Raw genomic sequence first — 115,343 nt, forward strand, 5'->3', positions numbered from 1 at the left:
GAGCCAGTCGGCGCTGTTTGAAGTGCACAACATTGCCGATGAGATCGCCTCCCGCGGTCATCGGCATACCTGCCAGGTCATCCACCTGGGTGAAGAGGCCGCCGGTTCCGAACGCGCCGTCGCCCTGGAAATGCGTGAAGGCGGGCGGGTGTTCCACTCGTTGATCGTGCATTACGAAAACGATATTGCCGTGCAAATCGAGGACCGTTTCGTCAACGCCCTGGTCGCGCCGGAATACCTGCAACAGGACTTCACCCTGCAAACCCCCTATGCCTATCTCAACCAAGTGGCGCCGCTGACCGAAGGCGAGCACGTGGTCGAAGCGATTCTCGCCGACGCCGCCGAGTGCAAGTTGCTGCAGATCGAGCCGAGCGAGCCGTGCCTGTTGATTCGTCGACGCACCTGGTCCGGCCGTCAGCCGGTGACTGCCGCGCGGTTGATCCACCCCGGTTCCCGCCACAGCCTGGAAGGACGGTTCAGTAAATGAGTGCAGTGAAAGTCTGGCGCGCCGCCGATTACGTACGCATGCCGTGGAAAAACGGCGGCGGCAGTACCGAAGAAATCACCCGTGATGCCGGCGAGGGCCTGGAAGGCTTCGGCTGGCGCCTGTCGATTGCCGATATCGGCGAGTCAGGCGGATTTTCCACCTTCGCCGGCTACCAGCGTGTGATCACGGTGATCAAAGGCGCCGGCATGGTGTTGACCGTGGATGGCGAGGAACAGCGCGGCCTGTTACCGCTGCAACCGTTCGCCTTCAAGGGTGACAGCCAGGTGTCATGCCGCCTGATTACCGGGCCGATCCGCGACTTCAACCTGATCTATTCGCCCCAGCGTTACCACGCGCGGTTGCAGTGGGTGGATGGTGTGCAGCGGTTTTTCAGCACGGCACAGACGGTGCTGGTGTTCAGCGTGGCGGATGAAGTGAAGGTGCTGGAGCAGGTGTTGGGTCAGCATGATTGCCTGCAGGTGGACGGGAACAACGGTCTGCTGGATATTTCCGTCACGGGGCGCTGCTGCATCATCGAACTGACCCCGCGGGGTTAAAAATGTGGGAGGGGGCTTGCCCCCGATAGCGGTGGATCAGTCGGTATATCCTGGGCTGACACACCGAAATCGGGAGCAAGCCCTCTCCCACATTTGTTTTTGTGTCGCTTATAGAATCTGTTTCCAACCCCCGCACCAATTTGTTACCGAATGCCCCAGCGTGGCGCAAAACCGCGCTGTCGTGACAAACCTCCCTCGCTATAAAACGCCTTCATAAGAAATTTCATCATCCCTCGAAGCCTTAATTTCCAAGGCTCGCACGCGCTTTCCAAAAAAATCCCAACACCTCGCTGAGAAAGTTGGCCGCTTGATTGCATATGCTTGTATGTACAAGTAAAGATGTGTGCGTAAGACTCTCCTTCGCACCATCCATGTTCGCGCATCGATCGCCGAGGAGTTCTTGTTGTGACCAAGCCTACAAAATACCGTGACGTCGAAATCCGCGCCGCCCGCGGTAACAAGCTCACCGCCAAAAGCTGGCTGACTGAAGCGCCGCTGCGCATGCTGATGAACAACCTCGACCCGCAAGTGGCCGAGAACCCCAAAGAACTGGTGGTGTACGGTGGTATTGGCCGTGCAGCGCGCAACTGGGAGTGCTACGACCAGATCGTCGAGAGCCTCACCAACCTGAATGACGACGAAACCCTGCTGGTGCAATCCGGCAAGCCGGTCGGCGTGTTCAAGACCCACAGCAACGCCCCGCGCGTGCTGATCGCCAACTCCAACCTGGTGCCGCACTGGGCCAGCTGGGAACACTTCAACGAACTGGATGCCAAGGGCCTGGCCATGTACGGCCAGATGACCGCCGGCAGCTGGATCTACATCGGTAGCCAGGGCATCGTCCAGGGCACCTACGAAACCTTCGTCGAAGCCGGTCGCCAGCATTACGACAGCAACTTGAAGGGCCGTTGGGTCCTCACCGCCGGCCTCGGCGGCATGGGCGGTGCCCAGCCTTTGGCCGCGACACTGGCCGGCGCATGCTCGCTGAACATTGAATGCCAGCAGGTCAGCATCGATTTCCGCCTCAACAGCCGCTATGTCGACGAACAAGCCACCGACCTCGACGACGCCCTGGCCCGCATCGCCAAGTACACAAAGGAAGGCAAGGCCATCTCCATTGCGCTGCTGGGTAACGCCGCTGAAATCCTGCCGGAACTGGTCAAGCGTGGCGTGCGCCCGGACATGGTCACCGACCAGACCAGCGCTCACGACCCGCTCAACGGTTACCTGCCGGCCGGCTGGACCTGGGACGAATACCGCGCCCGCGCCAAGACCGAACCGGCTGCCGTGATCAAGGCCGCCAAGCAGTCGATGGCCGTGCACGTCAAAGCCATGCTGGAATTCCAGAAGCAAGGTATTCCGACCTTCGACTACGGCAACAACATCCGCCAGATGGCGCAGGAAGAAGGCGTGGAAAACGCCTTCGACTTCCCAGGCTTTGTACCGGCGTACATCCGCCCGCTGTTCTGCCGTGGCATCGGCCCGTTCCGTTGGGCTGCGCTGTCGGGCGACCCGCAGGACATCTACAAGACCGACGCCAAAGTCAAAGAGCTGATCCCCGACGACGCCCACCTGCACAACTGGCTGGACATGGCGCGCGAACGCATCAGCTTCCAGGGCCTGCCGGCGCGTATCTGCTGGGTTGGCCTGGGCCAGCGCGCCAAGCTCGGCCTGGCGTTCAACGAGATGGTGCGCAGCGGCGAGCTGTCGGCACCGGTGGTGATCGGCCGTGACCACCTCGACTCCGGCTCGGTTGCCAGCCCCAACCGCGAAACCGAATCCATGCAGGACGGTTCCGACGCCGTGTCCGACTGGCCACTGCTCAACGCCTTGCTCAACACCGCCAGCGGCGCGACCTGGGTTTCGCTGCACCACGGCGGCGGCGTCGGCATGGGCTTCTCCCAGCACTCCGGCATGGTGATCGTCTGTGATGGCACCGACGAAGCGGCCGAGCGCATTGCCCGCGTGCTGCACAACGACCCGGCCACGGGTGTGATGCGCCATGCGGACGCGGGTTACCAGATCGCGATCGATTGTGCCAAGGAGCAGGGTCTCAATCTTCCGATGATCAAGTAACCCATGTGGGAGGGGGCTTGCTCCCGATGGCGGTGTATCAGCCAATAGGTCTGGTGACTGACCCACTGCTATCGGGAGCAAGCCCCCTCCCACAGTTGAGTGGCGGCGACCCCCAAACACAATCCATCAGAGGTTGAACACCGATGGCTGCAAATGACGCGCGTGCAAGCACCACCCCGTTGATCGAGAAACGTTCGATCGACTACATCCCGGAAGCGGAAAGACACGGTCGTCTATTGAGCCAGTTCACCCTGTGGCTGGGTGCCAACCTGCAGATCACCGCGATCGTCACCGGGGCCTTGGCCGTGGTGCTGGGCGGTGATGTGTTCTGGTCGTTGATCGGTCTGTTGATCGGTCAACTGCTGGGCGGCGGCGTGATGGCGTTGCATGCTGCGCAAGGACCCAAGCTGGGCCTGCCGCAGATGATCTCCAGCCGGGTGCAGTTCGGGGTTTATGGCGCGGCCATCCCGATTGTGCTGGTGTGCTTGATGTACCTGGGTTTCACCGCAACGGGCACGGTGCTTTCCGGCCAGGCGCTGGGCCAGTTGTTTGGCGTCAGCGACAGCGTCGGGATCTTGATCTTCGCCAGTGTCATCGTGCTGGTCACGGTGCTTGGCTACCGGGTGATCCACTTTATCGGTCGGGTTGCCAGCGTCATTGGCGTGATTGCCTTTGTCTACCTGTTCAGCCGTCTGATGAGCCAGGCCGACGTTGGCGCACTCCTGCAAATCCGCCACTTCAGTTGGAGCAGCTTTCTGCTGGCGGTGTCGCTCGCGGCCTCCTGGCAAATCGCCTTCGGCCCTTACGTGGCGGACTATTCACGCTACCTGCCGAGCCAGACGTCCTCGCTGAAAACCTTTTTTGCCGCAGGCGCAGGTTCGGTGGTTGGCGCACAGGTGGCGATGATCCTCGGCGTGTTTGCCGCGGCCATGTCCAACGGGCAATTTGCCGGTCACGAAGTGGCCTACATCGTGGGCCTGGGCGGGACTGGGGCGACTGCCGCACTGCTGTATTTCAGCATCGCGTTCGGCAAGGTCACCATCTCCACGCTGAACTCCTACGGCAGCTTCATGTGCATTGCCACCATCATCAGCGGCTTTCGGGGTCGCCTGGAGGTCACGCGCGTGCAGCGTCTGGTGTTCGTGCTGGCCATCGTCGGTACGGCGACCCTGATCGCCTTGCTCGGGCAGCACTCGTTCCTGGGGGCGTTCAAGTCTTTCATCTTGTTCCTGCTGGCGTTTTTTACGCCATGGAGCGCGATCAACCTGGTCGATTACTACTGCATCACCCGCGATCGCTACGACGTACCTGCGCTGGCTGATCCGAACGGGCGCTATGGCCGTTGGAACCTGCTCGGTATCAGCGTGTATGTCGTTGGCGTGCTGGTGCAATTGCCGTTCATCTCCACCAAGTTCTACACCGGCCCGCTGGTGGCGGCCCTGGGCGATGTGGATATTTCCTGGATCATCGGCCTGGTGCTTCCCGCCGCGCTGTACTACTGGGCTGCGAAAAAGTGGCCCGCCGCACACCCTGAACACCTGATCCTGCCGAAAGAGCAGGGCGCTGTACCAACGACGACAAACGGGCTGGTTACACAGGCCTGAGGGGACGTGGACAGGGCTGGATGCCTACTGACTGCCGTAATCCATTTCATGATTGGGAGCGTCACAACAATGAAAATGCATAAGACCCTGTTGGCCACCGTATTCTCTGCGGGCTTGCTGGCCACTGCCGGTGCCCAGGCGGCCGGTTGGTGTGAATCCGGCAAACCGGTGAAATTCGCCGGCCTGAACTGGGAAAGCGGCATGTTGCTCACCGACATCCTGCAAACCGTGCTGGAAAAAGGCTACGACTGCAAAACCGACAGTCTGCCAGGCAACTCCATCACCATGGAAAACGCCCTGAGCAGCAACGACATCCAAGTGTTTGCCGAAGAATGGGTCGGCCGCAGCGAAGTCTGGAACAAGGCCGAGAAGGCCGGCAAAGTCGTCGGTGTCGGTGCCCCTGTAGTGGGCGCTATCGAAGGCTGGTACGTACCGCGCTACGTGATCGAAGGCGACGCCAAGCGCAAGCTTGAACCCAAGGCGCCGGGCCTGAAAAACATCGCCGACCTGTCCAAGTACGCCTCGGTGTTCAAGGACCAGGAAGAACCGTCCAAGGGCCGTTTCTACAACTGCCCGGCCGGCTGGACCTGCGAGCTGGACAACAGCGAAATGCTCAAGAGCTACGGCCTGGAAAGCACCTACACCAACTTCCGCCCAGGCACCGGCCCGGCGCTGGATGCGGCAGTGCTGTCGAGCTACAAGCGCGGCGAGCCGATCCTGTTCTACTACTGGTCGCCAACCCCGCTGATGGGCCAGGTCGACCTGGTCAAGCTGGAAGAAAAACCTGGTGTGGATAAGACCGTGAGCATCAAGGTCGGCCTGTCCAAGACCTTCCACGAACAAGCCCCGGAATTGGTGGCCGTGCTGGAAAAAGCCAACCTGCCTATCGACCTGCTGAACCAGAACCTGGGTCGCATGGCCAAGGAGCGGATTGAGTCGCCGAAACTGGCGAAAATTTTCCTCAAGGAACATCCTGAAGTCTGGCACGCCTGGGTGAGCGACGAGGCAGCCAAGAAAATCGACGCGGCCTTGTAGGTCAAGTGTGCACGGCTACCCTCATGGGTAGCCGGGCGCCTGGCCACAACCCACTGGATCGAGAGCACGCTATGTTTCCTGAGAGTTTTACGTTTTCCATCGCCGACTGGGTCAATGGTTGGGTGGATTCACTGGTCACCAACTACGGCGATGTGTTCCGGCAAATCTCCGACACCCTGCTGTGGGCCATCGTCAACCTGGAAGGGTTGCTGCGTGCCGCCCCTTGGTGGCTGATGCTGGCCATCGTCGGCGCAATTGCCTGGCATGCCACCCGCAAGGTGCTGACTACGGCGGTGATCGTCGGTTTGCTGTTCCTGGTCGGCGCGGTCGGCCTGTGGGACAAGCTGATGCAGACCCTCGCGCTGATGATGGTCGCCACGGTGATCTCGGTGCTGATCGGCATCCCGTTGGGCATCCTGTCGGCGCGCAGCAATCGCCTGCGCTCGGTGCTGATGCCGTTGCTCGACATCATGCAGACCATGCCCAGCTTTGTGTACCTGATCCCGGTACTGATGCTGTTCGGCCTGGGTAAGGTGCCGGCGATTTTCGCCACGGTGATCTACGCCGCGCCGCCGCTGATTCGCCTCACCGACCTGGGCATTCGCCAAGTCGACGGCGAAGTCATGGAAGCCATCAACGCCTTCGGCGCCAACCGCTGGCAACAGCTGTTTGGCGTGCAATTGCCGCTGGCGCTGCCGAGCATCATGGCCGGTATCAACCAGACCACCATGATGGCGTTGTCGATGGTGGTGATCGCCTCGATGATCGGCGCCCGTGGCTTGGGTGAGGACGTATTGGTCGGCATCCAGACCCTCAACGTCGGCCGTGGCCTCGAAGCCGGGCTGGCGATCGTGATTCTCGCAGTGGTCATCGACCGCATTACCCAGGCCTATGGTCGTCCACGGCATGAGGCGAGCAAATGACTACTGTCAGCAAAATCGAAGTTAAAAACGTCTTCAAGATCTTCGGCGCCCGCTCCAAGGAGGCGCTGGCGATGGTCGGCCAGGGCAAGACCAAGGACCAGGTGCTGGCCGAGACCGGCTGCGTGGTCGGCGTGAACGATTTGTCCCTGAGCATCGGCACCGGTGAGATCTTCGTGATCATGGGCCTGTCAGGCTCGGGCAAATCCACGCTGGTGCGCCACTTCAACCGCCTGATCGACCCCACCAGCGGCGCGATCCTCGTGGACGGCGAAGACATCCTGCAGCTGGACATGGACGGCCTGCGTCAATTCCGTCGCCACAAGATCAGCATGGTGTTCCAGAGCTTCGGCCTGTTGCCCCACAAGAGCGTGCTCGACAACGTCGCCTACGGTCTCAAGGTGCGTGGCGAAACCAAGCAGGTCTGTGCCGAGCGCGCGCTGCACTGGATCGAAACCGTGGGCCTCAAGGGCTACGAAAACAAATACCCGCACCAGCTCTCCGGCGGCATGCGCCAGCGTGTCGGCCTGGCCCGCGCGCTGGCCGCTGACACCGACATCATCCTGATGGACGAAGCCTTCAGCGCCCTCGACCCGCTGATCCGTGCCGAGATGCAAGACCAGTTGCTCGAGCTGCAAAAGACCCTGCACAAGACCATCGTGTTCATCACCCACGACCTCGACGAGGCCGTGCGTATCGGCAACCGCATTGCGATCCTCAAGGACGGCAGGCTGATCCAGGTCGGCACGCCGCGGGAGATCCTGCACTCGCCAGCGGATGAGTATGTGGATCGGTTTGTTCAGCGGCGCGCGGCGGTGGTCTGACCCAGGTTCTGTGGTGAGGCTCAAGCTCCCTCCCACATTTGGAATGCATTCCCCTGTGGGAGGGGGCTTGCCCCCGATGAGGCCGGCAAAGCTGTAGAGAATATGAAGAGGTCAACAATGTCCCAGGCAGCAAAAATCATCATCGCCGACACTCCCTTGCGCTGGCAGGACGTGGTCGCCGTGGCCCGTCACGGCGCGGTGCTTGAACTCTCGGGCCAGGCCTGGGCGCGTATCGACAATGCCCAGGCCATCGTGCAGCGCATCGTTACCAGCGGCGAACGCGCCTACGGCGTGAACACCGGGCTGGGCGCGTTGTGCAACGTGTCGCTTGAGGGCGAGCAACTGAGCCAGCTGTCGCGCAATACCCTGTTGAGCCACGCCTGTGGCGTCGGCCCGGTACTCAGCGACGAGCAGACCCGCGCGATCATCTGCGCGGCGGTCATCAACTACAGCCACGGCAAATCCGGTCTGCATCCGCAGGTGGTGCATTCGCTGCTGGCGCTGCTCAATCACGGCATCACGCCGCAAGTACCGTCCCAGGGCTCGGTGGGTTACCTGACCCATATGGCCCATGTCGGCGTGGCGCTGCTGGGTGTTGGTAATGTGAGCTATCGCGGCCAGATCGTCGCGGCGCAACAGGCCCTGGACGAAGAAGGTTTGCAGCCGGTGGTGCTCGGCGCGAAGGATGGCCTGTGCCTGGTCAACGGCACGCCGTGCATGACCGGCCTGAGCTGCCTGGCCCTGGCCGACGCCCATCATTTGCTGCAATGGGCCGACGTGATCGGCGCCATGAGCTTCGAGGCCCAGCGCGGCCAGATCGACGCCTTCGACGAAGAAATCATCGCCCTCAAGCCGCACCCGGGCATGCAGCATGTCGGCAGCAACCTGCGTGCGTTGCTCGATGGCAGTGAAGTGATCGCCAGCAGCAAAGGCATCCGCACCCAGGACGCCCTCAGCATCCGTTCGATCCCGCAGATCCACGGCGCGGCGCGCGACCAGGTGGAACACGCCACTCGCCAGATCGAGACCGAACTCAACAGCGCCACCGACAACCCGCTGGTGCTCGGCACGCCGGACCACTACCGCGTGGTATCCCAGGCCAACCCTCACGGCCAGTCCGTCGCCCTGGCCGCCGACATGCTGGCGATTGCCATGGCCGAAATCGGCTCGGTCGCCGAACGCCGCCTCGACCGCCTGATCAACCCGCACGTCAGCGGCCTGCCGGCGTTCCTGGTGAGCAACCCCGGGGTCAACTCCGGGATGATGATCGTGCAGTATGTCGCCGCCTCACTGTGCGGACAGAACCGCCAGTTGGCGCAACCGGCGGTGCTCGACAACTTCGTCACCTCGGGGCTGCAGGAAGATCACCTGAGCATGGGCACCAACGCCGCGCTCAAGCTGCATCAGGTATTGGCCAATGTCACCCAGGTCCTCGCCATCGAGTACCTGCTGGCGGCCCAGGCCTTCGAATTTTTGAAAGACCAACGCTTCGGCGCGGGCACCGACAGGGCCTGGCGCCTGTTGCGTGAAGTGGTGCCGGCCTATGAGCAGGACCGTTGGCTGGCGCCGGATATTGCGAGCGCCGCCAAGGTGCTCAAAGACACCGCATTACCGAATCTGCACTGAACACTTATTTCAAAAGAATAATTCACAAGGAGTATGAATGTGACTGCGCTAAACCTGATTCCAGGCCAACTGAGCCTCGCCCAGCTGCGGGCTATCTACCAGCAGCCGGTAACCCTCAGTCTGGATGACAGTGCCTCGGCCCAGATCGAAGCCAGTGTGGCCTGCGTGGAACAGATCCTCGCCGAGAACCGCACCGCCTACGGTATCAACACGGGTTTCGGCCTGCTGGCCTCGACCCGTATCGCCAGCGAAGACCTGGAAAACCTCCAGCGTTCCCTGGTGTTGTCCCACGCCGCCGGCGTCGGTGAGCCGATCAGCGATGCGCTGGTGCGGTTGGTCATGGTGCTCAAGGTCAATAGCCTCAGTCGTGGGTTCTCCGGGATTCGTCGGCAGGTGATCGACGCGCTGATCGCGCTGATCAACGCCGAGGTGTACCCGCATATTCCGTTGAAAGGTTCGGTGGGCGCTTCCGGTGACCTGGCGCCGCTGGCCCACATGTCCCTGGTGCTGCTGGGTGAAGGCAAGGCGCGCTACAAGGGCGAATGGCTGGAGGCCACCGACGCGCTGAAAGTCGCCGGCCTGACGCCGCTGACCCTCGCCGCCAAGGAGGGCCTGGCGCTGCTCAACGGCACCCAGGTGTCCACCGCCTATGCCTTGCGTGGCCTGTTCGAAGGCGAAGACCTGTTCGCCGGTGCCCTGGCGTGCGGTGGCCTCACCGTGGAAGCGGTGTTGGGCTCGCGCTCGCCGTTCGACGCACGTATTCATGCGGCTCGCGGTCAACGTGGGCAGATCGATTCGGCGGCGGCCTACCGTGACCTGCTGGGTGAGAGCAGCCAGGTGTCGCAGTCGCACCACAATTGCGACAAGGTGCAGGATCCGTATTCCCTGCGCTGCCAGCCACAAGTCATGGGTGCCTGCCTGACTCAGTTGCGCCAGGCGGCCGAGGTGCTGGTGGTCGAAGCCAACGCCGTGTCCGACAACCCGTTGGTATTTGCCGCTGAGGGTGACGTGATCTCCGGTGGCAACTTCCACGCCGAGCCGGTGGCCATGGCCGCTGACAACATGGCCCTCGCCATCGCTGAAATCGGCTCCCTGAGCGAGCGTCGTATCTCGCTGATGATGGACAAGCACATGTCGCAACTGCCGCCGTTCCTGGTGGGCAATGGCGGGGTGAACTCCGGTTTCATGATCGCCCAGGTGACCTCTGCCGCACTCGCCAGCGAGAACAAGGCGCTGTCCCATCCCCATAGCGTCGACAGCATCCCGACGTCCGCCAACCAGGAAGACCATGTGTCGATGGCCCCGGCAGCCGGCAAGCGCCTGTGGGAAATGGCCGAGAACACGCGCGGCATCCTCGCGGTGGAATGGCTGGCCGCGTGCCAGGGCCTGGACCTGCGTGAAGGCCTGAAAACCTCGCCGAAACTGGAAAAGGCCCGTGGCATCCTGCGCACCAAGGTGGCGTTCTACGACAAGGACCGCTTCTTTGCCCCGGACATCATTGCCGCCAGCGAACTGCTCGCCAGCCGCTGCCTGAATGAGCTGGTGCCGGCCAAGTTGCTGCCGAGCCTGTAACCCGAGGAGGCATCGATGAAAACCCTTTGGCAACACTGCCACGTCGCAACCATGGCCCAGGGCAAATACTCGATCATCGAGGATGCCGCCATGGTGACTGCCGGCTCGCTCATCGAGTGGATCGGCCCCCGCAGCGAAGTACCGACGGCGGATTACGCCCAGGTACATGACCTGCAAGGCGCGTGGGTCACCCCCGGGCTGATCGACTGCCACACTCACACGGTGTTTGGCGGCAATCGCAGCGGCGAATTCGAGCAGCGCCTCGAGGGCGTGAGCTATGCCGATATCGCAGCCCAGGGCGGCGGTATTGCCAGCACCGTACGCGCTACCCGTGCTGCGACGGAAGATGAACTGTTTGCCAGTGCCGAAAGGCGCCTGCGCAGTTTGCTGCGTGACGGCGTGACCACGGTGGAGATCAAATCCGGCTACGGCCTGGACCTGGCCAATGAACGCAAAATGCTGCGCGTGGCCCGTCGCCTTGGCGAAGCGTTGCCCGTAAGCGTGCGTGCCACCTGCCTGGCCGCCCATGCGTTGCCGCCGGAGTACAAGGATCGCGCCGACGATTACATCGAGCACATCTGCGCCGAGATGCTGCCGGCCTTGGCGGCGCAAGGGCTGGTGGATGCGGTGGATGCGTTCTGCGAATACCTGGCGTTTTCCACCGAGCAGGTTGAGCGCGTGTTCAAGGTCGCCCAGCAACTCGGCCTGCCGGTGAAGCTGCACGCCGAGCAACTATCGTCGCTGCACGGCTCCAGCCTGGCGGCGCGTTACCACGCCTTGTCGGCGGATCATCTGGAATTCATGACCGAAGAAGATGCCATCGCCATGGCCGCTGCGGGCACCGTCGCCGTCTTGCTGCCGGGCGCGTTCTACTTCCTGCGCGAAACCCAACTGCCGCCGATGGACGCCCTGCGCAAACACGGCGTGAAGATCGCCATCGCCAGCGACCTCAACCCCGGCACCTCGCCGGCTTTGTCGGTGCGCCTGATGCTGAACATGGCCTGCACCCTGTTCCGTATGACCCCCGAAGAAGCCCTGGCCGGTGCCACGCAACATGCGGCCACCGCCCTTGGCATGGGCGACACCCATGGGTCCCTGGAAGTGGGCAAGGTTGCCGACTTTGTCGCCTGGCAGATTGATCGCCCCGCCGACCTCGCCTATTGGCTGGGCGGCGAGCTGGATAAACGCGTCGTGCGCCACGGCGTCGACGTCACTGTGTAAGGAGCATTGCTGTGGATAAGGTTCTGAACTTCAAACAAGGCCGTGTGCCGCTGCTGATCAGCATGCCCCACGCCGGCCTGCGCCTGACGCCTGCGGTGGAAGCCGGGTTGATCCCTGAAGCGCAAAGCCTGCCGGACACCGATTGGCACATACCCGCACTGTATGACTTTGCCGAAGAGCTGGGCGCCAGCACCCTGGCGGCCGAGTATTCGCGGTTTGTCGTCGACCTGAACCGGCCTTCTGACGACAAACCTTTGTACGCGGGCGCCACCACCGGCTTGTACCCGGCCACCCTGTTCGACGGCGTGCCGTTGTTCCGCGAGGGGCTGGAACCGAACGAGACCGAACGCGCCAGTTACCTGCAAAAGATCTGGGGCCCGTATCACCGCACGCTGCAAGAGGAACTCGCCCGTCTTAAGGCCGAGTTCGGTTATGCGCTGCTGTTCGATGCGCACTCCATCCGCTCGGTGATCCCGCACCTGTTCGACGGCAAACTGCCGGACTTCAACCTGGGCACCTTCAACGGCGCCGCCTGTGATCCGGAACTGGCCAGCCAGCTCGAGGCCATCTGCGCCACCCACCCTCAGTACACTCACGTCTTGAACGGGCGCTTCAAGGGCGGCCATATCACCCGGCACTACGGCGCCCCGGCGCAGCATATCCACGCCGTGCAGCTGGAGTTATGCCAGAGCACCTATATGGAAGAGTTCGAGCCGTTCCGTTACCGCGAGGATTTGGCTGAGCCGACGCGTCGTGTGCTCAGAGAGCTACTGGAAGGATTAATGTCATGGGGTAACTCACGTTACCGTTGATAAGTCAGTGCGATCTTTAAACTTTTAAAGATCGCACTGTTGCCATTGCTGAGTATCAAATTGCGTGGCTTTCTTTGTTGAGGATATTAAAGTGGCCAACTATGTGGAGCGGTTTTTTATAAATATCAAGAGATGAGAAGTAAAAATATCCTTGAACTCTGCGGTTGTCGACTTCCCAAAAGTCCACCAGCAATCCGTCAAGGCTCAGGTGTAGTTCCTGAGTGTCCAGATCTTGATCGGGGTCAGGTATTTTATCTAGGACCTTGAAGTAGATCGCGGTGTTTATCAAGGCACTGGGCGGCTGCAACGCGCCCCCTATCTTACGGGGTGGGACTGAGAGGTCCTTAGAAATATACAGGTGGATGCCATACAGTTCGAGGCTGCCGTTTTTATCAATGATTTCTTTAATAGTTACTTTCTCGGCTTTAAATGGCTAATTTCGAGTTTCGTACCTGACAATAGCTTTAAATTCCTCTCCCGAAAGTTGTTGGCTACTTGGAGTGTTCATGGGTGCCTCCATCAAACAGTTTATGAATGCTGCCTGACACAGTAGGCCGTGACGGCGAAATGCACGTCTACTGTTAGCTTTCACAGGTTTGTATATTGTTTTGCTCTATGTGCAGGTTGATTAATTTGACTTCGGCTATTTGCCGCGTGGGCCGCCACCGTGCAAATCCCTGTCGCCACATCTCGTCTACCGAAAGCGGTGCCGGGCTTTACCGAGCGTCGCCCGAATGCCAATCGAACGCTGCAAAGCTTGACCTTCACCGCAGCCCAGGAAAGCCAGTGGAGGGTGCCGACCACGGAGCGCGAGTCGCCACAGGGTGTCGTCAGGCAATGGCTGCGCGAGCCTTCCGAGGATTTGCAACTGTCTGGCTATCTGCGGGATTACCTGCATGGCCAGTTGCTGACACAGCTCTAAGCGCTCAAGGACATGCTCATTGCACAATTCGGGTTTATAGTGCCAGACGGCAAAATAAAAGACGTCCCCCCAGGGATGAACCCGACCCCCTACGGAGCGCGCAATGCAGACTTGGTACCCGCAGATCAAACCCTACGCCCGGCACGATCTGGCCGTCGATGACACCCACACGCTCTACGTCGATGAAAGTGGCTCCCCCGAAGGCTTGCCTGTCGTATTCATTCACGGTGGCCCTGGCGCCGGTTGCGATGCCCAGAGCCGCTGCTATTTCGATCCCAACCTGTATCGCATCGTCACGTTCGACCAGCGTGGCTGCGGCCGTTCCACCCCGCGCGCCAGCCTCGAAAACAACACCACCTGGGACCTGGTCGCCGACCTTGAGCGCATCCGCGAACATCTTGGCATCGACAAATGGGTGCTGTTCGGCGGCTCCTGGGGTTCGACGCTGGCCCTGGCCTACGCCCAAACCCACCCTGAGCGTGTGCATGGCCTGATCGTGCGCGGCATTTTCCTCGCGCGCCCACAGGACATCGAATGGTTCTACCAGGCCGGTGCGAGCCGCCTGTTCCCGGATTACTGGCAGGACTACATCGCGCCGATCCCTGCCGATGAGCGCCACGACATGATCGCCGCCTACCACAAGCGCCTGACCGGCAACGACCAGATCGCCCAGATGCACGCGGCCAAGGCCTGGTCCGGCTGGGAAGGGCGTATGCTGGGCCTGTGCCCGAGCCCGCAGCATGTGGAGCGTTTTTCCGAGCCTCAGCGCGCGCTGTCCATCGCGCGTATCGAATGCCACTACTTCACCAACAACTCCTTCCTGGAGCCCAACCAGCTGATTCGCGACATGCACAAGATCGCCCATCTGCCTGGCGTAATCATCCATGGCCGCTACGATATGATCTGCCCTCTGGATAACGCCTGGGAACTGCATCAGGCATGGCCCAACAGCGAACTGCAGGTCATCCGCGAAGCGGGCCATGCGGCGTCCGAGCCCGGTATTACCGATGCGCTGGTACGCGCGACCGGCGAAATGGCACGGCGCCTGCTTGATCTGCCGCCAGAAGAAGCATGAAGGGCTTGCTGCAACGGGTGCGTGGCGCCCGTGTCGAAGTGGCGGGCGAAATTGTCGGGGCGGTCGACCAGGGTTTACTGGTGCTGGTGGCCGTCGAACCTTCAGATACGCCCGAGAGCGCCGACAAACTGCTGCACAAGCTGCTTAACTACCGGGTGTTCAGCGACGACGAGGGCAAGATGAACCTGTCGTTGAAGGATATCGATGGGGGATTGCTGCTGGTGTCGCAGTTCACCCTGGCGGCGGATACCAAGAGCGGCCTGCGGCCGAGCTTCTCCACCGCTGCGCCGCCGGCCCTGGGAGCGGCGCTTTTTGATCACTTGCTGTTACAAGCGCAACAATTGCATGGCAAGGTGGCCTCGGGGCGTTTTGGCGCAGATATGCAGGTGCATTTGGTCAATGATGGCCCTGTGACCTTTCTCTTACAGACATGAATGTATTAAAAACGACTTTAATGCCTAAAAACGTAGGGTTTCGCTACAAATACTTCGTTGTCCCTGATGCGTTGTCTCGCGGGCTACTAGATAATCGCGCGCTACGGGGATCAGCGTTGTTTGGTCCATTTTTGACTTAGGTAGAGACTTGCCCGATAGCCTCAGGGGAATCATTTTGCCCCAGGGGAGTCGGAACAATGCTCGCCAACCTGGCATATAGATAGCTGGCCGTTGGTTTTTTGATCTGTTTTCGGCGAGGGTTGCTCGTGATTGTTAGTCCCTGTAATGCACCAAAATTGTCTGCCAAACGGTTACGAAACGCACTGGTGACGGGCTCCGCCCTGTTTTGCCTGTTCGGCGCGGGTCAACTGTGGGCATTCAGTCTGGATGATGTGTCGGCCAAGGCAAAAGAGCTGGCCGGGCAGAAATACGAAGCTCCGCGCAGCAATCTGCCGAACGAATTCCGCGAAATGAAATTCGCGGATTACCAGAAGATTCGTTTCCGCAACGAAAAAGCCGAATGGGCCGATCAGAACACCCCGTTCAAGCTGTCCTTCTATCACCAGGGTATGCATTTCGATACACCGGTGAAAATCAACGAAGTGACCGCCGACAGCGTCCAGGAAATCAAGTACGACCCGACGCGCTTCGATTTCGGTGACGTCAAATTTGATCCTAAAGCCACCGAACAGCTGGGTTATGCCGGTTTCCGTGTGCTGTACCCGATCAACAAGGGCGACAAGCAAGACGAAATCATGACCATGCTCGGCGCCAGCTATTTCCGCGTCGTCGGCAAGGATCAGGTCTATGGCCTGTCCGCCCGTGGCATGGCAATCGATACCGCGTTGCCGTCCGGCGAAGAATTCCCGCGTTTCACCGAGTTCTGGATCGAGCGTCCAAAGCCGGGTGACAAGCACCTGGTGATCTTTGCCCTGCTCGATTCCCCACGTGCGACCGGCGCCTATCGCCTGATCCTGCGTCCGGGCACCGACACGGTTGTCGATGTGAAGTCCCAGATGTTCCTGCGCGACAAGGTCAGCAAGCTGGGCGTTGCCCCGTTGACCAGCATGTTCCTGTTCGGCGCCAACCAGCCGTCCAAGGTGCTCAACTACCGTCGCGAGCTGCACGATTCCAGCGGTCTGTCGATCCATGCCGGCAACGGCGAGTGGATCTGGCGCCCTCTGAACAACCCTAAACACCTGTCGGTCAGCAACTTCACCGTGGAGAACCCGCGTGGGTTCGGCCTGCTGCAACGCGGCCGCAACTTCAGCCACTACGAAGACCTCGACGACAACTACGACAAGCGCCCAAGCGCCTGGATCGAGCCTGAAGGCGACTGGGGCAAGGGTTCCGTCGACCTCGTCGAGATCCCGACTGCCGATGAAACCAACGACAACATCGTTGCGTTCTGGAGCCCGGCCCAATTGCCGGAAGTCGGCAAGCCGCTGGATATAGCCTATCGCCTGCACTGGACCCTCGACGATGCCGCGTTCCACTCGCCGGACAGTGCCTGGGTCAAGCAGACCCTGCGTTCCACCGGTGACGTGAAGCAATCCAACCTGATCCGTCAGCCGGACGGCAGCGTGGCGTACCTGGTCGACTTCGAGGGCCCGGCCCTGAAGAAACTGCTGCCGGACGCCCCGGTGCGTAGCCAGGTGAGCGTGGGTGACAACGCTGAACTGGTAGAAAACAGCGTGCGTTACAACGAGCACACCAAAGGCTGGCGCCTGACCCTGCGCATGAAGATCAAGGACGCAGGCAAACCGACCGAAATGCGTGCGTCGCTGGTGCAGGACATCGTGCAGCCTGAGCCTGAGCAGGTTTCGACCCAAGTGCTCAAGGCCGACAAGGTCCTGGCCAAGCAACACGAGAAACAGGCCAAGAAAGACGCGAAAGACAAGGAAGCCAAGCAGCCAGAAGCTGCCCCAGCCACACCGGAGCCGATCAAGACCGAGCAAGTCCTGACCGAAACCTGGAGCTATCAGTTGCCTGCCGATGAGTAATTCTCAAGTAACGCCCGAGACTCTGTCCGAGTACCTGGCGCATCTTCCGATGACCGCTGAGCAGCGCGCCGAGTTGGCGGGCTGCACATCCTTCACCGAGTTGCACGAGCGCTTGTCGTCCAAAGTGTTCGATGCGCCAGTCGACGCCGCCCAGGCGTCGGTTGGCCGCCGGTTAACCCTCAACACGGCCGAAGAGTTGCAAGACGCTGAAATGCTGGGGCTCGACGCCAGTGGGCGCGTGTGCCTCAAGGCCACGCCGCCGATTCGGCGTACCCGCGTGGTGCCTGAGCCCTGGCGCACCAATATCCTGGTGCGCGGCTGGCGTCGGATCACCGGCCGCAGCAACCCGCCGACCCCGCCGAAGGACGAGCGCGTATTGCCGGCGGCCCGCTGGCGTACCGTGGGTTCGATCCGTCGTTACATCCTGCTGGTGCTGATGCTCGGCCAGACCATCGTGGCCGGCTGGTACATGAAAGGCATCATGCCGTACCAGGGCTGGTCGCTGGTCGACTTCGACGAGATCCGCAACCAGACCCTGCTGCAAACTGCCACCCAGGTGCTGCCTTACGCCCTGCAAACCAGCATCCTGATCATGTTCGGGATCTTGTTCTGCTGGGTCTCGGCCGGTTTCTGGACCGCATTGATGGGCTTCCTCGAACTGCTCACCGGCCACGATAAATACCGAATTTCCGGTAAAAGTGCCGGCGATGAGCCGATCCCGAAAGACGCGCGTACCGCGCTGGTCATGCCGATCTGCAACGAAGACGTGCCGCGAGTATTCGCCGGTTTGCGTGCGACGTTCGAATCGGTGGCCGCGACCGGTGACCTCGATCGTTTCGACTTCTTCGTGCTCAGCGACAGTAACGAGGCCGACATCTGTATCGCCGAGCAGCAAGCCTGGCTCGACGTGTGCCGTGAGGCGGGTGGCTTCGGCAAGATCTTCTATCGCCGCCGTCGCCGTCGCGTTAAGCGTAAAAGCGGCAACCTCGACGACTTCTGCCGTCGTTGGGGCGGTGACTATAAATACATGGTCGTTCTCGACGCCGACTCCGTGATGAGCGGCGAATGCCTGACCAGTCTGGTGCGCCTGATGGAAGCCACGCCGGATGCGGGGATTATCCAGACCGCGCCGCGTGCGTCGGGCATGGACACCCTGTATGCACGCATGCAGCAGTTCGCCACCCGCGTCTACGGCCCACTGTTCACCGCCGGCCTGCACTTCTGGCAACTGGGTGAATCCCACTACTGGGGTCACAACGCGATCATCCGCATGAAACCGTTTATCGAGCACTGCGCCCTGGCGCCATTGCCGGGTAAAGGCGCGTTCGCAGGTTCGATTCTGTCTCACGACTTCGTTGAAGCCGCGCTGATGCGCCGTGCCGGCTGGGGCGTGTGGATTGCCTACGACCTGCCGGGCAGCTACGAAGAACTGCCGCCGAACCTGCTGGATGAACTCAAGCGTGACCGTCGCTGGTGCCACGGCAACCTGATGAACTTCCGCCTGTTCCTGGTCAAGGGCATGCACCCGGTGCACCGCGCGGTGTTCCTGACCGGCGTGATGTCCTACCTGTCGGCACCGTTGTGGTTCTTGTTCCTGGTGCTGTCGACGGCCTTGCTGGCGGTCAACACCCTGATGGAGCCACAGTACTTCATGGCGCCACGCCAGTTGTACCCACTGTGGCCGCAATGGCATCCGGACAAGGCGGTGGCGCTGTTCTCCACCACTATCGTGCTGCTGTTCCTGCCAAAGTTGCTGAGCATCATCCTGATCTGGGCCAAGGGCGCGAAAGAGTTCGGTGGCAAGTTCAAGGTGACGATGTCGATGCTGCTGGAGATGCTGTTCTCCATGCTGCTGGCGCCGGTGCGGATGATTTTCCACACCCGTTTCGTGCTCGCCGCGTTCCTCGGCTGGGCCGCGACCTGGAACTCGCCGCAGCGTGATGACGACTCCACCCCGTGGGGCGAAGCGATCAAGCGTCACGGTACGCAGACCTTGCTCGGCTTCTTCTGGGCGCTGCTGGTGGTGTGGTTGAACCCGAGCTTCCTGTGGTGGCTGGTACCGATCGTGGGTTCGCTGATGTTGTCGATCCCGGTGTCGGTGATCTCCAGTCGGGTCAACCTCGGTCTGAAGTCCCGCGATGAGAGCCTGTTCCTGATCCCTGAGGAATACAATCCGCCGCAGGCGTTGCTGTCCACCGACAAGTACACCCACGAAAACCGTTGGCACGCGCTGAAAGACGGCTTTGTGCGCTCGGTGGTCGACCCGCAGCAGAACGCCCTGGCCTGTGCCCTGGCGACCTCGCGTCACGGTCAGGCCGAGCCGATCGAGTACCTGCGTGCCGAACGTGTGCGCCACGCGTTGAAAGTCGGCCCTGCCGGCCTCAATAACGGCGAACGCCTGGCGTTGCTCAGTGATCCGGTGGCACTGGCGCGCTTGCACGAGCAGATCTGGAGCGAAGGCCATGCCGAGTGGCTCGCTGCCTGGCGTGATTCGATCAAGGCTGACCCGCACGCGCCTTTACTGCCGCTGCAGCCGCTGTCGTCCCAGGCCCAAACGGCCTGATTCAGACACCCCCGAAGGTTCACTTCGGGGGTGTTCGAAGCGCTGGTCCTACAGTGTTTCCTGCTTCTTCCTTGTTTTCCTAACGCCTTGTTATTTCGAAACAAAAGACCTTTGTTCGCGGCGTATTTGCGTGCCTGCGACTGGGTTAGGATCGCCCCCCAGATTTTCTTGACCGCTGGGGGATTCATGCTCGGAAAGTATTGTTCGGCATTGCTGATTGGCGCTGCTGCACTGATTCAAATCAGCCAGATACACGCGGGGGCGATTGACGACGCCGTCCGGCGCGGCGTACTCAAGGTGGGCACCACACCGACTTACGTTCCCTTCGAAATGATCGATAAACACGGGCGCATTGTCGGCTTTGAAATTGACTTGCTGACCGTGATGACCCAGGCCCTGGGTGTGGAACTTGAACTGGTCGCTGTGCCCTATACCGAGCTGCTGCCGGGGCTGCTGGCAAAAAAGTTCGACCTGATCGGCAGCGGCATGACCGTCACCCAGGAGCGTAACTTGAAGCTGAACTTCAGCGACTCCTTTATCGTGGTGGGCCAGACCGTGCTGCTGCATCCCAGTCTGGTCGACAAGGTCGGTAGCGTTGAAGACCTGGACGATGCAAATTATCGAATCGCGACCGCCGTAGGCACTACCGGTGAGGCAGCGGCGCGACGGTTTCTGGGGGCGGCCCGCCTGAGCAGTTTTACCACGCCGGAGGAGGGGGTTCGCCAGGTAGTGGAAGGCAAGGCCGATGCCTTTATCCATGACGCGCCCTACAACCTGATCGCGGTCAGCCGGGCGGAGAACAGCGCACTGCTGGCACTGCAACAACCTTTTACCTTTGAACCCCTCGCGTTTGGGGTAAAGAAGGGCGATTTCGACAGCATTAACTGGATCAATCATTTCCTGAATCAGGTGGCCCAGGACGGCACCTATGATCGCTTGCATGACAAGTGGTTCAAGGACGCTGCGTGGATGGCAGAAATCGACTGAGGGTCATAACTGCTTACACATCAATCCGTTGCCGGCTCAGCTTGCGCGTGCGTCTACCCCTGCGGTTCGCCGCAGCGCTGTGAGGTTTTTCCGACATACGCCGACAACAATTACCCGCGAAACCTTTGTGACGGGCAACGAGTGGGTTAGGATCGCACCCCGAATTGGTGCAGCCCATTTGCGCGCCGACCTTATAAGAATCGTTCAGGGGACTTGATGATGAAAAAGTATCTTTCGATGCTGCTGCTTGGCATCACCGCGCTGGTCACGGCCAATGCGGCCCAGGCCGGTGCCATCGATGATGCGGTCAAGCGCGGTACGCTGAAAGTCGGCATGGACCCGACCTACATGCCGTTCGAAATGACTGACAAACGCGGTGAAATCATCGGCTTCGAAGTTGACATCCTCAAGGCCATGGCCAAGTCCATGGGCGTCAAGCTGGAGTTGGTGTCCACCGGCTATGACGGCATCATCCCGGCGTTCCTGACCGGTAAGTTCGACATGATCGGCAGTGGCATGACCCTGACCCAGGAACGCAACTTGCGCCTGAACTTCAGCGAACCGTTCATCGTGGTGGGCCAGACCCTGCTGATCCGCAAGGACCTGGAAGGCACCATCAAGTCCTACAAAGACCTGAACGACGAGAAGTACCGCCTGACCTCCAAGCTCGGCACCACCGGTGAGATGGTCGCCAAGAAGCTGATCTCCAAAGCCAAGTACCACGGCTATGACAACGAGCAGGAAGGTGTGCTGGACGTGGTCAACGGCAAGGCCGATGCCTTCGTGTATGACGCGCCGTACAACGTGGTCGCCGAGAAAAAAGTCGGTAACGGCAAGCTGGTGTTCCTCGACGAGCCCTTCACCTTTGAACCGCTGGCGTTCGGCTTGAAGAAGGGTGACTACGACAGCATCAACTTCATCAACAACTTCCTGCACCAGATCAAGCACGACGGCACCTACGATCGCATCCATGACAAGTGGTTCAAGAGCTCCGAGTGGCTCAAGGACATGGAATAAAGCGGGACCGTTTTTGTTGTGAGGGGGCTTGATGTGGCAAGCCCGCTCACCACCTCAGGTGTGCGGGCCACGATTCTTTTGGATGCTGAGTAAATGAAACAGAAAAAAGCCCAATGGCCCTGGCACCTGCTGACCGTGGTCGTGCTGGTCGGCCTGGCTGGCGCGTTGTATTACGCCACCTCGTTGATGTCCTACGAGTGGCGCTGGAACCGCGTACCGCAATACTTCGCCTATCAGGCTGAAGAGGCCCAAAGGGCAGCGGATATCTCCACCGTCATCGAGCTGGTGCGCAACGGCGACGTCGCCGAAGTGACCCTGCGTAACGACGCAGGTGCCGAACAAAAGGTGACTGTCGCCGACAACAGCCTGCAAGTGGCGCGCGGCGATGATGTGGCCGAAGGCGACGTCATCGGTGTGAACCGCCATTGGGCATTGGGCCCGTTGATGTGGGGCTTGTGGACCACGTTGTGGCTGTCGGTGGTGTCCGGGATTCTAGGCTTGGCGATTGGCCTTGCCACCGGGTTATGCCGACTGTCCAATAACCCGACCCTTCGGGATCTGTCGACGATCTACGTCGAACTGGTGCGCGGAACGCCGCTCTTGGTGCAGATCTTCATTTTCTATTTCTTTATCGGTACGGTGCTCAACCTGTCCCGGGAATTCGCCGGGATCGCCGCGTTGTCGCTGTTCACCGGCGCTTATGTGGCGGAAATCGTCCGTGCCGGCGTGCAGTCCATCACCCGTGGCCAGAACGAGGCGGCTCGCTCCCTGGGGCTGAGCGCCAGCCAGTCGATGCGCCATGTGGTGCTGCCGCAGGCCTTCAAGCGCGTGCTGCCGCCGCTGGCCGGGCAATTTATCAGCCTGGTGAAAGACACCTCGCTGGTTTCGGTGATCGCGATTACCGAGCTGCTCAAAAGCGGCCGCGAAGTGATCACTACCTCGTTCTCGCCGTTTGAAATCCTGTTCTGTGTCGCAGGGTTGTACCTGCTGATCAACCTGCCGCTGTCGAAAATGGCCAGCCGGCTTGAGCGGAGGCTCGCCCAAAGTGATTGAAGTCCGCGATCTGGTAAAAGTCTTCGATACCCGCGGGCATGTGGTGCGCGCGGTGGACCATGTGACCACCCAGGTGGCCAAGGGCGAAGTGCTGGTGGTGATCGGCCCGTCCGGCTCCGGCAAGTCCACGTTCCTGCGTTGCCTCAATGGCCTGGAAGAGTTCGACTCGGGCTCGGTGAGCATCGATGGCCTGCAACTGGCCGATCCAAAAACCGACGTGAACGCCTATCGCCGTGAAGTCGGCATGGTGTTCCAGCACTTCAACTTGTTCCCGCACATGACGGTGTTGGAGAACCTGTGCCTGGCGCAAAAAGTCGTGCGCAAGCGCGGCAAGAAGGAACGCGAAGCCAAGGCCCTGGCACTGCTGGAAAAGGTCGGCATTGCGCAGAAAGCCAACGAGTTTCCCTCACGGCTTTCCGGCGGCCAGCAACAGCGCGTGGCGATTGCCCGGGCGTTGGCGATGGAACCCAAGGTGATGCTGTTCGACGAGCCCACCTCGGCCCTCGACCCGGAAATGGTCGGTGAAGTGCTGGATGTCATGAAGACCCTGGCCCTTGAAGGCATGACCATGGTCTGCGTCACCCACGAAATGGGCTTTGCCCGTGAAGTGGCGGACCGAGTGCTGTTCTTCGATCATGGCAAGTTGCTGGAAGATGCGGCCCCGGCCGAGTTCTTCGCGGCGCCCAAAGACCCGCGCGCCCAGGCGTTCCTGCGCCAAGTGCTATAGGGAGCAGGGCGTTCATACCTTGAACCTCCCCACACACTCCTGCAAATTCGTTCCCAGCCGCGCCAGTTCGATACTGGCCGCCGCCGTCTGTTCACTGGCAGCGGCGGTTTGCTCCGAGGCGTCGCGGACTTTCAATACGCTGCGATTGATCTCTTCGGCCACCGCGCTTTGCTCTTCGGCGGCTGCGGCGATCTGCGGATTCATTTCCTGGATGACCGACACCGTACGGGCGATCTCCGTCAGGGAGTCTCCGGCGTTGCGGGCCAGGCCGACGCTGTTGTCGGTGAGTGTACGGCTGTAGTCCATGATGTCGGCCACCTGTTGCGTACCGCTGTGCAGGCCGCCAATCAGCTCTTCGATTTCCTCGGCGGACTGCTGGGTTCGTTGGGCGAGACCGCGCACCTCATCGGCGACCACTGCAAACCCTTGACCGGCCTCGCCAGCCCGTGCGGCTTCTATCGCGGCGTTGAGCGCCAGCAGGTTGGTCTGCTGTGACACTGACTTGATCACATCCAGCACACTGCTGATTTTCTGGCTTTCCCGTTGCAACCCGAGCATGGCCTGGCCCGCGCGCGCCATTTCATGGGCAAGGTGCTCGATTTGCGCCACGGCATCCGTCACCACCTGATCGCCCAGCTCAGTCTGTTGATTGGCCTGGCCGGCAGCGAGCGAAGCCTGCTCGGCGTGGCGCGCAACCTCCTGGGCGGTGGCGAGCATCTGGTTCATGGCGGCGGCGACCTGCTCGGTTTCATCGCGCTGATTATTCACCCCTGTACGCGTTTGTTCGGTCACGGCGGAAAGCTCTTCGGCAGCGCTGGCGATTTGCCGTGCGTTGTCGCTGATGTTGCCAATCAGCACCCGCAGGTTAAGTGTCATTTGGGTCATGCTGCTTTGCAGCTGGCCCAGCTCATCCCGGCGTCGGGTTTGCAGATCGTGGCTCAGGTCGCCTTGGGCAATGTGGTTGGCCACTGTCAGCGCCTTGCGCAGCGGCTTAACGATTTGCCCGGCAATCACCCAGGCGGCCAGGGCACCGAAGAGCAATGCGGCGGCAGTAACGCCCAGGGTCTGGGTTCGCGCTTGCTCGGCTTCGCGGTCGCGTCGTTGGGTCTGGTCCTGGCTCAAGAGATCGCTCTGCCCGAGCAACTGATCCAACTGCATCTCCAGCTGGTTTTGCGTGTTCTCGGTGGCAAGTTGGGTTTCCTTGAGACGTGTCAGATGGGTGCGAATGCCGAGCACGGTGTTTTTCAGCGCGCCGCTATCGACCGGCAGTTTTGCCACGGCCGCCTGGGCGAGTTCGAGGTTACGCTCGGCGTCGCTGACGGCCTGGGTATAGGCGTCCAGCGAACTGGCGGCCCAGGCGGGGCTCTGGACGCTATCTTCGGCCTGTTCGATGGCCTGGCGCAGGTCTTCGATGGTGTCCAGGGCTTTTGCATCGTCCTGGTCCGGCAGATCGCTCGCCAGTTGTGCCAGGAAATCGCCGGTTCGCGTGGTGTTCTGCTTGAGCTGTTCCCGCGCATTTTCGCGTTTCTCCACCAGTGAGGGTACGTCCTTGAGGGTGGTTTTGAACGTCGCGTTGATGCGGGCCATCTCCTTCAGATATGCAGTGGGTTTTGGCGCTTTGAGTCGGCTGGAAAGCTCCACCAGGAGCCCGTCGATTTTTACCGTACTCACACTCAAGCGATTGAAGCTGGAGGTATCGTCGAGGGTGCGGTAAACGATCCTGTCTGCCCGTAGTTCCTCGCCAGCCACGGCCAGTTGCGCGAGTACCGACAGCGTTTGCGAGCGATAAAGGGAAGCGGACAGGGCTTGCCAGCCGGTCACGGCAATCACGAAGCTCAGGGCCAGTACCAGGGAAAAACCCAGGGCGAGTTTAAGGGTGACACTGGTGTCACCCAGCAGATGAGTCATTCGACGAAGCATGATGAACCTCCGACACGTGAACAACAGGCGTTCTCAAGGTGCACGGGCACGTTGAGCTGAGTTGAACGCTAGTTCTCTTGGTGCAGAGGTGGGGCTGATAAACGTGTAGGAAATTTCACAGATTGCGGCGGCGACCCAGGACAGGTCGCCGCGCGGGGAGGGATGTCAGACCTGAAAGCGACCGACCAATGCTTGAAGGTGTGTGCCCAGGCGTGCCAGTTCGGTGCTCGACGTGGCGGTCTCTTCGCTGGCGGCAGCCGTCTGTTCCGACACATCGCGTACGTTCAACACGCTGCGGTTGATCTCTTCCGCCACGGCGCTTTGCTGTTCGGCAGCGGTGGCGATTTGCGAGTTCATCGCCTGGATGGTCGAGACCGTGCGGGTGATGTTCTCCAGGGCGCTGCCGGCGCGGCGGGTCAGCTCGACGCTGCTGTCGGTAAGGCTGCGGCTGTTGTCCATGATGGACGCCACCTGCTGGGTGCCTTGTTGCAGGCCTACGATCAGCTCTTCGATCTCTTCGGTGGACTTCTGGGTGCGCTGGGCCAGGCTGCGCACTTCGTCGGCCACCACCGCGAAACCACGTCCGGCTTCACCGGCGCGGGCGGCTTCAATCGCAGCGTTGAGAGCCAGCAGGTTGGTTTGCTGGGCTACGGACTTGATCACATCGAGCACGCTGCCGATCTTGTCGCTTTCGCGTTTCAGGTCGCCCATGGCGATTGTGGAGTTACCGACCTCGGTGGCCAGGCGCTCGATCTGGGCGATGGCTTCACCGACCACCCTGTCGCCTTCGCGGGCCTGCTGGTCAGCCGCTGCGGCGGCTTCGGACGCTTCCTCGGCGTTGCGCGCCACTTCCTGCACGGTCGCGGCCATTTCGTTCATGGCGGTGGCCACCTGGTCGGTCTCGACCTTCTGGCTGTTGACCCCGGCGCTGGTCTGCTCGGTGACGGCCGACAGTTGCTCGGCGGCGCTGGCGATCTGGGTGACGCCTTCGCTGATGCCGCCGATCAACTCGCGCAGGCCGACGGTCATGCTTTGCATGGCGCGTTGCAGTTGGCCCAATTCATCCTGGCGCAGAGAAATGAGGTTGTGACTCAGATCACCTGAGGCAACGCGCTTGGCAACTTCGAGGGTCTGGTTCAACGGGAGAATGATCTGCCGCGTGATGGCCCAGGCCGCTACCAGCCCGAAGACGAGGGCAAGCACGGTGGCCAGCAACAACAGGTTCTTGGCATGGGCGGCGTCGGTATCGCGCACGACGGTCTGGGAGAGGGTCAGTTTTTTACTGTGTTCGAGCAAGATGTCGCCCTGCTCGCCCATCTTTTTCATGGCGGCGGCACTTGCGACCTGGGAGTCGCGGTATTGGCTGACTGCGGCGCGATAGGCTTGCAGCGAAACGCTGGCCTGTTGCAGGTTGGTTGCATACTGCTCAGGCAGCGTGCCGTTGAGGGTGGCGATTTTCTTCAAGGCGTTATCAATGGCGTCCAGGGCCGGCTGTTCTGCTTCAACCTTGCCGCTGTAGGTGTAGCCGCGCACCTGGAAGCGCGCCTGTTGGATCAGCTTGCTCAGCTCGACCACGCTGTTGAACTGGATGACGCTGTCGCCTTGCAGCAGGGACTTTTCGATCTCGCCGATCTTGAGCACTGCGTTGTCGGCAGTATCGCCCAGCTTGCTGCGAGCGTTTTCGCGGTTGGCGCCGGCCTGGGCCATGTCATCGAACGCACGCTTGTATTGGGCGACCGCGGCCAATTGCTCGTCCACCAGCAGATTGTCGGCAGGTTGATCGATCAAGGTGTCGGCGGTTTTCAGGCCGTTTTCAAGTTTGCTCATCAGCTCGTTGACCGCCACCGTGCCTTGCTCGCCCCGGCGCATTTCGTAGTCCAGGCGCGCCAGGCGCAGGTCCTTGGTCAGCTCATTGAGGCTGGAGATATAGCCCAGCTTGTCGCCCCGGCTGATCACGCTGCCCAGGCCGGTCCAGCCGGTGAAGGTGGTCACCAGCGTCAGGATCAATACCAGGCCAAAGCCCACGGCCAGTTTGGTTTTGACGCTCACATTCCCCAGTTTTTCGGCTAACCAACGATACATGCTGCGAACTCCCCTGGAACCAGGCTTTGACTTATTCACGGGTTATCGGCCTGCATACGGGATTCTGTAGCGACGCTCTACCCTGTGGGAGGGGGCTTGCTTCCGATGGCGGTGGTCCAGTATCAGAAATGCTGACTGACCCACAGCTATCGGGAGCAAGCCCCCTCCCACAGGGTTGTGCGGTGTGGTTAGAAAAGACGGGCGAGCAGGGCGGTGACGGCCGTTTCGACGCGCAGGATGCGGGCGCCCAATTGCACCGGCTGCAAGCCGGCCTTGGTCAGCAGGTCCACCTCATAGGGGATCCAGCCGCCTTCCGGGCCGATGGCCAGGGTGACCGGCTCATCCAGCCCACGGGGGCAGGGTGGGTAATCGCCGGGATGGCCGATGAGGCCAAGGGTACCTTCGGTCAGGGCCGGCAGGCGGTCTTCGACGAAGGGCTTGAAACGCTTTTCGATAACGATTTCCGGCAACACCGTGTCCCGCGCCTGTTCGAGGCCGAGGATCAGTTGTTCGCGAATGGCCTCGGGCTCCAGGAAGGGGGTTTGCCAGAAGCTTTTTTCCACCCGGTAGCTGTTGACCAGCACCACCTTTGGCACGCCCATGGCCGCCACGGTTTGCAGCACCCGGCGCAGCATTTTCGGGCGCGGCAGGGCCAGCAGCAGGGTCAGGGGCAGTTTGGCCGGTGGTGGTTGGTCGAAGCTCACTTGCAGTTCGGCTTCGAGGGCTTCCAGGCGCAGTAATTGCGCGTTGCCCATCAACCCACCGATGCGCCCGACCCGCAGGCTATCGCCTACGGCGGCGCGGTGGACTTCCTGCATATGCACCAGGCGCCGATCACGCAGGATCACCCGGTCGGCCGCGATAAAGTCGGCATCGAACAACAGCAGCAGGTTCACGGCTGGGTCGCTGGCGGCTGGTCGTCGTCGGCGGGTTGGTCATCCGGGTGTTCGCCACGTTTGCTGATCAGGCCGCTGAACAGGATGCCGATCTCGAACAGCATCCACATCGGCACCGCCAGCAGGGTCTGGGAGAAGATGTCCGGCGGCGTGAGGATCATGCCGACCACAAAGCAACCGATGATCACGTACGGGCGGATCTTCTTCAGATACTGCACGTTGACCACGCCGATCCACACCAGCAGCACCACGGCCACGGGGATTTCGAAGGCGACGCCGAAGGCGAAGAACAGCGTCATCACGAAGTCGAGGTAGCTGGTGATGTCGGTCATCATTTCCACGCCGGCCGGGGTGGCGGCAGCGAAGAACTTGAAGATCAACGGGAACACCAGGAAGTAGGCGAAGGCCATGCCGGTGTAGAACAGCAGGATGCTCGACACCAGCAAAGGCACCGCGATGCGCTTCTCATGCTTGTACAGGCCCGGCGCGATAAAGCCCCAGATCTGATGCAGGATCACCGGGATCGCCAGGAACAGCGAGACCATCATCGTCAGCTTCAACGGCGTGAGGAAGGGCGATGACACATCGGTGGCAATCATCGTCGCACCGGCCGGCAGGTACTGGCGCAGTGGCGTGGAGACGAAGGTGTAGATCTGCTGGGTGAAGGCGAACAGCCCGGCAAAGATCACGAAGATCGCAGCCACGCAACGCAGCAGGCGGGTCCGCAGCTCGGTGAGGTGCGAGACCAGCGGCATATGCTGGTCGTTTTCCGGTTTATCAGCGCTCATGGGGCTCGCGGCGGCAATGTAGGGTCATGGGGAGCGGGCGACGCAACGGGCGTCGGCGCTGGCTCTGTCGGGGCGGGAGCGGCGGGCGTGGCATCGGCGACGGGTGTCGGCGCGATGCTGTGCTCGGCCACGGGCTCAACCGGCTTGGCCGGCTCTTGCACGGGCGACAGAATCTTCCGTGTTTCCTGTTCCAACGACAGAATATGTTCGTTGTGCAGTTGGCGGCGGATTTCGTCGGCGCCGATTTCCCGTTCAACTTCCTGTTTGATGGCGTTGAAACTGCGTTTCAGGCGCCCGATCCACAGGCCGGCCGTGCGCGCGGCACCGGGCAGGCGTTCCGGCCCCAGTACCAGCAAGGCCACGAGGCCGACGAGGAGCAGTTCAGAGAAGCTGATACCAAACATTAGTCAGTGCTCACGAGTCTTTGCGGGTCGGCTCTTCGACTTTTTCAGCCTGCACGTCGAAGGTACGACGCTCGGTGATCGGCTGGGTGGCCTGAGGGTGCACAGGCTGGGCCGGTGGCACGGGGTTGGCGGCAGGGTCGGCCGGTTTTTCATCGTCGTTCATGGCTTTGCGAAAGCCCTTGATCGACTCGCCCACGTCGGTACCGAGGTTTTTGAGTTTCTTGGTGCCGAATACCAGTACCACCACCACCAGAATGACGATCCAGTGTTTCCAGTCAAAAATGCCCATGCTGCAAATCCTCTAGTCTTAGTTATTCAAGCGGACGGGCGCGAGGCCTTCTCGGCATGCCCGGACAAGCCGAAGCGACGGTCCAGTTCATCCAGCACGGCCTGTGGATGCTGCCCCAGTTGGGCGAGCATGACCATGCTATGGAACCACAAGTCGGCGGTCTCGTAGATTACATCGCTGCAATCGCCGCTGATTTGTGCGTCCTTGGCAGCGATGATGGTCTCGATGGACTCTTCGCCGAGTTTTTCCAGGATCTTGTTCAGGCCCTTGTGGTACAGGCTGGCGACGTAGGAGCTGTCGGCGTCCGCACCTTTGCGGTCCTCCAGCACCTGGGCCACACGGTTCAGGGTATCGCTCATGTTCAGTGTCCTGCGCAGTAGATGGCGTGCGGGTCTTTGAGCACCGGCTCTACAACCTTCCATTCGCCGTTCTCGAACACGCGATAGAAGCAGCTGTGACGGCCGGTGTGGCAGGCGATGTCGCCGATCTGCTCGACCTTGAGGATCACCACGTCGGCGTCGCAGTCGATGCGCATCTCGTGCAGGGTTTGTACGTGCCCGGACTCTTCGCCCTTGCGCCACAGTTTGCCACGGGAACGTGACCAGTAAATGGCGCGCTGCTCAGTGGCGGTGAGGCTCAGGGCCTCGCGGTTCATCCAGGCCATCATCAGCACGCGCCCGGTCTTGTAGTCCTGGGCAATGGCCGGCACCAGGCCGTCACTGTCCCACTTGATCTCGTCCAGCCAGTCTTTCATGTTCGGCTCCGGCAATTTGCGACAGTGTATAACCGGATTGGCTATCGACGCACGATCAGATAAACACCCACGGCGACCATGATGCCGGCCGGCCAGTGGCCCAGTTGGTTCAGCGGCCCGCCAATGGCCAGCATCACGCCACCGACCAGGTGCGCGGCGCCCAGCAGGCGCAGGAACCAGTCGTCCTTGCGCTTCTGCCACGGCGGCGCAGGGTCTTTGGCGTGGGGCTGGGACATGCGCTCCAGCAGGTCACGGGTCATGTTGGCCAGGTGCGGCAACTGTTCGAACTGGCTGTGCAGGTTGCCCAGCAGGGTTTTCGGGCTGACCCGCTCGCGCATCCAGCGTTCCAGGAACGGCTGCGCGGTGTTCCACAGGTCGAGGTCCGGGTACAGCTGACGGCCCAGGCCTTCGATGTTGAGCAGGGTTTTTTGCAGCAGCACCAACTGCGGCTGCACTTCCATATTGAAGCGCCGCGCGGTCTGGAACAGGCGCATCAGCACCTGGCCGAAGGAAATATCTTTTAATGGTTTTTCGAAGATCGGCTCGCAGACGGTGCGGATTGCCGCTTCGAATTCGTTGAGCTTGGTTTCCGCCGGCACCCAGCCCGAATCGATGTGCAACTGCGCCACGCGGCGGTAGTCGCGCTTGAAAAAGGCGAACAGGTTGCGCGCCAGGTAGTCCTGGTCTTCCGGGGTCAGGCTGCCGACGATGCCGCAGTCGATTGCAATGTACTGCGGGCTCCACGGGTTGACGGTGCTGACGAAGATATTGCCGGGGTGCATGTCGGCGTGGAAGAAACTGTCGCGGAACACTTGGGTGAAGAAGATCTCTACGCCGCGCTCGGCGAGCATCTTCATGTCGGTGCGCTGGTCGGCCAGAGTGGCGAGGTCGGTGACCTGCACGCCGTAGATGCGCTCCATTACCAGCACTTTCGGGCGGCACCAGTCCCAATACACCTGCGGCACATACAGCAACGGCGAGCCTTCGAAGTTGCGCTTGAGCTGGCTGGCGTTCGCCGCTTCGCGCAGCAGGTCGAGTTCGTCGTAGATGGTTTTTTCGTAGTCGGCGACCACGTCCACCGGGTGCAGCAGGCGCGCATCGGCAGAGAACCGTTCGGCGGCGCGGGCGAGGATAAACAGCCACGCCAGGTCCTGGCCGATGATTGGCTTGAGGCCCGGGCGGATCACCTTCACCACCACTTCTTCGCCGGTCTTGAGCTGTGCGGCGTGAACCTGCGCAACCGAGGCCGAAGCCAGCGGCTCGACGTCGAAGCGACTGAACACCTCGCTGATCTTCTTGCCCAGTTGTTCTTCGATCAGCTTCATCGACTGCTGCGAATCGAACGGCGGCACGCGATCCTGCAGCAGCATCAGTTCGTCGGCGATGTCTTCGGGCAGCAGGTCGCGGCGCGTGGAGAGGATCTGCCCGAACTTGATAAAGATCGGTCCCAGGTCCTGCAGCGCCAGGCGCAGGCGCGCGCCCCGGCTCAGCTCCAGCTGTTTGCGCGGGAACCAGCGCCACGGCAGCACATAGCGCACCGCCAGCAGGAACCATGGCAAAGGCAGGGCGAACAGCAGGTCATCGAGGCGGTAGCGGATTACGACGCGCTGGATACGGAACAAACGGCGGACGGCGAGCAGCTTCATGCGTTATCGCTTGGATCAAGGGAACGGCTCAGGCGCTCGAAGCGGGCCTCGAGGCGTTCCAGGTCGATTTTGGCCTTGTCGAGTTCACGAAAGCGCGCTTGCGCTTCGCGTTCTCCGACCAGGGTGCGCGATTCTTCGCTCAGGTATTCGGCGAGGTTCTGGTTGAGGCTGGCGAACCCCTGCTGGTACCAACGCGTGCGACTGCGCAGGTGCCCGCTGATCAGTTGGGTGGCGACGGGGCCGATCCAGCGGGACAGCTCGTATTCCCAGTCCAGCTCCAGGTCTTGCAGCACGGCGGCCAGGTCCATCAGCACCGCGCTGTCGCCTTCCAGGTGCACTTCAGGGCCGTGGAGAATGGCGGTCTTGTTGCGGCTCAGCGCCAGGTGCAGCAGGCTCGACGCCGGTGCACGCAGGGTGCAGTCGGCGTCGGCGGCCCATTGAGTGGCGAGCAGCAGGCCTTCATCGCTGGGCAGGATAAACAGCTGCAAGGCGGGGCTGGTGCAGTCCACGGCGATGACCTTGCCGTTCAAATGCGCGAGCCGCGCCAGGGCGGTGCTGTCCAGACGCAGTACACGGTTGACGCCGTGTTCGACGCTGGCGAGAAGGCCTTTGAGCAGCATCAGGGCTTGATGCCACGGTGCAGGGCGACGATACCCGAGGTCATGTTGTGGTAGGTCACGCGGTCGAAACCGGCTTCTACCATCATCGACTTCAGGGTCTCCTGGTCGGGGTGCATGCGGATCGATTCGGCCAGGTAGCGGTAGCTCTCGGCGTCATTGGTGATCAGCTTGCCCATCAACGGCATGAAGGCGAAGGAGTAGGTGTCGTAGACCTTGGACATCAGCGCATTGGTCGGTTTGGAGAACTCCAGGACCAACAGGCGGCCACCCGGCTTGAGTACGCGCAGCATCGAGCGGATCGCGTCTTCCTTGTGGGTCACGTTGCGCAGGCCGAAGGCGATGGTCACACAGTCGAAATGGTTGTCGGGGAACGGCAGCTTTTCAGCGTCGGCCTGGACGAATTCGATATTGCCGGCCACGCCCTTGTCGAGCAGGCGATCGCGGCCGACCTTGAGCATCGAGCCATTGATGTCCGCCAGCACCACCTGGCCGGTAGGGCCGACGAGCTTGGAGAACTTCGCTGCCAGGTCACCCGTACCGCCGGCGATGTCCAGCACACGGTTGCCGGTGCGTACGCCCGACAGCTCGATGGTGAAGCGTTTCCACAGGCGGTGCATGCCGCCGGAGAGCACGTCGTTCATCAGGTCGTACTTGGCCGCCACGGAGTGGAACACCTCAGCGACTTTTTCCGCTTTCTGGCTTTCCGGGACGTTCTTGAAGCCGAAGTGAGTGGTGGGTTCGGCATCGCTGCCTTTGCGCTGATCAGTCATATCGCTGTCACCAAAAGAGAATGCGGCACATGATAATCCCCAAGGCCTGCTTTGTCTTGGCAAGGCTGCAGGTAAGATAGGCGGCTACCGAGACCTTTTGCCGCATCGAAGGTTTTCCAAGCCTTATAAAGAGGAGTCATTGCAATGGCCCGTATAACCGTTGAACGTGCACATTCCCTGGGTAAAGAAGGGGCACGCGCAAAGGCCGAGAAGTTGGCGCACACACTCAAGGAACAATATGGCCTGGAACCTTCGTGGTCCGGCGATACCTTGAACCTCAAGCGGTCAGGGGTTAAAGGCACAGTAGTAGTGGGGGATGATTCGCTGCGCATTGATGTGGAACTGGGCCTGTTGATGTCGGCCATGAGTGGCACCATCAAGTCCGAAATCGAGAAAGCCCTGGATAAGGCCCTGGCCTGATCCGGCAGTACTTAGGGTGCCGATTCTAATTTTCCAGCCTACTTTGTGCCCAAGCCCTCAACTCCTGTGGGCCGTTCCTCCCCCCTTTTCTGCGTGAGGTGCACCATGGCCAAAGTTATCCTGAAGAAAAAAATCGACGCCCAGACCACCGCCCTGAGCGACGTTAAAACCTATGCCCGCAAGATCTGGCTGGCGGGTCTTGGTGCCTACGCCAAGGTTGGAAGCGAGGGCAGCGAGTACTTCAAGGAACTCGTTAAAGCGGGTCAACATGTTGAAAGTAAAGGCAAAAAAGTTGCAGTGGAACAACTTGATGCTGCCAACAGTCAGATGGACCAAGTAAAGAGTAATGTCTCCGCGGTCAAAGGTCTGGTAGAAGTTCAGCTGGATAAAGTTGAAAAAGCTTTTGATACTCGCGTTGCCAGTGCCTTGAATCGAATTGGCATTGCGTCTAAACATGACGTGGAGACACTCTCTGCTAAGCTCGAAGAGCTGACGGCATTGCTCGAACGTGTCGCGCGTAAACACTAAGGAGACATCGGGATGGCTGTTAAAAAGACTACTCAGAAAGAAGGCAGCTCGTGGGTCGGGAAAGTTGAAGAATATTCCCGCAAGATCTGGCTGGCTGGTTTAGGCGTTTACTCGAAGATCGACAGTGACGGCAGCAAACTCTTCGAGACGTTGGTTAAAGACGGCGAGAAGGCCGAGAAAGTAGCCAACAGCGCAGTGGGCAAGAAAGTTACTGCTGCCAAGGCGACTGCCGGTTCGCGTATCAGTGATGCGAAGAAACAGGTATTGGGTACTTGGAGTGAACTTGAAGGGGCCCTGGACACACGCCTCAACAAGGCCATTTCGCGACTGGGCGTGCCGAGCCGTACTGAAGTCAAGGCGCTGCACACCAAGGTCGATACCCTGACCAAGCAAATCGAAAAACTCACCGGCGCCAAAGTGACTCCGGTGAAAACTGCAGCTGCTAAGCCTGCTGCGAAAACTGCTGCTGCCAAACCGGCCGCGAAAACCGCCGCCAAGCCTCTGGTGAAAGCTGCTGCCAAGCCTGCTGCGAAACCAGCGGCCAAGGCACCGGCAAAAGCTGCCGCCAAGCCGGCGGCCAAAACCGCCGCTGCCAAACCGGCCGCCAAGCCTGCGGCTAAACCCGTAGCTGCTAAAGCCGCTGCCAAGCCTGTCGCCAAACCGGCAACCAAGGCCGCAGCAAAACCAGCAGCTAAAACCGCAGCCGCCAAACCGGCTGTGGCAAAGCCTGCAGCCAAGCCAGCCGCCGCGAAGCCGGCTGCAAAACCCGCTGTTGCCAAACCAGCAGCTGCCAAGCCAGCGACAAAACCCGCTGCTGCGAAAAAGCCGGCTGTAGCGAAAAAACCAGCAGCACCCAAGCCAGCTGCAGCGGCCAAGCCTGCCACTGCACCGGCAACCACTGCTTCATCAGCCAACTCGGTTTCCGCGCCGACGCCCGCTGCCGTGAGCCCGACTGCAACGCCGGTACCCACGACGCCAACCAGTCAGTCCTGATTTTTCCGGGACACGAAAAATGCCCGGCCTGCAAAGGTCGGGCATTTTTTTGCTCGCCTGCATTGTGACCGTGGCTCCAGGCTCGGTCAGTTGTAAGTAATCGAAACGGTCACCGCGCTGGCCAGGGTGCCTTGAGTGATCGCTGCGCCGGTTTTGTGGTACGTCGCTGTGAGGGGGATCACGGCCTTGTTGCTGCTGCTTGCAATGGTACGACTGCGCTGGGCGGCGTTCCCGTTGGCAGGGATGGCATAAGCGGGAGAGACCCGGTGCAGTAACCGAAGGGCTGTACCCTTGGAGGTTCCCGTGTTGGAAAACAGCGTGGCGTTCCCGGCGGAGGCTGTGCCCGCGAACAGGAAAATCACGTTGCGAAGATCCGATTCGCACTCGGCAGAGATCTCGAAATCAAACGCGCCCGCGCTGGACGTCGCGCCCAAGTCTGAAATCTTGATAGTTGGCAGGGTGATGGTTCGGTTTTCGTCGCCGGCCGCCAGGTTACACGTACCGGCATTGACTTGGCCGGTAAAGCGCAAGGTGCCTGTGGTCGCGGCCTGGACCGCATTGGCGGCCAGACTTGAAGTGATTGCCAAAAGCAGGGGGAGTGTTCGCAAGCTCATCAAATAGCTCTCAGGTTTTCAGTTATAGGTAATGTTGACGGTGGCGGTACTGACCAGCGTGCCTTGGCTGACCGTGCCGTTTCTGTGGTAAGCCGCGCCGAGCGGCAGGACCGCTCTATTGCCCGAAACCGCGACGGTGCGGGTACTCTCGGGGCCGCTGGGAAGAAGGTTCTGGACCCTTCCGTTGAGACGTGAATAAAGCCACACCGCGACGCCGCCGGCAGTGCCGGTATTGGCGAACAGCTGGTCATTGCCTGGCGCGGGGGTGCCGGAAAAACGAAAGGTGACATTGGATGCGTTGGTGCAGTTGGCGGTGAGCTCGAAATTGCGTTCGCCGGTATGGGTTGCGTTTTGAAGTGTGCTGACCTTTATGGGGTCAAGCGAGATCATGCGGTTTACGTCACCGGTCGCCAGGTTGCAGGTGGCGGCGGGTCTGATAAAGCGCACCGCATTGCCGAGCCGCAGGGTAAAACTTTCCGGGCGTCTGTCCCTTCTCTCCTGCCAAATGTCTCCGGCTGTTACCACCCCGTCCGTTACCGGCCCGATCTTGTAGAACTTCAACTCTGCGGCTGTGAAGCTGGGGCTTACTCTGGCCGTGAGAGAGGTTCCTTGTCGATTATGCATTGCAAAGAAATGGGTTGTTCCCCTGGCATCCGTGATGCGCAGGCGTACACCAACCCCTGGCACCTCGGTGCGAAAGACGAGCGTGTCGGTCGGATCTCTTGTCTGGTACCGACCTGTCACCGCTACATACGGGGCGTAGCAGTTCGTGAAAAAAGCGGGAGCTGTTCCGCTGAATGCACCGCTGATGATTTCCCCTCCCACAGGAAGGTTGTCCGGCACGGTGACGGTAGCGGGAAGGTTAAGGATGAGCGTGCTGTTCATATACCGTTCACAACTTGCTTGAGCTGCGATCGGCAGACCAAGGGCCAGCAGCGTAGAGATAAATTGTATTGAGTGTTTCATCGTCACTCCCTCAGTGAAAAATTGGCCGACTCGACCTGGCAGGTGCCCGAGTCCAATTGCCGCAAACGGCTGGCACCCTCAGCATCCGGTTGCGAGCCGAGGTCGTAGTGCAGTCGGCATGTGGCGCTGGCATCAGCCCCCCACTTGACCGTCAACTGCCCCTGCGTACGAGATACGCGCACGAACGCCTTACCGCCCTGCCCGACCACGCCGATACTGGCGCCGTCTTCATCGAACACATCCGAGCCGAATGGCAGCGGGCTGCCATCCTCGCGCGGTGCGGTAATCAACAAGGCCTGGCCGCTTACGGTCTCGAATTGCAACTTCACCACCGACCCGGCGCGTGGGGCCACGTTTTGCGCGGCGGTCTTGAGTTCCACATCGACGGACAGGTCTTTAGGGTCGAGTTCGACGACGTTCTGACGGTAGGGTGTGAGGTGAGGCACCACGGCAAAACCGCTTTTTCCGACTTGTGAACGGTGGTTGCCATTGATCCGCGCGCCCAGGGCGTCGGGCGCCTGGACGATGCCGATGGTGTCACCCAATTCTGGAGCGAAGGTCACACCGTCAGCGTGGGCGACAATACCTCCGGTCATGCCAAACGATGTCGCGCGATATGCATTGCTCTGGCCATAACCGGCGGATAGCACGCCATGGCTTGTCTGGTATTTCACGTCTGCACTGGTTGCGTTACCGCTGCCGAGCGTCCGGCTGGCCCCCACGCCGTAGCTGAACTCACTGCGCTCGCCGAGACTGCCGCCCAGGCTGACTCGCTCGCCGCTGCTTTGATCGCCGCGATAGGCCGTGGTGGTCAAGGTTGGCGAGCGTGCGCCGCTGCCCAGTGGCAGGCTGACGGTGAGGTCCACTTGCTTGTCGACCCGGTCACTCAGCAAGTCGCGGGTGCGCTGCGCACTGACGGTGTAGTGAAGGTTCTTCCAGGTGCCGCTGTAACCTGTGGTGAACGTCAGGTTGCCGCTTTTGCGGTTCCAATAATTTTGCGAGGAGCCGGTCAGATACACCGAGCCGTTACCCATGCTTTGGCTGAGGCTGATGTCCATCCTGTCGCGTAGCCGTGACACGTTGTCCAGGCTCAGCCCGTCAATGGCGAGGTTGCGCACGCGTGCGGCATCGCTCAGGGCCAGGAAGCCTTCGGTGGAGTAGCGGTACGCGCCGAGAGCGAAGTGGGTTCCAGTGTCGGCGAAGTTTTTGCTGTAGCGCAATTGCAGGCTTTGCCCCTCACGTGAACCGTGGCCCGGCAGGTACGCGTTGGAGTGGGTCAGGTCAAGGGACAGCGCGCCGAGCCGCGTATTGAATGCCGCGCCGAGCAATTGCGATCGGTAGTTGTCGGCAAACACCGCGCCGGTGTACCCGGTCAGCAGATTGCTCAGGCCATGCTGGTAAGTGGCTTGCATCAGCGTGGGAGGGTGCCGCAGGCCGATTTCATCCAGCTGACCAATGCTCAACGAGTAACGGCTGTGACCTGGACGCAGGAGGTTGGCGTTGGCGGCGAACGGCACGACGAACTCCCGCGTGCGGCCATCGGCCTCGGTGATGGTGACGTTCAGGTCACCTCCGTAGCCGGTGGGAAACAAATCGTTGAGGACAAACGGGCCAGGCGCTACAGACACTTCGTCCAGTAACACACCGCGTTGGCGCACGGTGACGCGCGCATTGGTCTCGGCAACACCGCGCACCACCGGGGCAAAGCCCGTCAGGGAGTCAGGCAGCATCCGGTCATCGCTGAACAGGCTGGCGCCCTTCAGGCGCACGCTGTCAAACAGCTCCCCTGAGGTATAGATCTCGCCCATCATCAGTTGTGATTGCAGCGTGCTCACTTCGCGCTGCACATAAGTGGCGCTGCTCTGATAGCCAGAACCGATATTGGTTTGGCTGTAGCTGCCGTTATGGCGCCAGTGCCAATCTCCCAGATTGAGGCCGGCATTCAGGCCCAGGTAGTTGGCGCTGAGCGAACTTCCATTGGCCTGGGAGGCAAATCTATTGGCGTTGTAACGCACGAAGGCGGCATTGATGCCGCTGTCCCAGTGCTGCGGGTCGACGTAACCCCGCGCCTTGCGTGCCAGGTAAATCTGGGGTACCTGCAAGTCCAGGCGGTTTTCACCCGAGTCAAATTGGCTGCTGGCGCCCGGCAGGTAAGTCGCGATGTCGGCGCAACTGGAGAACGCCGATGCAGGGGGCGTACTCGAGTCGGTGGGTTGTGTGGGTTCTGCATCCACGTTGATGCCAAATCGGAGCAGTGCCTCACGCTCCAGGCACAATTGCGCCGACGACTGGCCTGCGACCGCAGTGAAGGCCAGGGTTTCGCGTCCGATCCATTGGCCATTCAGGTGGATATCGGAGCGGTAGTTGCCGGGCAGTACGACGTTGCCCTGGCTGAATTTTGAAATATCCACCTGCAAGCCGGCTGCGCCGTCAGGAAAGAAAGCCGGGTTGAACTCGACACGTTCGGCACTCTGGGCGGTTGCTGCATAAACGCCACATACCGCCAGCACGCTGTGTATCGCAAGCGCTGAGCGGTGACGTTCCAGGGAGCTGCTGCTTACGCCTCTGGGTGTGCTCAAACTTATGTTTACCGTTCCCGGAGGTAGTTGCTGCCCGAATTTAGGCATAGGGAGTTCCTGCCCGAATAAATGGGCATCCAAATGTGTGTGATGACGTGGTCTGTGTGGCCAGCCGATGGCTGGATATCTGGACGCTACGGTGGGCGGCGAGTCCGGGCAGTCATGGGGATACCTCGGCGCTGTGGGAGACTTTTACCCCAAAGTCGTCAAGCGTCTGGAACTCGACGGTTGCGGCAGTCCTCGCCGGTGTTTTGAGCGTAGGTAGCTCAAAGCTATTACGACCTCCAGGTACCACCATGTTCCCGGCGCCTGATGCTGCCGGTTCACGGGGATGACGCTGCCCGGAGTCCTGCAATTCGATGTGTTCGAAGGTCACGTGATACGGGCTCGGGTTATAGACTTCCAGTGCCTGACCATCCTCGGTTGAGACTCGACGCCATTGCAGTTTCTCGGGCGCGGCCTCGGCCGCGTACGGTAGATTCGACGGACGAAAAAACAGCTTGATCCGGGTCCGGAAGGCGAGTTGCAACTGATTGCTTTGTTGGGTGCCGTGGGGTTGTGAGGGCACTTCCAGCAGGTTGAACCAGAACAGGCTTTCTTGGCCCGACGGTAAGGTTTCGCCGGTATAGGCCAGGCGTACGACTTGCTGTTTGCCGGGCTCCATGCGAAAGACCGGTGGGGTGGCGACGAAGGGAATGCCTGCCAGGTCAGGTGTTGAGTGTTCGTCGCCATTATCCAGCCATGCCTGGAGCAGCACCGGCGCCTGGTTCTTGCTTTCCAGCCTGACGGTTACTTCCCTGTCGTTTTGTGGATAGATGATCCGAGTGTTGTTGATCACAACGCTCGCGTGTGCCGTGGCCGCGCCCTGCAGCACAAGTGTCAGCACTGCGGTCCTCGCCAAGGCGTGTGAAATCGACGTCGCATTCATACGGGGTTATCCGGCGGAGTAGGTAAGTGCAGCCGAGTGACGCACTCGTGCACCAAAGTCGCTGACGGTCGTGAACTCAATCCTGGCGGCGTCACTCGGGCGATTGCGCAGTTGGGGCAACACAAACAGTTTTACGTCGCCGGCTGGCAGCATCAGGCTGTCGTTGGCTGTCTTGTTCGGTGCTTTGCTGAATTGTGTGCCCCCGCTGACCAACTCCACCGAGGCAAGTGAAATGTGATACGGCGTGGGGTTGGTGGCTTGCACGGCAAAACCCTGTTCGTGGGCTATCAGTTTCCATTGCAGTTTTGACGGGGCACTCGCGACCGGATAGGGCAGTGCGTGTGGCCGAAAGAACACGCGCAAACGGGTACGGAACGACAATTGGATCTTGTTGTTTTGCGCGGCATTCGCTGAGCGCGGGGGGACTTCCAGCACATTCAACCAGAAAATGCTCTCGCGGTCGGTGGGTAGCGGCTCGCCGGAATAGCGCAGGCGCAGCGCCTGTTGCTGGTGAGGCTCGATACGGAAGAGCGGTGGCGAAAGGGTCAGCGGCGTTTGCGCTGTCGCGGGTGTCGAGTGTCGATCGCCAGTATCCAGCCAGGTTTGCACGAGCGCCGGGAGGTTTCCCTTGTTTTCCAGGCGCACCGCGACCTCCTGCTGTTCGGCAGGGTAGATTACCCGTGTGCCATGAATAATTACGCCAGCATGGGAGGGGGGTGCCAGCAGCGACAGCATTCCAAAGGCACAGGTGGCTAGCGTAATGCGGGCCTTTTTTCTCATAGTCAGAAGTCTCTTCGGGTCAAGGAGGCCTGCCTGTGCAGACCTGCTCGCTCCTTATTCGATGTACTCGATCAGGAAACCCACGCGGGTGTTCACCGTACCTTCGGTGGCGGGGCCGCTGGCGTACATCTGTGCTGCCAGCGGGATGATTGCCTGGTTGTCGGTAATCACCACGCCTTCCGATTTTTCGGTGTAGACGTTGATAGGCGAGCCATCGCGGTTGGTGACTTCGATCTGCACGTTCTTCGCGGTAGTGGTATCAGTCGGGTCGTCATACCCGTCGATGTTCAGGCGGCCGGTGGCTACGTCAATGGCCGGGCTGTTCGGGTCGAATGCAACCAAGGCGGTGCGACCGTTAGTGCAGCCGCCTTCACCCGGACCGCCAATGCGAAGGGTGAAGCCAGTCAGGTTGGAGCGGCGGCCTGCGGTTGCCAGGCGTGCGGCGGAGACGCCGCCCAGGTTGACGTCCTTGACCATTGCGCTGGTGCCCGCTGGTGAACCTTCGATCGTGCAGGTCACATCGGTCACCAAACCGCTGAAATTGATAATGCCATCCGTGGCGTATGCCGATTGTGATACGGCCGCCGTCAAGGCCATTGCGGCTGCAGCGACGGATAAGACGTTGACTTTCATGGTGTTTCACTCGTGAATTATAGGAGTACCCACCACAGGCTTAAGATGCTGCGCCTGCGGTCCTTTTCGAGTTTTTCTCGATTGGCGGTGCGTATTAATGTGTCTGGTAACGCCAATGTTCTCTATAGAGAAGTCGCGAGTTTTATTTCGTAATTATTCGAAACTTATTAGTCCAGTTTGGGAGGTTTCTATAATGAACTTGGGACCCGCCTGTAAGAACCTGCTGTAGGACTCATGTATATTGCCTTTCTGTATTGATCCCCTCGTATAGCTGGGTATACCGTACTCGCAAAGGGTATTTATTTGAGCAAGGCTGTATTCACCTATACGGGTTTCTCGATGTCTACTTCAATTTCCAATATGTATACCGTCATGCTGTTAGATGATCACGAGATGGTCCGGCAGGGGATTGAGTTGGGATTGAATAAAGAGGGCGACTTCGATGTGATCGGTTCCTTTGGCACGGGCAGGGATTTGCTGGAAGCGCTCTCCAGGCGGCCTGCGGATGTTGTAGTGATGGACTTTATCCTGGCGCCGTCGGACAGCGATGGCCTTAGCCTGCTTCAGGCACTGAACAGGCGCTTCGGTAAATGCAGGCCTTTGATTGTGTGTTCGCACTACACGCCTGCCACCGTGTCACTGTCGTTGAAAGCCGGATGTTGGGGGATTCTGGGGAAAACCCAAAACCTGTCTGAATTGATTACAGCTATTCGAACCGTCGCCCAAGGCCGGATTTACCTGCAGCCTTGTATGGTGCCTGCGCTTCAGGGCATGCATTCAGTACTTGATGTCGCGAATGTAAAGAAGAAAGTGGACTTATCAAGTTCGTTGGAATTGAACGCCTGCCTTACGCCCAAAGAGCAGGAGGTGTTGCGGTGTTTTCTTGATGGAATGTCAGTAAATTCAATTGCCGCCAAGTTCTCGCGAAGTGCAAGTACGATCAGTACGCAAAAACAATCGGCTTACCGGAAGCTGGGCATTAGCAGTGACAGCGAACTATTCAAGTTCAGTCACCAGTTTGGCTAGCGTGGGGGATGGGACGTCAAACGTGTTCATCCAGATAGCGCAATGCCAATCGCTCTGTCGCCAGCCGTGCCGGTAATAACAAGTGCGGCGCGACCAGCATCATGATCTGGTACACCACCACCCGCACCTCGCCTTCACGATCAAGGATCCGCTGGTAGTCCAGGGAGAACAGTAAGGTCATGGTGATCTGTTCCACCAGCTGCCCCAGCGCCTGGGTGTCACTGACCACTTGCCCCGCCGCCTGCAATCGCGCCAGCAAGGATGCCAGGGTGCGCTTGAGCGCCGTGAGCAGGTTGCGAATACCTTTGGCCAGTTTCGGCAGGCGTCCGGCCAGGTTGGACAAGTCCTGGAACAGGAACCGATAGTGGGCCATGCGCTCGACGATCAGGTGCAGGAACAACCAATAGTCCTCGGCCTTCAGTTGCGCATCCGCCGGCGGGTCGAGCAACGGCGCCAGCTCACCTTGGAAACGCTCGAACAGGCCAATGACCAGTGGCTCCTTGCCATGGAAGTGGTAGTAGAGGTTGCCGGGGCTGATCCCCATTTCATTGGCCACCTCCATGGTCGATACATTTGGCTCGCCCTTCTGATTGAACAACTGCAGGGCACATTCAAGGATACGGTCGCGGGTCTTCATCCAGTCTTCTTAATGGGGTCGTTGAGCTCAGCGCACTCGCACGTAGGTGCCCGGTGCCGCTTCCATCGGTGGGTAATTCTGGTTGCCCAGGGCGGTGAGGGTTTCGCGCTGTACGCCCGAGCGCTGCTGGATCCACGCCAGCCACTGCGGCCACCAGCTGCCCTCGACATGGCTGGCGTCGTAGTACCAGGCGCGTGGGTCGCTGCTCAGCTTGGGGTTTTCGACGTAGTTGGCCTTGGGGTTGCCCGGTGGGTTGAGGATGCTCTGGATATGCCCGCTGTTGGACAGCACGAAGCGCCGCTCACCCCCCAGCAATTGCGTGGAGCGATACACCGCGTCCCACGGCGTGATGTGGTCGTTGATCCCGGCCACGCTGAAGCTGTCCACCGTGACTTTCTGCAAGTCGATGGGCGTGCCGCACACCTCCAGGCCGCCGGGATGGCTCAGTGGGTTGTGTTTGAAGAAGTCCAGCAAGTCACCATGCAACGCGGCGGGCAGGCGCGTGTTGTCGTTGTTCCAGTACAGGATGTCGAACGCGGGCGGTTCCTTGCCCAGCAAGTAATTGTTGATCCAGTAATTCCAGATCAGGTCGTTGGGGCGCATCCAGGCGAACACCTTGGCCATGTCGCGGCCGTCGAGCACGCCTTGCTGGTAGGAGCGACGTTTGGCGGCTTCGAGGGTTTGCTCATCGGCGAACAGCATGGCGGGGCTGTCGATCTGGCTGTCCAGCAGGCTCACCAGGTAGCTGGCGCTGGAGATGCGGCGCAGCTGGCGCTTGGCTTGCAAGTGGCCTTGCAGGGCGGCGATGGTCAGGCCACCGGCGCAGGCGCCCATCAGGTTGACCTCGCGGGCGCCGGTGATGGCCCGGCAGACGTTGAGCGCTTCCTCCAGCGCCGCCACATAGGTGGACAGTCCCCATTCGCGGTGGCGCACGTCCGGGTTGCGCCAGCTGACCATGAAGGTCTGCAGGCCATTCTTGAGGGCGTACTGCACAAAACTGTTGGCCGGGCTCAGGTCGAAAATGTAGTACTTGTTGATTTGCGGCGGCACGATCAGCAGCGGCTTGGCGTACTGTTTTTCGCTCATGGGCTTGTACTGGATCAACTCCAGCAGCTCATTGCGAAACACCACCGAGCCTGGGGTGGTGGCCACGGTCTTGCCGACTTCAAAGGCCTGTTTGCTCACCTGGCGTGGCAGGCCGTTGTTGTGCAGCAGGTCGTCGAACAGGTTGCTCACGCCGCGCACCACACTGCTGCCGCCGGAGTTGAGCAACTCCTTGATGGCCAGCGGGTTGAGCAGGGTGTTGGACGGTGAGACGGCGTCGTTGAGCAAGGCGAAGGCAAAGTGCGCGCGGGCACGGTCGTCGGCACTCAGGGAGCTGTCGTCGATCCAGTGGCGGGTCTGTTTCTGCCAGCTCAAATAGGCTTGCAGACTGCGTCGATAGAGCGGGTTGAGCGTCCAGGTCGGGTCGATGAAACGGCTGTCCCGTGGGTTGGGCTCGTGCACGGTCTCACCCAACAGCACGCGACCCAGTTGACCGCCGAGGGCCAGGGCGTGACGGGCGGTATGCACCGGGTTGCGCCAGCCGTGGGCGGCAACGCTGCGCAGGGTCGACAGCAAATCCCGACCGCGCAGGCCGGTGATCGCGTTTTGCGCATTGATGAACGCGGCGGGGGTGGGCGCCGGGTTCGTCACGGGTCTTTCTCGCATGAGCCAACACTCCTTCGTCAAGCCATCAACAGGCACGCCAATTCAGAACCATAGTCGGTTCTCGGCAAGTTGCGCGGCGGTGTGGTCCTTACACCGCTGGTCGCGGGTGAATCACGGCCCGCATGCGCTCCTCCTCGAGAAACTTCATGATGATCGGCGCCACGGCTTCAGCCCGGGTGATCAGGAACAGGTGGCCGTCATCGATGATGTGCAACTGTGCGTTGGGAATGCGCCAGGCCAGCATGCGCATGTTGATCAGCGGGATCAGCGGGTCGTCGTCCCCGGCCAGCACCAGGGTGGGCTGGCGGATCTTGTGCAGCCAGTGGATGCTGGTCCAGCCCAGCCCCGCGAACAGTTGCCAGTAGTAGCCGAGCTTGCCGGCCGAGCGCACTTTGCTCGCGTGCTCGGCCGCCAGTTTCGAATCGCGGCGGAACGAGCCGCCATAAATCATTGGTGCGATGCGCACCACGTGGGACGGTTGGATGTAGCGCCGGGGGCTGGCCATCAGCCACAGCACCTTTGGTTTGCCTGGCACCATAAAGGCACCGGCAGCGGTCGCCGCCAGGATCAGCTTCTTGCAGCGCTCCGGGTAGTCGTAAGCAAACTGCTGCGCCAAAGCGCCGCCCCAGGACACGCCTACCGCGTTCACCTGGCCATAGTCCAGGTAGTCCAGCATGCGTGCGGTGAGCTTGGCCAGGCCGGGAAAGCGATAGGGCCGGTTGGGCGTCGAGGAACCGCCCACGCCTGGTACATCGAAGGCGATCACTTCCAGGTCCGGGTCCAGGGCCTGGACGAACGGAAACACCAGCTCAAGGTTGGCGCCGATGCCGTTGAAGATCAGCAACGGCGTCAAGTGGGGCTTGCCCGGGCGTACCGCCGTGCGGATGGTCTGGCCATCCAGGTCGATGGTACGGAAGATGAACGGTTGCGGCATGCTCAAGCCCTGTGAAGTGTTACAGCTGGAATGCAGTCAGTGTGGGAGGGGGCTTGCTCCCGATAGCCCTGTGCCAGTTTCAGATGTTGTGCCTGACACGCCACAATCGGGAGCAAGCCCCCTCCCACATTTGAACGCATTTCAATTTAGCGTTCGTGTACGTAAGTCCCTGGGGCGGCTTCCGCTGCGGCATAGGTCTTGTTACCCAAAGTCGTCGGTGCCTTCTTCAGCTTGCCCGCTCGCTCTGCTTGCCACACCTGCCAATGCAACCACCACGAGTCCGTGTGCTTGGTCGCATTCTCCTGCCACTCCAGTGGCTTGCCCGCCAGGCTATCGCTGGTCTGGTAGCGCGCCTTGGGGTTGCCGGGCGGGTTGAGGATGCTCTGGATATGCCCGCTGCTGGACAGTACGAACTCCACCTTGCCGCCAAACAGCTGTGCCGACTTGTAGCACGACTGCCATGGCGTGATGTGGTCGTTGGTGCCGGCCAGTGAGTAAATATCGGCCGTGACCTGCTTGAGGTCGATCGGCGTACCGCACACTTCCAGGGCATTGGCGCGTACGAGTGGGTTGTTTTTGAATAGCTCGATCAGGTCACCGTGGAACGCCGCCGGCAAACGCGTGGTGTCGTTGTTCCAGAACAGGATGTCGAATACCGGCGGCTCATTGCCCAGCAGGTAATTGTTCACCCAGTAGTTCCAGATCAAATCGTTGGGGCGCATCCAGGCAAATACCTTGGCCATGTCGCGGCCTTCCAACACGCCGGCCTGGTAGGAGTGGCGCTTGGCCGCTTCCAGGGTCTGCTCATCCACAAACAGCGCCACCTGGGTGTCCAGGGTGGTGTCCAGCACACTCACCAGCAAGGTCAGGGCGTTGACCTTCTTCTCGCCCAGCGCCGCGTAGTGGCCCAGCAGGGCGGTGCAGGTGATGCCGCCGGAGCAGGCACCGAGCATATTCACGTCTTTGCTGCCGGTGATCGCGGTGACCACATCGACCGCTTCCTTGAGCGCTTCGATATAGGTCGACAGGCCCCACTCGCGCTGGGCCTTGGTCGGGTTGCGCCAACTGACGATAAAGGTCTGCTGGCCGTTGCGCAGGCAGAAGCGCGCCAGGCTCTTCTCCGGGCTCAGGTCGAATACATAGAATTTGTTGATCTGCGGCGGTACCACCAGCAAGGGACGTTCGTGCACCTGTTCGGTGATCGGCTGGTACTGGATCAGCTCCAGCACGTCGTTGCGAAATACCACCGCACCCTCGGTGATGCCCAGGGTCTTGCCCACTTCAAATGCGCCCATGTTGACCTGGCTCGGCATGCCGCCGTTGTGCACCATGTCCTTGGCCAGGTGCGACAGGCCGTCGAGCAGGCTCTTGCCACCGGTTTCAAAGAAGCGTTTGACCGCCGCCGGGTTGGCCGCGCTGTTGGTGGGGGCCATGGCTTCGGTCATCAGGTTGATCACGAAGTGGCCGCGGCTGATGTCCTGATCCGACAGGTTACTGTCGCCGATCCAGTCGTGCAGTTCCTTGCGCCACGCCAGGTAGGTTTGCAGGTAGCGTTTGTAGAGCGGGTTCTGGCTCCAGGCGGGGTCGTGGAAGCGACGGTCATCGCTTTCGGGTTGCAACTGCGATTTGCCGAACATCACGTTCTTCAATTCAACGCCAAAGTGGGCGACGTGCTTGACGCTGTGCAACGGCTGCTTGATGGCTTGGGTCAGCACCATCTTGGCCGAGGCCAATAAATCCTTTTTTCGTAACGCGATGATCGGGTTGAGCCCCAGGGTGTTTTCCGAGGCCTGGCGTTTCAAGTCATCGTTGTTCTTGTTACTCATCTACGACGCTCCATTGTCCGAAAGACGAGTACCGGGTACCGCTGCGCACCAGGTTTCGATACACAACACAAGCCAGGTACTGCGACTCGGGTGACCGTTGATACCGCATCGTCAAATGCAGGGAACTTGCCAGTTCCATTGGTTACCCGAGTTTAATTTTTTTCGCAAGCGGGCCAATCGTTGGCCACGCGACAGGGCATTCAAGCAGATGAAATTAGAAAATGCTCTCTAAAGAGCAAGAGGCCTGGACTAGAGCATCAGCCGCACGACCGATTCGCTCGGATCGCGGGTTTTGCCGGCCGCCTTGAGCTCGGCAAGATAATCGGCCCACAACGCGTCCTGACGCACGGCCAATTGGTAGAGGTAGTCCCAGGTGAACAGTCCGCTGTCATGCCCGTCGTCGAAGGTCAATTTCAGTGCGTACTGGCCCGCCGGTTCGATCTTGGTCAAGCGCACGTTGAGCTTGCCGAATTGCAGGATAGGTTTGCCGTGGCCCTGGACCTCGGCGGAAGGCGAGTGCACCCGAAGCAGTTCGGCGGGCAATTGATAAACCTCGTCGGGCCCGTAGGTGAGGCCGAGGGTGTTGGAGGTTTTGTGCAAATTAACAGCGGTGGGGAATTTCGGCATTGGGGACACCTTGGGCTGCAAGCTACAAGCTGCAAGTTGAACGTGCTCAACTTGCGGCTTGTAGCTTACAGCTTGCGGCTTACAGAATGTACCGCGACAAGTCCTCGTTCTGCGCCAATTCGCCCAGGTGGCTGTTGACGTAGTCGGCATCGATCTTGATCGTTTCGCCATTCTGCGCCCCGGCCAGGTCGCCGGCGCTGAAGGACACTTCCTCAAGCAGGCGCTCAAGCAAGGTGTGCAGGCGACGCGCACCGATGTTCTCGGTTTTCTCGTTGACCTGCCAGGCAATCTCCGCCAGGCGCTTGATACCGTCCGGCAGGAACTCGATGCCCAGCCCTTCGGTTTTCAGCAGCTCACGGTATTGCTCGGTGAGCGACGCGTGCGGTTCGCTGAGAATGCGCTCGAAGTCGCCTGGGGTCAGCGCCTTCAGCTCTACTCGAATCGGCAGGCGGCCTTGCAGCTCGGGCACCAGGTCGCTTGGCTTGCTCAGGTGGAACGCACCCGAAGCGATAAACAGGATGTGGTCGGTCTTGACCATGCCCAGCTTGGTATTGACGGTGCAGCCTTCGATCAGCGGCAGCAGGTCACGCTGCACACCTTCGCGGGATACATCGACGCCACCGGAGTTGCCGCGTTTGGCGACCTTGTCGATCTCGTCGATAAACACGATGCCGTGCTGCTCAACGGCTTCCAAGGCCTTGGCCTTGAGTTCTTCCTCGTTCACCAGGCGCCCGGCTTCTTCGTCGCGCACCAGTTTCAGCGCTTCCTTCACCTTGAGCTTGCGGCTTTTCTTCTTGCCCTTGCCCATGTTGGCGAACAGGTTCTGCAACTGGCTGGTCATCTCTTCCATGCCAGGCGGTGCGGAGATGTCTACGCCAGAGACTTCAGCGACTTCGATCTCGATTTCCTTGTCGTCCAGCTGGCCTTCACGCAGGCGCTTGCGGAACAGCTGGCGGGTGTTGGAATCCGAGGCTGGTGCGGCGTCTTCGTTGAAACCCATGCGTGCCGGTGGCAGCAAGGCGTCGAGGATGCGTTCTTCGGCGGCGTCTTCGGCGCGGTGGCTGACCTTGGTCATTTCCTGTTCGCGCAGCAGCTTGAGGGCAGCGTCGGCCAGGTCACGAATGATCGACTCCACATCGCGGCCCACATAGCCGACTTCGGTGAACTTGGTGGCTTCGACCTTGATGAACGGCGCGTTGGCCAGCTTGGCCAGGCGTCGGGCGATCTCGGTTTTACCGACGCCGGTCGGGCCGATCATCAGGATGTTCTTCGGTGTTACTTCAACACGCAATTCTTCCGGCAGTTGCATCCGGCGCCAGCGGTTACGCAGCGCGATGGCAACGGCGCGCTTGGCATCGTCCTGGCCGATGATATGGCGATTGAGTTCATGGACGATTTCGCGGGGAGTCATGGACATAGTGTTTGGCGGCCTCAAGCGGGAATAAGCCTACGGCTTACTCGGCGAGGTCCTGCTCCTCAATGGTGAAGTTGTGGTTGGTGAACACGCAGATATCGCCGGCGATGCCCAGGGCAGTCTCGACGATTTCGCGGGCCGACAGGTCGGTTTTCTTCAACAGTGCGCTGGCTGCGGCTTGTGCATAACCACCGCCGGAGCCCATGGCGATCAGGCCATGTTCAGGCTCAACCACATCGCCGTTACCGGTAATGATGAGGGACGCATCTTTGTTGGCGACGGCCAGCATGGCTTCCAGGCGGCTGAGGGAGCGGTCGGTGCGCCATTCTTTGGCAAGTTCGACAGCGGCGCGTACGAGGTGGCCCTGGTGTTTTTCCAGCTGGCCTTCGAAGCGCTCGAAGAGGGTGAAGGCGTCGGCGGTGGCACCGGCAAAACCGGCGAGGACCTGGCCGTGATACAGGCGACGCACTTTTTTCGCATTGCCTTTCATCACGGTATTGCCCAGGGAAACCTGGCCGTCGCCACCCATGACGACTTTGCCGTGGCGACGTACTGAAACGATGGTGGTCAAGGGGAGAGTCTCCACGCAGCGGGGCGAAAATGCCCTGATGGAAACTCATATGGGGGTGGCAGGGGGGATTTCAACCATAGGGGTTTATGGCGGACGAGTGGTGTTTATCGGTCTGACACACATTCCAGGGCGCTGCAAAACCAAATGTGGGAGAGGGCTTGCCCCCGATAGCGGTGTATCAGTCGCCGAAAATATTGACTGAACTACCGCTATCGGGGGCAAGCCCCCTCCCACATTCATGCTGGTGTGTCTCGAAATCAGCGGCTCTGGCGCTGTTGTAACAACAGGTTGCTAAACCCGGCGCCGGCCAATTGTTTCTGTGCCACGGTCAGCTGTTCGCGGTTGCTGAACGGCCCCACCAGTACGCGATACCAGGTCGCGTCCTTCACCGTGCCGGACTCCACCGTCACCGTCTGGCCGAGCAGAATGATCTGCGCACGCACGCGATCCGCGTCCGCCTGTTTCGGGAAGGAGCCCGCTTGCAGGAAGAACTTGGTCACAGGGGCGGCTTTGGTCTCCGCAACCGGTGGTGCTGGTGGTGGAGTAATCCCGGCCAGTGCGGCCTGGGCCCGTGCGGTGTCGATTTTCGCAGCTTCTGCCGGGGTTACCGGGGTGGTCGGCACTTGCGGTGTCGGCAGGGTTTTCTCCGGCACGGCGTCAGGTGGCACGATCACTTCCGATTCCGGCAGCAGCGTATAGAAGTCGTACTTCGGCTTTACCGGTGCCGTTGGACTCGGTGCGGTCTTGTTGGCTTCAGCCATTTTCGTGGCCTTCTGCTGTTCCTGCTTGACGCGTTTGACGTCATCGCCCTGGCCTGGGTCCAGCTTCATCAGGAACACGATAAACGCGCCGACCGTGAGGCCGATGGCCATCCACAACCAGCCCGGGATCGGCTTCTTCGCCGGGGCCTGGTAGCGGCTGGCGCCGCGCTTGGGTGCAGGTTTTTTCTTGGCAGCCAACTTACATACGCTCCAGAGTTTCCAGGCCCAACAGTTCCAGGCCTTGCTTGAGGGTCCGTCCAGCCAGTGCGGCGAGGCGCAGGCGACTTTGCTTCTGGGCTTCGTCGTCGGCGGTGAGGATCGGGCAGTTCTCGTAGAAGCTGGAGAACAACCCGGCGACTTCGTACAGGTAGGTGCAGAGGATATGCGGCGTACCTTTCTCGCCGACGCTGTTCAGCACTTCGCCGAATTGCGCCAGCTTGGCGGCCAGTTCCTGTTCATGGGGCGCGTCCAGCACGATCTGGCCTTCGACTTCGCTGAAGTCCTTGCCCAGCTTGCGGAACACACCGGCCACGCGGGTGTAGGCGTACAGCAGGTATGGCGCGGTGTTGCCCTCGAAGTTGAGCATCAGTTCGAAGTTGAAGCTGTAGTCGCTGGTGCGGTGCTTGGACAGGTCGGCGTATTTCACCGCGCCAATCCCCACCACGCGGGCGATGTTGCGCAGGTCGGCTTCGGCCAGCTCCGGGTTCTTTTCCTTCACCAGGTTGTAGGCACGCTCCTGGGCTTCGTTGAGCAGGTCGATCAACTTCACGGTGCCGCCGTCGCGGGTCTTGAACGGGCGGCCATCGGCGCCGTTCATGGTGCCGAAGCCCATGTGTTCCATGTGCATCGGGTGGGTGACGAAGCCGGCGCGACGTGCCACTTCGAACACCTGCTGGAAGTGCAGCGCCTGGCGTTGGTCGACGAAATACAGCGCACGGTCGGCCTTGAGCACGCCGCTGCGGTAGCGCACGGCCGCCAGGTCGGTGGTGGCATAGAGGTAGCCGCCATCGGCCTTGACGATGATCACCGGCAGCGGCTCGCCGTCGGCGGTCTTGAATTCTTCGAGGAACACGCACTGCGCGCCGTTACTCTCGACCAGCAGGCCTTTGGCCTTGAGGTCGTTGACCACGTTGATCAGGTCGTCGTTGTAGGCGCTTTCGCCCATGACGTCGGCCATGGTCAGCTTGACGTTGAGCAGCTCGTAGATTTCCTGGCAGTGGGACAGCGATATCTCGCGGAAGCGGTCCCAGAGTTCCAGGCATTCCTTGTCGCCGGCTTGCAGCTTGACCACCAGGCCACGGGCGCGGTCGGCGAACTCTTCGGATTCGTCGAAACGCTTCTTGGCGGCGCGGTAGAAGTTCTCCAGGTCCGACAGCTCGTTGCTGGTGATCGGGTTTTCCTGCAGATAGGCCATCAGCATGCCGAACTGGGTGCCCCAGTCGCCTACGTGGTTCTGGCGGATCACGGTGTCGCCGAGAAACTCCAGCACCCGGGCCACGCCGTCGCCGATGATGGTCGAGCGCAGGTGGCCGACGTGCATCTCCTTGGCCAGGTTGGGCGCCGACAGGTCAATGGCCACGCGCTGAGCCGGGCCGGCCTTGCGTACGCCGATCCTGGCGTCGGCCAGGGCTGCATCCAGGCGTGAAGCCAGGGCCTGGGTGTTCTGGAAGAAGTTGATAAAGCCCGGGCCGGCGATTTCGGCCTTGGTAACACTCTCGTCGGCGGGCAGCGCGGCGATGATTTTTTCCGCCAGGTCGCGCGGCTTCATGCCGGCCGGCTTGGACAGCATCATCGCAATGTTGCTGGCGAAGTCGCCGTGGGTCTTGTCGCGGGTGTTTTCCACCTGGATCGCCGGCGTCAGGCCTTCAGGCAACACACCTTCGTTGACGAGTTGGGTGAGGGCTTGTTGGATAAGCTGGCGAATGGTGTCTTTCATGGTGTTCTCTTTCGACCGCAAGCGGCGGCGCGCGATGCGCAGGTGGAAAAGCTGGGCATTATCCGTGGCGAGGGCGGGCTTGCCAACCTTCGCGGGACCTGTGGCCAGGCTTAATACAAATCTACCGGGTCTACATCCAGCGACCATCGCACCTGTCGGCCACTCGGCATTTGCTCCAGCGCAAGTAACCAGCTACTTAATAACCGATGCAGCGGTGCACGGGAGGTCGCTTGCAAGAGTAGCTGAGCACGATAACGCCCGGCGCGACGTTCCATGGGCGCGGGTACCGGGCCGAGCAGTTCGATGCCGCTCAGCCCCAGCTCGCCGAGCAAGCGTTCGGCTGCGCTGCAGGCTTCATCCAGAAAACCCTCGGCCTGCCCCGGTTTATGGGCTTCGGCGCGCAGCAGCGCGAGGTGCGCAAAGGGCGGCAGGCCGGCGGAGCGGCGTTCGCTCAGCGCCTGTTCGGCGAAGGCAAAGTAGCCTTGTTCTGTCAGTTGAATCAGCAGCGGATGGTCGGCCAGGTGCGTCTGGATAATCACCTTGCCCGGCTCTTCGGCACGCCCGGCGCGGCCAGCGACCTGCACGATCAACTGCGCCATGCGTTCGCTGGCGCGGAAGTCGCCGGAGAATAAGCCGCCGTCGGCATCCAGGATCGACACCAGGGTCACCCGTGGGAAGTGATGCCCTTTGGCGAGCATCTGCGTACCCACCAGGATGCATGGCTGGCCCTTCTGGATGGTGGCGAACAACTGGTTCATCGCGTCCTTGCGCGACGTGCTGTCGCGGTCGACCCGCAGCACCGGGTAGTCCGGGAACAGAATGCCCAGCCGCTCCTCGGCGCGCTCGGTGCCTGCGCCCACCGGACGCAGGTCGACCTTGCCGCACTGCGGGCAGTGGCGCGGTACACGCTCTACATGGCCGCAATGGTGGCAACGCAGCTCGCCATGGCGCTGGTGCACGGTCATGCGTGCATCGCAACGCTCGCACTCGGACATCCAGCCGCAGTCATGGCACAGCAGCGTCGGCGCAAAGCCTCGACGGTTGAGAAACACCAAGACCTGCTGGCCGGCCGCCAGGGTCTGGCCGATAGCTTGTTGCATCGGCCCGGAAATGCCGCTGTCCAGTGGCCGGCTTTTTACGTCCAGGCGCAGGAAGCGTGGCTGCTTGGCACCGCCGGCCCGCTCGTTCAAGCGTAGGAGCCCGTAACGACCGGTGTAGGCGTTGTGCAGGCTTTCCAGGGACGGTGTAGCCGAACCCAGCACAATCGGGATGTCTTCCTGGCGCGCCCGCACCAGCGCCAGGTCGCGGGCGTGGTAGCGCAGGCCTTCCTGTTGCTTATAGGAGCCGTCGTGCTCCTCGTCGATGATGATCAGCCCGGGATTCTTCATTGGCGTGAACAGCGCCGAACGGGTGCCGATAATAATGTCGGCTTCGCCGTCCCGCGCCGCCAGCCACGACTCCAGGCGCTCACGGTCATTGACCGCCGAGTGCACCAGGGCGATGCGCGCATTGAAACGCTGTTCGAAGCGCGCCAGTGTTTGCGGGCCCAGGTTGATCTCGGGGATCAGCACCAGTGCCTGTTTGCCGGCCTGCAGGGTTTCGCGGATCAGCTGCAAATAGACTTCGGTCTTGCCGCTGCCGGTGACGCCGGCCAGCAGGAACGCATGGAAGCTGTCGAAACCCGCGCGAATCGCTTCATAGGCGGCGCGCTGTTCGGGGTTCAGCGGCAGTTCGGGCTGGGCCAGCCAGTGTTCGTGGCGCGGGTCGGGGGCGTGCTTGCGGATTTCCACCTGCACCAACCCCTTGGCCAGCAACAGGTCGAGGCTGTCTTTGCTCAGCATCAGCTTGCTCAATAGCTGATGGGCGACGCCATGGGGATGCTGGGCCAGGGTCGCCAGGGCTTCACGCTGGCGCGGGGCGCGGGCGATGCGCGGGTCGTCAAGGCGCGCTCCGGGCACCGTCGACCAGAAGCGCTCCTGGCGCGCTTCGGCCAACTCGCCCTGGCGCAACAGCACCGGCAGTGCCCAGCTCAACGTGTCGCCGAGGCTGTGCTGGTAATACTGGGCGGTCCACAGGCACAGCTTGAACAATGCGGGCGGCAGCGGTGGCGTGGCATCGAGCAGGGCGATGGCCGGTTTGAGCTTCTCGGCCGGCACTTCGCTGTGGTCGGCGACTTCCACCAGGATGCCGATCATCTCCCGGCGGCCAAACGGCACGCGCACGCGCATGCCCGGCTGCAATTGCGCGCGCAGCACGCCGGCCGGGGCTCGGTAGTCGAACAGGCGGCGCAGGGGCGAGGGCAGGGCTAGGCGCAAAATGGCGTCGGGCACGCGAGGGGTCTCATCTATAAAGGCAGGCGGTGGCGCAGGGGCGCGAGCCTAGCAGACCGGGGGAGGCTTGGGGTGGCCGCCAGTTTTCTGATGAAAGGTGCTTTTATGTTTACGCTCGATGGGTGTCGCCGCTTGCGCGTTTAAAAAGGTCTGGTAGAATCCGCGGCCTAATTACGTGCGGTATTCGACAATAGTGTCGAGTGGCGGCACGCTAGCCCGAGGAAGTCACCATGAAAGCCGATATCCATCCAGCGTACGAAACCATCGAAGTTACCTGCAGCTGCGGCAACAAGTTCGAAACTCGCTCGAACCTGTGCAAGCCACTGGGTACTGACGTATGCAACGAGTGCCACCCGTTCTACACCGGTAAGCAGAAAACTCTGGACACCGGCGGCCGTGTACAGCGCTTCGCAGATCGCTTTGGTGCTTTCGGCAAGAAGCCTGCTGCTACTCCAGCAGAGTAAGGCTCAAAAGCCTTATGGGCTTTTGCCAGCTGTTGAAAAAGGCGTCCCTTGCGGGCGCCTTTTTTGTGCCTGCGATTTGGTTGTCGGCGGCCCAGGCACAGGTGTTTTGCCCGGCGCCAGCGGCCCTGGCCCGCGTGGAAGTGCAGCGGGTGGTGGATGGCGACACGGTGCGCCTCAAGGATGGCCGCAGTGTGCGGATGATCGGTATCAATACCCCGGAAACCGGCAGGAAGGGCCGCGCCGACGAGCCATTTGCCGTCGCGGCGCGTCAGCGTCTACAGGCGTTGGTGCAGGCCAGCGATGGGCGTGTCGGCCTGGTGCCGGGGCGCGAGGGCAAGGATCATTACGGTCGAACCCTGGCTCACCTCTATGGTGCCAATGGTGAGAATCTGGAGGCGCAACTGCTGGCCGAGGGCCTGGGATTCCAGGTGGGCGTGGCGCCGAATGTCGATCTCGTCAGCTGTCAGCAGGCGGCTGAGAACAGTGCCCGTAACGCGCGGCTGGGGCTGTGGCGCCAATCGCCGGTGCAGTCCGTGGAGCAGCTCGGGCGCTCCGGGTTTGCACTGGTCAGCGGCCAAGTCAGTAAAGTCGAGCGCAATCGCGGCGGAATCTGGATTGAATTGCAGGGGGCACTGGTATTACGCATTACGCCCGACCTGATCAGTCAATTCGATGCTGACCGCCTCAATGGTCTGCAAGGCCGCACCGTCGAGGCGCGCGGCTGGGTACAGGATCGCGCTCGGCGGGGCGGCCTGAAAAACGGCCAGGCGCGCTGGCTGCTGCCGTTGACTGATCCGGGCATGCTCAAATCGACTGATTAAGAAAAAATTGTAGACATTTTTCGGTTTGATTGTGAACAGTTAAGCCCTTGTATCCCGTGGCTCTTGGCCGAAAGTCTTAGCGCAGGGCCCTTGACACCTGTGACTGCCCAGTCTTGTGGGGACTTTGCGACACGAGTATCCTCGGCGGTCCGTCGACCAACAGTAAAAGCGGAATGCCGATATGTCTGATTTGAAAACTGCCGCTCTCGAATATCATGCCCATCCTCGTCCAGGAAAGCTGAGTGTAGAGCTCACCAAAGCCACCGCCACCGCCCGCGACCTGTCGCTGGCCTACAGCCCTGGCGTGGCCGAGCCCGTACGTGAAATCGCCCGCGACCCTGAACTGGCGTACAAGTACACCGGCAAAGGCAACCTGGTTGCAGTGATTTCCGATGGCACCGCGATTCTGGGCCTGGGTAACCTCGGCCCATTGGCCTCCAAGCCGGTCATGGAAGGTAAAGGCGTGCTGTTCAAGCGCTTCGCCGGCATCGACGTTTTCGACATCGAAGTTGATTCCGAGAGCCCGCAGGCTTTCATCGACACCGTCAAGCGCATTTCCATCACCTTCGGTGGCATCAACCTGGAAGACATCAAGGCACCTGAGTGCTTCGAGATCGAAAAGGCCCTGATCGAGCAGTGCGACATTCCGGTATTCCACGATGACCAGCACGGTACTGCGATCGTCACCGCGGCCGGCATGATCAACGCCCTGGAAATCGCCGGCAAGACCCTGGCTGATGCCAAGATCGTCTGCCTGGGCGCTGGCGCTGCGGCCATCTCCTGCATGAAGCTGATTGTCAGCATGGGCGCCAAGCTGGAAAACATCTACATGGTCGACAGCAAGGGCGTGATCCAGTCCGAGCGTACCGACCTTAACCAGTACAAGGCGATGTTTGCCCACCCGTCCTCCAAGCGCACCCTGGCTGACGCCCTGAACGGTGCCGACGTGTTCGTTGGCCTGTCTGGCCCGAACCTGCTGAGCGCTGAAGGCCTGAAGTCCATGGCGGCCAACCCGATCGTGTTCGCCTGCTCCAACCCTGATCCGGAAATCGCTCCGGAACTGGCTCACGCCACCCGCGACGACGTGATCATGGCGACCGGTCGTTCGGACTACCCGAACCAGGTCAACAACGTGCTGGGCTTCCCGTTCATCTTCCGTGGCGCCCTGGACGTTCGCGCCAAGCGCATCAACGAAGAGATGAAAGTGGCAGCTGCCAACGCCCTGCGTGAACTGGCCAAGCTGCCCGTGCCTCAGGACGTGTGCGACGCCTACGGTGGCGCCAAGCTGGAATTCGGTCGTGAGTACATCATCCCGAAACCAATGGATAAGCGCCTGATCACCCTGATCTCCGATGCCGTGGCCAAAGCCGCGATCGAGACCGGTGTGGCCACCCTGCCGTATCCGAAAAACTACCCGCTGCAAAGCGTGGATGATGTGTTCAACGGCTAAGCCGTTGTAGCGCACCAACAAAAAAGCCCCGGCTCTCGCGAGTCGGGGCTTTTTGCTGGGGTGGCGATTAACTTGTGTCCTGTGGAGATCAAATGTTGGAGGGGGCTTGCCCCCGATGGCGGTGTATCAGTCACTCGATGAGTTGGCTGGTCCACGGCTATCGGGGGCAAGCCCCCTCCCACATTTGGTTCTGCGTAGGCTTGAGGTCCAGGTTAGAACAGATCGATCGGCGCCGCCTCATCCGCCGGCAACGGGCTGCCCGGTACGACGCCGTTGCCCAGCTCATTGACCGACGGCGGCGTGTCTTCGCTCTTGAACAGTTCGAAGTACGCATTCGGCGTGCTTGGCGAAGCCGCACGGCCACTGACCGGGTCGATCCGCAGGCTGAGGATGCCTTCCGGCTCCGGCTGGGTGTGCAGCGGCTTGTCCTTCAGGGCGGCACCCATGTAGCTCATCCAGATCGGCAGCGCGACGGTGCCGCCGAACTCGCGGCGGCCGAGGCTTTCCGGCTGGTCGTAGCCGGTCCAGACGGTGGTCACGTAGTCGGCGTTATAGCCGGAGAACCAGGCATCCTTGGATTCGTTGGTGGTACCGGTCTTGCCCGCGATGTCCGCGCGGCCCAGGGCCAGGGCGCGCCGGCCGGTACCTTTCTTGATTACGTCTTCGAGGATGCTGTTGAGGATATAAGTTGTACGCCCATCCACAATGCGTTCGGCCACGGCGGGAGCTTGCGGTTCGGTTGCAGGCGCGTTGACGGCTGGCGCGGCACCTGGGGTCGGCTCGATGGTGATGCCGCCATTGCTCGGCGCTGCCAGCCCATCAGTGGCCGCCACGCCGTTGACCACATCACCCGGTACCCGGGGTGGGTTGGCGGTGAACAGGGTGTCGCCATTGCGGCTTTCGATCTTGTCGATCAGGTACGGCGTGATCTTGTAGCCGCCGTTGGCAAAGGTGCTCCAGCCGGTGGCGATTTCCATCGGCGTGAGGGTCGCGGTGCCCAGAGCCAGGGACAGGTTCGGCGGCAGGTCCGACTTGTTGAAGCCAAAGCGCGTGATGTAGTCGATGGTCTTGCCTACCCCCATCGCCTGCAACAAGCGGATCGATACCAGGTTACGCGACTTGTACAGCGCCTCGCGGATGCGGATCGGGCCGAGGAAGGTGTTGGTGTCGTTCTTCGGGCGCCAGACTTTGTCCAGGTACTCGTCGACAAACACGATCGGCGCGTCGTTGACCAGGCTGGCGGCGGTGTAGCCGTTATCCAGGGCGGCGCTGTAGATGAACGGCTTGAAGCTCGAGCCCGGTTGGCGTTTGGCCTGGGTGGCACGGTTGTAGTTGCTCTGCTCGAAAGCGAAGCCACCCACCAGGGCGCGGATTGCACCGTTCTGTGGGTCCAGCGATACCAGCGCGCCCTGGGCCAGCGGCACCTGGCTGAATTTCAGGCTGTCGTCCTTCTGGCGTTGTACGCGGATCAGGTCGCCCACTTGCGCGACATCCGATGGCTGCTTCGGCATCGGGCCCATGCTGTTGGTATTCAGGAACGGGCGCGCCCATTTCATGCTGTCCCAGGCCACATGCGCTTCGCCGGTGCGGGTCAGCACCTGCACGCCATCTTTCTTCACCTGGGTGACGATGGCCGGTTCCAGGCCGCTGATCGCGCGCTGTTTGCCCAACTCGGCAGTCCAGGCGCTCAGGGTCTTGCCCGGCAGGCGCGACTCAGGGCCACGGTAGCCGTGGCGTTGATCGTAGGTGATCAGGCCGGAATGCACGGAGTCATTGGCGATGTCCTGCAAGTCGCTCGGAACCGTCGTGGTCACGCGGAAGCCTTCGGTGTAGGCCTCGCTGCCGTAACGGCCGACCATCTCGGCACGCGCCATTTCAGCGATATAGGGAGCATTCACTTCCGGCGTCGGCACGTGGTAGCTGGCGTTCAATGGCTCGGCCACCGCACTTTCATAGGCGCCCTGGTCGATCTTGCCCAGCTTGTACATGCGCCCCAGGATCCAGTCGCGGCGTTCTTTGCTGCGTGCCGGATTGGCCAGGGGGTTGAAGCGCGAAGGGGCCTTGGGCAGGCCGGCAATCATGGCCATCTGCGCCAGGCTGGCGTCACGAATCGACTTTCCGTAGTAGACCTGCGAGGCCGCCTCGATCCCGTAGGCACGGTTGCCCAGATAGATCTTGTTGACGTACAGCTCGAGGATCTCGTCCTTGGTCAGCTGGCGTTCGATCTGCAATGCCAGCAGGATCTCGGTGGCTTTACGCGAAAAACTGCGCTCGCTGGTGAGGAAGAAGTTCTTCGCCACCTGCATGGTGATGGTGCTGCCGCCGGATTGAATGTGGCCGCTTTTTACCAGTTGTGTGGCCGCACGTACCAGGCTGCTGGGGTCGACGCCATAGTGGTTGGCAAAATTATCGTCTTCGGCCGACAGCAACGCGCTGATGAAATTAGGTGGAATGTCGGCAAAACGGATCGGTGTGCGGCGCATTTCGCCGAACTCCGCGATCAGCTTTTCATCGCTGCTGTAGACCCGCAAAGGAATCTGCAACTGGATACTTCTGAGAGCCTCTACCGAGGGTAAACCCGGACTAAGGTAGAGGTAGGCCCCGCTGAGTACGAGCAGCAGCCCGCAGACGATCGCGACAATGGAGTACCCGAAAAACTTCAGCAGACGGATCAAGGCTTTTGGATTTCCAGAGAAAAGAATGGGTTACGCGTCGGGGCATGCATGGCTAACGATGGATCGACCCGAGCTGCAGATAAAAAGCGGGGAAAAACGCTGGGCATTAAAGCATTTTTCGCCTTGGGGCGTCATTCGCGCCTGCTCAACAAGTCGACCGAATGCAGGGCGTCCAGCGGCAATCAGGCGTTAAGACAGGGAAAGCTTTGGGGAGTTTTATGGGAAAGGGATTTTTCAGGCGAAAAGTCGACACCGTCCTTGGCGTCGACATCAATGAGGCAGGAATCAAGCTGGTAGAGCTGCGCCGTTCAGCCAACTGTTACACCGTGCAAGGCTACGCCACGCAGGCGCTGCCGGCGCGAGCGGTAGTCGACGGAGTCTGGCTGGACCTGGAAGGCATAGGCCATGCGTTGTACATGGCACTGAGCCGACTGCGTACGTCGGCCAGGCAGGCGGCAATTGCCGTGGCGGGTCCTTCGGTTATTACACGGGTCATTGAAATGCAGGCGGGGCTCAGCGACGACGAAATGGCCCGGAGGATCCAGATGGAGGCAGATCAATACATTCCTTACCCGCTGGACGAGGTGGCGCTGGACTTTCAGGTTCAGGGGCCGTCGGCGCAGGATCCTGCGCGGGTCGAGGTAGTGTTGGCGGCGTGCCTCAAGGAGCACGTCGAGGTTCGTGAAGCCGTTTTGGCCCTGGCGGGGCTGGTGCCCAGAGTGGTGGATGTCGAAGGGTTTGCATTGGCGCGCGCTTGCCGTCAGGATTTCGCCAGCTTCACACCGGGCCATCGGGTCGATGGTGCACAGTGGATTGTGGACGCCCCTGGGATGGGAGTCGCTTGCGGGTTGGCCCTGAGGAGTTTCGCTGGATGACACGAATCAATCTTTTGCCTTGGCGCCAGGCGCTGGCTGAGCGGCGGCGTAAATATTTCCTGATAGTGCTGGTGGCGTTTGCCTGCCTGGCGCTCGCGACGCTGTGGCTGGCGGACCAGGTGATCGACCAGGCGATCGACCGGCAGGTGACGCGAAACGATCATGTGCGTAAGGGCGTCGCTGTTCAGGACTCGCGTATCAAGACCATTGATGACCTCCAGGTGCAAAGCCAGCAGCTGGCGGAGCGTATGAAAGTCGTGCAGGACCTGCACGATAATCGCTCTGCCGGTGCGCAACTGCTGGATCAGTTGGCCCGTGCGGTGCCTGACGGTGTGCATTTGCACGAGGTAGTGGCGAAAGGCGATACGGTGAGCATCAGCGGCAGTGCCGAATCCAGCCAGGATATTGCGCAGTTGATGCGTCGCCTGGAGGCGTCCGAAGGCGCCCATGCCACTCGCCTGCAGCACGTACGAACCGAAGGCACTCACGGCAACAATGAATTCCAGTTGATGGTGCGCCAGGGAGAATCTTCCGAGGCCCAGCCATGAGCCGGCCCAGGCTCGAATTTTCCGCGCTGACTCACACTGCTGCCAAATGGCCCTTACCCGGCAAGGTCTTGCTGGGCTGCGCGCTGGCCGGCGTGGTGCTGCTGGTGGGCGACCTTGTGTACCTCAGTCCCTCGCGGGAGTGGTTGCGCGAGGTCGAGGTGCAGGAAGTGAGCTTGCAGCAGCAACTCGCGGAAAAAACGCTCTTGGCTGCCGACCTTGAAGGGCGGACTCGCCAGTTCCAGCTTACGCAGGAGAAGGTTGGCGGGCTGTTGCAGCAAATGCCAGGCGAGTCCGAAATGCCCGGCTTTCTTGAAGACATCGCCAGGATGGCGCTGGCCAACGGTTTGGTGATTGAGAACGTCGCTCCGTTGGATAAGCTGTCTCGGCCGTTCTATAACGAACAGCCCGTTCACATCGGCGCCACCGGCACCTACCACGACCTGGCGATGTTTGTGAGTGCCCTGGGTGGCCTTTCGCGAATCGCTACGGTGCATGATGTTGCCCTGCGACGTGACGGCAAACTGTTGCACCTTGATCTGCTGGCCAAGACTTATTGGCATGAGCGGCAAGGCGTCAAACGGGGCGCGGCGGTCATGCAGGGGCAGCCCTTTGTATACGGCGCCTCAGGTATTCGCGATCCGTTCCAGCCAATTGCCCTGCAAGTCGAGCGCCCGCCAGGGCGGACGGTCTCTGCACCGGATCTCGCGCGACCGCGTGAAGCCTTGGAAGGCCACCCGGTGGATCAGTTCGAAATGGTCGGCACGTTGTCCCGTGGGGCGCGGACCTTCGCCCTGCTGCGCCAAGCCTCAACCGTGTATCGCCTGGCCGTCGGCGACTATCTGGGGCCGGATCATGGTCGAGTCACCGCGATTCATGACGGCCATATCGAACTGGTGGAGTTATTTCCCGGTGAACAGGGGGCATGGTTGGAGCGCCCTCGGACCCTCGTGCTAAACGTCAACTCATAACGGAATCAAACAATGAAAAGGACTTTCTCGTCCTTCGGTGTGGCGCTATGGATAGCGTTCACGGTACCGATGGCTGCTGCTGTGCCCAATCGTGTGGACCTGATCCAGCTACCGCCTCCCGGCAGTGCGGTTTCGGGCGCGTATAGCGGTGATAAATTGAACCTCAACTTCCAGGACATCGGTCTGCGCGCTGCCTTGCAGCAAATCGCCGACGTGGCGGGCCTCAATCTGGTGGTCGGCGATGACGTACAGGGCTCTATCACCCTGCGGCTCAAAGGCGTGCCCTGGGATCAGGCGCTGGACCTGGTGCTGCAAACCAAAGGCTTGGATAAGCGGATAAAGGCTGGCGTCTTGCTGGTGGCGCCTGCCGAGGAGTTGGCCGCTCGCGAACTGCTGACGCTGGAATCACGCAAGCAGATGGCCGACCTGGCGCCGCTGCGCCGTGAGCTACTGCAGGTCAACTACGCCAAGGCGGCAGACCTGGCAAAGCTGTTTCAGTCGGTGAGTGGCTTTGAAGGCACGACCGATGAGCGCGGTTCAGTGGCAGTGGATGACCGCACCAATAACATCATTGCCTACCAGACCGGCGAGCGCCTGGAAGAGTTGCGGCGGATCGTGGCGCAACTGGATGTGCCGGTGCGCCAAGTGATGATCGAAGCGCGGATTGTCGAGGCCAACGTCGACTACGACAAAAGCCTGGGCGCGCGCTGGGGTGGGCAGCTCAATCGAGGGAATTGGGCCGCCGGTGGTATCCAGAAGCCTTTGCCGGACGGTACTCAGGCGCCGGAAAACTTGCCCAGCTCGCCATTTGTCGACCTGGGTTCGCTCACGGGTACGTCAGGCCTGGGCATCGCCTTCATCACCGATAATCTCCTGTTGGACCTTGAACTGACCGCCATGGAGAAAACCGGCAATGGTGAAATCGTCTCGCAGCCCAAGGTGGTCACTTCCGACAAGGAAACCGCGCGCATTCTAAAGGGCACCGAAATTCCCTATCAGGAATCCACCTCCCAGGGGGCTACGTCGGTGTCGTTCAAGGAAGCCTCCCTGTCATTGGAGGTCACGCCGCAAATCACCCCCGATGACCATGTGATCATGGTGGTCAAGGTCACCAAGGATGAGCCCGACTACCTCAACAAACTCAACGACGTACCGCCGATCAAGAAAAACGAGGTGAATGCCAAGGTGCTGGTCAAGGATGGCGAGACCATCGTCATCGGCGGAGTTTTCTCCAATACTCAAAGCAAAGTGGTAGATAAAGTGCCATTTTTGGGCGATGTGCCGTATCTTGGCCGCCTTTTCCGGCGCGATGTGCTGGCGGAGAAAAAATCCGAGCTGCTGGTATTCCTGACTCCGCGTATTATGAATAACCAGGCGATTGCTGTGAGTCGTTGATTCTGTGCGAAATTTGATTCTTGTAGGACCGATGGGGGCTGGAAAAAGCACCATCGGCCGTTTGCTGGCCAAAGAGCTGCGCCTGCCATTCAAAGATTCCGACAAGGAAATTGAATTGCGCACGGGTGCCAATATCCCATGGATCTTCGATAAGGAAGGCGAGTTGGGCTTTCGTGACCGCGAGCAGGCGATGATCGCCGAGCTGTGCGGCTGCGATGGCGTGGTATTGGCAACCGGCGGCGGCGCCGTGATGCGCGATGAGAATCGTCGGGCGCTGCATGCCGGTGGTCGGGTAGTCTATCTGCATGCGTCGGTCGAGCAGCAGGTGGGTCGTACCGCCCGCGATCGCAATCGTCCTTTGTTGCGTACGGCCAACCCGGAAAAAACCTTGCGGGACTTGCTCACGCTGCGCGACCCGCTGTATCGGGAAATCGCCGATTTGGTGGTGGAAACCGATGAGCGGCCGCCTCGGATGGTGGTTCTCGACATTCTTGAGCGCCTGCAACGGCTGCCACCCCGTTAAAGCCAGGCCCGAAATGCGCTATTCTCGGCGGCGCGCTATCACCCTGCGGGGTGTGGCGTAGAGCCATCAGGCAACGTCAGATCTCGACGTTACCGGTCGTCAATACATCTTCAACGCGGGGACACATGCAGACACTTAAGGTCGATCTAGGCGAGCGCAGCTACCCGATCCATATTGGCGAAGGTCTGTTGGACCAGCCCGAATTGCTGGCCCCGCACATTGCCGGGCGGCAAGTGGCGATCATCTCCAACGAGACGGTCGCGCCGCTGTATCTTGAGCGTCTGAGCCGCAGCCTGGCGGCATACTCAGTGATTTCCGTGATTCTGCCCGATGGCGAAGCCCACAAGAACTGGGAAACCCTGCAACTGATCTTTGATGGCCTGCTGACCGCACGCCATGACCGCCGAACCACCGTGATTGCCCTGGGCGGCGGTGTGATCGGCGACATGGCCGGCTTTGCAGCGGCCTGCTACCAGCGCGGCGTGGACTTTATCCAGGTGCCGACCACCCTGCTGTCCCAGGTCGATTCATCGGTGGGTGGCAAGACCGGTATCAACCACCCGCTGGGCAAAAATATGGTCGGCGCGTTCTACCAGCCCCAGGCCGTGCTGATCGACACCGCCACCCTCAACACCTTGCCGCCGCGCGAACTGTCGGCGGGCCTGGCGGAAGTCATCAAGTACGGGTTGATCTGCGACGAACCCTTCCTCACCTGGCTGGAAGAACATGTGGACGCCCTGCGCGGCCTCGACCAGGTGGCGCTCACCGAAGCGATTTCCCGCTCCTGCGCCGCCAAGGCGTTGGTCGTGAATGCCGACGAACGGGAGTCCGGTGTGCGGGCCACCCTGAACCTCGGCCACACCTTCGGCCATGCGATCGAAACGCACATGGGCTATGGTGTGTGGTTGCATGGAGAGGCCGTAGCGGCTGGCACAGTAATGGCACTGGAGATGTCGCAACGCCTGGGCTGGATCAGCACCCAGGAGCGTGATCGCGGTATCCGCCTGTTCCAGCGTGCCGGTTTGCCGGTTATTCCGCCTGAAGAGATGACCGAGGCGGACTTCCTCGAACATATGGCGATAGACAAGAAAGTGATCGACGGTCGACTGCGACTGGTGCTGTTGCGCCATATGGGCGAAGCGGTAGTGACCGACGATTATCCGAAAGAGATTTTACAGGCCACGCTGGGAGCGGATTACCGCGCCCTGGCTCAGCTGAAAGGTTAATAAGATCCCGATGACTAGTTTGCATGCCGACGAGGCGTTCCTCGGCCATTACCAGTTAAGCCACGACCCTTTTGCTCCACGGGTGCCTGGTTTCAAATTTTTCCCGGCCCAGCGCAAGCCGGTGCTCGGGCAACTGCACCATCTCGCGCGCTACAGCCAACTGCTGCTGGTAGTCACTGGCCCGCTGGGCAGCGGCAAGACCCTGCTGCGCCAGGCCCTGGTGGCCAGCACCAACAAACAGTCCGTACAGAGCGTGGTGGTGTCTGCCCGTGGTGCCGGTGATGCGGCGGGCGTGCTGCGCCAGGTGGCCCAGGCCCTGGATGTGTCCACCGCTGAACCGAGCGCAATTCTCAAGCAGATCGTGCAACTGGGCCTGACCGGCCAGGAAGTCTACTTGCTGGTGGATGACGCCGAGCAGCTCGACGAATCGGCCCTGGAAGCGCTGTTGGCGCTGGCGGCGGGTACGCCGGAAGGCCGCCCCCATGTGTTCCTGTTCGGTGAATCGTCGTTGATCGCCGATCTGGAGCAGATCAGCGGTGATCAGGAGCTGTTCCACGTCATCGAACTGCAGCCGTATGAAGAGGAAGAAACCCGCGAATACCTGGCTCAACGCCTCGAAGGTGCCGGGGCCGGTATCGAACTTTTCTCCGCTGCGCAGATCTCTGATATTCACGAAAGCTCCGACGGCTGGCCTGGCACCATCAACCAGGTTGCCCGCGATGCCATGATCGAAGCCATGATTGCCAGCCGCTCTGCGGTCAAGCGTCCAAAGATGGGGTTCACTATGCCTAAGAAGCACGTATTGGCAATTTCCGCCGTTGTCGTGGTTGCTGTTGCCGCCGCCTGGTTGATTCCGGGTCGCAGCAAGGCACCGACCACCGCCGGTGCGCCAACCGAACAGGCGCAGTTGCCACTGGGTAAGCCCACGCCGAATGTTGAGTTCGCCAATTCTGGCCAGCCGACCAACCTGCCGATGGTCGGCCAACCGGTGATGCGTGGCCCGCTCGCCGAAGAAGCCGGTGGTATCTCCGAAGGCGACGACGGCGTGCCGGTGGAAGGCTCCAGCGCCACACCGCCGACCGTGACCACTACTGCGCCACCTGCGGGCGTCCCCGCGGGTACGCCAGCGACCCCTGTTGCGCCAGTCGCCAAGCCGACCCCGGCGCCGACCGTCGCGACTGCCAAGCCTGCGGCGCCAGTGGCGAAGCCGGCTCCAGCGCCAGCCGCCAAGCCGGCTGAAAAACCGGCGGCCACTGTCGCCAAGGCCGGCAGCAGCTGGTACAGCAGCCAGCCTACCGGCAACTTCGTGGTGCAGATCCTCGGCACCAGCTCCGAAGCCAACGCCCAGGCGTTCGTGAAAGAGCAGGGCGGCGAGTACCGTTATTTCAAGAAAGTGCTCAACGGCAAGCCTCTCTACGTAATCACGTACGGCAGTTTCCCAAGCCGTGCCGCAGCTGATTCCGCCATCAAGGCCTTGCCAGCGAAGGTTCAGGCTGGTAAACCTTGGCCTCGCACTGTCGCCAGCGTTCAACAAGAACTGGCAGCAACTCGCTGAAGATCCGGCGGCCTTACCCAGGCCGCCCTCCCGGCACCTCAAAGAAGATCGCAAGGCGTGCAGCCCCTCCAGGCCGCGCGCTTTGTGGTGTCTGCGTCATAGTAGCTTTTGAGTCGTAGCGGTCAGAATTAAAAAAGTTTTGACTAGCACAGCATATCGCTTTAAACCTTTCATAAATGCGACATAGATTTGCGACATTTCGTCGCTAAATTTGTGAGCGTCTGTGTCGGTGTGTACAATGACCTCCCTTTTGCCCCCGCTAAGTCGGCGTACGTTCGGCGTGGAAGGTAACCGGTTGAATTGAAAAGAAATTTGCCTCGATATAAGAGGCAGCCTGGTGAGAAAGTGTCTATGAAAGCAGGTCTGTACCAACCCGATGAATTCAAGGATAACTGCGGTTTCGGCCTGATAGCCCATATGCAGGGCGAGCCCAGTCATACCCTTTTGCAAACGGCCATCGAGGCCCTGACCTGCATGACCCACCGCGGTGGGATCAACGCCGACGGCAAGACCGGTGACGGCTGCGGCTTGCTGATTCAAAAGCCCGACCTGTTCCTGCGCGCGGTCGCCAAAGAGCATTTTGCTGTCGACCTGCCCAAGCAGTACGCCGTGGGCATGGTGTTTTTCAACCAGGACCCGGTCAAAGCCGAAGCCGCTCGCGAGAACATGAACCGCGAGATCGTTGCTGCCGGCCTGCAACTTGTCGGCTGGCGCAAAGTGCCGATCGACACCAGTGTGCTCGGCCGCCTGGCTCTGGAGCGCCTGCCGCAGATCGAACAAGTGTTCATCGCAGGTGACGGCCTGAGCGACCAGGACATGGCGATCAAGCTGTTCACCTCCCGTCGTCGCTCGTCCGTGTCCAACGCGGCGGATGTCGACCACTACATCTGCAGCTTTTCCCACAAGACCATCATTTATAAAGGCCTGATGATGCCGGCGGACTTGACCGCCTTCTATCCAGACCTGAGCGATGAGCGCCTGCAAACCGCCATTTGCGTGTTCCACCAGCGCTTCTCCACCAACACCCTGCCGAAATGGCCGTTGGCCCAGCCATTCCGCTTCCTCGCCCACAACGGCGAGATCAACACCATCACCGGCAACCGCAACTGGGCCGTGGCCCGTCGCACCAAGTTCGCCAACGATTTGATGGACCTCGAAGAGCTCGGCCCGCTGGTCAACCGCGTGGGTTCCGACTCCTCCAGCATGGACAACATGCTCGAACTGATGGTCACCGGCGGCATCGACCTGTTCCGGGGCGTGCGCATGATCATTCCGCCTGCGTGGCAGAACGTCGAGACCATGGACCCCGATCTGCGGGCGTTCTATGAGTACAACTCGATGCACATGGAGCCGTGGGACGGCCCGGCCGGCGTGGTCATGACCGACGGTCGCTACGCGGTGTGCCTGCTCGACCGTAACGGTCTGCGCCCGGCACGTTGGGTCACGACCACCAACGGTTTCATCACCCTCGCGTCGGAAATCGGCGTGTGGGACTACAAGCCTGAAGACGTTATCGCCAAAGGCCGTGTAGGCCCTGGCCAGATCCTCGCCGTGGACACCGAAACCGGGCAGATCCTCGACACCGATGCGATCGACAACCGCTTGAAGTCCCGTCACCCGTACAAGCAATGGCTGCGCAAGAACGCCCTGCGCATCCAGGCGACCATGGAAGACAACGACCACGGTTCGGCGTTCTACGACATCGACCAGCTCAAGCAGTACATGAAGATGTACCAGGTCACGTTCGAAGAGCGCGACCAGGTGCTGCGCCCGCTCGGCGAGCAAGGTTACGAGGCCGTCGGCTCCATGGGCGATGACACGCCGATGGCCGTGCTGTCCCAGCGCGTGCGCACGCCGTACGACTATTTCCGCCAGCAGTTCGCCCAGGTGACCAACCCACCGATCGACCCGCTGCGCGAAGCCATCGTGATGTCCCTGGAAGTCTGCCTCGGTGCCGAGCGCAACATCTTCCAGGAGTCGCCAGAGCACGCCTCCCGGGTGATCCTCAGCTCGCCGGTCGTGTCCCCGGCCAAGTGGCGCTCGCTGATGACCCTGGAACGCCCAGGTTTCGACCGCCAGATCATCGACCTGAACTACGACGAGAGCCTCGGCCTTGAAGCCGCCGTGCGTAACGTCGCCGACCAGGCCGAAGAAGCTGTGCGCGCCGGTCGTACCCAGATCGTGCTGACCGACCGTCATATCGCTCCAGGCAAGTTGCCGATCCACGCTTCGCTGGCGACCGGCGCGGTGCACCACCGCCTGACCGAAAAAGGCCTGCGCTGCGATTCCAACATCCTTGTCGAAACCGCCACCGCCCGCGACCCGCATCACTTTGCGGTGCTGATCGGCTTCGGCGCCTCGGCGGTGTACCCGTTCCTCGCTTATGAAGTGCTGGGTGACCTGATCCGTACCGGTGAAGTACTGGGCGACCTCTACGAGGTGTTCAAGAACTACCGCAAGGGCATCACCAAAGGCCTGCTGAAGATCCTGTCGAAGATGGGCATCTCCACCGTCACCTCCTACCGTGGTGCGCAGCTGTTCGAAGCCATCGGCTTGTCGGAAGAGGTCTGCGACCTGAGCTTCCGTGGCGTGCCGAGCCGCATCAAGGGTGCGCGTTTCGTCGACATCGAGGCCGAACAGAAAGCCCTGGCCGCCGAAGCCTGGAGCGCGCGCAAGCCGATCCAGCAAGGTGGCCTGCTCAAGTTCGTGCACGGTGGCGAATATCACGCCTACAACCCGGACGTGGTCAGCACCCTGCAAGCCGCCGTGCAGCAGGGCGACTACGCCAAGTTCAAGGAATACACCGCGCTGGTGGATAACCGCCCGGTGTCGATGATCCGTGACCTGTTCAAGGTGAAGACCCTGGACACGCCGCTGGCCATCAGCGAAATCGAACCGCTGGAATCGATCCTCAAGCGCTTCGACTCTGCCGGTATTTCCCTGGGCGCCTTGTCGCCTGAGGCCCACGAAGCCCTGGCCGAAGCCATGAACCGCCTGGGTGCGCGTTCCAACTCCGGTGAAGGCGGTGAAGACCCGGCGCGCTACGGCACGATCAAGAGCTCGAAAATCAAGCAGGTTGCGACTGGCCGTTTCGGCGTGACCCCGGAATACCTGGTCAACGCCGAAGTGCTGCAGATCAAGGTTGCCCAGGGCGCCAAGCCCGGTGAGGGCGGCCAGCTGCCGGGCGGCAAGGTCAACGGCCTGATCGCCAAGCTGCGTTATGCAGTGCCGGGCGTGACCCTGATCTCGCCACCGCCGCACCACGACATCTACTCGATTGAAGATTTGTCGCAGCTGATTTTCGACCTGAAACAAGTCAACCCGCAGGCCCTGGTCTCGGTGAAACTGGTAGCAGAAGCGGGTGTGGGCACCATCGCCGCCGGCGTGGCCAAGGCCTATGCCGACCTGATCACCATCTCCGGCTACGACGGCGGTACGGGCGCATCGCCGCTGACCTCGATCAAGTACGCCGGCGCGCCGTGGGAACTGGGCCTGGCTGAAACCCACCAGACCCTGCGCGGCAACGACCTGCGCGGCAAAGTGCGGGTGCAGACCGACGGTGGCCTGAAAACCGGCCTCGACGTGATCAAGGCCGCTATCCTCGGCGCCGAGAGCTTCGGCTTCGGCACCGCGCCGATGATCGCCCTGGGCTGCAAATACCTGCGCATCTGCCACCTGAACAACTGCGCCACCGGCGTCGCGACTCAGAACGAGAAGCTGCGCAAGGATCACTACATCGGCACCGTCGACATGGTGGTGAACTTCTTCACCTACGTCGCCGAAGAAACCCGTGAGTGGCTGGCCAAGCTGGGCGTGCGTTCGCTGGAAGAGCTGATCGGTCGCACCGATCTGCTCGACATCCTCGAAGGCCAGACCGCCAAGCAACAGCACCTGGACCTGACGCCGCTGTTGGGCAGCGATCACATTCCGGCAGACAAGCCACAATTCTGCCAGGTGGATCGCAACCCGCCGTTCGACAAAGGCCTGCTGGCCGAGAAAATGGTCGAAATGGCCGGCTCCTCGATCAACGATGCCAGCGGTGGTGAGTTCGTCCTCGACATCTGCAACTGCGACCGTTCGATCGGCGCCCGCATCTCCGGCGAAATCGCGCGCAAGCACGGCAACCAGGGTATGGCGAAAGCGCCGATCACCTTCCGCTTCAAGGGCACTGCGGGCCAGAGCTTCGGCGTGTGGAACGCCGGCGGCCTGCACATGTACCTGGAAGGCGACGCCAACGACTACGTGGGCAAGGGCATGACCGGCGGCAAGCTGGTCATCGTTCCGCCTAAAGGCAGCGTCTACAAGACCCAGGACAGTGCCATCATCGGCAACACCTGCTTGTACGGCGCCACCGGCGGCAAGCTGTTCGCCGCCGGCACGGCCGGTGAGCGTTTCGCCGTGCGTAACTCCGGTGCCCACACCGTGGTCGAAGGCACTGGCGATCACTGCTGCGAGTACATGACCGGGGGCTTTGTCGCGGTACTGGGCAAGACCGGTTACAACTTCGGTTCGGGCATGACCGGCGGGTTCGCCTACGTGCTTGACCAGGACAACACCTTCGTCGACCGGGTCAACCACGAGTTGGTCGAGATCCAGCGGATCAGCGGCGAAGCCATGGAGTCCTACCGGAACCACTTGCAGCACGTGCTGGACGAGTACGTCGAGGAGACCGGCAGCGAATGGGGTCGTAACCTCGCCGAAAACCTCGATGATTACCTGCGTCGTTTCTGGCTGGTCAAGCCCAAGGCTGCCAACCTGAAATCGTTGCTTTCCAGCATCCGTGCCAACCCGCAGTGATATGCGCCTGAAGAGTTTGATGAGGTTTTAACATGGCTGAACGTCTGAATAACGACTTCCAGTTCATCGATGTCGGGCGCAAAGATCCGAAGAAGAAACTGTTGCGTCAACGCAAGAAAGAGTTCGTGGAAATCTACGAACCCTTCAAACCCCAGCACTCGGCCGACCAGGCCCACCGCTGCCTGGGTTGCGGTAACCCGTATTGCGAATGGAAGTGCCCGGTGCACAACTTCATTCCCAACTGGCTCAAGCTGGTGGCCGAGGGCAACATCCTCGCCGCCGCCGAGCTGTCGCACCAGACCAACACCCTGCCGGAAGTCTGCGGCCGGGTGTGCCCGCAGGACCGTCTGTGCGAGGGTGCCTGCACCCTTAACGACGGCTTCGGCGCGGTGACCATCGGTTCGGTGGAGAAGTACATCACCGACACCGCGTTCGCCATGGGCTGGCGTCCGGACATGTCCAAGGTCAAGCCGACCGGCAAGCGCGTGGCGATCATCGGTGCGGGCCCGGCGGGCCTGGGCTGTGCCGACGTGCTGGTGCGTGGCGGCGTGACCCCGGTGGTGTTCGACAAGAACCCGGAAATCGGCGGCCTGCTGACCTTCGGAATCCCCGAGTTCAAGCTGGAAAAAACCGTACTGAGCAACCGTCGCGAAGTGTTCACCGGCATGGGCATCGAGTTCCGCCTGAACACCGAGATTGGCAAAGACGTGACCATGGAGCAACTGCTCGCCGAATACGATGCCGTGTTCATGGGCATGGGCACCTACACCTACATGAAGGGCGGCTTTGCCGGTGAAGACCTGCCGGGCGTGTATGACGCGCTGGATTTCCTGATTGCCAACGTCAACCGCAACCTGGGCTTTGAAAAGTCGCCGGAAGATTTCGTCGACATGAAAGGCAAGAAGGTCGTGGTGCTGGGCGGTGGCGACACCGCAATGGACTGCAACCGTACTTCGATCCGCCAGGGCGCCAAGTCGGTGACCTGTGCGTATCGCCGTGACGAAGCCAACATGCCCGGCTCGCGCAAAGAGGTGAAGAACGCCAAGGAAGAAGGCGTGAAATTCCTCTACAACCGCCAGCCGATCGCCATTGTCGGTGAAGACCGCGTCGAAGGCGTGAAGGTGGTCGAGACCCGTCTCGGCGAACCGGACGCCCGTGGCCGTCGCAGCCCCGAGCCGATCCCGGGCTCCGAAGAGATCATCCCGGCCGACGCCGTGGTCATCGCCTTCGGTTTCCGTCCAAGCCCGGCGCCGTGGTTCGAGCAGTTCGAGATCCAGACCGACAGCCAGGGCCGTGTCGTGGCCCCGGAACAAGGCCAGTACAAGCACCAGACCAGCAACCCGAAAATCTTCGCCGGTGGCGACATGGTGCGCGGGTCCGACCTGGTGGTGACGGCGATCTTCGAAGGCCGCAATGCCGCCGAAGGCATCCTGGATTACCTGGGCGTCTGACGACGCCAGCTTCGAGCTATAAGCTGCAAGCGGCAAGTTGAAGCAACAGCGCTTTTCACTTGCAGCTTGTAGCTTGTCGCTAGTCACTGTCTTTCTCCGTCTCGCTCTGAGAAAATGCCCGCACTTTTTTTGCGGATGCCGACATGACTGCCCTCAAGAACGACCGTTTCCTTCGTGCCCTGCTCAAGCAACCCGTGGACGTCACCCCTGTGTGGATGATGCGTCAAGCCGGTCGCTACCTGCCGGAATACCGCGCCAGCCGCGCCCACGCCGGCGACTTCATGAGCCTGTGCATGAACCCGGAGTTCGCCTGCGAAGTCACGATGCAGCCGCTGGACCGCTACCCGCAACTGGACGCGGCCATCCTCTTCTCCGACATCCTCACCATCCCTGACGCCATGGGCCAAGGCCTGTATTTTGAGACCGGCGAAGGCCCGCGTTTCAAGAAAGTCGTCAGCACCCTAGCCGATATCGAAGCCCTGCCGATCCCCGACCCACAAAAAGACCTCGGCTACGTGATGGACGCCGTCAGCACCATCCGCCGCGAGCTTAACGGCCGCGTGCCGCTGATCGGCTTCTCCGGCAGCCCATGGACCCTGGCCACCTACATGGTCGAAGGCGGCTCGTCGAAAGACTTCCGCAAGACCAAGGCCATGCTCTACGACAACCCGCAAGCCATGCACCTGCTGCTGGACAAGCTGGCCCAGTCGGTCACCTCCTACCTCAACGGCCAGATCATGGCCGGTGCGCAAGCGGTACAGATCTTCGATACCTGGGGCGGCAACCTGTCCGCGGCGGCGTACCAGGAATTCTCCCTGGCCTACATGCGCAAGATCGTCAGCGGCCTGATCCGTGAACACGAAGGCCGTAAAGTGCCGGTCATCATGTTCACCAAGGGCGGTGGCCTGTGGCTGGAAAGCATCGCCGATGCGGGTGCCGATGCATTGGGCCTGGACTGGACCTGCGACATTGGCGATGCCCGTCGTCGTGTCGGTGACAAAGTCGCCCTGCAAGGCAACATGGACCCGACCGTGCTTTACGCCAAACCGGAAGCGATCCGCGCCGAAGTCGGTCGCATCCTGGCCAGCTACGGCAAAGGCAGCGGCCATGTGTTCAACCTCGGTCATGGCATTACCCCGGAAGTGAACCCGGACCATGCCGGCGCGTTCCTGCAAGCGGTGCATGAATTGTCCGCGCAATATCACGTGTAGTTTCCTGCCTTAGCCCCCCTCTTTCACTAAGAGGGGGGACTCGGAATGAATAACCTGAATCAGTTATGTAGTGCTGGGTGGATCCTTCTTGCCGCCTGGCCATCTATCATTTAGTTCTCTTTGATATGTAGGAGTCTTCTTACATATAGGTAGAGTTTTTATTTTTTTGGAAAGTTCGATTGAGAATATTCAATTATTCCTACATTAAATAATTTCTAGAGCCGTAAAATTCAGTCCTGCTTGTATTACAGAAACCTTTGAAAACGTTTTCCATATTTTCAAATGATATGGGTTTTTATCATCTGGTTAAGTAGGCCCTGAATTTAATGATTAAAAAAGACCTGTCACGTTGGGGTGGTGTCTCCTCGCTGGCGTTGCTAAGTGCATTGTTGATACCTGCTCAGAGCGCGCAGGCTCATGGTTACTTGAATGATCCACCTTCACGCGCTTTTCTGTGCCAGAAAGGCCTGAACAAAGAGTGTGGCGGTGCACAATACGAACCGCAAAGTGTCGGTGAAACGTTCAAGGGGTTTCCCGCCGGTGTCGGCGGTGCGCCGTTGCAGGGGCCGGTCGACGGCAAGATCGCCAGTGGTGGTATCGGCCTGTTCTCGGCCATGGACGCCCAGTCCGCCAACCGTTGGCACCAGACCGAAATCAAGGACAGAAACATCAGTTTCGACTGGACATATACGGCGGCACATCCGGCCACCAAGCATGAGTACTTCATTACCCGTAATGGCTGGAACCCTAACGAGCCGCTCAAGCGCGCATCGTTCGAGGGCACGCCGTTCTGTACCGTGGACGGCGGCAACGTGCTGCCGATCAGTGGTCAGAAGCATGCCTGTGTGATCCCCCAGGACAAGAACGGATCACATGTGATCCTGGGTATCTGGACGGTCGGTGATACCGATGCGGCGTTCTACAACGTGGTCGATGTAAACATCCTGGCCGAACCCGAGTTGCCGGGCGGTTGGAGTGCCGTAGGCAGCATCACGCCTTCCGCCACCCTGCTGGTGGGTGACAAGGTCAAGGCCCGAGCCTTCACCGCCGCCGGCGAAAGTGCGGCTTACTCTGTTGACGTCATGATCGACAGCGCCGATGAGGGGCAACCGCAAAACTGGGCGTTCAAGCTGGCGGAAAAAATCAACCAGTCCCAGAGCCTGATTCAGGCAGGTATTCGCGATGAGCAGGGCGCTATTGCGCCGGTCAAAGGCAAGAACAACCTCTACGCCCAGAAAGACAGTGGTGTGATTCGCTATGAGCTGACGCTGGACGTCAAGGAAGATGTGCAAGTGCGTATGGCGCTGTCGGCAATTGCCCCTGAGTACGTGCTGGACAAGGGACGGGCGAAAGTGCGTCTGGCCATGATCGCCAACCGCGACATGAATATCGAGGCCACTCTGTTCGACGCCGGCAACAAGCCAGTCGGTACCCTCAAGACGCTCGCGCAGGGCGACAGTACCTGGTTGGAAATGGATGTGCGCAGTGAGCCGGGCACGCATCACATGACGTTGCTCGGTACCACGGTGGATGGGCGTACAACGCGCCAGGACACCCAGCCTGTCAACCTGACTGGCGAAGGTGGCGCGAAGGACTATCACTTCGTGTTTCCTGAGGGGTTGGCAAGTTACGAAGCGGGCACGCGTGTATTGCATACGCAAACCGGTGAAGTTTACGAGTGCAAACCGTTCCCTGTATCGGGTTACTGCAAACAATACCTGCCAACGGCTAACGGTTTCGAACCGGGTGTAGGCCATCACTGGCAAACGGCCTGGGATCAACTGTGACCTCGTAGCGGTATAAACCCAGGCAAGTTTTTTCAAACTTGCCTGGGTGTTTTTTCTTATTTGAATGTATCGACTTAGTTGCAGGTGGGCGGTATTCGTCTGGCCAATCCAGGGCCGCTGCCATGTCGTGTGGTGCACTTTATTTTCAGAAGCTTATTTCCACTAAGGCGCTGCCAGTGAGGGCGTTATGAGGCCGGCGGTATTGCAGGTGTTGTTCCTGATGCTGCCCTTGGGTTATGGACTGACGCTGGGGTGGCAGGAGTGGCAGTTTCGCCAGGTGCCGATCCAGGCTGTGCAGGCGGTGCCCGCTCCAGTGGTCGCTGTAGCGCAAGGCGCAGCGCTCAACACCTGGGCAGTGGCGACGGTGTTTGGCATGACCGCGCAAGGCGGCGTCATGAACAGTGCCGAACCGCTGACGCTGCTGGCCACTGTGGTCGCCAGCGACAGCGAATCACGGGCCTTACTGGCGGGCGCCGATGGCGCACGTTTTTATCGCACCGGGGAGCGTTTGCCCGGAGGTAGTCTGCTGCGCCGAGTCGAAACCGCGCAGGTGCTGTTGTGGCGCCAAGGTCGTGAGGAGCTGTTGAGCCTGCATGCCGCAGGCGGCCGCTTCCTGCCGCTTGCCCGCGCGCACAGCCAGGCGGCTGCCGCCGTACATTTACGGCCTACCGGTGAATAACCGAGGAGTGATCAGGTCCATGAACAGTTCCATCAGCCGGCGTACCCGCAAAGGCGTTTTGGGGGCGCTCATGTTGGGTGTGCTGCTGTATACCGGGCAATCATCGGGCGCAGAACAGCATTGGCAGCTGGCGATGAACAACGCCGAACTGCGCGATGTGGTGGAGGAAATGTCGACCATCCTCGACACGACCGTGATCCTCGCCCCGAACATCCAGGGACGCATTACCGTGGTCTCGCGCCAAGCATTGGATCGCGAGGGTGTGCGACGGCTGTTTTACAGCGTGCTCGACGCTCATGATTTCAGTGTTATCGACCAGGGCGATCAGCTCCTGATTGTCCCCGCGACCCAGGCCAAGACCCAGGCCGGCAATGCCGATGAGCGAACCTCGGCTGAGCAGCAGTTCGTCACGCAAGTCATCGCCCTGGGTGCCAGCAGTGCAGCCGATCTGGCGGGGCTGGTGCGGCCACTGGTTTCAGCCAATGGCTACGTCGGCCCCTCGGTCTCAGCAAATGCCTTGGTGATTACAGATACCGCACGCAACGTGCGACGTATTGGCGACGTTGTCAGGCAACTGGATTCCGGGGCAAAAAATGCCCATGAGCTGGTGGAGCTGCGCCATGGCGTGGCGGCGGATATTGCGCGGCTGATGGAAGCGTCTATCGGCAAGCAAAATGTCGACAATGCCATCCAGGTCCTGGCCGACCCGCGAAGCAACCGGTTGGTGATCGTGGGCACGGCGGCTGTGCGCCAACGTCTGGTGCAACTGGCACGCAGCCTGGATACGGTCACGCCCGCTCGCCTGGACAATGCCCGGGTCATCCGCTTGCGCTATAGCGACGCCAAGCAATTGGCCGAGGTGCTGGACTCCATGGGCCAGGGGATGAAATCCCAGCCTGCGGCCGTTGCCCTGAAAGACGCAACGACCGCCGCGCCATTCATGGTCAGGGCTGACGAAAGCCAGAATGCCTTGGTCGTTGTCGCTGAAGCGGCACAACTGACAACCCTTGAAGGCATCGTGCGAGAGCTGGACCAACCTCGGGCCCAGGTGTTGATTCATGCCGCGATCGTAGAAGTCAGTGGCGACATCAGCGAGGCGCTCGGTGTGCAATGGGCGCTCAATCGCGGCAGTGCGCAAGGGATTTTAAACTTCCCCGGCACCGGCATTCCGATCCTTGGCGCCCTCAACTTCGATGATAAAACCGTGCTGCCGGAAGGTACCCTGCTCAAGCTGGGCGGCGATCGTTTCGGTGCGCTGGTGTCCGCCCTGGCCAGCAACACGCGCAGTAACCTGTTATCGACACCGAGCCTGCTGACCCTGGACAACCAGGAGGCTGAAATTATCGTCGGCCAAAACGTGCCGTTCAAGACCGGTTCCTACGCCACCAACAGCAGCGGTGCGGATAACCCCTTCACCACGGTGGAGCGCAAGGACGTCGGGATCAGCCTCAAGATCAAGCCCTACATCAACGAAGGCTCGACCCTGCGCCTGGAAGTGGCGCAAGAGGTCTCCGATATCGCCCCTGCGGTCGCCGGGGTCGACTCCTCTGACCTGATCACCAACAAGCGTGCGCTGAAAAGCACGATCCTCGCGGATGATGGCGAGATCATTGTGATCGGAGGCCTGATCAAAGACAGCGTGCGCACACAGGCCAGCGGCGTGCCGCTGTTGCGCGATATTCCGTATCTGGGCGCATTGTTTCGCTGGCGCCGTGATACCCAGGTCAAGAGCAACCTGATGGTGTTCCTGCGCCCGACCATTGTGCGCAGTGGCCAGCAGCTTTCCGGGATCAGCCAGGCGCGCTATCAAGACCTGCGTGATGAGCACCAGCCGGGTCCGCAACGCAATACCGCCTTGCAACTGCCCGATGAAGCGGCGCAACTGTTCGACCTGCGCCGGCCGACGGAGATCGCTCAATGAAGCCGTTGCCCTTCGGGTTTGCGCGGCGTTTTGGCGTGCTGATTGACGATGGGTATTTGAGCGTGCGCAGTGATACGCCATTGAGCGCGATTGCCGAGGCTCGTCGCCTGGGCGATGACGAATTGCCGCTGCGTCTGCTGACCCATGAAGCCTTCGCCCTGGCATTGGCCAAGATTTACAGCGAGGGGCAAACGGCCGCCGAACATGTCGCCCAAGGGTTGGACGAGGAGCTGGACCTGCTCAGTCTGGTGGACCAGGTGCCGCAGACTGCCGATCTGTTGGAGCAGCAAGGTGACGCGCCGATCATCCGGCTGATCAACGCATTGCTCAGTGAGGCGGTGCGCGAAAAGGCCTCGGATATTCACCTTGAAACCTTTGAACACACGCTGGTGGTGCGCATGCGCGTCGATGGGCAACTGCGTGAAATGCTGCGACCCCGGCGCGAGCTGGCAACGTTGTTGGTGTCGCGAATCAAGGTTATGGCGCGCCTGGACATTGCCGAAAAACGCATTCCCCAAGACGGTCGTATCGCGTTGCGCCTGGCAGGGCACGAAGTCGATGTACGCGTCTCCACGCTGCCTTCCGCGCATGGCGAACGTGTGGTGCTGCGCCTGCTCGACAAACAGGCCGGGCGCCTGCAGTTGGCCCGCCTGGGCATGGCGCCGACCACGCTTGGTCACTTGCAGCAACTGTTGGGTAAACCCCACGGGATCCTCCTGGTGACCGGCCCGACCGGGTCGGGCAAGACCACCAGTCTGTATGCTGCATTGGCCCATCTCAATGACCAGACGCGCAACATCCTCACGGTCGAAGACCCGATTGAATATCACCTGCCGGGCATCGGCCAGACACCGGTCAACCCCAAGGTCGAGATGACGTTTGCGCGAGGCCTGCGGGCGATCCTGCGCCAGGACCCGGATGTGGTGATGGTGGGTGAGATTCGTGACAGTGAGACCGCCGAAATTGCGGTCCAGGCCTCTCTCACCGGGCATTTGGTGTTGTCGACGCTGCATACCAACAGTGCCATCGGCGCCGTCACTCGGCTGGTGGACATGGGCGTGGATGCCTATCTGCTGGCGTCGTCGCTGGTGGGCGTGCTGGCGCAGCGCTTGGTACGCAGGCTTTGCCCGGCCTGCAAGGTCGCCGTCGTGGCGGACGCCGAGGTCTGTCGCCGGCTGGGGCTGGACCCCGCGAAGGCGCCTCGCGTGTTCAAGTCCGTTGGCTGCGAACAGTGCCGCCAAGGCTATTGCGGGCGTATCGGCCTCTACGAGTTGGTCGTGGTAACGCCGGCGCTGTCCGCGCAGATTCATCAGGGTGCCAGTGAACAAGCGTTGCTCGCTGAGGCGCGTCGAGGTACGTGCAGCTTGTTCGAGGACGGCCGCCGGCGGGTGCTTGAAGGCGTGACCAGCGTCGATGAACTGTTGCGGGTTATCCAGGAGGACTAGCCATGCCCAGCTATGACTATCGGGCCCAGGATCGCCACGGTCGCCCGTACAAGGGCCGGCAAGAGGCCGACAGCCCGCGCCATGCCCGGCAGTTGTTGCGTGAGCGCGGGCTGCTGCCGAGCCAGATGCATCTGGCGCGCGAGCGAGTTGGCCCGACTTGGTCGGGAGCGGTTGGGCTGGGTGCCGGTGACTTGGCGCTACTGACGTTGCAGCTGTCGACCCTGGTTCAGGCCGGGTTGCCGCTGGAGCAGGCACTGCAGGCGGTGGTTCAGCAAAGCCGGAAGCGGCGGGTCAGCAGCCTGCTTTCACAGGTACGTGAGCGAGTGATGGAAGGGCAATCCCTGGCCTCGGCCCTTGGTGCCTATCCCCGGGCGTTTCCCGACGTGTTCCGCGCCACTATCGCTGCAGGCGAGCGTTCCGGGCACTTGGGACATGTGCTTGAGCAGTTGGCAACCTATACCGAAGCCCGCCAGGCGTCCCGGCAAAAGATCCAGCTGGCATTGGTGTATCCGGCCCTGCTGATGTTCGCCTGCATGGCCATCGTCGGTTTTCTGCTTGGTTATGTGGTGCCGGATGTGGTGAAGATCTTCGTCGACAGTGGCCAGCCATTGCCCTGGCTGACCCACGCCATGATCACCGTCAGCCACGGCTTGCGTGCGTATGGCCTGGTGCTGGCGCTACTGGTGACGGGCATGGGTGTGCTGTTGCGCTGGCGCTTGCATCAACCGCGCGGGCGCTGGCAGTGGCACAGCCTGGTGCTGCACCTGCCGCTGTTGGGCAGTGTGTTTCGTGAGATGGAGGCGGCGCGGTTCGCCAGCACCCTGGCGATCCTCGGTAAAAGTGCCGTGCCCCTGGTGGACGCCCTGGAAATTGCCGCAGCGGTGATCGGTAACGTGACCATCCGCGCACGCATGAACGATGTCGCGCGCTCGGTTCGAGAGGGCGGCACGCTGACCCGGGGCCTCGAAGCCAGCGGGGATATACCGCCGTTGATGTTGCACATGATCGCCAGCGGCGAACGCGCTGGTGAACTCGACGGGATGTTGGCGCGCGCCGCCGAACAGCAGGAAAAAAGCCTCACTGCCCGCATCACATTGGTGGTGAGTTTGTTTGAGCCGGCAATGCTGGTGGTGATGGGCGGTGTGGTGCTGCTGATCGTCATGGCCATTCTGTTGCCGATCCTCAGCCTTAACCAACTGGTGAATTGAATGGTGAACATGCCTAAGGGCCAACGGGGTTTTACCCTGATCGAAATCATGGTGGTGGTCGTGATCATCGGCGTGCTGGGGGCCATTGTGGTACCGCAGTTCATGGGTCGACCCGACCAGGCCAAGGTGACAGCAGCCAAAACCGATGTCCAGGCGGTCGCGACCAGCCTGGAGATGTACCGTCTCGACAACGGCCACTACCCGTCGACCTTGCAAGGCCTCGAAGCCTTGAACAAACGACCGGCCGGCACCCCGGCGCCGAGGAGCTGGAACCCTCAGGGCTACCTGAAAAGCACGCCGGTCGACCCGTGGGGGACGCCCTATCAATACTTGAACCCGGGTGTGCGCTCCGCCAACGGTGGCTATGACCTGTATTCCTTCGGCGCCGATGGCGTGGTGGGTGGCGAGGGCCATGCCGCTGATATCGGCAACTGGGGAGATTGAGTCAGTGCCCAGGCACAGCCGCGGTTTTACCTTGCTGGAATTGATGGTGGTGATTGCGCTGATCGGCATCGTGTTGAGCGTGGTTGGTCTGACGGCCGGCAACACCCCTGGCCGTCAGGCGCGGCAGGCGGCTGGCGAGGTGGTGCAACTGATTCAGCACGTGCGCGAGCAGGCGGTGATCGAAGGGCGCGAATACGGCGTGCGTGTGCGGCGTGACGGGTACCAGCTCTACCGCCTCGACCCTCAGGGTTGGCGGCCGATGGGTGAGGAGCAGCGCTTGGCAGAGGGTGTGCAATTGCACCTTGAACAGGAAGGCCGACGCGTGAGCCTTGAACGCATCGCGCCGCAATTACTGATGCTCAGCAGCGATGAAGTCAGCGCGTTTGTCTGGACTTTTGCGTCCGAGGACCAGGTATGGGCGCGCGTTGTCAGTGACGGTGTCGGAGAGTTGTCGATTGAAAGCTAAGTACCGGCGCCGCCAAAGGCGCCAGGCCAACGCCCGTGGTTTTACCTTATTGGAAGTCATGATCGCGTTGGTGATTTTCGCCACGCTCGCGGGCGCGGTGATCACTGCCAGTCACTACTCATTGCGCCAGAGTGCGCGACTGCAAGCGCAGATACAGTGCGCCTGGGTAGCGGACAACCAATTGAGCGAGCTGCGCTTGCACCCGAGTTCGCCCGGACGTCAGCAGCTGCTGCGACGCTTTGATGGGCGTGATTGGGTGATCGACCAGACAATCGTACCGGCCACTGATCCGCGCCTGCTTCAGGTCGACATCAGCGTGAGCCCTGCGGGCAGTGATCAGCCGGTCTATCGCACACAGGGCTGGATACCCGCCAGGAATGAATAAGCAGGCAGGCTTCACGCTGCTCGAATGTGTGATTGCGCTGGCCATCTTCGCCTTGCTTGGGCTTGCCAGTGGGCGCCTGTTCGACACCGTGGTGCGCGCGCAACAGGGCACGGCCAATCACGAACAAGAGTTGCGCCGCCTGCAACGGGCCATTGGCGTCATCGAACGGGATGCGCTGCAGTTGGCTTCCTCGGTGCTGGTCCTCAGCCCCACGACCCTGCGGTTGCTGCGTAGTCACTGGCGCAACCCGCAGGATTTGCCGCGCAGCGAGCGTCAGCAAGTGCTCTACCGCCTGGACAATCAAGTGTTGTGGCGTGAAAGCCGAAGCTTGGAATCGTCGACAGTCGAACGCCAGAAACTGCTCGACGATGTACGTGTGTTGAACTGGCGTCTATTTCACCGCGACAGCGGATGGCACAGTGAATGGCCGGTGGGCAAGGGCGCTGCCCAGGCACCCCCTCAAGCGCTGGAGCTGGTGCTGTCGGTGGGGCGCTTTGAGCAGGTGCGCCGTGTGCTGCCACTGCCACAGGGGCCGCCATGAGACGCCGCCAGCGGGGTGTCGCGCTACTCAGCGTGTTGCTGGTGATGAGCCTGGCGTTGTTGCTGACAGCGGGCATGTTGCGCAGCCATCAGCTAATGGTGCAGAGCAGTGCGCGCCAGATCCATCAGGTGCAGCTGCGCCAATGGGCGCTGTCGGCAGAGGCATGGGCCCTGGAGATACTGCAAGCGACAGCTGACGATGAGAACTCACGGGTGCATCAGGGCCAGGCGTGGGCACGGGCGACCTGGCCCTTTGAGACGCAAGGCGCGCACATCACGCTTGAGATCGAAGACCTGTCCGCACGCTTTAATGTCAACGCGCTGCTCGGCGAGGGGCAAGTGGATCGGCTCATTGAGCAGCGCTGGTTGCGTCTGCTTGCGGCACTGGGCCTGCCGCCACTGGACTTGCGAGCCGCAGGCCCGGTGGCGGAGCAGCGTGAACTCAGCCAGTTACGGCTGCTGCCAGGTATCGACGGCGCGACCTTGAGGCAACTGGAGCCCTGGGTAGCGCTGCTGCCCAAGGACGCCAGCTTGAACATCAACACCGCCCTGCCACAGGTGTTGGCGACCCTTGAAGGCATGTCGCCGCCGACGGCCGAAGCCTTGGTCAACCAACGGCCAACCACCGGCTATGGAAGTGTCCAGGCATTCATCCACGACCCTTTGATCGCCGGGTTGGGTGTGACCGGCCACGGACTTGGCATCAGCAGTCGATGGTTCCGTATCAACGTTGATGTTCGCCTGGGCACCAGCCGCTTGCGCCTGGCCAGCGAGGTTGAGCGTGAGCGCAAAACCGGGCGTTGGCGCGTCGTACAGCGCCGCTTTCCTACGCCGACACTGAGCGAGAACGCATTATGAAAACCTGGCTTCATTTAAGTGCCGAAGGCCTGGCGGCCCCCATAAGCGAATGGCCCTGTTGTGTCTGGCGGGCGGCGGATGACCGTCGGCCCCTGCGCCTGATTGAGGCCGCACACGACCTGGAGGGACAGGCGGTTGAACTGCTGTTGCCTATGGAAATGTGCAGTGTCTTGCGCAGCGGGGTGTGGCCCACCCAGCGTCGGCCCAAACCCCAGGCTGTTGCCTTTGCCATCGAGGACCAGTTGGGTGAAGAACTGGAGGCCGTGCATGTGAGTGTCGGTCAGCGGGACGCAGCCGGTTGCTTTCCGGTACTGGTGACCCACAAGGCGCGTTTCAAGACGCTGCTGCATGAGCTGGCGACGCTTGGTATCCAGGTGCGCAGTGTGCATGTCGACGCCGATCTGCTCCCCGATGATTGTGCTGTCGCCGTGGACTGGTATGGCCGTCGGGTCGTGGGCGGGCCCGTACGGCTGGCGATGTCTGCTCCGGCACTCAAGGCGCTGGAACCGTTGCTGGATGAACCCTTGCAGTGGCTGGACGAAGACGAGAGCCGGGCGTATATAGCGCGCGCCTTGTGGGGCGGCCAGGGCCAGCCGATCAATTTGCTGGGGGGTGAATTCGACCGCGCCCGACAACCCTGGCCCTGGGCCGCCGCAGCACTGGCAGCAGCCTTGGTATTCGTCATCGATTGGGGATTCATGCAGGTGCGTATTCAGTATTTTGAAGGGCACGCCCGTAGTCTCCACGCGCAGAGTGTGGAGCGCTTCCAGGCGCTGTACCCGGAACAGACGCGTATTGTTGACCTGGCTGCGCAACTGAAGGTGATGCAGCACGGGCAAAGCGCGCGCTCGCCCGAGACAGCGATGGCGCGCCTGGTCGGCCTGACTGAGCAGGTAATCGGCGCGGCCGATGTGGAGGTACGCCGCATGGAATTTCGACGCGGCGACGGCTGGAAAATTGAGTTGGCGGCTCACGGCTTCAGTGCGCTGGAGCAATTGCAAGCGCAGGGGCGGCAGAGCGGCATGCCGGTGCGTGTGGAAAACGCCAGCAAGGAAGGCAATCGCGTACATGCCGTGTTGGTGTTGGAGGACGCGTCGTGAAAGCTCTGCAAGCCTGGAAGGCGCTGTCACCTCGTGATCGCTTTTTACTCAAAGGACTGGCGGCGTTTTTGCTCGGTGTGCTGCTGTTCCAGGGGGTGTGGCAACCCGGCCGGCAGCGGCTGGTCGGTGCCGAACGGTATTACCAGCAACAACACGTATTGGCGCAGCAAGTGCAGCGTGCCCAGCCACTGCAAGCCCGGCAGGCGGCAACCCTGCCCCCGGCGTCAACCATCCACGACAGCGCCGAAGCGGCGGGGCTCGAGGTCAATCAGATCGAGGTACAAAGCGAGCGGCTGCGCTTGATCCTCAGCGGCGAGGCAGTGGCGTTGCTCAACTGGTTGGCGGCACTGGAACGGGACACGGGGGGCTTCCACATGCTCACGCTGGAGAAACGCGATGACCGTCTGGAAGCTCGTCTTGAGCTTTAGAATGCCGCTCAGCTCTGGCTATTTTTCAGTCGCTACGGCGCTGTAGTCGTTCAAGGCGCCGGTTTTTCAAGCCGCGGCCAGCGGCGGCAACTTCGCCAGCTTCAACGCCACCAGCAACGCGCCGACCAACAGCGCCACGATGAAGGCGCCAATGCCGTTCCACCCAGCAAAGTGCCAGAAGAATCCGCCCGCTGTCCCGGCGATGCTTGAGCCTACGTAATAGCAGAACAGGTACAGCGATGACGCCTGCCCCTTGGCCTTGACCGCGCGGCGGCCGATCCAGCTGCTCGCTACCGAGTGGGCACCGAAGAAGCCGAAGGTGAAGATCAACATGCCCGGCACCACCAGCCATAGCGGGGTGAACAGGGTCAGGGCCATACCGCCAAGCATCAGCACGATGGTGGCCCACAACACGCGACGGCGGCCAAGGCGGTCGGCCAGGGAGCCGATCTTTGCCGAGCTGTAGATGCCCGAGAGGTACACCAGCGACAGCAGGCCCACCACGGCCTGGCTCAGGTCATACGGGGCGGCCAGCAGGCGGTAGCCGATGTAGTTGAACATCGTCACGAACGCGCCCATCAGCAGGAAGGCTTCGAGGAACAGCCACGGCAGGCCGGCGTCCTTGAAGTGCATGACAAAGCCGTCCACCAGGCTGCGCGGCTTGAGGCTGCTGGCGCGGAAGTTGCGCGATTCGGGGAGGATCTTCCAGAACACCGTGGCGGCGATCAGCGCCAGGGCGCCGATGATCAGCATTGCGGTGTGCCAGCTGACGAAGTCGATCAGCACGCCGATGATCAGGCGCCCGCTCATGCCCCCGATGGCGTTGCCGCCAATGTACAGGCCCATCGCCAGGCCGATGTGCTGGGGGTGGATCTCTTCGCTCAGGTACGTCATCGCCACGGCGGCCAGGCCGCTCAAGGACAGGCCCACCAGCGCGCGCATCAACAAAATCCCTTCCCAGGACGGCATCAGGCCGCTGGCGATGGTCGCCAGCGCTGCGCAAAACAACGCGGCGACCATCACCGGCTTGCGCCCCAAGGTGTCGGAAATCGGCCCGGTAATCAGCAAGCCCAGCGCCAGCATCGCCGTGGCCACTGACAGGATCAGGCTGCTCTGCGCCGCATTGATCGAGAACTCGTGGGACAGCGCCGGCATCATCGGCTGCACGCAATACAACAAGGCGAACGTGGCGAAGCCGCCGGAGAACAGCGCGAGCACCGTGCGCATGAACATCGGCGTGCCTTTTTCGATGTACGCGTCATTGAGCTGCGCCACCACCTCATCCAGGGCGGTAGGTGGGACTTCTTGAGCGAATGGAGCGACAGCAGATTTCACGGAGACCTCGGGGAGGAAAAGCCTGCCAGGACTGGCAATGCAAAAAAGAATATAGCTGGCTAATGATTCTTTCCAATATATTGTTCGACCTGTTTGATAGCTTTTACGACCTAATGAGGTTTGCATGGAATTACGTCACCTGCGGTACTTCATTGCCGTCGCCGAAGAGCTGCACTTTGGCCGCGCTGCGCAGGTGCTGGGCATCTCGCAACCGCCGCTGAGCCAGCAGATCCAGGCGCTCGAGCAGGAGGTGGGCGCGCGGTTATTCGAGCGTACCAATCGTCGGGTTGAACTGAGCGAGGCCGGGCGTTTGTTCCTGCACGAGGCGCGGCTGGTTCTGGCCCAGGTCGACAAGGCGGCGGATGTGGCCCGCCGTGCACAGTTGGGGCAGCTGGGCGAGCTGAAGATCGGCTTCACCTCTTCGGCACCGTTCAACTCCAGCATCCCGCAGGCGATCTTTGCGTTTCGCCAGGCCTTCCCGGCCGTGCACCTGAACCTGCAGGAAATGAGCAGCACCGAAGTGGCCGAATCGTTGGTGGATGAGTCGATTCAGGTTGGGCTGATGCGCCCATTGCCGCTGCCGGACTCGTTGAGTGTGATCGAGCTGATGCGTGAACCGCTGGTGGCCGTATTGAACGCCGGTCATCCGTTGGTGGAGGGCAGCGAGCGCGGCCTCTATCTGGCGCAACTGGCGCAGGAGCCGTTTGTGTTTTTCCCGCGCACCTACGGCAGCGGCCTGTATGCCCAACTGCTCAACCTGGCCCGCGATGCCGGCTTCAGCCCGCACTTCGCCCAGGAAGCGGGGGAGGCGATGACCATTATCGGTTTGGTGGCGGCGGGCTTGGGCGTGTCGGTGTTGCCGGCGTCATACCAACGGATACGGATCGATGGCGTGGTCTATCGCACGTTGCTGGATCAGGAGGCGGTGACGGCGGTATGGCTGGTGCAACGCAAAGGCGCACAAACGCCGATGGCGAAGGCGTTTGTGGAGTTGTTGGTGGCGAGCGGGCGGTGCGACGATTCGACAAGCCCGCTCGCCACAGAGGATGTGCCTGGCTTTGGTTTTACTTAGATGTTCCCGTCTGCTCAAACAACTGCGCCGCCGACCCTGCCTCACCACTCACGCCATTGTTGCGCAATCCCGCCATGATGTCGTTGTCCAGGTTGTTTACCCAACGGTTGTAGTTGCGATGGATCTTGCCGTCCTTGTAGCCCAGCTCGCGGCTGTCGCGGTAGGTGATGGCGTAGCTGTTGCGCGTGTAGCGGATGTCGATGGCCGCGTAATACTGGTTACGCACGGTGATCTCGGCCTGTACCAGTTGCGGGCTCAGGCGCTGCACGTTCCATTCGCGTTTTTGCAGGGCGTTGACGATCACCGTTTTCATTTTCTCTTCGCTGACCTGGGCGTTGGCCGGCAGGTCGTGCTGGGTGTTGAGGATCGGTTTGCTGGTGCAACCGGCGGTGGTCAGCAGGGCCAGGGTGATCAGCGTAGCGCGTAGCAAGGAAGACATTCCGTATTCTCCAATCGATTAAAAAGTCAGGACCAGCGGCGGAAGATCAGCGACGTGTTGACGCCGCCAAAGGCAAAGTTGTTGTTCATCACGTAGTCGTGGTGCATCTCGCGAAATTCACCCTGCAGGTAATCCAGCTCGCCGCATTGCGGGTCGACTGAGTCCAGGTTGAAGGTGTGCACGTACTGGTCGCGGTTCATCATCTCGATGCTGAACCATGACTCCAGCGCACCGCAGGCGCCCAAGGTGTGACCGAGGAAACTTTTCTGCGAACTGATGGGCATGTGGCTGCCGAACAGGCTGCTGGTGGCCTGGGTTTCGGCGATGTCACCCTGGTCGGTGGCGGTGCCATGGCCGTTGACGTAGCCGATGGCGTCCGGGGTGAGCCCGGCGTCTTCCAGGGCCAGCTCCATGGCGCGGCGCATGGTTTTCTGTTCCGGGCGAGTGGTGTGCTGGCCATCGGCATTGCTGCCGAAACCGACGATCTCGGCATGGATATGCGCACCCCGCGCCAGTGCGTGTTCCAGCTCTTCGAGCACCAGCATGCCGGCGCCTTCGCCGATCACCAAACCATCGCGGCCGCTGTCGTAGGGGCGTGGGCTGGTCTGTGGCGCATCGTTCTTCAGGCTGGTGGCATACAGTGCGTCAAACACCATGGCCTCGGTGGGGCACAGCTCCTCAGCGCCGCCGGCGAGCATCAACGGCAGGCGGCCGAACTTGATCGCTTCATAGGCATAGCCGATGCCCTGGCTGCCGCTGGTGCACGCGCTGGACGTGGGGATCAGCCGCCCGGTGAGGCCAAAGAAGATGCTGATATTCGCCGCCGTGGTGTGGGGCATCATGCGCACGTAGGAGTTGGCATTCAGCCCCTCGGCCACCGAGTTCAGCAGCATATTGCCGAAGGCCTTGATCTCATCGGTACTGCCGGTGGACGAGCCACAGGCCACACCCATGCGCCCGTCCTTGATCGACTCGTCACCGAGCAAACCAGCGTCCTTCAGCGCCTGCTCTGCCGCCCACACCGCCAGGCGCGAGACGCGGCCCATGCTGCGCAGCTGCTTGCGCGTCCAGTGGGCGGGCACGACGAAATCATCGACCGGCCCGGCCAGGCGCGTGTTCAATTCGGTAAAGCGTTCCCACTCATCCATGCGCCGGATGCCGCTGCGGTTGGCGCGGAAGTTGGCCGAGATCGTCTCCCAATCGCCGCCCAGGGAGGTTATGCCGGCCATGCCGGTGACGACTACACGTTTCATCAGCACAGGCCTCCATTCACGGCCAGGACCTGGCGCGTGATATAGCCGGCTTCGGCCGACATCAGGAAATTCACCGCGCCGGCGACTTCTTCCGGGGTGCCCATGCGTTGCGCCGGGATCATCTTCATCAGTTCTTCCACCGGTACGTTCTCATCCAGCATGGCGGTATCGATCAAGCCGGGCGCAACGCAGTTGACGGTGATCTTGCGCTTGCCCAACTCGATGGCCAAGGCCTTGGCCGCACCGATCAGGCCGGCCTTGGAGGCGCTGTAGTTGACCTGGCCACGGTTGCCGATCAGCCCGGAGACCGAGGTGATGCACACAATGCGCCCGGCGGCGCGCCGACGAATCATCGGCATCATCACCGGGTGCAGCACGTTGTAGAAGCCATCGAGGTTGGTGCGCAGCACCACGTCCCAATCGTCTTCCGACAAGGCCGGGAAGGCGCCGTCGCGGGTCAGGCCGGCGTTGAGCACCACGCCGTAATAAGCACCGTGTTGCTCCACGTCGGCTTCAAGGATTTCCTTGCACGCGGCGCGGTCCGCCACGTCGAATTGCAGCACCCGCGCCTGGCGGCCCAGGGACTCGATCTCGAGCTGCACCGCGTCGGCTTCGGCCCGGCCACTGCGGCAATGCAGCACGATGTCATGCCCGGCCTGGGCCAGGCGCAGGGCAATGGCGCGGCCGATACCACGGCTGGAGCCGGTGACCAGTACGGGTTCAGTCATGGCGTTTCGTCCTTCGATTCATCTAAATAGTTGGCCGCCTGGGGCGGTCTAAATACATTCAGGCGCGCGCTGGCCTGGATACCGCTACCGGTAAGGTGGCATTCGAACACACCCATGCCGTTGTCGTCTTCCAGGGAACGCAGGCCGTGGATGCTCAGCTCGGTGCCGGCCGGGAAGTGTTCCACGTTGCACTCGAACTTACGTGTACCGAGCAGGAAGCCCAGTTCCACCGCTTCACCCTTTTGACGGGCGCGGCAGCCGGCGTAGGCGGCGACGCTCTGCGCCATCAACTCGATGCCGACCCAGGCCGGCAGGCTGCCGTCAGGGCGGTTGAACAGGCCGTCGGGCTTGACGGTGAGGCGGGTGCGAATCTGCTCTTCATCGAACGACAGCACCTGGTCGATCAGGATCATGTCGCCCGCGTGGGGCAGCAGTTCGGCGAGTGGCCAATCGGTCATGGGGCCTCTGCAATTATCAGGCTGACGTTGTTGCCACCGAAGGCAAACGAGTTGCTCATCAGGCAGGGTTTTTCCAGGGTTTCGCCGCTGAGTGCCCATCGCAAGGCGGGCAGCGTGGGGTCGGCCTGGCCGTCCCACACATGCGGCGGCACCCGGCCGTGGGCCAGGCTCAGCCAGCAGAACGCGGCTTCCAGCGCACCGGCCGCGCCCAGGGTGTGGCCGCTCATGGGTTTGGTCGACGAGCAGGCCACGCCTTCGGGGAACAGGCTGGCGACGGCGAGGCTTTCCATGGCGTCGTTGTGTTGGGTGGCGGTGCCGTGCAGGTTCAGGTAGCCGATCTGCCCGGGCTGCACTTTCGCGCTGGCCAGTGCCTTGCGCATCGCCTGCAACGCGCCTTTGCCGGTGGGTTCCGGCGCGGAAATATGGTGCGCATCGCAACTCGCACCGCTGCCCAGCAGGGCGATCGCCGCCGGCGTTTTAGTCATCAGGAACAGCACCGCCGCTTCGCCGATATTGATGCCGTTGCGGTTCACCGAGAACGGATTGCAGCGCGCGTTGGACACCGCTTCCAACGCGCCGAACCCGTTGAGGGTCAGCTTGCACAGGCTGTCGACGCCGCCGCAGAGCACCGCGTCGCACACCCCCAGGTCGAGCAGGCGTTGTGCGCTCATCAAGGCCCGGGCGCTGGAGGTGCAGGCGGTGGAAATCACATAGGCCGGGCCGCTCAGTTGCAGCCAGTCGGCGAGGAAGTTCGCCGGGGCGCTGAGTTCCTGTTGCTGGTAGTCGTAGTCGCTGGGGAAGTGCCTGTCGCGCAGGTATTGGGCTATACCGCGGCTGGCTTCGTCGATGCCCGAGGTGCTGGTGCCGAGCACAATCCCGACCCGCGAGGCGCCATAACGGTGGATCGCCTGGCGAATCTCGCCCTCGATCTGCAACGCCGCTTCCAGCAGCAGTTGGTTATTGCGGCTGCTTTGCTGGCCGAGTTCCGTCGGGATGGTCGCCAGCTCGCCGTGCACACTGCCTACCGGCAGCGTGCGCTCCGGCACCCAGCCGCTTTCGGCGCGCATCCCCGAGCAGTCGCCGGCAAACAGGCTGCGGCTCACCTCGGCCTGGCCCCGGCCGAGGGCGCAGATTACGCCCAGGGCGTTGAGGTAGGCGGTCATCGCGCGGTACCCAGTGGTGTGATGCGGTAGCTCAACGGCTGACCGGCCATGTTCACGCTGAACACTTCGGAGGACTGATACACGATCTGCCAATGGCCCGGAAGGGTACGCGTAAGGTCCATCGCCTGGGCGCCGGGATAGAGCGCACGCACGTCATCCGCCGAGGTCAAGGCAAACAACAGTGCGGCAAACAGCTCGCGCGCCTGGGGATTGGGCGGCAGCAGACCGTCGGCCTGCCATTGGCCATCGATCAGTTTTTGCCGGGCCTGGGGAATGCCCAGCGGGTCCATCATCGACCAACGGATTGCGCCACCTTCGCGTTGGATCACCAGCAGCCAGTCCTGGCTCTGGCCGTCTGCCAGGCGCTGCACGTGCAGTTGTATCGGCAAGGCCAGGGCCGGGGTTTTTTCAGGCAGCGGCGGCTGGCTGGCGCAGGCGCTCAGCAGCAACAGGCAACCGATCAACAGGGCGCGCATCATGGTGCGGCGCTCGCCAGGGGTTTGCGTGCTACGCAGTTGACCAGGGTTTCTTCACGCTGACCCACCGGCGGCGGAGTACGCAGGCCCCAGCGCTCCAGCAGACCGAAGTCGCTGGAACGGCTCCACCACAGGTACGGGTACGAAACGTTCTGCGGGCCGAACTCAAAGCCCTGCTCGCGGAGCATCTCCAGGTACTCTTCGGCGCTTTTCTGCACATGCATGGGGTGGCGGAACAGCCAGCGAATGACCCAGGTGTCGATATAGGCTTCGGTGGATTCGGCAAACAGCAAGTAACCGCCGGGCTTGAGCACCCGGTAAAACTCCTTGAGTGCGCGATGCTGTTCAACCAGGTGATGGAAGGTCTGGTGGCAGAACAGGATGTCGACGCTGGCGTCCGGCACATCGAGGGTGGCGCAGTCGCTGCCGATCAATTCGACGGCCAGGCCCTGGCGCGCGGCTTCGGCCTTGCTCAGTTCCAGGCTGTGGGGGTCGGCATCCAGGCCGATCAGGCGTTCAGGGGTAAACACCTGCTGCAGGTATTGGAACGACTTGCCCTGGCCGCAACCAGCGTCCAGCAGCACCGGCGCCTCGGGCAGGGGATCGGTGAACAGGCTGCGCAGGTCGTTGATTGCCACACGCAATACATGGTGCTGCCAGGTGTGGCTGCGCAGGAACCAGAAGCCGAACTTGGTTTCTTCGACGTAGTTTTTACTCAGGTATTGAGACGTCATACCGGTTCACTCGCACAAATTTCCGACAACATCCGCAACCGCCGCTTGGGCTCGCTGACAAACGGGTTGCGTTCGTCCCACGCGTAACCCGCGAGGATTGAACTGATCATCCGGCGAATCTCCGGCGAACTGTCGGGGTGGAAAATCACATCCTGGAACGTCCCCGCATACCAGCCTTCGACGTAGCAGCGGAAGGTGTCGACACCGCGCTTGAGCGGCTCGGCAAACTCGGTTTGCCAATCCACGGTCTCGCCTTTGAGCTGACGATGCAGCACGCCAGCGGCCATGCTCGCCGAGCGCATGGCGATGGTCACGCCGGAGGAGAACACCGGGTCGAGGAATTCCGCCGCATTGCCCAGCAGCGCAAAGCCTGGGCCGTGCAGGGTTTTGACGTTGGCCGAGTAGCCGCCGATGGTGCGCGCTGGCGTGTCCCATACGGTGTTATGCAGCACGCCGGACAAGCTCGGGGTTTCGTCGATAAAGCCGCGCAGGCAGGCGTCGAGGTCAGCGTCGCGACCGTCGAAATGCTCCTTGGCCGCGACCACGCCCACCGAGCAGCGACCGTTGCTGAACGGGATGGTCCAGAACCAGATATCGCGCTTGGTAGGGTGAGTGGTTATCAGAATCTTGGTGCGGTCGAAGCCTGGGTGTTCGATGCGGTCTTCAACGTGGGTGAACACTGCCTGGCGCAGCGGGAAATTCGACGGCGCCTCCAGGTCGAGCAGGCGCGGCAGTACGCGGCCGTAGCCGCTGGCATCGAGCACGAACTTGGCCTTGATGTGGTACTCGCTGCCGTTCTCGCGGCGCACATGCAGGTAGCGGCACTCACCGGAGAAATCCACGCCGACGATGGTTTCGCCGTAGCGGATGTCAACGCCTTGCTGTGCGGCCTGATCGGCCAGCAACTTGTCGAACTCGCCGCGCTGCACCTGGAAGGTGGTCGGCTTGCCGTTGCTGAAGGTGTCACCGAAATCAAATGCGCTGTAACGCTCGCCCCAGGCAAACGCGGCACCGGTTTTTACCTGGAAACCCGCGGCCTGCACGGCGTCGAGCATGCCGGTTTCTTCGATGAAATCGATGCAGTGCGACAGCAGGCTTTCACCGATCGAAAAGCGCGGAAAATGCTGGCGCTCGATGATCAATACATCATGCCCTTTGCGTTTGAGCAGTGCGGCGGCAATCGCGCCGGAGGGCCCGGCACCAATCACCACGACCTGGCGACGTTCCATTTCAACTATGGGCACGAGGGCTCCTTGCCGCTTTGGCGATAATCACATTCATGAGGCATGTTTCCGTTGGCCGGCCCAGGGCGCCAGCATAAAGCTGAATGCCAGGCCCAGGCTGACCGACAGGCCGAAATTACTCACTGCTGGTGTGCTGGACACGGCCAGCAGGCCGAACGACAACCAGGTCGTCAGCGCTGCCAGCAGCGTCCCTAAAAGGCTGACAGCAGGACCGCCGATCTGTTCGCGCATCAAAATCGCATAATCAACACTGATGGCCGTGACCAGCAGCAGCCCGAACAGGCTGAACAGGGTCAACGGCTGGCCCAGCCAACCCAGGCTGGCCAGGCTGCACAGCGCCGCCAGCAGCGGCAGGGCGACGATGCGCAAGGCACCGCCAAAGCCGAACGGCAGGATCAGCAACAGCACGATCAATACGCACGACATCAGCTTCAATTCGGCGGCGCTGATCTGCGTGTCGGCGAACACACGGTTCAAATCACCGAGGCGATCCACCAACTGCACGCCGGGTAGGTCCACGGCTTGCACCCGCAGCAGCGCCGGGTTGTTCAGGCCCTGCAGGCTGACCATGGCCGCGACACCGCCGTCCACCGGGCCGAGCCACAGCGTGCGCCAGGGTTCGGCCAAGGGGCCCGCCAGCGCAGCGTCGATGTCTTCGGTGGGCAGCGCTTGCAGTTGCGCGACTTCGGCTTGCAGGGCACTGGCGGGCACGCCGAGGTCCAACAGCGGCTGCCAATGGTGTGGGAGTGTGTTCAGGGCATCGCGCAGTTGTTGCTGCTCGGCGGGTAGGCTGACCAGTTGGTTGAGCGCCAGGTAACCCTGAAGCTTGTCCATATTCACCAGTTGGTCCAGGCGGTGGCCCAGGGCGGCTTGCCGCTCCAGCAACTGCGGCTGGTTATCCGCCCGGATCAGGAAAAACTGGCTGGTGGGCTGGAAGCCGGTAATGCGTGCCACCGCCTGCGCCTCTTGCAGCAATTGCGGCGGCGCGCCGATCCACTGGCGAATATCGTTTTTGCTGTTCAGCTGCCACAGGCCACCGGCGCAGAACAGCAGCACCCACGCCAGCAAAAATGGGCTCGGCACGCGCTTGAGCAAGGAGGCCCGCACCAGCCACAGGCACTCGGCGATGCGCAGCGGCCATTGTGCCGGGCGCAGTTCGACACCCTTGAGCAAAGCCGGCAGCAGGCATACCGCTGACAGGTAAGCGCCGACCAGCCCCGCAGCGGAGAACACCGCGATTTGCGTCAAGGCCGGAAACGGCGTCCAGGCCAGCGCCAGGTAGCCGATGCAACTGGTGGCCAGGCTCAGGCTCAGCCCTGGCAGCGTCAGGCGCAATGCCGGCCAACTGCGCCAGGGGGTCATGCTCCAGCTTTTCGACAGGTAGTGCAGCGGGTAATCCACCGCGACGCCGATCAGGCTGGAGCCGAGCACCAAGGTCATCACATGCATATGGCCGAACAGCGCCACGCAGGTGACGGCGCCAAACAGCATGCCCACCAGCACTGGTACGAACGCCAGCAGCACTCGCCAGCGGCGGAACGCCAGCAACAGCAACAGCAGGATGCCGACAGTGGCGCCACCGCCAACCCAGGTGATTTCCCGCGTGGCCTGCTGCTGGCCATTGGCGGCGTAGAGCAAACCGCTGGCGGCGAGCAATTGCGCGCCGTGTTCGCCGGCCTGCGTGCGGCTGGCCTGGAGCAAATCCGCCACTTGCAGCGGCAGTTTCATGTCGAAGGCATTGCCGGTGGTACGTGCGCGCAGCAGCACCCAGCTCTTGCCGTCGGCGTCGGCGATCAAGGCGCCGCTGCCGATGTCCAGTTGCACCGAGCCGTGTTGCGGCTGGCTGTTCTGGATGCGTCCGGTCAGGCCGAGCCAGTCGTCCTGGCTCGGCACCAGGCTGAAGCCGGTGAAGGGGTCGAACAGCGACTGCACCCGTTGCTGGATGAACGCGTCGGGGTGGTCGATCAGTTGTTCGCGGTCCTTGGCCGAGAGCATCGCCAGCCGCCCGCGCAGCAACTGCTCACGCAGCGCCGGCAGGTCGGCTTGCAGGTTCCATTGGACCTTCTCGAACAGGCCGCTGGCCTGCCAGCGCTCGCCCAATTGCTGCGCCACGGCCACCGCTTGTTGGCGATCGGCGTGCCCCACCAATACCAGCATTTCGCGGTTGAGCGGCTCCTGCATGCGCTGTTCGGCCTGCAACTCCAAGGCATCCGGCGTACTGCCCGGGACCAGCTCCATCAGGTTGGCCGACAGCGGTGCACCGTGGCGCCATTGCCAGCCGGCCAGGGCCAGCACGGCCACCAGCAGGATCAGGAACAGGCGGGGCAGCAGGCGCTCACTGGGCAAAGTCATGTTGCTCCGCGTCGCTCAACGGCTGGCTGGCCGTACTGTCCTGCATGCGCAGCAAGGTGCTGTCGCCCTGGGTTTCCAGCAGTTCGATGGTGTGTACCAGCTCACCGCCGTCGATATTGATCTGGGTGAATACCTGCTTGAGCAGTAGCGAGCGCGGGATCAGCGTGAGTTTCCATTGCTGGGCTTCGCCTTGCAGTTGCAGCTCGAAGTCACGCTGCAAGCCGCTGCTGTCGCCCTGGAGCACGGCGAGGAACAGACGGTTCTGTTCGGCACCGGCGCTCTTGTTCGGCAGCAGCTGCCAGCCATTCGCGTCACGACGGGCGATGCCCTGGGCGCTGATGCGGTAGTCCTGTTGCAGTGGGGTTTTCAGCAGCCACAGCAGGCCGTGGTCTTTGGCCAGGACGAAGGTGCCCTTGCTGACCAGCGGTTGCGGTAGCGCCCGCAGGTGTTTTTCCTGGATGAAGCTGCCGTGGATCACTGAAGGTTTGGCCAACTGGTCGCTGAGTTGTTGCAGGTCGAAGGCCTGGGCTTGAAGCGACAGCAGCAACGCGCCGAGGAAGGTGATCAGTTTCATGACAAGGCCCTGTCGACGGCGTCGGTGAATACTTTGGGCGAGGCCAGCTGCATCTCGCGACTGGCGATTTCCACCGCCACTTGCACAGTGCTGGCGCGGGTCAGGCGCTCGCCGCTGGCCAGGTCGGTGATCAGGTAGTTGACCTTCAAGCGGTTCTCCCACTCCACCAGACTGGCGCGCACGTTGATCGTCTGGCCGAACATCGCGCCGCGCACATAGCGCAGTTGCATGTCGATCACCGGCCAGGCGTAGCCGGCTTCGAGCATCGCCGTGTAGTTGTGGCCGATCTTGTCCAGCAGCGCGCAGCGTGCGACTTCCAGGTACTTCACGTAATGCCCGTGCCAGACGACGTTCATGGTGTCGACGTCAAAAAACGGCACGAGGATTTCGGTGTCGCTGTGTAATACGCCAGGGCTACGCATGCAGCCTCCAGTGTTGCTCGGCGATGCGTTGCAGGCACAGGCGCAGTTCGCCTTCGAGGGCGCGGTCTTCGATGACCGGCGGGAAGTCCTGGGCCAGCTCTGCATGCATGGCCGCCAGAGCCGGCGGCAACGGGCGTGCGTCGTTGGCCTGGGCGCGCAGCCACACGCCCTGGTTGGCGGCGAGCAGGGTGGCGGCGGCGACCTGTTCGGTCAGCTCCAGCACACGGATCGCATCGCGGGCGGCGATGGTGCCCATGCTCACCTTGTCCTGGTTGTGGCATTCGGTGGAGCGCGAGAACACGCTGGCCGGCATGGTGTTTTTCAGGGCTTCGGCGGTCCAGGCGCTGGTGCCGATCTGCACGGCCTTGAAGCCATGGTTGATCATCGCGCGGTCAGCCGGTGCGCCGGACAGGTTGCTCGGCAGGCCGTGGTTGTAGCGCACGTCTACCAGCAGCGCGAGCTGGCGGTCGAGCAGGTCGGCGACGTTGGCCACCAGGGTCTTGAGGCTGTCCATGGCAAAGGCGATATGCCCGCCGTAGAAATGCCCGCCATGCAGCACGCGTTCTTCTTCGGCGTCGATGATCGGGTTGTCGTTGGCGCTGTTCAGTTCGATCTCGATAAACGAACGCAGCCAGTTCAGGCTGTCCGCCAACACACCGAGCACGTGCGGCGCGCAGCGCAGTGAGTAGCGGTCCTGCAGGCGATGCAGCGGCGCGGTCGGCGCGTCGATCGCCAGGTCCTTGCGCAGCCAGGCGGCGACTTGCATCTGCCCCGGATGTGGCTTGGCGGCGAACAGGCGCTCGTCGAAGTGTTCCGGGTTGCCTTGCAGCGCCACCACGTTCAGTGCGGTGATGCGCGTGGCCAGTTGCAGCAGGTAGTCGGCGCGGGCGAAGGCCAGGCAAGCGATGCCGGTCATCACGGCGGTGCCGTTCATCAGCGCCAGGGCCTCCTTGGGGCGCAGTACCAGCGGCTCCCAGCCGAGTTCGCGGTGCACGTCGGCCGCCTGACGACGCTCGCCACGGAACAGCACGTCGCGCTCGCCGGACAGGGTCGCGGCCACGTAGGACAGCGGCGTCAGGTCACCGCTGGCGCCCACCGAGCCTTCTTCCGGGATCAGCGGCAGCACGTCGTGTTCGAGGAACGCATGCAGGCGCTCCAGCAGTTCCACGCGCACCCCGGAGACACCGTGGCACAGCGACTGCAAGCGCGCCGCCAGCACGGCACGGGTAGCTTGGGCGTCGAGCAACTTGCCCAGGCCGCAACCGTGGAAGGTGTACAGGTGACGCGGCAGGGCCTCGACGTGTTGCAACGGCACCGCGACCACGCAGGAGTCACCGTAGCCGGTGGTTACGCCGTAGATCACGCCTTCCTTGTTCAGCAACGAGTCGAGGAACTGCGCGCCCTTGGCAATGCGCTGGCGATACGCGGCATCGCTTTGCAGCTGGGTAGGCACCTGACGGTTGGCCAGGGCCAGCACGTCTTCGATGCGCAGGGGGCGTTCGCCAAAGGTTACCGGCTCAAGATGCGTCGTCATCGGTCTTCCAGAAAGGGTAAAAGTTGAACCATTGTTGGGGCGCTTCCAGGCAGAACTGGCCCAGGCGTGCGGCGTAGCGCGCGGTCCACAGGGCAATGACCTGCTCGCGGGTGCTGCGTTTCCATTCGATCAATTGCGCGAAGGGCTCGATGGTCAGGCGATAGCGGCCCTGGTGTTTCAGGCACATCAGCAGGTTGACCGGGCATTTCAGCAGGCCCGCCAGCAGCCACGGGCCTTGGGGGAAGGCAGCGTCATGGCCGAGGAAATCCACGCGCACCGTGCGCCCGCCATGCAACGGCACACGGTCGCCGGCAATCGCCAGCCATTCGCCGTCGTCCAGGCGCTGGCTGAGCAACAGCATGGTGGCCGGGTCCAGCTCGCTGACCTGGATCAGGCGCAAGTGGGTGGCCCCGGCTTCGCCCAGCAGGCGGTTGAAGCGTTCGGCGTGCTTGGTGTGCACCAGCACGTTCATGGTGACCTGTTCGCCGATTTCCGCCAGCGCGCGGCACACTTCGAGGTTGCCCAAATGTGCGCCGACCAGCATCTGCCCGCGCCCGCCACGCAGTCGCCCGCGCAGTTTCGCCGGGTCGTTGATCTCGATCTGTTCCAGGCGCAGCTTGCCGTTCCACACGTCGAGCTTGTCGAGCAGGGCGTCGGCAAAGGCCATGAACTGGGCGAAGACTTTGCGCTGGCTGGGGCGTAGTTCATCGCGTCCGCTCCAGTCGGCCAGGCGTTGTTGGTATTGCCAGGTGCTCTGGCGCGCGGTGCGGCTGAACAGGAAGAAGTACAACACGATGCCATACAGCACCGGGCTCAGCAGGCGGCGGCCGAGGACCTTGGCGGCGAGGGCGGTGAATTTCATCAGCCAGTAGCTGCCGCGCTCTTCGCGGTCGGCCCAATGCTTGGTGCTGTCGCTCATGCCTGCCACCGTCGCCACAGGATCAGCGGTGCACGCACCAACATGCCGAAGAACAGTCGGGTGTGCATGGCGCTGATGCGTACGTTGTCGCGGAACAGGCGGAAGTGCGACAGGCCGTCGGCAGGGTAATGCACCTGGGTCGGCAGCCAGCGCATCGGCTGGTTACGCCAGGCCAGGCGCACCAGGATGTCGGAGTCGAAGTCCATGTGCGTGCCAATGTAGGCCGAGTCCATCAGGGCCAGCACTGGTGCCAGCGGATACACGCGAAAGCCGCACATCGAGTCGCGGATCTGCAGCGACAGGGTGTTGATCCACACCCACACGTGGGTCAGGTAACGCGCGTACAAACGGCCCTTGGGCACGCTTTCGTCGTATTCCGGGTAGCCGCAGATGATCGCGTTGGGCTGCCTGCGGGATGCGTCGATAAATGTCTCGACTTCGCGCAGGTCGTGCTGTCCGTCGGCGTCGACCTGCAAGGCGTGGCTGAAGCCCAGGCGCGCCGCTTCGCGAAAGCCTGCCATCACCGCGCCGCCCTTGCCTTGATTGTTCGGCAGGGTCAGCAGGGTGACATTGTCCAGCCGCGCCAATTGCGCCAACACCGCTGCACAGGCCGGGCTGCTGCCGTCGTCGACCAACAGACACGGCAGGCCGCTGCTCAACAGGCTGTGGACCACGGCGGGCACTGCGGCTTCGTGGTTGTAGACCGGGATCAGGGCGCAAGGGTTATGCATGGGCGGCTTCCAATTGGATCCGGCCGCTGGAGCAGGCGGCGACGCCGTTGCGGTAGGCGAAATACAACTTGCCGCGTTCCTGGTCGAAGCGCAGGTGCAGTTCGATACGGTCGCCGGGGCGCACCAGTTGCTGGAACTTGAGCACTTCCATGCCGGTAAAGGTCGACGGCAGGTCGAGCAGTTGCTGGCCCAGGTTGAATGCCCATTCCACTTGGACCACACCCGGCAATACCGGGGTTACCGGGAAGTGCCCGCTGAAGTAGGCCAGGTCCGGCGGGACGCTGAGTTGCACGGTCCATTCGCCGTTGGCTTCTACCTGCTCCAGCACTTCCGGCGCCTTGGGCCGGGGCGCCAGCAGCAGCGCGGCCACATCGGCCTGGGGCAGTTTGCCTTGGGCATTCAGCGGCAGTTGGCGCAGCAGGCGCCAGCGGCGCGGCAAGGCCAGGGCTTCGCAATGCTGGCTCAAATGTTGGCGCAGGGTTTGGGTGAGATTGCGTCGGCCCTGATTGCGCAAGGCATGCAAGCCATCGGCGCTCAACACCACCAGGGCGCCGAGGGATGCGCGGTTTTCCTGCACCACCCCCAGGCGCGTTTCGGCGACCCACGGGTGGGCCATCAGCGCTTGCTCCAACATCGGCAGGGAGATGCGTTTTTCTTCCAGCTTGACGATACGGTCCAGGCGCCCGAGCAGCTCGAAGCGACCATCGGCGTGAATGCGTGCCGCGTCAGCGGTTTGTTCTATATGCCCGACGGGCAAGTAAGGCGAGGCGATGCGCAGTGCACCGTCGGCGTCCTGGCTCAGGTGTACGTCGGCGAACGGCTGCCAGGGTTGCGCGCCCTGGCGCCAGGCGATGCCGCCGGTTTCCGAGCTGCCGAGAATCTCTGTCGGCCATTGCTGCAAGCGCTCGTAAAGACTGCAGGCCGCCTCGATGGGCAAGGCACCGCCTGACGAAAATACCCGCGATACTTGGCTCAGCGCCGGCCAGTCGAGGTTGTCGCCCATGCGCTTGAGCAGCGCCGGGCTGGCGACCCAGGCGAATTGCGGGTGTTCGCGGCTGGCGCGCTGCATGTCTTCCGGAAAAGCCAGCTGGCGGCGCACAAAGGTGCGACCGGCGCACAGCGGCCACAGCACGCGGAACAGCAAACCGTAGATGTGCTGGGTGGCGACACTGCCGATGATGCAGGCGTCTTTCAGGTCTGCACCCCACAGAACCTCCAAGGCCCGGACCTCATTGGCCAACTGGCGCAGGGTCTTGTCGATGCGCTTGGGTTCGCCGCTGGAGCCGGAGGTGCACAGGCTCAGTTGGCAGGTGTCCAGGTCGAGGGCAGCAGGGCTCAAGGGCGCTTGATACAACGCGTCCAGGTCTGCCGCTTCAGTCAGCCAGGTGTCGACAACCGCGTCCCAGCGTTGGCGGGTCTGGGGTTGCAGATCGGCGGGCAGCAACACGCTGGCCCCGGCGCGCCAGGCGCCCAGCAGTGCAATCGCCAGCAGGCCTGCGTCTTCCAGGTGCAGGGCCAGGCGCTGGATACCACGCGCTTGCAACCCGGCCGCCAGGCTCAGGGAGTGCTCCCACAGCTGGGCGTGATTCATCGCAGGTTCGGTGGTCACCCAACGCTGTTCCAGCGGCTCGAGCAACAGGTGCTCAAGATTCAACCCATTCATACGCGGCCTCGAACCCTTTGTCGTACCAGCCATTCCACGGCAAACAACAGACCCATCAGCCCATAGGCGATCAAGCCGTTGTACAACGTCCACCAGCTCAACGGCGCCCACAGGGTGAGGGCGGCGGCGAGCAGGCCATTACACAGAAAAAACACGCACCACACCACGGTGACCTGGCGCGTATACACAATCGCGTGCGGCGGCAGTACCGGGTCGGTCATGCGTGCCAGACGCTCCACCATCGGCGGGCCGTATTTCAGGCTCAGGCCGAACAGCGCCAACATGAACGCACTGACCAGGCTCGGGTACCAGCGCAACAGGCGCGGGTTATCGAACCAGGCCAGGGCCAGGCAAAACACGATCACCGCCAGCGCCATCCAGCGGCTGCCGGGGCGCGAAGCACCAGTGACCGCGCGCAACAGCCACAGGCTGCCCAGCAGCAGGCCGAATTGCCACGGCGCAAAGTGCTCGGTGCCGTAATACACCGCAAAGGGGTACAGCAGCCCCGCCAGCAACAGGCCAAGGCCGATCAGCCGGCTCATGCGGCAGGCTGGACCAGACGGTACACCGCCTCAACCACGTCGTTGACGGTGCGCACGGCCTTGAACTCTTCGGCGGCGATCTTCTTGCCGGTCTGGCGCTTGATATGGTCGATCAGGTCCACGGCATCGATGCTGTCGATTTCCAGGTCCTGATACAGGTTGGCGTCGAGGGTGACGCGCTCCGGGGGCAGTTCAAACAGTTCCACCAAGGCATCGCGCAGGGTGTTGAAAATATCGTCACGAGTTTGCATGGTCCGGTCTCAAGCTGCCTGTCTGGCCGTGACGAACGCCGCAAGGCTGGCCACGTTGGTGAAGTGATTGCGGGTGTCCTTGGCGTCGGCATCGATCTTGATACCGTACGTTTTCTGGATCGCCAGGCCCAATTCCAGGGCGTCTACCGAATCCAGGCCCAGGCCTTCGCCGAACAGGGTTTGGTCGCTACCGATATCGTCGACGCTGATGTCTTCCAGGCCCAGGGCCTCGATGATCAGCGCCTTTATTTCGCACTCAAGGCTGTGTTGGTCGCTCATCTTCGGCGAGCTCCTTAATAAAATAATGGTGCAGGTAATCGTTGAGCTTGCGTGAGGCCTGGGGCGCGGGCCCCAGTGTTGCGAACGCCTGTGGTTCTATATCGGCCCCCACCCGCAAACTGAAGTGAAAACGGCATTTCGGGATGCGATACCAGGGTTCGGCCTTGGTCAGGGTGGTGGGGCTGACCTTGATCACCACCGGGGTGATGATTGTCGCACCGCGCAGCGCAATGGCGGCGGCCCCGCGATGAAAGGCGGGCGCCATGCCGGGACGGGTGCGGGTGCCTTCTGGAAAGATGATCAGCGTCTGGCCTGCGCGCAGGGCGTCGGCAGCGGCGTCGAGCATATCGGCGCTGCCGTCATTGCTGATGTAGCCCGCGTCGCGAACCGGGCCACGCATGAACGGGTTTTGAAACAGGCTTTGCTTGACCACGCAATTGGTCTGGCGCATCAGGCCGATGAGGAACACCACGTCGATCAGCGACGGATGGTTGGCGACGATCATCTGACCGGGGCGGCCGAGCTTGTCGGCGCCATCGACGCTGAAAGTAAGGATGCCCAGGCGCTGCATCATGCGAATAAAGAACCAGAAGAGGCAACTGATGGTGTGGCGGGCGCGCCGCTGGTGCTGCTTGGCATCCCCCGGCAGGCAACTGAGCAGTGGAAACACCAGCAAGCGCAGGCACAACCCGCCTACGCCAAACAGGAAGAAGCTGGCGGCAGTGGCGAACAGGCGCCAGTAGTAGGCATCCCGTGGCTTATCGTTCACGACTTGCGTTGCCAGTTCCATACACGGTTCTTCCAGGCATGTTGGCAGGCGCCCTGTTTGGTAAGCAGGGTGCGCAGCAGGTTCAGGGCGTGGGGCCACTGGGTTTGAGTGGGTTGGACAGTGCCGGTGGTGAGTTCCAGTTGCCACTCGTCGCCTGGCGTCAGCAGCAGGCCGAGGGCGTAGGGAAAGGGCACGTCAACGATCCAACTGGCGTAGGCCTCGGGCGGCTGTTCTTCGGTGATCACCAGCAATACCGCCGGAGCGCCTTCGTTGAGCAGGGCGGCGGCTTCGAGCATGCCGTGCTCCAGGCCATCGCCGGCGGCGGCGAGGGCCGTCATTTCGCTGGTTTCATTGCGCAGGATCGACCACAGGCCAATCACTGCGTTATGCACCGACAGGCTGAATTGGGTCGGCGACAGCGGCTGGTCGTTGGCCAGGTCGCTGAGGATGTCCAGGGTGCGCGGGGTTTCGCCGTGCCGGGAAACAAACACCAGCGGCAGCGCTTGCAGGCCGTCGGCCAGCGGCCAGCCCACGCTGAACGCCATGCGCGCCAGGCGGCTCAGGCGGCGGCGCTGCATGGCCGGCAGGAACGACACGTCGGGCGAGGCATCGCTGGCAGGCAGCAACACCGGGGCCTGGCTCCAGGCGAGCCAGTCGTCCACGCTTTCCAGGCCAGGAGCCCAGGCGCGCCATTGGGCGATGTTGAAGTTGATCACTGAGAAGTTATCCCGCCCCTGCGGGCTTCCGTGTGCGGCTTTTGGCCCCGAATACCGGGACAGGGAGCAATCGCCGAGTGGCGCGCATTATCCCGGTGCTGTGGGGTTCTAGCAAACTTTGGTAAAGAATTGTTCACGGCTGATTACACATGGGTGGGAAAGATTTACGGATTGTCCTTCACCGGACGCTGAGTTGGATTGTCGGACCGTTCCTATTCATTTGTACGCGAGTTACTACAACCTGCTGTTAATGCAGCCATGCATGGATGAACGAGGTAGCTAACAGGCGCTTTTGCCCTCTACACTCGGACATTCATTGATACACGGAGGTTTTTCCATGCGGCGCGTGGTGTTCAATCAGAAAGGCGGCGTGGGCAAGTCCAGCATCGCCTGCAACCTGGCGGCGGTCAGCGCCAGTGAAGGCTATCGAACCCTGTTGGTGGACCTCGATGCACAAGCCAACTCGACCCAGTACCTCACCGGGCTGACCGGCGACGACATTCCCATGGGGATCGCGGACTTTTTCAAGCAAACCCTGTCTTCCGGGCCGTTTTCGAAGAAGAACAAGGTCGATATCTACGAAACACCCTTTGACAACCTGCACGTGATCACCGCGACCGCCGAACTCGCGGACTTGCAGCCCAAGCTTGAGGCCAAGCACAAGATCAACAAGTTGCGAAAGCTGCTCGATGAGTTGAGCGAAGATTACGACCGTATTTACCTGGATACGCCACCCGCATTGAATTTTTATGCGGTTTCGGCATTGATCGCCGCTGATCGCGTGCTGATCCCCTTCGATTGCGACAGTTTCTCGCGCCAGGCCCTGTATGGCCTGCTGGCTGAAATCGAAGAGTTGAAGGAAGACCACAACGAAGGCCTCGAAGTCGAAGGCATCGTGGTCAACCAGTTCCAGGCGCGGGCGAGCCTGCCGCAGCAGATGTTGGATGAACTGATCGCAGAGGGCTTGCCGGTGTTGCCGGTGTACCTGGCCAGCTCGGTGCGCATGCGCGAATCGCACCAGGAGAACAAGCCGCTGATTCACCTGGATCCCCGGCACAAGCTCACTCTGCAATTTGTGGAGCTGCATAACCTGCTGGAAAACGCCTGATCTGTGGGAGGGGCTTGCTCCCTTCCACATTTGAATTGCATTTCAGTTGGGGATTGGATTTGTCCCACAGAGGTTGTAGGAAGGGTCTGGCAGCAGGGGCTTGGCCTTGTATCGCTGCCTACAGCTACGCCAGAATCCGCCGGCTTGTGCGTCTGGATGGGCATCTCTAAGGTTCTGCGGTCACTGAATATTCAGTGATCGGGTTTAGTAGCCCGAGGTGAGACGTACGGCAATTCGTCGATCAGGAGCTTCCTGAATTTGATGGTGGCTGTACGGAGGGCGCTTTCGAGCGCGCCGGTTGCGTCTCCCCGGTCTACTAACCTGCGTACAGCTGCCACCCTCCGTTTAGTAGCGGCTGGTTGTGGCTCCCCTACTCGGAGACGATCCATGGTTAACCTTTATACCGCTACGCCCAACCTCCCCACCGAAACCCTCATCCTCAACAGCTACGAAACCTTCTCCTCCGTCCGCACCCTATTGCTCAACCTTTCCAATGACCTCACCGGCGAACACCGCGACGTGGCCCTGGCTATCCACCAATTGAGCGAGCTGGGCGTATTGCTGGTCGGCCAGGTGATAGACCGCGAAGTCCCCGTGGCCTGAAGGTAAAACTCGGTCAAAGGTGGGAGGGGGGCTTGCCCCCGATAGCGGTGTGTCAGCCAGCTCATCTGGTGCTGACCCACTGCCATCGGGGGCAAGCCCCCTCCCACACTGTCGAGCATTGTTCTCCAGGTCCGGCTACACCCCCTGGCTATGCAACCAGCTCATCAACTGCGGCAACGGGAACGCCCCGCTCTGGCGCGCCACTTCGCGGCCGTTCTTGAACAGAATCAAGCTGGGGATCGAACGAATCCCCAACTGCGCCGACAACTGCTGATTGGCCTCGCTGTCCAGCTTGGCCAGCCTGCACTTGCCCTCCAACTGCCCGGCCGCCTGTTCAAACACCGGCGCAAACGACTTGCATGGCCCACACCAGTCGGCCCACACGTCCACCAGCAGCGGCAGGTCGCCCTTAATCTGGCTGGCGTAATCGCCTTGCTTCAGCTCGAAAGGCTTGCTCAGTAGAACCGGTTGCTTGCAACGCCCGCACTTGGGCGTATCACCCAGCCGCTCTCCGGGGATGCGGTTGAGGCCGTTGCAATGGGGGCAGGGGATAACGAGAGGGTCGGACATGGTGGGCTCCGTGGATGTGGCCAATGCATCCTATCTGGAGTCGGGTATCAGCTTTATCAAGCTCGGGGGCGACGACGCATGTGCTAACAGATTGGCGCATACCTATCTAGGCTGGAAGTGCTTGTTCGAAATAGCACCGCCGGTCCGTTCGGCGCCATAGCAAATTGCGATAGTCGGCGTTCGGGTTTAACCTTTATAGCAATATGCGATAGGGATGTTGCATGCGCGTAATCAGTGCGAAACAAATCCGAAATGCCAAGTTGAAGTGGCCTCATTCAGCCAGTGCTTTGGATGAGTGGTATCGGAAAGCCAAAGTCCTCAATCCTGAGGACTTCGCGGCGTTGAAATCGATTTTTCCTACCGTGGATAAAGTGGGGGCGTTACACGTCTTCAACATCGGTGGTCACAAACTACGACTCATCGCGATTGTGCGCTACCGAATGCAGCGGCTCTATATTCGACATGTGCTGGACCATCGGGAATACGACAAGGGTAAATGGAAGGAGTGACTGGAAAATGAGTGTATTGATCGAGCAAGTCGCCGAGCACTGGCAATTCGTATCACCGCTGTTGCGCAAGCCGAAAACCGAGGCTGACTACGATGTGCTGGTGGAGGCGCTCGACGAATTGCTGGATATCGTAGGGGAGGACGAAGCCCATCCGTTGATGGGCGTGGTCGATATCATCGGTGACTGGGTCGAGGCTTATGATCTGGAGCATTGGCCAATGCCTGAGGCGAGCGGTGTCGACGTATTGAGATCAATGATGCAGGAGCATGGCCTGACTCAGAGTGATTTGCCGGGTGTTGGTGCTCAATCGGTGGTCTCGGAAATCCTCAGTGGAAAACGCCAGCTGAACGTGCGACAGATTCGTTGGCTGGCGGATTTTTTCAAGGTGCCGGTCGACCTGTTCATCTAATCGCGAGCATGGCGTGTATCACGACGAACAACTGATCTCCAAATGCTTGCCCCAATCCGGCGGTCGTTGCGCGTACTGTTCCATCCCCGCTTGCTCCTCGAACGGTTTGGAAAGCACCTCATGCAACCGCCGCACTTCGCTGTAATCGCCTGATTCGGCGGCAGCGATAGCGTTCTGTGCGAGGTAGTTACGCAGGATGTACAGCGGGTTCACCGCGTGCATCCGCGCCTGGCGCTGCTCTTCGGTGTAATCCCCATCCCGCGCAACACGGGCTGTGTACAACTCGGCCCAGGCATCAAACCCGGCGAGGTCGACAAAATCATCGCGCAGCTTCGCCACCGCCAGCGCTGCCGATTCATCCCCAAGCCGCCGGAAAAACAGCGTGTAATCCACGCCGCTGTTCTGCATCAGCTTCAGCAACCGCTCCACCAGCGTCTGGTCGTCGTCTTCGGCGGTGGTCAGCCCCAAACGGCGACGCATCAAATCCAGGTAGTGGGCCTGGTACAGCGGCAGGTACAGGCCAAGGGCTTCTTTCAAGGCATCGACGCTGATAAATGGCGTGAGCGCCTGGGCCAGCGCACTGAGGTTCCACTGCCCGATCGGCACCTGGTTGCTGAAGGAGTAGCGTCCTTCATGGTCCGAATGGTTGCAGATGAAGTGCGCATCAAAGTCATCCAGAAACGCAAATGGCCCGAAGTCGAAGGTAATGCCGAGGATCGACATGTTGTCGGTGTTCATCACCCCATGGCAGAAACCATAGGCCTGCCATTTGGCGATCATCTCGGCATTGCGTTCGACGATTTCGCGGAACATCGCCAGGTACGGCTCGGGCTGTTCACGGCACTCGGGGTAGTGCAGGTTCAGCACGTGTTCGGCCAGCTCAGCCTGCTGGTCGGGCTTCTTGGTGTAGTAGAAATATTCGAAATGACCGAAGCGGATATGGCTGGGCGCCAAACGCAGGACCATCGCCCCACGCTCCTGTTTTTCCCGCCAGACCGGGGTGCTGGAGCCGATCACGCACAACGCGCGGCTACTGGGGATGCCCAGTGCATGCAGCGCTTCTGACGCCAGAAACTCCCGGATCGATGAACGCAGCACTGCGCGGCCATCGCCCATACGTGAGTAGGGCGTCATCCCGGCGCCTTTCAGGTGCAGGTCCCAATGTTCGCCGGCCGCGTTGTACACCTCGCCCAGCAGCAACCCCCGGCCGTCGCCCAGTTGGGGGGTGTAGCCGCCGAACTGGTGCCCGGAATAGACCATCGCCCGCGGCTCGGCTTCGGCCCACAGCGTGTGGCCGCTGAACAGCTCGGCAAACACCGGCGTTTCGGCCACGGCTGGGTCGAGGTCGAGCAGGGCCATGGCGGCATTGCTTGCCACCACCAGGCGCGGTTCGTCGAGGGGCTCGGGTAATACGTGAGTTGAGAACGCGTCGCCCAGGCGTGCGAAGCGGTTGTCGAAGGTCAGTTCGTCGAGGGCTTTCACCGGCCATCTCCAGCAGAATGTCCGAGCATTCTGCTGGGGATAGGGCGTTTAGTCGAGTTTGCTGGGTGGTGGCTCGGGTGCATCCGCCACTTTGCCCGTTGGCGGCTCCGGCACATCTTGCGCCTCGGTCGGCCCGACGATGGTTCTCTTCTCGTCTTCCACCGGCACCAGCTTGTATTCCTGCCCGTGGAGGTTTTTGAGGTACACCTCCATCTGCCGGAACGAGATGTTGATGTGGTGGTTCTTGAACTCGCGGTTGATAAAACGGTTCACTTCGTCGATCACCGGGTTACGGTCGCCGAGGTCGCGCACGTGCATGCGCAGTTCGTGGTCCAGCGTACTTTCGCCGAAGTTGAGGAAGTACACATGGGGTTCCGGTTCCTTCAACACCCTTGGGTTTTCCCGCGCAGCCTTGAGTAACAATTCCTTCACCAGGTCCAGGTCGGAGCCGTAGTCCACGCCCAGCTTGAGGGTGACGCGGGTGATGGTGTCGGTCAGCGACCAGTTGATCAGTTGCCCGGTGATGAAGGTCTTGTTCGGGACAATGATGTCCTTGCGGTCGAAGTCGGTGATGGTGGTGGCGCGGATACGGATCTTGCTCACCGTACCCGATAGGTTGCCGATGGTGATGGTGTCGCCGATACGCACCGGGCGTTCGAACAGGATCATGATGCCGGAGATGAAGTTGGCGAAGATCTCCTGCATGCCGAAGCCCAAGCCCACCGACAGCGCGGCGACCAGCCACTGCAACTTGTCCCAGCTCACGCCGAGGGTGGACAGGGTCGAGACAAAGCCCACGCCGGCAATCACATAAGACAGCAATGTGGTCGTGGCATAGGCACTGCCCTGGGCCAACTCCAGCTTGGACAGCACCAGCACTTCCAGTAAACCTGGCAGGTTGCGCGCCAGTGCGAAGGTGATGCCGATGATGATCAGCGCGCCGAGCAAGTCGCCGATGCTGATGGGGACCATGCTGATATTCGCACCAGTACCGCTGGTGTATTCGTACAGCGTGACGTTATCCAGGTAGGAAAACACCGAGATCAGGTCCGACCACACCCAGTACAGCGCGGCGATAAAACCGCCGAGCAGGGCCAGGCGAATCAGGCGCATGGACTGTTCGTTGACCTGCTCGATGTCCAGGGTCGGCTCTTCGATCACCGCTTCACCGTCACCCGCTTCCTTGGCCGCCTGGCGCTTGGCCAGGGCACGGGAATAGGCCAGGCGCCGGGCGGCAACGCCGAGGCCGCGGACGAAGGTGGCTTCGATCACCAGCCAGAACATCAGCAGGTACAGGGTATTGATCAACCGGTCGCTGAGCTTGAGCGCGGTGTAGTAGTAGCCAAAGCACACGGCGATAAACAGCGCGATAGGCAGTGCGGTGAACACCAGGCCCACGGCTTTGCGGAACAGCGAGGCTTTCTCATGGGTCGGGCTATGCAGCAGCAGGCGCCCCAGCAACCAGGCCATCAGGGCATAGCAGGTCAGGACCACGCCAATGCCCAGCACATCGTCGGCCAGCGCGGCCGGTTGGTGCTCGGCGATGGCAACCACGGCCACCAGGGCCAGCACCACCAGCCCGAGCTTGCGCACCCAGCCTTGGAGGAATTCGACCTGGGGCTTTTCCCAGCGGAAGTGCAGTTCCGCCACGCCACCCGGCGCGAGGATGCGGTAGGCGGTGTAGAACACCAGCCATGCCTGGGCGATCTGCAACAGCGCCGCACCCAGGTTGGCGTTCTGCCCCCGTGCGTCGATCTGCAGCGCGTAGCCGCACAGCGCCAGGCCCAGGGCCACCGGCATCGCCAGCAGGATATTCACCAGGATCGCCTGTGGGGTGTGCCACTGGCTGTCGCGCTTGAAGTGACCGATGTCCAGGTGGACCTTTTTCAAGCGCTCATACAGGGCTTTGCGTCGCCACAGCAGGGCACCGATCAACAGCAGCAGCGGCAGGAACAGCAGCGGGCGTTGGGTCAGGCCGTCGTACAGCTCACTGACGCTAGAGGCCCAAGGCAGGGTGGTGACCTGCTTGCTCAGGTGCGCCGGCACGGTTTCCAGCCACTCGGTGTCCAGCGGCTTGTTGCTGGGGATCCAGAACATCTGTTCATCCAGCGTCGCGCGCAAGGTGGTGGCGGTGCTGAGCAGTTGTTTCTGGTTCAGTTGCAGGGTGATGGATTCGTTAAGCAGCGAGCTCAACTCACGGCTCAGGCGCTCCAGCAGGTCGCTGCGGGTGATCGCCAGTTCCAGCAGGGTGCGCCGCAGTTGCGGGGTGACGTCGGTCGGCGGCTGGTTGGCCAGCAGGTTGTCCACATAAGTGCTGGGGGAGCTGATCAACTCGCGCTGTTGGTTGACCTCAAACTGGTACAGGCGAATGTTGGCGATGTCGTCCGCCAGGTCGCGGTCTACCGTCAGGCGTGGCAGCGCCTGTTTTTGCTTATACAGAATCTTCGACAGGAGCAGGCTGCCCTTGAGCACGTTGATCTGCTCGTCCAGGGCCGAATCGCTCTGGGTCACGGTGTCCAGTTGCTGCTTGGTCTGCAGGTTCTTCTGGGTCAGGTCGTTGAGGCGGTCGGTGCTCTTGAGCAGGTAGTCGGAGAGCTTCAGGTTGGCCGCGCTTTCCGTGGCCAGCAAGCTGCTGCCGCCGGCCTTTTGCGCTTCGATGGACTGTTGGGTAACCGTCTGCTGGGACTGGGCCAGGCGTTTCTGGTTGATCAGGGTTTGCAGGTCCTGGATCTCTTGTTCCAGGCGCGCGGTCTTTTCCACCACCAGGTCGTGCTGGCTGTTGCCCAGGTCTTGCAGTTGGCTGTTGCCGGCCAGTTCCTGGCGGCGCAGGGGGATCAGGGCATTGAGCGCCGCGAGTTCGGCATTCAGCTGGTTGCGCTGGTCGCCGCTGAGGGCTTTGCCATTGTCCTTGCCGGCCTTGAGGGTCGAATTGATCTGCTGGATGCGCGTCTGGCTGCTGCTGATTTCGGTCTGGGCGCGCTCGGGGCGGGTCTGGGCCGCGATGGTCAGGCTGTTGGCTTCGGCCAGGTCTTTTTGCAGGTCGCCTTGCTGGGTGGTGCGCTGCACCAGCAGTTGCTCGAGCTGCGGTACCGGCAGGGTGGCGTAGCGCTGGGCTACCGGGATGATCTTGGTGGCCTTGAGCCGGGTCAGTTCGCGCTGGTTCTCGCTGGTCTGGCGCGGCGCGTCTTCCAGCTGGCGCTTGAGGTCGACCAGGCGCTGTTCATAATCCTGCTTGTTGCCCAGGTAGGTCAGGGTCTGTTGCAGGATCGACTGCAGCGCCTTCATGTCGGCGTCGGGCAGTTTGCGATCCGGCAGCTTGTCCAGGGTTTGCTGGATGGCGTCGGCGCTGGGCGGGTCGGCGGCGTAGACGCTGCCGACACAGAGGGTCAGGCCCAGCAGGGCGGTGGCGAGAAAAGTGCGCAGGGTTGGCATAGAGACCGATCGAGCAAGGTGAAGAATCGGGGGCGTGCTGTCGCCCCGCAGTTTAGAGGAAGAGTCCGGGGCCCGGGCGACTTCCTTCGGGGAATCTGACGCCGACTTTGCCAATCTTGTTCCCGTCCATGACCGCGACGGTCCAGATGGTGTTGTTCCACTCCACCTGGTCGCCCACGACCGGCGCGCCGCCGACTTTCTGGGTGATGAAGCGGCTCAGCGGCATGTCCGGGTCTATCCCCTCCAGCTTGAGGCCATACAGCGCCGAAACCGCGCCCAGCTGGGCGTCGCCTTCGAGCACGAAGTCGCCGAAGAAACGCAAATCGAGGCCGCGCTGCGGTGCCTGGCTGAACAGTTTGCCCAGGGCCGGCAGGTTGTGTTCGTGGCCGATCACGCAGAGCAAATCGCCGACTTCCAGCACCGTACTACCCGACGGATGGAGCAGTTGCTGGCCACGAA

104 protein-coding genes and 4 pseudogenes (2 of these 108 cut by a window edge) are annotated in these 115,343 nt (G+C 61.4%); 54 read left to right on the forward strand and 54 right to left on the reverse strand.

Translation table 11 applies throughout. The features are described from left to right. From hutC to FIV39_RS05120, 20 genes and pseudogenes are all read left to right on the forward strand, one after another. On the forward strand, positions 1-487 hold the 3' portion of the coding sequence (gene hutC, locus FIV39_RS05025) for a histidine utilization repressor (RefSeq protein ID WP_244176459.1). 224 nt of this gene lie to the left of the window's left edge; the window shows 487 of its 711 coding nt (coding positions 225-711); the start codon falls outside the window, past its left edge; the stop codon is at positions 485-487. Next, positions 484-1,044 carry a HutD/Ves family protein gene (locus FIV39_RS05030; protein WP_090401015.1) on the forward strand — a complete coding sequence of 187 codons (561 nt, stop codon included), beginning with the start codon at positions 484-486 and terminating at the stop codon, positions 1,042-1,044. The genes hutC and FIV39_RS05030 overlap by 4 nt, the downstream gene beginning before the upstream one ends. A gap of 405 nt (positions 1,045-1,449) precedes the next feature. Beyond that, the gene (gene hutU, locus FIV39_RS05035) at positions 1,450-3,120 is read left to right on the forward strand and encodes a urocanate hydratase (protein WP_053140434.1); all 1,671 of its coding nucleotides are present in this window, start codon (positions 1,450-1,452) and stop codon (positions 3,118-3,120) included. A 143-nt stretch (positions 3,121-3,263) separates the two neighbouring features. After that, entirely contained in the window at positions 3,264-4,724 is a 1,461-nt protein-coding gene (locus FIV39_RS05040; protein WP_090401014.1) for a purine-cytosine permease family protein, read from the forward strand. Positions 4,725-4,793: 69 nt separating this feature from the next. Beyond that, positions 4,794-5,759 carry an ABC transporter substrate-binding protein gene (locus FIV39_RS05045; protein WP_090401013.1) on the forward strand — a complete coding sequence of 322 codons (966 nt, stop codon included), beginning with the start codon at positions 4,794-4,796 and terminating at the stop codon, positions 5,757-5,759. Between the two features lie 71 nt (positions 5,760-5,830). Beyond that, positions 5,831-6,682 carry an ABC transporter permease gene (locus tag FIV39_RS05050; RefSeq protein WP_090401012.1) on the forward strand — a complete coding sequence of 284 codons (852 nt, stop codon included), beginning with the start codon at positions 5,831-5,833 and terminating at the stop codon, positions 6,680-6,682. Then, complete coding sequence (locus tag FIV39_RS05055) at positions 6,679-7,503, forward strand: quaternary amine ABC transporter ATP-binding protein (protein WP_090401011.1); 825 nt, start codon at positions 6,679-6,681, stop codon at positions 7,501-7,503. Before FIV39_RS05050 ends, FIV39_RS05055 begins: the two co-directional genes overlap by 4 nt. Before the next feature lie 117 nt (positions 7,504-7,620). Next, the gene (gene hutH, locus FIV39_RS05060; RefSeq protein ID WP_090401010.1) at positions 7,621-9,129 is read left to right on the forward strand and encodes a histidine ammonia-lyase; all 1,509 of its coding nucleotides are present in this window, start codon (positions 7,621-7,623) and stop codon (positions 9,127-9,129) included. 33 nt (positions 9,130-9,162) lie between these two features. Beyond that, a complete protein-coding gene (gene hutH / locus FIV39_RS05065; protein WP_090401009.1) occupies positions 9,163-10,701 on the forward strand; it encodes a histidine ammonia-lyase in 1,539 nt (512 codons plus the stop codon). Between the two features lie 15 nt (positions 10,702-10,716). Next, positions 10,717-11,922 carry an imidazolonepropionase gene (gene hutI / locus FIV39_RS05070; RefSeq protein ID WP_090401008.1) on the forward strand — a complete coding sequence of 402 codons (1,206 nt, stop codon included), beginning with the start codon at positions 10,717-10,719 and terminating at the stop codon, positions 11,920-11,922. An 11-nt stretch (positions 11,923-11,933) separates the two neighbouring features. Further along, entirely contained in the window at positions 11,934-12,734 is an 801-nt protein-coding gene (hutG, locus tag FIV39_RS05075; protein ID WP_090401007.1) for an N-formylglutamate deformylase, read from the forward strand. A gap of 709 nt (positions 12,735-13,443) precedes the next feature. Further along, positions 13,444-13,602, forward strand: a pseudogene (locus FIV39_RS05080) (glycine/betaine ABC transporter substrate-binding protein); the annotation flags it as partial. A 157-nt stretch (positions 13,603-13,759) separates the two neighbouring features. After that, entirely contained in the window at positions 13,760-14,731 is a 972-nt protein-coding gene (gene pip, locus FIV39_RS05085) for a prolyl aminopeptidase (RefSeq protein WP_027605045.1), read from the forward strand. After that, positions 14,728-15,165 carry a D-aminoacyl-tRNA deacylase gene (gene dtd, locus FIV39_RS05090; RefSeq protein ID WP_012721783.1) on the forward strand — a complete coding sequence of 146 codons (438 nt, stop codon included), beginning with the start codon at positions 14,728-14,730 and terminating at the stop codon, positions 15,163-15,165. Before pip ends, dtd begins: the two co-directional genes overlap by 4 nt. Positions 15,166-15,488: 323 nt before the next feature. Then, positions 15,489-17,168 (forward strand): glucan biosynthesis protein G, encoded by a 1,680-nt coding sequence (locus FIV39_RS05095; protein WP_244176457.1) that lies wholly within the window; start codon positions 15,489-15,491, stop codon positions 17,166-17,168. Then, positions 17,161-19,733 (forward strand): annotated as a pseudogene (gene mdoH / locus FIV39_RS05100) (glucans biosynthesis glucosyltransferase MdoH); the annotation flags it as partial. The gene FIV39_RS05095 and the pseudogene mdoH, both read left to right, overlap by 8 nt. A 184-nt stretch (positions 19,734-19,917) precedes the next feature. After that, positions 19,918-20,718 carry a transporter substrate-binding domain-containing protein gene (locus tag FIV39_RS05105; protein WP_090401003.1) on the forward strand — a complete coding sequence of 267 codons (801 nt, stop codon included), beginning with the start codon at positions 19,918-19,920 and terminating at the stop codon, positions 20,716-20,718. Between the two features lie 219 nt (positions 20,719-20,937). Then, on the forward strand, positions 20,938-21,735 hold the full coding sequence (locus FIV39_RS05110) for a transporter substrate-binding domain-containing protein (RefSeq protein WP_090401002.1): 798 nt from the start codon (positions 20,938-20,940) through the stop codon (positions 21,733-21,735). 93 nt (positions 21,736-21,828) lie between these two features. After that, complete coding sequence (locus FIV39_RS05115; RefSeq protein ID WP_090401001.1) at positions 21,829-22,788, forward strand: amino acid ABC transporter permease; 960 nt, start codon at positions 21,829-21,831, stop codon at positions 22,786-22,788. Beyond that, positions 22,781-23,515: an amino acid ABC transporter ATP-binding protein gene (locus FIV39_RS05120; RefSeq protein WP_027605038.1), complete on the forward strand. Its 735-nt coding sequence runs from the start codon at positions 22,781-22,783 to the stop codon at positions 23,513-23,515. The genes FIV39_RS05115 and FIV39_RS05120 overlap by 8 nt, the downstream gene beginning before the upstream one ends. A gap of 12 nt (positions 23,516-23,527) precedes the next feature. Here FIV39_RS05120 and FIV39_RS05125 read toward each other — a convergent pair whose 3' ends face one another. The 12 genes and pseudogenes from FIV39_RS05125 to ubiE form a co-directional block, all read right to left on the reverse strand. Then, positions 23,528-25,435, reverse strand: a complete 1,908-nt coding sequence (locus FIV39_RS05125) for a methyl-accepting chemotaxis protein (protein ID WP_167361091.1) — start codon at positions 25,433-25,435, stop codon at positions 23,528-23,530. 165 nt (positions 25,436-25,600) lie between these two features. Continuing rightward, the gene (locus FIV39_RS33840) at positions 25,601-26,473 is read right to left on the reverse strand and encodes a methyl-accepting chemotaxis protein (RefSeq protein ID WP_390620688.1); all 873 of its coding nucleotides are present in this window, start codon (positions 26,471-26,473) and stop codon (positions 25,601-25,603) included. Beyond that, a pseudogene (locus FIV39_RS33845) lies at positions 26,459-27,517 on the reverse strand (methyl-accepting chemotaxis protein); the annotation flags it as partial. The gene FIV39_RS33840 and the pseudogene FIV39_RS33845, both read right to left, overlap by 15 nt. A gap of 188 nt (positions 27,518-27,705) precedes the next feature. Then, a complete protein-coding gene (locus FIV39_RS05135; protein ID WP_090400998.1) occupies positions 27,706-28,413 on the reverse strand; it encodes a 16S rRNA (uracil(1498)-N(3))-methyltransferase in 708 nt (235 codons plus the stop codon). Continuing rightward, complete coding sequence (tatC, locus tag FIV39_RS05140) at positions 28,410-29,201, reverse strand: twin-arginine translocase subunit TatC (RefSeq protein ID WP_090400997.1); 792 nt, start codon at positions 29,199-29,201, stop codon at positions 28,410-28,412. The genes FIV39_RS05135 and tatC overlap by 4 nt, the downstream gene beginning before the upstream one ends. Continuing rightward, entirely contained in the window at positions 29,198-29,605 is a 408-nt protein-coding gene (gene tatB / locus FIV39_RS05145; RefSeq protein ID WP_090400996.1) for a Sec-independent protein translocase protein TatB, read from the reverse strand. Before tatB ends, tatC begins: the two co-directional genes overlap by 4 nt. A 10-nt stretch (positions 29,606-29,615) precedes the next feature. Further along, positions 29,616-29,894, reverse strand: a complete 279-nt coding sequence (locus FIV39_RS05150; protein WP_003171180.1) for a twin-arginine translocase TatA/TatE family subunit — start codon at positions 29,892-29,894, stop codon at positions 29,616-29,618. Between the two features lie 26 nt (positions 29,895-29,920). Further along, positions 29,921-30,253 carry a phosphoribosyl-ATP diphosphatase gene (locus FIV39_RS05155; RefSeq protein WP_090400995.1) on the reverse strand — a complete coding sequence of 111 codons (333 nt, stop codon included), beginning with the start codon at positions 30,251-30,253 and terminating at the stop codon, positions 29,921-29,923. Positions 30,254-30,255: 2 nt separating this feature from the next. Then, positions 30,256-30,648, reverse strand: coding sequence for a phosphoribosyl-AMP cyclohydrolase (gene hisI, locus FIV39_RS05160; RefSeq protein ID WP_056860632.1), 393 nt, complete (start codon positions 30,646-30,648; stop codon positions 30,256-30,258). Between the two features lie 41 nt (positions 30,649-30,689). Next, on the reverse strand, positions 30,690-32,294 hold the full coding sequence (gene ubiB, locus FIV39_RS05165; protein ID WP_090400994.1) for a ubiquinone biosynthesis regulatory protein kinase UbiB: 1,605 nt from the start codon (positions 32,292-32,294) through the stop codon (positions 30,690-30,692). Continuing rightward, positions 32,291-32,914, reverse strand: a complete 624-nt coding sequence (locus FIV39_RS05170) for a ubiquinone biosynthesis accessory factor UbiJ (protein ID WP_090400993.1) — start codon at positions 32,912-32,914, stop codon at positions 32,291-32,293. The genes ubiB and FIV39_RS05170 overlap by 4 nt, the downstream gene beginning before the upstream one ends. Continuing rightward, a complete protein-coding gene (gene ubiE, locus FIV39_RS05175) occupies positions 32,914-33,684 on the reverse strand; it encodes a bifunctional demethylmenaquinone methyltransferase/2-methoxy-6-polyprenyl-1,4-benzoquinol methylase UbiE (protein ID WP_003171186.1) in 771 nt (256 codons plus the stop codon). Before ubiE ends, FIV39_RS05170 begins: the two co-directional genes overlap by 1 nt. 144 nt (positions 33,685-33,828) lie before the next feature. Between ubiE and FIV39_RS05180 the strand changes: the two genes are divergently transcribed. From FIV39_RS05180 to FIV39_RS05190, 3 genes are all read left to right on the forward strand, one after another. Further along, positions 33,829-34,104 carry a polyhydroxyalkanoic acid system family protein gene (locus tag FIV39_RS05180; RefSeq protein WP_090400992.1) on the forward strand — a complete coding sequence of 92 codons (276 nt, stop codon included), beginning with the start codon at positions 33,829-33,831 and terminating at the stop codon, positions 34,102-34,104. A 105-nt stretch (positions 34,105-34,209) separates the two neighbouring features. Beyond that, the gene (locus tag FIV39_RS05185) at positions 34,210-34,632 is read left to right on the forward strand and encodes a phasin family protein (RefSeq protein WP_090400991.1); all 423 of its coding nucleotides are present in this window, start codon (positions 34,210-34,212) and stop codon (positions 34,630-34,632) included. Positions 34,633-34,644: 12 nt separating this feature from the next. Then, the gene (locus FIV39_RS05190; RefSeq protein WP_090400990.1) at positions 34,645-35,625 is read left to right on the forward strand and encodes a phasin family protein; all 981 of its coding nucleotides are present in this window, start codon (positions 34,645-34,647) and stop codon (positions 35,623-35,625) included. 86 nt (positions 35,626-35,711) lie between these two features. Here FIV39_RS05190 and FIV39_RS05195 read toward each other — a convergent pair whose 3' ends face one another. The 6 genes from FIV39_RS05195 to FIV39_RS05220 all read right to left on the reverse strand — a co-directional run bounded on the left by FIV39_RS05195 (position 35,712) and on the right by FIV39_RS05220 (position 42,125). Further along, positions 35,712-36,239, reverse strand: a complete 528-nt coding sequence (locus FIV39_RS05195) for a fimbrial protein (RefSeq protein ID WP_090400989.1) — start codon at positions 36,237-36,239, stop codon at positions 35,712-35,714. Between the two features lie 18 nt (positions 36,240-36,257). Beyond that, positions 36,258-37,205, reverse strand: coding sequence for a fimbrial protein (locus tag FIV39_RS05200; protein WP_090400988.1), 948 nt, complete (start codon positions 37,203-37,205; stop codon positions 36,258-36,260). A 2-nt stretch (positions 37,206-37,207) separates the two neighbouring features. Then, complete coding sequence (locus FIV39_RS05205; protein WP_244176455.1) at positions 37,208-39,790, reverse strand: fimbria/pilus outer membrane usher protein; 2,583 nt, start codon at positions 39,788-39,790, stop codon at positions 37,208-37,210. A gap of 154 nt (positions 39,791-39,944) precedes the next feature. Next, entirely contained in the window at positions 39,945-40,712 is a 768-nt protein-coding gene (locus FIV39_RS05210) for a fimbrial biogenesis chaperone (RefSeq protein ID WP_090400986.1), read from the reverse strand. A gap of 6 nt (positions 40,713-40,718) precedes the next feature. Further along, a complete protein-coding gene (locus tag FIV39_RS05215) occupies positions 40,719-41,492 on the reverse strand; it encodes a fimbrial biogenesis chaperone (protein WP_090400985.1) in 774 nt (257 codons plus the stop codon). 54 nt (positions 41,493-41,546) lie between these two features. Then, complete coding sequence (locus tag FIV39_RS05220; protein WP_090400984.1) at positions 41,547-42,125, reverse strand: fimbrial protein; 579 nt, start codon at positions 42,123-42,125, stop codon at positions 41,547-41,549. A gap of 372 nt (positions 42,126-42,497) precedes the next feature. Here FIV39_RS05220 and FIV39_RS05225 point away from each other — a divergent pair, with 372 nt between their 5' ends. Continuing rightward, entirely contained in the window at positions 42,498-43,151 is a 654-nt protein-coding gene (locus tag FIV39_RS05225) for a response regulator transcription factor (RefSeq protein WP_090409808.1), read from the forward strand. 16 nt (positions 43,152-43,167) lie between these two features. On the opposite strand, the gene FIV39_RS05230 is transcribed toward FIV39_RS05225, so the two are convergent. The 10 genes from FIV39_RS05230 to FIV39_RS05275 form a co-directional block, all read right to left on the reverse strand. Further along, positions 43,168-43,788: a TetR/AcrR family transcriptional regulator gene (locus tag FIV39_RS05230; RefSeq protein ID WP_090400983.1), complete on the reverse strand. Its 621-nt coding sequence runs from the start codon at positions 43,786-43,788 to the stop codon at positions 43,168-43,170. Between the two features lie 27 nt (positions 43,789-43,815). Next, positions 43,816-45,498 (reverse strand): class II poly(R)-hydroxyalkanoic acid synthase, encoded by a 1,683-nt coding sequence (gene phaC, locus FIV39_RS05235; protein ID WP_090400982.1) that lies wholly within the window; start codon positions 45,496-45,498, stop codon positions 43,816-43,818. Positions 45,499-45,586: 88 nt separating this feature from the next. Continuing rightward, positions 45,587-46,432 (reverse strand): poly(3-hydroxyalkanoate) depolymerase, encoded by an 846-nt coding sequence (gene phaZ, locus FIV39_RS05240; protein WP_053140530.1) that lies wholly within the window; start codon positions 46,430-46,432, stop codon positions 45,587-45,589. Between the two features lie 146 nt (positions 46,433-46,578). Further along, positions 46,579-48,258, reverse strand: coding sequence for a class II poly(R)-hydroxyalkanoic acid synthase (gene phaC, locus FIV39_RS05245; protein ID WP_090400981.1), 1,680 nt, complete (start codon positions 48,256-48,258; stop codon positions 46,579-46,581). Positions 48,259-48,507: 249 nt separating this feature from the next. After that, on the reverse strand, positions 48,508-48,885 hold the full coding sequence (locus tag FIV39_RS05250; RefSeq protein WP_065925716.1) for a gamma-butyrobetaine hydroxylase-like domain-containing protein: 378 nt from the start codon (positions 48,883-48,885) through the stop codon (positions 48,508-48,510). Between the two features lie 79 nt (positions 48,886-48,964). Further along, positions 48,965-50,302 (reverse strand): ATP-dependent protease ATPase subunit HslU, encoded by a 1,338-nt coding sequence (gene hslU, locus FIV39_RS05255; RefSeq protein ID WP_090400980.1) that lies wholly within the window; start codon positions 50,300-50,302, stop codon positions 48,965-48,967. A gap of 37 nt (positions 50,303-50,339) precedes the next feature. Continuing rightward, positions 50,340-50,870 carry an ATP-dependent protease subunit HslV gene (hslV, locus tag FIV39_RS05260; protein ID WP_010563201.1) on the reverse strand — a complete coding sequence of 177 codons (531 nt, stop codon included), beginning with the start codon at positions 50,868-50,870 and terminating at the stop codon, positions 50,340-50,342. 257 nt (positions 50,871-51,127) lie between these two features. Further along, positions 51,128-51,829 carry an SPOR domain-containing protein gene (locus tag FIV39_RS05265; RefSeq protein ID WP_027605014.1) on the reverse strand — a complete coding sequence of 234 codons (702 nt, stop codon included), beginning with the start codon at positions 51,827-51,829 and terminating at the stop codon, positions 51,128-51,130. Position 51,830: 1 nt separating this feature from the next. Continuing rightward, the gene (gene argS / locus FIV39_RS05270) at positions 51,831-53,567 is read right to left on the reverse strand and encodes an arginine--tRNA ligase (protein ID WP_090400979.1); all 1,737 of its coding nucleotides are present in this window, start codon (positions 53,565-53,567) and stop codon (positions 51,831-51,833) included. 110 nt (positions 53,568-53,677) lie between these two features. Continuing rightward, positions 53,678-55,897, reverse strand: coding sequence for a primosomal protein N' (locus FIV39_RS05275; RefSeq protein WP_090400978.1), 2,220 nt, complete (start codon positions 55,895-55,897; stop codon positions 53,678-53,680). A 230-nt stretch (positions 55,898-56,127) separates the two neighbouring features. Between FIV39_RS05275 and rpmE the strand changes: the two genes are divergently transcribed. From rpmE to FIV39_RS05290, 3 genes are all read left to right on the forward strand, one after another. Further along, positions 56,128-56,361 carry a 50S ribosomal protein L31 gene (gene rpmE / locus FIV39_RS05280; protein WP_005784030.1) on the forward strand — a complete coding sequence of 78 codons (234 nt, stop codon included), beginning with the start codon at positions 56,128-56,130 and terminating at the stop codon, positions 56,359-56,361. Positions 56,362-56,375: 14 nt separating this feature from the next. Next, positions 56,376-57,182, forward strand: a complete 807-nt coding sequence (locus tag FIV39_RS05285) for a thermonuclease family protein (RefSeq protein ID WP_090400977.1) — start codon at positions 56,376-56,378, stop codon at positions 57,180-57,182. 181 nt (positions 57,183-57,363) lie between these two features. Beyond that, positions 57,364-58,632 carry a malic enzyme-like NAD(P)-binding protein gene (locus FIV39_RS05290; protein WP_027605010.1) on the forward strand — a complete coding sequence of 423 codons (1,269 nt, stop codon included), beginning with the start codon at positions 57,364-57,366 and terminating at the stop codon, positions 58,630-58,632. Positions 58,633-58,844: 212 nt separating this feature from the next. Here the strand turns inward: FIV39_RS05290 and FIV39_RS05295 are convergent, their stop codons facing one another. Further along, complete coding sequence (locus FIV39_RS05295; protein WP_390620689.1) at positions 58,845-61,304, reverse strand: penicillin-binding protein 1A; 2,460 nt, start codon at positions 61,302-61,304, stop codon at positions 58,845-58,847. Positions 61,305-61,525: 221 nt separating this feature from the next. On the opposite strand from FIV39_RS05295, the gene pilM reads away from it, so the two are divergent. From pilM to gspM, 22 genes and pseudogenes are all read left to right on the forward strand, one after another. Beyond that, positions 61,526-62,182, forward strand: a complete 657-nt coding sequence (pilM, locus tag FIV39_RS05300; protein ID WP_090409806.1) for a type IV pilus biogenesis protein PilM — start codon at positions 61,526-61,528, stop codon at positions 62,180-62,182. After that, positions 62,179-62,730, forward strand: a complete 552-nt coding sequence (locus FIV39_RS05305; RefSeq protein ID WP_090400975.1) for a PilN domain-containing protein — start codon at positions 62,179-62,181, stop codon at positions 62,728-62,730. Before pilM ends, FIV39_RS05305 begins: the two co-directional genes overlap by 4 nt. Then, positions 62,727-63,698 carry a pilus assembly protein PilP gene (locus FIV39_RS05310; RefSeq protein ID WP_090400974.1) on the forward strand — a complete coding sequence of 324 codons (972 nt, stop codon included), beginning with the start codon at positions 62,727-62,729 and terminating at the stop codon, positions 63,696-63,698. Before FIV39_RS05305 ends, FIV39_RS05310 begins: the two co-directional genes overlap by 4 nt. Positions 63,699-63,836: 138 nt before the next feature. Further along, positions 63,837-65,093 (forward strand): annotated as a pseudogene (locus tag FIV39_RS05315) (type IV pilus secretin PilQ); the annotation flags it as partial. A 4-nt stretch (positions 65,094-65,097) separates the two neighbouring features. Continuing rightward, positions 65,098-65,616, forward strand: coding sequence for a shikimate kinase AroK (gene aroK, locus FIV39_RS05320; protein ID WP_010213757.1), 519 nt, complete (start codon positions 65,098-65,100; stop codon positions 65,614-65,616). A gap of 125 nt (positions 65,617-65,741) precedes the next feature. Beyond that, entirely contained in the window at positions 65,742-66,842 is a 1,101-nt protein-coding gene (gene aroB, locus FIV39_RS05325; RefSeq protein ID WP_090400972.1) for a 3-dehydroquinate synthase, read from the forward strand. Positions 66,843-66,852: 10 nt separating this feature from the next. Further along, the gene (locus tag FIV39_RS05330) at positions 66,853-68,397 is read left to right on the forward strand and encodes an SPOR domain-containing protein (protein ID WP_090400971.1); all 1,545 of its coding nucleotides are present in this window, start codon (positions 66,853-66,855) and stop codon (positions 68,395-68,397) included. Positions 68,398-68,748: 351 nt separating this feature from the next. Beyond that, a complete protein-coding gene (gltB, locus tag FIV39_RS05340) occupies positions 68,749-73,194 on the forward strand; it encodes a glutamate synthase large subunit (RefSeq protein WP_090400970.1) in 4,446 nt (1,481 codons plus the stop codon). Positions 73,195-73,226: 32 nt separating this feature from the next. Further along, positions 73,227-74,645: an FAD-dependent oxidoreductase gene (locus tag FIV39_RS05345; protein WP_090400969.1), complete on the forward strand. Its 1,419-nt coding sequence runs from the start codon at positions 73,227-73,229 to the stop codon at positions 74,643-74,645. Positions 74,646-74,788: 143 nt separating this feature from the next. Beyond that, a complete protein-coding gene (gene hemE, locus FIV39_RS05350; RefSeq protein ID WP_090400968.1) occupies positions 74,789-75,856 on the forward strand; it encodes a uroporphyrinogen decarboxylase in 1,068 nt (355 codons plus the stop codon). A 326-nt stretch (positions 75,857-76,182) separates the two neighbouring features. Continuing rightward, positions 76,183-77,643 (forward strand): N-acetylglucosamine-binding protein GbpA, encoded by a 1,461-nt coding sequence (gene gbpA / locus FIV39_RS05355; protein WP_090400967.1) that lies wholly within the window; start codon positions 76,183-76,185, stop codon positions 77,641-77,643. Positions 77,644-77,830: 187 nt separating this feature from the next. Then, entirely contained in the window at positions 77,831-78,322 is a 492-nt protein-coding gene (locus FIV39_RS05360; RefSeq protein WP_244176232.1) for a type II secretion system protein N, read from the forward strand. Between the two features lie 19 nt (positions 78,323-78,341). After that, positions 78,342-80,243: a type II secretion system secretin GspD gene (gene gspD / locus FIV39_RS05365; protein WP_090400966.1), complete on the forward strand. Its 1,902-nt coding sequence runs from the start codon at positions 78,342-78,344 to the stop codon at positions 80,241-80,243. Further along, entirely contained in the window at positions 80,240-81,688 is a 1,449-nt protein-coding gene (gspE, locus tag FIV39_RS05370) for a type II secretion system ATPase GspE (protein ID WP_090400965.1), read from the forward strand. Before gspD ends, gspE begins: the two co-directional genes overlap by 4 nt. A 2-nt stretch (positions 81,689-81,690) precedes the next feature. Beyond that, positions 81,691-82,896 (forward strand): type II secretion system inner membrane protein GspF, encoded by a 1,206-nt coding sequence (gene gspF, locus FIV39_RS05375; RefSeq protein WP_090400964.1) that lies wholly within the window; start codon positions 81,691-81,693, stop codon positions 82,894-82,896. Then, the gene (gspG, locus tag FIV39_RS05380; protein ID WP_090400963.1) at positions 82,897-83,340 is read left to right on the forward strand and encodes a type II secretion system major pseudopilin GspG; all 444 of its coding nucleotides are present in this window, start codon (positions 82,897-82,899) and stop codon (positions 83,338-83,340) included. It begins immediately after the preceding gene. A gap of 4 nt (positions 83,341-83,344) precedes the next feature. Then, positions 83,345-83,806: a type II secretion system minor pseudopilin GspH gene (gene gspH, locus FIV39_RS05385; protein ID WP_159440114.1), complete on the forward strand. Its 462-nt coding sequence runs from the start codon at positions 83,345-83,347 to the stop codon at positions 83,804-83,806. After that, a complete protein-coding gene (gspI, locus tag FIV39_RS05390) occupies positions 83,796-84,191 on the forward strand; it encodes a type II secretion system minor pseudopilin GspI (protein WP_259193414.1) in 396 nt (131 codons plus the stop codon). The genes gspH and gspI overlap by 11 nt, the downstream gene beginning before the upstream one ends. Further along, positions 84,184-84,732 carry a type II secretion system protein GspJ gene (locus tag FIV39_RS05395; protein ID WP_090400960.1) on the forward strand — a complete coding sequence of 183 codons (549 nt, stop codon included), beginning with the start codon at positions 84,184-84,186 and terminating at the stop codon, positions 84,730-84,732. The genes gspI and FIV39_RS05395 overlap by 8 nt, the downstream gene beginning before the upstream one ends. Then, a complete protein-coding gene (locus FIV39_RS05400; protein ID WP_090400959.1) occupies positions 84,729-85,589 on the forward strand; it encodes a type II secretion system protein GspK in 861 nt (286 codons plus the stop codon). The genes FIV39_RS05395 and FIV39_RS05400 overlap by 4 nt, the downstream gene beginning before the upstream one ends. Beyond that, positions 85,586-86,689, forward strand: coding sequence for a type II secretion system protein GspL (gene gspL / locus FIV39_RS05405; RefSeq protein WP_090400958.1), 1,104 nt, complete (start codon positions 85,586-85,588; stop codon positions 86,687-86,689). Before FIV39_RS05400 ends, gspL begins: the two co-directional genes overlap by 4 nt. Continuing rightward, on the forward strand, positions 86,686-87,117 hold the full coding sequence (gene gspM / locus FIV39_RS05410) for a type II secretion system protein GspM (protein ID WP_244176231.1): 432 nt from the start codon (positions 86,686-86,688) through the stop codon (positions 87,115-87,117). Before gspL ends, gspM begins: the two co-directional genes overlap by 4 nt. A 66-nt stretch (positions 87,118-87,183) precedes the next feature. Here the strand turns inward: gspM and FIV39_RS05415 are convergent, their stop codons facing one another. Continuing rightward, complete coding sequence (locus tag FIV39_RS05415; protein ID WP_276544436.1) at positions 87,184-88,404, reverse strand: MFS transporter; 1,221 nt, start codon at positions 88,402-88,404, stop codon at positions 87,184-87,186. Positions 88,405-88,576: 172 nt separating this feature from the next. Between FIV39_RS05415 and FIV39_RS05420 the strand changes: the two genes are divergently transcribed. Then, entirely contained in the window at positions 88,577-89,524 is a 948-nt protein-coding gene (locus FIV39_RS05420; RefSeq protein WP_090400956.1) for a LysR family transcriptional regulator, read from the forward strand. On the opposite strand, the gene FIV39_RS05425 is transcribed toward FIV39_RS05420, so the two are convergent. The 20 genes from FIV39_RS05425 to FIV39_RS05520 are packed head-to-tail and all read right to left on the reverse strand — an operon-like array spanning position 89,517 to position 106,771. Then, positions 89,517-89,963 (reverse strand): hypothetical protein, encoded by a 447-nt coding sequence (locus FIV39_RS05425; protein ID WP_090400955.1) that lies wholly within the window; start codon positions 89,961-89,963, stop codon positions 89,517-89,519. The two genes, FIV39_RS05420 and FIV39_RS05425, sit on opposite strands and share 8 nt — an antisense overlap. Positions 89,964-89,989: 26 nt before the next feature. Next, the gene (locus FIV39_RS05430; RefSeq protein WP_090400954.1) at positions 89,990-91,216 is read right to left on the reverse strand and encodes a beta-ketoacyl-ACP synthase; all 1,227 of its coding nucleotides are present in this window, start codon (positions 91,214-91,216) and stop codon (positions 89,990-89,992) included. Further along, on the reverse strand, positions 91,216-91,944 hold the full coding sequence (gene fabG, locus FIV39_RS05435; protein ID WP_090400953.1) for a 3-oxoacyl-ACP reductase FabG: 729 nt from the start codon (positions 91,942-91,944) through the stop codon (positions 91,216-91,218). The genes FIV39_RS05430 and fabG overlap by 1 nt, the downstream gene beginning before the upstream one ends. Continuing rightward, entirely contained in the window at positions 91,941-92,402 is a 462-nt protein-coding gene (locus FIV39_RS05440; RefSeq protein WP_090400952.1) for an ApeP family dehydratase, read from the reverse strand. Before FIV39_RS05440 ends, fabG begins: the two co-directional genes overlap by 4 nt. After that, the gene (locus FIV39_RS05445; RefSeq protein ID WP_090400951.1) at positions 92,399-93,565 is read right to left on the reverse strand and encodes a beta-ketoacyl-[acyl-carrier-protein] synthase family protein; all 1,167 of its coding nucleotides are present in this window, start codon (positions 93,563-93,565) and stop codon (positions 92,399-92,401) included. Before FIV39_RS05445 ends, FIV39_RS05440 begins: the two co-directional genes overlap by 4 nt. Beyond that, on the reverse strand, positions 93,562-94,044 hold the full coding sequence (locus FIV39_RS05450) for a hypothetical protein (protein WP_090400950.1): 483 nt from the start codon (positions 94,042-94,044) through the stop codon (positions 93,562-93,564). The genes FIV39_RS05445 and FIV39_RS05450 overlap by 4 nt, the downstream gene beginning before the upstream one ends. Then, on the reverse strand, positions 94,041-94,775 hold the full coding sequence (locus tag FIV39_RS05455; protein ID WP_090400949.1) for a class I SAM-dependent methyltransferase: 735 nt from the start codon (positions 94,773-94,775) through the stop codon (positions 94,041-94,043). Before FIV39_RS05455 ends, FIV39_RS05450 begins: the two co-directional genes overlap by 4 nt. Next, on the reverse strand, positions 94,772-96,019 hold the full coding sequence (locus FIV39_RS05460; RefSeq protein ID WP_090400948.1) for an NAD(P)/FAD-dependent oxidoreductase: 1,248 nt from the start codon (positions 96,017-96,019) through the stop codon (positions 94,772-94,774). The genes FIV39_RS05455 and FIV39_RS05460 overlap by 4 nt, the downstream gene beginning before the upstream one ends. A gap of 33 nt (positions 96,020-96,052) precedes the next feature. Beyond that, a complete protein-coding gene (locus tag FIV39_RS05465; RefSeq protein WP_186731507.1) occupies positions 96,053-98,365 on the reverse strand; it encodes an MMPL family transporter in 2,313 nt (770 codons plus the stop codon). Beyond that, positions 98,355-98,945 (reverse strand): outer membrane lipoprotein carrier protein LolA, encoded by a 591-nt coding sequence (locus FIV39_RS05470; RefSeq protein ID WP_090400946.1) that lies wholly within the window; start codon positions 98,943-98,945, stop codon positions 98,355-98,357. Before FIV39_RS05470 ends, FIV39_RS05465 begins: the two co-directional genes overlap by 11 nt. Further along, entirely contained in the window at positions 98,942-99,367 is a 426-nt protein-coding gene (locus FIV39_RS05475) for an acyl-CoA thioesterase (RefSeq protein WP_090400945.1), read from the reverse strand. Before FIV39_RS05475 ends, FIV39_RS05470 begins: the two co-directional genes overlap by 4 nt. Next, entirely contained in the window at positions 99,360-100,901 is a 1,542-nt protein-coding gene (locus tag FIV39_RS05480; protein ID WP_090400944.1) for an HAL/PAL/TAL family ammonia-lyase, read from the reverse strand. Before FIV39_RS05480 ends, FIV39_RS05475 begins: the two co-directional genes overlap by 8 nt. Beyond that, a complete protein-coding gene (locus FIV39_RS05485) occupies positions 100,885-101,820 on the reverse strand; it encodes an LpxL/LpxP family acyltransferase (protein ID WP_090400943.1) in 936 nt (311 codons plus the stop codon). The genes FIV39_RS05480 and FIV39_RS05485 overlap by 17 nt, the downstream gene beginning before the upstream one ends. Beyond that, positions 101,817-102,551, reverse strand: a complete 735-nt coding sequence (locus tag FIV39_RS05490) for a glycosyltransferase family 2 protein (RefSeq protein WP_090400942.1) — start codon at positions 102,549-102,551, stop codon at positions 101,817-101,819. Before FIV39_RS05490 ends, FIV39_RS05485 begins: the two co-directional genes overlap by 4 nt. Continuing rightward, entirely contained in the window at positions 102,544-104,214 is a 1,671-nt protein-coding gene (locus FIV39_RS05495; RefSeq protein ID WP_090400941.1) for an acyl-CoA synthetase family protein, read from the reverse strand. Before FIV39_RS05495 ends, FIV39_RS05490 begins: the two co-directional genes overlap by 8 nt. Continuing rightward, the gene (locus FIV39_RS05500) at positions 104,211-104,756 is read right to left on the reverse strand and encodes a COG4648 family protein (RefSeq protein ID WP_090400940.1); all 546 of its coding nucleotides are present in this window, start codon (positions 104,754-104,756) and stop codon (positions 104,211-104,213) included. Before FIV39_RS05500 ends, FIV39_RS05495 begins: the two co-directional genes overlap by 4 nt. Further along, positions 104,753-105,007, reverse strand: a complete 255-nt coding sequence (locus tag FIV39_RS05505; protein ID WP_003187949.1) for an acyl carrier protein — start codon at positions 105,005-105,007, stop codon at positions 104,753-104,755. The genes FIV39_RS05500 and FIV39_RS05505 overlap by 4 nt, the downstream gene beginning before the upstream one ends. Before the next feature lie 9 nt (positions 105,008-105,016). After that, positions 105,017-105,286 carry a phosphopantetheine-binding protein gene (locus tag FIV39_RS05510; protein ID WP_090400939.1) on the reverse strand — a complete coding sequence of 90 codons (270 nt, stop codon included), beginning with the start codon at positions 105,284-105,286 and terminating at the stop codon, positions 105,017-105,019. Further along, positions 105,264-106,076, reverse strand: coding sequence for a lysophospholipid acyltransferase family protein (locus FIV39_RS05515; RefSeq protein ID WP_090400938.1), 813 nt, complete (start codon positions 106,074-106,076; stop codon positions 105,264-105,266). The genes FIV39_RS05510 and FIV39_RS05515 overlap by 23 nt, the downstream gene beginning before the upstream one ends. Then, positions 106,052-106,771 (reverse strand): beta-ketoacyl synthase chain length factor, encoded by a 720-nt coding sequence (locus FIV39_RS05520; protein WP_090400937.1) that lies wholly within the window; start codon positions 106,769-106,771, stop codon positions 106,052-106,054. Before FIV39_RS05520 ends, FIV39_RS05515 begins: the two co-directional genes overlap by 25 nt. 337 nt (positions 106,772-107,108) lie before the next feature. Here FIV39_RS05520 and FIV39_RS05525 point away from each other — a divergent pair, with 337 nt between their 5' ends. Further along, positions 107,109-107,879 carry a ParA family protein gene (locus tag FIV39_RS05525; RefSeq protein WP_053139210.1) on the forward strand — a complete coding sequence of 257 codons (771 nt, stop codon included), beginning with the start codon at positions 107,109-107,111 and terminating at the stop codon, positions 107,877-107,879. A gap of 387 nt (positions 107,880-108,266) precedes the next feature. Beyond that, entirely contained in the window at positions 108,267-108,482 is a 216-nt protein-coding gene (locus tag FIV39_RS05530; RefSeq protein WP_090400936.1) for a DUF6124 family protein, read from the forward strand. 135 nt (positions 108,483-108,617) lie between these two features. Here FIV39_RS05530 and trxC read toward each other — a convergent pair whose 3' ends face one another. Further along, complete coding sequence (trxC, locus tag FIV39_RS05535; protein ID WP_090400935.1) at positions 108,618-109,052, reverse strand: thioredoxin TrxC; 435 nt, start codon at positions 109,050-109,052, stop codon at positions 108,618-108,620. 221 nt (positions 109,053-109,273) lie between these two features. On the opposite strand from trxC, the gene FIV39_RS05540 reads away from it, so the two are divergent. Both FIV39_RS05540 and FIV39_RS05545 read left to right on the forward strand, forming a co-directional pair. After that, on the forward strand, positions 109,274-109,561 hold the full coding sequence (locus tag FIV39_RS05540; protein ID WP_090400934.1) for a type II toxin-antitoxin system HigB family toxin: 288 nt from the start codon (positions 109,274-109,276) through the stop codon (positions 109,559-109,561). A 7-nt stretch (positions 109,562-109,568) separates the two neighbouring features. Beyond that, complete coding sequence (locus FIV39_RS05545) at positions 109,569-109,970, forward strand: helix-turn-helix domain-containing protein (protein ID WP_074848511.1); 402 nt, start codon at positions 109,569-109,571, stop codon at positions 109,968-109,970. 18 nt (positions 109,971-109,988) lie between these two features. Here the strand turns inward: FIV39_RS05545 and selO are convergent, their stop codons facing one another. The 3 genes in view from selO to FIV39_RS05560 are tightly spaced (at most 52 nt apart) and all read right to left on the reverse strand, a layout consistent with a single transcriptional unit that may run on beyond the window. Beyond that, positions 109,989-111,452, reverse strand: coding sequence for a protein adenylyltransferase SelO (selO, locus tag FIV39_RS05550; RefSeq protein WP_090400933.1), 1,464 nt, complete (start codon positions 111,450-111,452; stop codon positions 109,989-109,991). Positions 111,453-111,500: 48 nt separating this feature from the next. Beyond that, the gene (mscK, locus tag FIV39_RS05555) at positions 111,501-114,884 is read right to left on the reverse strand and encodes a mechanosensitive channel MscK (protein WP_090400932.1); all 3,384 of its coding nucleotides are present in this window, start codon (positions 114,882-114,884) and stop codon (positions 111,501-111,503) included. Between the two features lie 52 nt (positions 114,885-114,936). Continuing rightward, positions 114,937-115,343, reverse strand: partial view of a potassium/proton antiporter gene (locus FIV39_RS05560; protein ID WP_146371485.1) — the 3' end only. The gene runs 1,336 nt beyond the window's last position; 407 of the gene's 1,743 nt are visible here — the last part of the coding sequence; its start codon lies beyond the right edge, outside the window — the gene reads right to left on this strand; it ends in the stop codon at positions 114,937-114,939.

Origin of the sequence: Pseudomonas grimontii (assembly GCF_007858185.1) — a bacterium.
GTDB classification, from domain to species: domain Bacteria; phylum Pseudomonadota; class Gammaproteobacteria; order Pseudomonadales; family Pseudomonadaceae; genus Aquipseudomonas; species Aquipseudomonas grimontii.

Bases quoted from the DNA above. Each gene is read 5' to 3' on its own strand.
- FIV39_RS05030 (WP_090401015.1), top strand. From the start codon at position 484: ATGAGTGCAGTGAAAGTCTGGCGCGCCGCCGATTACGTACGCATGCCG.
- FIV39_RS05040 (WP_090401014.1), top strand. From the start codon at position 3,264: ATGGCTGCAAATGACGCGCGTGCAAGCACCACCCCGTTGATCGAGAAA.
- FIV39_RS05045 (WP_090401013.1), top strand. From the start codon at position 4,794: ATGAAAATGCATAAGACCCTGTTGGCCACCGTATTCTCTGCGGGCTTG.
- FIV39_RS05050 (WP_090401012.1), top strand. From the start codon at position 5,831: ATGTTTCCTGAGAGTTTTACGTTTTCCATCGCCGACTGGGTCAATGGT.
- FIV39_RS05055 (WP_090401011.1), top strand. From the start codon at position 6,679: ATGACTACTGTCAGCAAAATCGAAGTTAAAAACGTCTTCAAGATCTTC.
- hutH (WP_090401010.1), top strand. From the start codon at position 7,621: ATGTCCCAGGCAGCAAAAATCATCATCGCCGACACTCCCTTGCGCTGG.
- hutH (WP_090401009.1), top strand. From the start codon at position 9,163: ATGAATGTGACTGCGCTAAACCTGATTCCAGGCCAACTGAGCCTCGCC.
- hutI (WP_090401008.1), top strand. From the start codon at position 10,717: ATGAAAACCCTTTGGCAACACTGCCACGTCGCAACCATGGCCCAGGGC.
- pip (WP_027605045.1), top strand. From the start codon at position 13,760: ATGCAGACTTGGTACCCGCAGATCAAACCCTACGCCCGGCACGATCTG.
- dtd (WP_012721783.1), top strand. From the start codon at position 14,728: ATGAAGGGCTTGCTGCAACGGGTGCGTGGCGCCCGTGTCGAAGTGGCG.
- FIV39_RS05105 (WP_090401003.1), top strand. From the start codon at position 19,918: ATGCTCGGAAAGTATTGTTCGGCATTGCTGATTGGCGCTGCTGCACTG.
- FIV39_RS05110 (WP_090401002.1), top strand. From the start codon at position 20,938: ATGAAAAAGTATCTTTCGATGCTGCTGCTTGGCATCACCGCGCTGGTC.
- FIV39_RS05115 (WP_090401001.1), top strand. From the start codon at position 21,829: ATGAAACAGAAAAAAGCCCAATGGCCCTGGCACCTGCTGACCGTGGTC.
- FIV39_RS05125 (WP_167361091.1), bottom strand. From the start codon at position 25,435: ATGCTTCGTCGAATGACTCATCTGCTGGGTGACACCAGTGTCACCCTT.
- FIV39_RS33840 (WP_390620688.1), bottom strand. From the start codon at position 26,473: ATGCAAAGCATGACCGTCGGCCTGCGCGAGTTGATCGGCGGCATCAGC.
- tatC (WP_090400997.1), bottom strand. From the start codon at position 29,201: ATGAGCGCTGATAAACCGGAAAACGACCAGCATATGCCGCTGGTCTCG.
- tatB (WP_090400996.1), bottom strand. From the start codon at position 29,605: ATGTTTGGTATCAGCTTCTCTGAACTGCTCCTCGTCGGCCTCGTGGCC.
- FIV39_RS05150 (WP_003171180.1), bottom strand. From the start codon at position 29,894: ATGGGCATTTTTGACTGGAAACACTGGATCGTCATTCTGGTGGTGGTG.
- FIV39_RS05155 (WP_090400995.1), bottom strand. From the start codon at position 30,253: ATGAGCGATACCCTGAACCGTGTGGCCCAGGTGCTGGAGGACCGCAAA.
- hisI (WP_056860632.1), bottom strand. From the start codon at position 30,648: ATGAAAGACTGGCTGGACGAGATCAAGTGGGACAGTGACGGCCTGGTG.
- ubiB (WP_090400994.1), bottom strand. From the start codon at position 32,294: ATGAAGCTGCTCGCCGTCCGCCGTTTGTTCCGTATCCAGCGCGTCGTA.
- FIV39_RS05170 (WP_090400993.1), bottom strand. From the start codon at position 32,914: ATGCTGCTCAAAGGCCTTCTCGCCAGCGTCGAACACGGCGTCAACCGT.
- ubiE (WP_003171186.1), bottom strand. From the start codon at position 33,684: ATGACTGATCAGCGCAAAGGCAGCGATGCCGAACCCACCACTCACTTC.
- FIV39_RS05180 (WP_090400992.1), top strand. From the start codon at position 33,829: ATGGCCCGTATAACCGTTGAACGTGCACATTCCCTGGGTAAAGAAGGG.
- FIV39_RS05185 (WP_090400991.1), top strand. From the start codon at position 34,210: ATGGCCAAAGTTATCCTGAAGAAAAAAATCGACGCCCAGACCACCGCC.
- FIV39_RS05190 (WP_090400990.1), top strand. From the start codon at position 34,645: ATGGCTGTTAAAAAGACTACTCAGAAAGAAGGCAGCTCGTGGGTCGGG.
- FIV39_RS05195 (WP_090400989.1), bottom strand. From the start codon at position 36,239: ATGAGCTTGCGAACACTCCCCCTGCTTTTGGCAATCACTTCAAGTCTG.
- FIV39_RS05200 (WP_090400988.1), bottom strand. From the start codon at position 37,205: ATGAAACACTCAATACAATTTATCTCTACGCTGCTGGCCCTTGGTCTG.
- FIV39_RS05210 (WP_090400986.1), bottom strand. From the start codon at position 40,712: ATGAATGCGACGTCGATTTCACACGCCTTGGCGAGGACCGCAGTGCTG.
- FIV39_RS05215 (WP_090400985.1), bottom strand. From the start codon at position 41,492: ATGAGAAAAAAGGCCCGCATTACGCTAGCCACCTGTGCCTTTGGAATG.
- FIV39_RS05220 (WP_090400984.1), bottom strand. From the start codon at position 42,125: ATGAAAGTCAACGTCTTATCCGTCGCTGCAGCCGCAATGGCCTTGACG.
- FIV39_RS05225 (WP_090409808.1), top strand. From the start codon at position 42,498: ATGCTGTTAGATGATCACGAGATGGTCCGGCAGGGGATTGAGTTGGGA.
- FIV39_RS05230 (WP_090400983.1), bottom strand. From the start codon at position 43,788: ATGAAGACCCGCGACCGTATCCTTGAATGTGCCCTGCAGTTGTTCAAT.
- phaC (WP_090400982.1), bottom strand. From the start codon at position 45,498: ATGCGAGAAAGACCCGTGACGAACCCGGCGCCCACCCCCGCCGCGTTC.
- phaZ (WP_053140530.1), bottom strand. From the start codon at position 46,432: ATGCCGCAACCGTTCATCTTCCGTACCATCGACCTGGATGGCCAGACC.
- phaC (WP_090400981.1), bottom strand. From the start codon at position 48,258: ATGAGTAACAAGAACAACGATGACTTGAAACGCCAGGCCTCGGAAAAC.
- FIV39_RS05250 (WP_065925716.1), bottom strand. From the start codon at position 48,885: ATGCCGAAATTCCCCACCGCTGTTAATTTGCACAAAACCTCCAACACC.
- hslU (WP_090400980.1), bottom strand. From the start codon at position 50,302: ATGTCCATGACTCCCCGCGAAATCGTCCATGAACTCAATCGCCATATC.
- argS (WP_090400979.1), bottom strand. From the start codon at position 53,567: ATGAAAGACACCATTCGCCAGCTTATCCAACAAGCCCTCACCCAACTC.
- rpmE (WP_005784030.1), top strand. From the start codon at position 56,128: ATGAAAGCCGATATCCATCCAGCGTACGAAACCATCGAAGTTACCTGC.
- FIV39_RS05285 (WP_090400977.1), top strand. From the start codon at position 56,376: ATGGGCTTTTGCCAGCTGTTGAAAAAGGCGTCCCTTGCGGGCGCCTTT.
- FIV39_RS05290 (WP_027605010.1), top strand. From the start codon at position 57,364: ATGTCTGATTTGAAAACTGCCGCTCTCGAATATCATGCCCATCCTCGT.
- pilM (WP_090409806.1), top strand. From the start codon at position 61,526: ATGGGAAAGGGATTTTTCAGGCGAAAAGTCGACACCGTCCTTGGCGTC.
- FIV39_RS05305 (WP_090400975.1), top strand. From the start codon at position 62,179: ATGACACGAATCAATCTTTTGCCTTGGCGCCAGGCGCTGGCTGAGCGG.
- FIV39_RS05310 (WP_090400974.1), top strand. From the start codon at position 62,727: ATGAGCCGGCCCAGGCTCGAATTTTCCGCGCTGACTCACACTGCTGCC.
- aroB (WP_090400972.1), top strand. From the start codon at position 65,742: ATGCAGACACTTAAGGTCGATCTAGGCGAGCGCAGCTACCCGATCCAT.
- FIV39_RS05330 (WP_090400971.1), top strand. From the start codon at position 66,853: ATGACTAGTTTGCATGCCGACGAGGCGTTCCTCGGCCATTACCAGTTA.
- gltB (WP_090400970.1), top strand. From the start codon at position 68,749: ATGAAAGCAGGTCTGTACCAACCCGATGAATTCAAGGATAACTGCGGT.
- FIV39_RS05345 (WP_090400969.1), top strand. From the start codon at position 73,227: ATGGCTGAACGTCTGAATAACGACTTCCAGTTCATCGATGTCGGGCGC.
- hemE (WP_090400968.1), top strand. From the start codon at position 74,789: ATGACTGCCCTCAAGAACGACCGTTTCCTTCGTGCCCTGCTCAAGCAA.
- gbpA (WP_090400967.1), top strand. From the start codon at position 76,183: ATGATTAAAAAAGACCTGTCACGTTGGGGTGGTGTCTCCTCGCTGGCG.
- FIV39_RS05360 (WP_244176232.1), top strand. From the start codon at position 77,831: ATGAGGCCGGCGGTATTGCAGGTGTTGTTCCTGATGCTGCCCTTGGGT.
- gspD (WP_090400966.1), top strand. From the start codon at position 78,342: ATGAACAGTTCCATCAGCCGGCGTACCCGCAAAGGCGTTTTGGGGGCG.
- gspE (WP_090400965.1), top strand. From the start codon at position 80,240: ATGAAGCCGTTGCCCTTCGGGTTTGCGCGGCGTTTTGGCGTGCTGATT.
- gspF (WP_090400964.1), top strand. From the start codon at position 81,691: ATGCCCAGCTATGACTATCGGGCCCAGGATCGCCACGGTCGCCCGTAC.
- gspG (WP_090400963.1), top strand. From the start codon at position 82,897: ATGGTGAACATGCCTAAGGGCCAACGGGGTTTTACCCTGATCGAAATC.
- FIV39_RS05395 (WP_090400960.1), top strand. From the start codon at position 84,184: ATGAATAAGCAGGCAGGCTTCACGCTGCTCGAATGTGTGATTGCGCTG.
- FIV39_RS05400 (WP_090400959.1), top strand. From the start codon at position 84,729: ATGAGACGCCGCCAGCGGGGTGTCGCGCTACTCAGCGTGTTGCTGGTG.
- gspL (WP_090400958.1), top strand. From the start codon at position 85,586: ATGAAAACCTGGCTTCATTTAAGTGCCGAAGGCCTGGCGGCCCCCATA.
- FIV39_RS05420 (WP_090400956.1), top strand. From the start codon at position 88,577: ATGGAATTACGTCACCTGCGGTACTTCATTGCCGTCGCCGAAGAGCTG.
- FIV39_RS05425 (WP_090400955.1), bottom strand. From the start codon at position 89,963: ATGTCTTCCTTGCTACGCGCTACGCTGATCACCCTGGCCCTGCTGACC.
- FIV39_RS05430 (WP_090400954.1), bottom strand. From the start codon at position 91,216: ATGAAACGTGTAGTCGTCACCGGCATGGCCGGCATAACCTCCCTGGGC.
- fabG (WP_090400953.1), bottom strand. From the start codon at position 91,944: ATGACTGAACCCGTACTGGTCACCGGCTCCAGCCGTGGTATCGGCCGC.
- FIV39_RS05440 (WP_090400952.1), bottom strand. From the start codon at position 92,402: ATGACCGATTGGCCACTCGCCGAACTGCTGCCCCACGCGGGCGACATG.
- FIV39_RS05445 (WP_090400951.1), bottom strand. From the start codon at position 93,565: ATGACCGCCTACCTCAACGCCCTGGGCGTAATCTGCGCCCTCGGCCGG.
- FIV39_RS05450 (WP_090400950.1), bottom strand. From the start codon at position 94,044: ATGATGCGCGCCCTGTTGATCGGTTGCCTGTTGCTGCTGAGCGCCTGC.
- FIV39_RS05455 (WP_090400949.1), bottom strand. From the start codon at position 94,775: ATGACGTCTCAATACCTGAGTAAAAACTACGTCGAAGAAACCAAGTTC.
- FIV39_RS05470 (WP_090400946.1), bottom strand. From the start codon at position 98,945: ATGAAACTGATCACCTTCCTCGGCGCGTTGCTGCTGTCGCTTCAAGCC.
- FIV39_RS05475 (WP_090400945.1), bottom strand. From the start codon at position 99,367: ATGCGTAGCCCTGGCGTATTACACAGCGACACCGAAATCCTCGTGCCG.
- FIV39_RS05480 (WP_090400944.1), bottom strand. From the start codon at position 100,901: ATGACGACGCATCTTGAGCCGGTAACCTTTGGCGAACGCCCCCTGCGC.
- FIV39_RS05485 (WP_090400943.1), bottom strand. From the start codon at position 101,820: ATGAGCGACAGCACCAAGCATTGGGCCGACCGCGAAGAGCGCGGCAGC.
- FIV39_RS05490 (WP_090400942.1), bottom strand. From the start codon at position 102,551: ATGCATAACCCTTGCGCCCTGATCCCGGTCTACAACCACGAAGCCGCA.
- FIV39_RS05495 (WP_090400941.1), bottom strand. From the start codon at position 104,214: ATGAATGGGTTGAATCTTGAGCACCTGTTGCTCGAGCCGCTGGAACAG.
- FIV39_RS05500 (WP_090400940.1), bottom strand. From the start codon at position 104,756: ATGAGCCGGCTGATCGGCCTTGGCCTGTTGCTGGCGGGGCTGCTGTAC.
- FIV39_RS05505 (WP_003187949.1), bottom strand. From the start codon at position 105,007: ATGCAAACTCGTGACGATATTTTCAACACCCTGCGCGATGCCTTGGTG.
- FIV39_RS05510 (WP_090400939.1), bottom strand. From the start codon at position 105,286: ATGAGCGACCAACACAGCCTTGAGTGCGAAATAAAGGCGCTGATCATC.
- FIV39_RS05515 (WP_090400938.1), bottom strand. From the start codon at position 106,076: ATGGAACTGGCAACGCAAGTCGTGAACGATAAGCCACGGGATGCCTAC.
- FIV39_RS05525 (WP_053139210.1), top strand. From the start codon at position 107,109: ATGCGGCGCGTGGTGTTCAATCAGAAAGGCGGCGTGGGCAAGTCCAGC.
- FIV39_RS05530 (WP_090400936.1), top strand. From the start codon at position 108,267: ATGGTTAACCTTTATACCGCTACGCCCAACCTCCCCACCGAAACCCTC.
- trxC (WP_090400935.1), bottom strand. From the start codon at position 109,052: ATGTCCGACCCTCTCGTTATCCCCTGCCCCCATTGCAACGGCCTCAAC.
- FIV39_RS05540 (WP_090400934.1), top strand. From the start codon at position 109,274: ATGCGCGTAATCAGTGCGAAACAAATCCGAAATGCCAAGTTGAAGTGG.
- FIV39_RS05545 (WP_074848511.1), top strand. From the start codon at position 109,569: ATGAGTGTATTGATCGAGCAAGTCGCCGAGCACTGGCAATTCGTATCA.
- mscK (WP_090400932.1), bottom strand. From the start codon at position 114,884: ATGCCAACCCTGCGCACTTTTCTCGCCACCGCCCTGCTGGGCCTGACC.